At 60.8% G+C, this 112,540-nt stretch carries 114 protein-coding genes (1 of these 114 cut by a window edge); 64 read left to right on the top strand and 50 right to left on the bottom strand.

Annotated elements, in window-relative coordinates:
* The 6 genes from BUE15_RS11045 to BUE15_RS11070 all read left to right on the top strand — a co-directional run.
* Positions 1–341 (top strand): transposase (locus BUE15_RS11045; protein WP_073284617.1); only part of this gene is annotated, 341 nt, incomplete at its 5' end.
* A gap of 116 nt (positions 342–457) precedes the next feature.
* Positions 458–1,174, top strand: coding sequence for a pirin family protein (locus BUE15_RS11050; protein WP_073284620.1), 717 nt, complete (start codon positions 458–460; stop codon positions 1,172–1,174).
* Between the two features lie 63 nt (positions 1,175–1,237).
* The gene (locus tag BUE15_RS11055) at positions 1,238–1,816 is read left to right on the top strand and encodes a nitroreductase family protein (protein WP_073284622.1); all 579 of its coding nucleotides are present in this window, start codon (positions 1,238–1,240) and stop codon (positions 1,814–1,816) included.
* 2 nt (positions 1,817–1,818) lie between these two features.
* Entirely contained in the window at positions 1,819–2,529 is a 711-nt protein-coding gene (locus tag BUE15_RS11060) for a pirin family protein (protein ID WP_073284625.1), read from the top strand.
* 320 nt (positions 2,530–2,849) lie between these two features.
* The gene (locus BUE15_RS11065; RefSeq protein ID WP_073284628.1) at positions 2,850–5,303 is read left to right on the top strand and encodes a S9 family peptidase; all 2,454 of its coding nucleotides are present in this window, start codon (positions 2,850–2,852) and stop codon (positions 5,301–5,303) included.
* A gap of 188 nt (positions 5,304–5,491) precedes the next feature.
* The gene (locus BUE15_RS11070) at positions 5,492–5,779 is read left to right on the top strand and encodes a YMGG-like glycine zipper-containing protein (protein WP_073284631.1); all 288 of its coding nucleotides are present in this window, start codon (positions 5,492–5,494) and stop codon (positions 5,777–5,779) included.
* 78 nt (positions 5,780–5,857) lie between these two features.
* Here the strand turns inward: BUE15_RS11070 and BUE15_RS11075 are convergent, their stop codons facing one another.
* Complete coding sequence (locus tag BUE15_RS11075; protein ID WP_073284634.1) at positions 5,858–6,904, bottom strand: methyltransferase domain-containing protein; 1,047 nt, start codon at positions 6,902–6,904, stop codon at positions 5,858–5,860.
* Between the two features lie 41 nt (positions 6,905–6,945).
* Entirely contained in the window at positions 6,946–7,539 is a 594-nt protein-coding gene (locus BUE15_RS11080; protein ID WP_073284637.1) for a nitroreductase family protein, read from the bottom strand.
* A gap of 152 nt (positions 7,540–7,691) precedes the next feature.
* Here BUE15_RS11080 and BUE15_RS11085 point away from each other — a divergent pair, with 152 nt between their 5' ends.
* Positions 7,692–8,627, top strand: a complete 936-nt coding sequence (locus tag BUE15_RS11085; RefSeq protein WP_073284642.1) for a D-2-hydroxyacid dehydrogenase — start codon at positions 7,692–7,694, stop codon at positions 8,625–8,627.
* Positions 8,628–8,710: 83 nt separating this feature from the next.
* Positions 8,711–9,502 carry an SDR family NAD(P)-dependent oxidoreductase gene (locus BUE15_RS11090; protein ID WP_073284645.1) on the top strand — a complete coding sequence of 264 codons (792 nt, stop codon included), beginning with the start codon at positions 8,711–8,713 and terminating at the stop codon, positions 9,500–9,502.
* 196 nt (positions 9,503–9,698) lie between these two features.
* On the opposite strand, the gene BUE15_RS11095 is transcribed toward BUE15_RS11090, so the two are convergent.
* Positions 9,699–10,223: a GreA/GreB family elongation factor gene (locus BUE15_RS11095; protein ID WP_073284648.1), complete on the bottom strand. Its 525-nt coding sequence runs from the start codon at positions 10,221–10,223 to the stop codon at positions 9,699–9,701.
* A 187-nt stretch (positions 10,224–10,410) separates the two neighbouring features.
* Here BUE15_RS11095 and BUE15_RS11100 point away from each other — a divergent pair, with 187 nt between their 5' ends.
* Complete coding sequence (locus BUE15_RS11100; protein ID WP_073284974.1) at positions 10,411–11,364, top strand: 1-phosphofructokinase family hexose kinase; 954 nt, start codon at positions 10,411–10,413, stop codon at positions 11,362–11,364.
* A 19-nt stretch (positions 11,365–11,383) separates the two neighbouring features.
* On the opposite strand, the gene BUE15_RS11105 is transcribed toward BUE15_RS11100, so the two are convergent.
* Both BUE15_RS11105 and BUE15_RS11110 read right to left on the bottom strand, forming a co-directional pair.
* A complete protein-coding gene (locus tag BUE15_RS11105; RefSeq protein WP_211617635.1) occupies positions 11,384–11,887 on the bottom strand; it encodes a DUF2243 domain-containing protein in 504 nt (167 codons plus the stop codon).
* Entirely contained in the window at positions 11,877–12,113 is a 237-nt protein-coding gene (locus tag BUE15_RS11110) for a hypothetical protein (protein WP_073284655.1), read from the bottom strand. The genes BUE15_RS11105 and BUE15_RS11110 overlap by 11 nt, the downstream gene beginning before the upstream one ends.
* A gap of 328 nt (positions 12,114–12,441) precedes the next feature.
* On the opposite strand from BUE15_RS11110, the gene BUE15_RS11115 reads away from it, so the two are divergent.
* From BUE15_RS11115 to BUE15_RS11125, 3 genes are read left to right on the top strand one after another with little or no spacing between them, the layout of a single operon-like run.
* A complete protein-coding gene (locus BUE15_RS11115) occupies positions 12,442–13,086 on the top strand; it encodes a (2Fe-2S)-binding protein (protein ID WP_073284658.1) in 645 nt (214 codons plus the stop codon).
* Positions 13,087–13,098: 12 nt separating this feature from the next.
* Entirely contained in the window at positions 13,099–14,082 is a 984-nt protein-coding gene (locus BUE15_RS11120) for an FAD binding domain-containing protein (RefSeq protein WP_073284661.1), read from the top strand.
* Positions 14,083–14,093: 11 nt separating this feature from the next.
* The gene (locus BUE15_RS11125) at positions 14,094–16,334 is read left to right on the top strand and encodes a xanthine dehydrogenase family protein molybdopterin-binding subunit (protein ID WP_073284664.1); all 2,241 of its coding nucleotides are present in this window, start codon (positions 14,094–14,096) and stop codon (positions 16,332–16,334) included.
* A 48-nt stretch (positions 16,335–16,382) separates the two neighbouring features.
* Here the strand turns inward: BUE15_RS11125 and BUE15_RS11130 are convergent, their stop codons facing one another.
* Positions 16,383–17,138 carry a DUF72 domain-containing protein gene (locus BUE15_RS11130; protein ID WP_073284666.1) on the bottom strand — a complete coding sequence of 252 codons (756 nt, stop codon included), beginning with the start codon at positions 17,136–17,138 and terminating at the stop codon, positions 16,383–16,385.
* 200 nt (positions 17,139–17,338) lie between these two features.
* Here BUE15_RS11130 and BUE15_RS11135 point away from each other — a divergent pair, with 200 nt between their 5' ends.
* The 10 genes from BUE15_RS11135 to clpB all read left to right on the top strand — a co-directional run bounded on the left by BUE15_RS11135 (position 17,339) and on the right by clpB (position 26,636).
* Positions 17,339–18,931, top strand: coding sequence for an ABC-F family ATP-binding cassette domain-containing protein (locus tag BUE15_RS11135; protein WP_073284669.1), 1,593 nt, complete (start codon positions 17,339–17,341; stop codon positions 18,929–18,931).
* 197 nt (positions 18,932–19,128) lie between these two features.
* Positions 19,129–19,704, top strand: coding sequence for a hypothetical protein (locus BUE15_RS11140; RefSeq protein ID WP_073284672.1), 576 nt, complete (start codon positions 19,129–19,131; stop codon positions 19,702–19,704).
* A gap of 49 nt (positions 19,705–19,753) precedes the next feature.
* Positions 19,754–20,218, top strand: coding sequence for a hypothetical protein (locus BUE15_RS11145; RefSeq protein WP_073284674.1), 465 nt, complete (start codon positions 19,754–19,756; stop codon positions 20,216–20,218).
* A gap of 477 nt (positions 20,219–20,695) precedes the next feature.
* Complete coding sequence (locus BUE15_RS11150) at positions 20,696–21,391, top strand: hypothetical protein (protein WP_073284676.1); 696 nt, start codon at positions 20,696–20,698, stop codon at positions 21,389–21,391.
* A 108-nt stretch (positions 21,392–21,499) separates the two neighbouring features.
* Positions 21,500–21,763, top strand: coding sequence for a hypothetical protein (locus tag BUE15_RS11155; protein WP_073284679.1), 264 nt, complete (start codon positions 21,500–21,502; stop codon positions 21,761–21,763).
* Positions 21,760–22,203 carry a type II toxin-antitoxin system VapC family toxin gene (locus BUE15_RS11160; protein WP_073284682.1) on the top strand — a complete coding sequence of 148 codons (444 nt, stop codon included), beginning with the start codon at positions 21,760–21,762 and terminating at the stop codon, positions 22,201–22,203. The genes BUE15_RS11155 and BUE15_RS11160 overlap by 4 nt, the downstream gene beginning before the upstream one ends.
* A 128-nt stretch (positions 22,204–22,331) precedes the next feature.
* Positions 22,332–22,553: a type II toxin-antitoxin system Phd/YefM family antitoxin gene (locus tag BUE15_RS11165; protein ID WP_073284685.1), complete on the top strand. Its 222-nt coding sequence runs from the start codon at positions 22,332–22,334 to the stop codon at positions 22,551–22,553.
* Entirely contained in the window at positions 22,550–22,813 is a 264-nt protein-coding gene (locus BUE15_RS11170) for a Txe/YoeB family addiction module toxin (protein WP_073284687.1), read from the top strand. Before BUE15_RS11165 ends, BUE15_RS11170 begins: the two co-directional genes overlap by 4 nt.
* 115 nt (positions 22,814–22,928) lie before the next feature.
* On the top strand, positions 22,929–23,873 hold the full coding sequence (locus BUE15_RS21545; RefSeq protein WP_139252231.1) for a hypothetical protein: 945 nt from the start codon (positions 22,929–22,931) through the stop codon (positions 23,871–23,873).
* Positions 23,874–24,014: 141 nt separating this feature from the next.
* Positions 24,015–26,636, top strand: coding sequence for an ATP-dependent chaperone ClpB (gene clpB, locus BUE15_RS11175; RefSeq protein ID WP_073284690.1), 2,622 nt, complete (start codon positions 24,015–24,017; stop codon positions 26,634–26,636).
* A gap of 68 nt (positions 26,637–26,704) precedes the next feature.
* Here clpB and BUE15_RS11180 read toward each other — a convergent pair whose 3' ends face one another.
* The 14 genes from BUE15_RS11180 to BUE15_RS11245 all read right to left on the bottom strand — a co-directional run bounded on the left by BUE15_RS11180 (position 26,705) and on the right by BUE15_RS11245 (position 39,740).
* Positions 26,705–27,085, bottom strand: coding sequence for a hypothetical protein (locus BUE15_RS11180; protein WP_139252232.1), 381 nt, complete (start codon positions 27,083–27,085; stop codon positions 26,705–26,707).
* 96 nt (positions 27,086–27,181) lie between these two features.
* Positions 27,182–27,352, bottom strand: coding sequence for a hypothetical protein (locus BUE15_RS21955; RefSeq protein WP_170865239.1), 171 nt, complete (start codon positions 27,350–27,352; stop codon positions 27,182–27,184).
* Between the two features lie 250 nt (positions 27,353–27,602).
* Complete coding sequence (locus tag BUE15_RS11185) at positions 27,603–28,085, bottom strand: hypothetical protein (protein ID WP_073284695.1); 483 nt, start codon at positions 28,083–28,085, stop codon at positions 27,603–27,605.
* Positions 28,086–28,310: 225 nt separating this feature from the next.
* Complete coding sequence (hemF, locus tag BUE15_RS11190; protein ID WP_073284698.1) at positions 28,311–29,252, bottom strand: oxygen-dependent coproporphyrinogen oxidase; 942 nt, start codon at positions 29,250–29,252, stop codon at positions 28,311–28,313.
* Positions 29,253–29,310: 58 nt separating this feature from the next.
* Positions 29,311–30,225 (bottom strand): universal stress protein, encoded by a 915-nt coding sequence (locus tag BUE15_RS11195; RefSeq protein ID WP_073284701.1) that lies wholly within the window; start codon positions 30,223–30,225, stop codon positions 29,311–29,313.
* Positions 30,226–30,276: 51 nt separating this feature from the next.
* Entirely contained in the window at positions 30,277–31,005 is a 729-nt protein-coding gene (locus tag BUE15_RS11200) for a sulfite exporter TauE/SafE family protein (RefSeq protein WP_073284703.1), read from the bottom strand.
* An 80-nt stretch (positions 31,006–31,085) separates the two neighbouring features.
* Complete coding sequence (locus BUE15_RS11205; RefSeq protein WP_073284706.1) at positions 31,086–31,556, bottom strand: FixH family protein; 471 nt, start codon at positions 31,554–31,556, stop codon at positions 31,086–31,088.
* A gap of 28 nt (positions 31,557–31,584) precedes the next feature.
* Positions 31,585–32,994, bottom strand: coding sequence for a cytochrome c oxidase accessory protein CcoG (gene ccoG, locus BUE15_RS11210; RefSeq protein ID WP_073284709.1), 1,410 nt, complete (start codon positions 32,992–32,994; stop codon positions 31,585–31,587).
* 94 nt (positions 32,995–33,088) lie between these two features.
* A complete protein-coding gene (locus BUE15_RS21320; RefSeq protein ID WP_244535939.1) occupies positions 33,089–33,973 on the bottom strand; it encodes a cbb3-type cytochrome c oxidase N-terminal domain-containing protein in 885 nt (294 codons plus the stop codon).
* 5 nt (positions 33,974–33,978) lie between these two features.
* A complete protein-coding gene (locus BUE15_RS22355) occupies positions 33,979–34,239 on the bottom strand; it encodes a hypothetical protein (RefSeq protein WP_073284712.1) in 261 nt (86 codons plus the stop codon).
* On the bottom strand, positions 34,233–34,433 hold the full coding sequence (locus BUE15_RS11225) for a hypothetical protein (RefSeq protein WP_073284715.1): 201 nt from the start codon (positions 34,431–34,433) through the stop codon (positions 34,233–34,235). The genes BUE15_RS22355 and BUE15_RS11225 overlap by 7 nt, the downstream gene beginning before the upstream one ends.
* A 29-nt stretch (positions 34,434–34,462) precedes the next feature.
* Positions 34,463–36,673 (bottom strand): cytochrome-c oxidase, cbb3-type subunit I, encoded by a 2,211-nt coding sequence (ccoN, locus tag BUE15_RS11230; RefSeq protein ID WP_084548989.1) that lies wholly within the window; start codon positions 36,671–36,673, stop codon positions 34,463–34,465.
* 457 nt (positions 36,674–37,130) lie between these two features.
* Complete coding sequence (ccoS, locus tag BUE15_RS11240) at positions 37,131–37,280, bottom strand: cbb3-type cytochrome oxidase assembly protein CcoS (protein WP_073284721.1); 150 nt, start codon at positions 37,278–37,280, stop codon at positions 37,131–37,133.
* A gap of 12 nt (positions 37,281–37,292) precedes the next feature.
* Entirely contained in the window at positions 37,293–39,740 is a 2,448-nt protein-coding gene (locus BUE15_RS11245; protein WP_073284723.1) for a heavy metal translocating P-type ATPase, read from the bottom strand.
* 195 nt (positions 39,741–39,935) lie between these two features.
* Here BUE15_RS11245 and BUE15_RS11250 point away from each other — a divergent pair, with 195 nt between their 5' ends.
* Together BUE15_RS11250 and BUE15_RS11255 are read left to right on the top strand one after the other, a co-directional pair.
* Positions 39,936–40,427: a hypothetical protein gene (locus tag BUE15_RS11250; protein WP_073284726.1), complete on the top strand. Its 492-nt coding sequence runs from the start codon at positions 39,936–39,938 to the stop codon at positions 40,425–40,427.
* A 24-nt stretch (positions 40,428–40,451) separates the two neighbouring features.
* Positions 40,452–40,841 carry a group III truncated hemoglobin gene (locus BUE15_RS11255; RefSeq protein ID WP_073284729.1) on the top strand — a complete coding sequence of 130 codons (390 nt, stop codon included), beginning with the start codon at positions 40,452–40,454 and terminating at the stop codon, positions 40,839–40,841.
* Positions 40,842–40,935: 94 nt separating this feature from the next.
* Here BUE15_RS11255 and BUE15_RS11260 read toward each other — a convergent pair whose 3' ends face one another.
* The 3 genes from BUE15_RS11260 to BUE15_RS11270 form a co-directional block, all read right to left on the bottom strand.
* On the bottom strand, positions 40,936–41,244 hold the full coding sequence (locus tag BUE15_RS11260; protein ID WP_073284732.1) for a cupin domain-containing protein: 309 nt from the start codon (positions 41,242–41,244) through the stop codon (positions 40,936–40,938).
* Between the two features lie 164 nt (positions 41,245–41,408).
* Positions 41,409–42,461, bottom strand: a complete 1,053-nt coding sequence (locus tag BUE15_RS11265; protein ID WP_073284735.1) for a response regulator — start codon at positions 42,459–42,461, stop codon at positions 41,409–41,411.
* Positions 42,439–44,040 carry a sensor histidine kinase gene (locus tag BUE15_RS11270; protein ID WP_073284737.1) on the bottom strand — a complete coding sequence of 534 codons (1,602 nt, stop codon included), beginning with the start codon at positions 44,038–44,040 and terminating at the stop codon, positions 42,439–42,441. The genes BUE15_RS11265 and BUE15_RS11270 overlap by 23 nt, the downstream gene beginning before the upstream one ends.
* Before the next feature lie 168 nt (positions 44,041–44,208).
* Here BUE15_RS11270 and BUE15_RS11275 point away from each other — a divergent pair, with 168 nt between their 5' ends.
* The gene (locus BUE15_RS11275) at positions 44,209–44,535 is read left to right on the top strand and encodes a hypothetical protein (RefSeq protein ID WP_073284740.1); all 327 of its coding nucleotides are present in this window, start codon (positions 44,209–44,211) and stop codon (positions 44,533–44,535) included.
* A gap of 224 nt (positions 44,536–44,759) precedes the next feature.
* Here BUE15_RS11275 and BUE15_RS11280 read toward each other — a convergent pair whose 3' ends face one another.
* Complete coding sequence (locus tag BUE15_RS11280) at positions 44,760–45,221, bottom strand: hypothetical protein (RefSeq protein ID WP_073284742.1); 462 nt, start codon at positions 45,219–45,221, stop codon at positions 44,760–44,762.
* A 395-nt stretch (positions 45,222–45,616) separates the two neighbouring features.
* On the opposite strand from BUE15_RS11280, the gene BUE15_RS11285 reads away from it, so the two are divergent.
* The 5 genes from BUE15_RS11285 (at position 45,617) to BUE15_RS11305 (ending at position 50,673) form a co-directional block, all read left to right on the top strand.
* A complete protein-coding gene (locus BUE15_RS11285; RefSeq protein ID WP_073284745.1) occupies positions 45,617–46,219 on the top strand; it encodes a HupE/UreJ family protein in 603 nt (200 codons plus the stop codon).
* Between the two features lie 383 nt (positions 46,220–46,602).
* Entirely contained in the window at positions 46,603–48,948 is a 2,346-nt protein-coding gene (locus tag BUE15_RS11290; protein ID WP_073284985.1) for a M1 family metallopeptidase, read from the top strand.
* A 129-nt stretch (positions 48,949–49,077) separates the two neighbouring features.
* Positions 49,078–49,467, top strand: coding sequence for a hypothetical protein (locus BUE15_RS11295; RefSeq protein ID WP_073284748.1), 390 nt, complete (start codon positions 49,078–49,080; stop codon positions 49,465–49,467).
* Positions 49,468–49,479: 12 nt separating this feature from the next.
* On the top strand, positions 49,480–49,854 hold the full coding sequence (locus tag BUE15_RS11300) for a PH domain-containing protein (protein ID WP_073284751.1): 375 nt from the start codon (positions 49,480–49,482) through the stop codon (positions 49,852–49,854).
* Positions 49,855–50,022: 168 nt separating this feature from the next.
* Positions 50,023–50,673, top strand: coding sequence for a beta/alpha barrel domain-containing protein (locus BUE15_RS11305; protein WP_073284754.1), 651 nt, complete (start codon positions 50,023–50,025; stop codon positions 50,671–50,673).
* Positions 50,674–51,179: 506 nt separating this feature from the next.
* Here the strand turns inward: BUE15_RS11305 and BUE15_RS11310 are convergent.
* On the bottom strand, positions 51,180–51,869 hold the full coding sequence (locus BUE15_RS11310; protein WP_073284757.1) for a carboxypeptidase-like regulatory domain-containing protein: 690 nt from the start codon (positions 51,867–51,869) through the stop codon (positions 51,180–51,182).
* A gap of 111 nt (positions 51,870–51,980) precedes the next feature.
* On the opposite strand from BUE15_RS11310, the gene BUE15_RS11315 reads away from it, so the two are divergent.
* The 5 genes from BUE15_RS11315 to pruA all read left to right on the top strand — a co-directional run bounded on the left by BUE15_RS11315 (position 51,981) and on the right by pruA (position 55,945).
* Positions 51,981–52,355: a metalloregulator ArsR/SmtB family transcription factor gene (locus BUE15_RS11315; protein ID WP_073284760.1), complete on the top strand. Its 375-nt coding sequence runs from the start codon at positions 51,981–51,983 to the stop codon at positions 52,353–52,355.
* Positions 52,356–52,422: 67 nt separating this feature from the next.
* The gene (locus BUE15_RS11320; protein WP_073284763.1) at positions 52,423–52,749 is read left to right on the top strand and encodes a (2Fe-2S) ferredoxin domain-containing protein; all 327 of its coding nucleotides are present in this window, start codon (positions 52,423–52,425) and stop codon (positions 52,747–52,749) included.
* A gap of 39 nt (positions 52,750–52,788) precedes the next feature.
* Positions 52,789–53,484, top strand: coding sequence for a YjjG family noncanonical pyrimidine nucleotidase (locus BUE15_RS11325; protein WP_073284766.1), 696 nt, complete (start codon positions 52,789–52,791; stop codon positions 53,482–53,484).
* A 41-nt stretch (positions 53,485–53,525) separates the two neighbouring features.
* Entirely contained in the window at positions 53,526–54,074 is a 549-nt protein-coding gene (locus BUE15_RS11330) for a hypothetical protein (protein WP_073284768.1), read from the top strand.
* A gap of 200 nt (positions 54,075–54,274) precedes the next feature.
* Positions 54,275–55,945 (top strand): L-glutamate gamma-semialdehyde dehydrogenase, encoded by a 1,671-nt coding sequence (gene pruA, locus BUE15_RS11335; protein WP_073284771.1) that lies wholly within the window; start codon positions 54,275–54,277, stop codon positions 55,943–55,945.
* A 73-nt stretch (positions 55,946–56,018) separates the two neighbouring features.
* Here the strand turns inward: pruA and BUE15_RS11340 are convergent, their stop codons facing one another.
* On the bottom strand, positions 56,019–56,618 hold the full coding sequence (locus BUE15_RS11340) for a Uma2 family endonuclease (protein ID WP_073284773.1): 600 nt from the start codon (positions 56,616–56,618) through the stop codon (positions 56,019–56,021).
* A gap of 136 nt (positions 56,619–56,754) precedes the next feature.
* Here BUE15_RS11340 and BUE15_RS11345 point away from each other — a divergent pair, with 136 nt between their 5' ends.
* From BUE15_RS11345 to BUE15_RS21550, 11 genes are all read left to right on the top strand, one after another.
* Entirely contained in the window at positions 56,755–57,147 is a 393-nt protein-coding gene (locus BUE15_RS11345) for an NADH-quinone oxidoreductase subunit A (protein ID WP_073284776.1), read from the top strand.
* Positions 57,148–57,217: 70 nt separating this feature from the next.
* A complete protein-coding gene (locus BUE15_RS11350; RefSeq protein ID WP_073284779.1) occupies positions 57,218–57,772 on the top strand; it encodes an NADH-quinone oxidoreductase subunit B in 555 nt (184 codons plus the stop codon).
* Between the two features lie 81 nt (positions 57,773–57,853).
* Positions 57,854–58,417: an NADH-quinone oxidoreductase subunit C gene (locus BUE15_RS11355; protein ID WP_170865240.1), complete on the top strand. Its 564-nt coding sequence runs from the start codon at positions 57,854–57,856 to the stop codon at positions 58,415–58,417.
* Positions 58,418–58,534: 117 nt separating this feature from the next.
* Positions 58,535–59,803 carry an NADH-quinone oxidoreductase subunit D gene (locus BUE15_RS11360; RefSeq protein ID WP_244535940.1) on the top strand — a complete coding sequence of 423 codons (1,269 nt, stop codon included), beginning with the start codon at positions 58,535–58,537 and terminating at the stop codon, positions 59,801–59,803.
* A 22-nt stretch (positions 59,804–59,825) separates the two neighbouring features.
* Entirely contained in the window at positions 59,826–60,395 is a 570-nt protein-coding gene (locus BUE15_RS11365; RefSeq protein ID WP_073284781.1) for an NADH-quinone oxidoreductase subunit NuoE family protein, read from the top strand.
* Between the two features lie 20 nt (positions 60,396–60,415).
* Complete coding sequence (gene nuoF, locus BUE15_RS11370; RefSeq protein WP_073284784.1) at positions 60,416–61,756, top strand: NADH-quinone oxidoreductase subunit NuoF; 1,341 nt, start codon at positions 60,416–60,418, stop codon at positions 61,754–61,756.
* Positions 61,757–61,872: 116 nt separating this feature from the next.
* Positions 61,873–62,874 (top strand): NADH-quinone oxidoreductase subunit G, encoded by a 1,002-nt coding sequence (locus tag BUE15_RS11375; protein WP_073284787.1) that lies wholly within the window; start codon positions 61,873–61,875, stop codon positions 62,872–62,874.
* A gap of 143 nt (positions 62,875–63,017) precedes the next feature.
* A complete protein-coding gene (gene nuoH, locus BUE15_RS11380; protein WP_073284790.1) occupies positions 63,018–64,097 on the top strand; it encodes an NADH-quinone oxidoreductase subunit NuoH in 1,080 nt (359 codons plus the stop codon).
* 140 nt (positions 64,098–64,237) lie between these two features.
* Positions 64,238–64,807, top strand: coding sequence for a NuoI/complex I 23 kDa subunit family protein (locus BUE15_RS11385; protein WP_073284793.1), 570 nt, complete (start codon positions 64,238–64,240; stop codon positions 64,805–64,807).
* Positions 64,808–64,916: 109 nt separating this feature from the next.
* Positions 64,917–65,429, top strand: coding sequence for an NADH-quinone oxidoreductase subunit J family protein (locus tag BUE15_RS11390; RefSeq protein ID WP_073284797.1), 513 nt, complete (start codon positions 64,917–64,919; stop codon positions 65,427–65,429).
* A 103-nt stretch (positions 65,430–65,532) separates the two neighbouring features.
* Positions 65,533–65,979: a hypothetical protein gene (locus BUE15_RS21550; RefSeq protein WP_139252233.1), complete on the top strand. Its 447-nt coding sequence runs from the start codon at positions 65,533–65,535 to the stop codon at positions 65,977–65,979.
* A 61-nt stretch (positions 65,980–66,040) separates the two neighbouring features.
* Here the strand turns inward: BUE15_RS21550 and BUE15_RS11400 are convergent, their stop codons facing one another.
* The 4 genes from BUE15_RS11400 to BUE15_RS11415 all read right to left on the bottom strand — a co-directional run bounded on the left by BUE15_RS11400 (position 66,041) and on the right by BUE15_RS11415 (position 69,814).
* Entirely contained in the window at positions 66,041–66,409 is a 369-nt protein-coding gene (locus tag BUE15_RS11400; protein WP_073284803.1) for a hypothetical protein, read from the bottom strand.
* Positions 66,410–66,511: 102 nt separating this feature from the next.
* A complete protein-coding gene (locus BUE15_RS11405; protein WP_244535941.1) occupies positions 66,512–67,117 on the bottom strand; it encodes an RNA polymerase sigma factor in 606 nt (201 codons plus the stop codon).
* Between the two features lie 191 nt (positions 67,118–67,308).
* On the bottom strand, positions 67,309–67,770 hold the full coding sequence (locus BUE15_RS11410) for a MaoC family dehydratase (protein ID WP_073284808.1): 462 nt from the start codon (positions 67,768–67,770) through the stop codon (positions 67,309–67,311).
* Positions 67,771–67,807: 37 nt separating this feature from the next.
* Positions 67,808–69,814, bottom strand: a complete 2,007-nt coding sequence (locus BUE15_RS11415) for an SWIM zinc finger family protein (protein WP_073284811.1) — start codon at positions 69,812–69,814, stop codon at positions 67,808–67,810.
* A gap of 310 nt (positions 69,815–70,124) precedes the next feature.
* Between BUE15_RS11415 and nuoK the strand changes: the two genes are divergently transcribed.
* The 6 genes from nuoK (at position 70,125) to BUE15_RS11445 (ending at position 77,801) form a co-directional block, all read left to right on the top strand.
* Positions 70,125–70,457: an NADH-quinone oxidoreductase subunit NuoK gene (gene nuoK, locus BUE15_RS11420; RefSeq protein ID WP_073284814.1), complete on the top strand. Its 333-nt coding sequence runs from the start codon at positions 70,125–70,127 to the stop codon at positions 70,455–70,457.
* A 133-nt stretch (positions 70,458–70,590) separates the two neighbouring features.
* Positions 70,591–72,537 (top strand): NADH-quinone oxidoreductase subunit L, encoded by a 1,947-nt coding sequence (gene nuoL, locus BUE15_RS11425; RefSeq protein WP_073284817.1) that lies wholly within the window; start codon positions 70,591–70,593, stop codon positions 72,535–72,537.
* A gap of 11 nt (positions 72,538–72,548) precedes the next feature.
* Complete coding sequence (locus tag BUE15_RS11430) at positions 72,549–73,043, top strand: hypothetical protein (protein WP_073284820.1); 495 nt, start codon at positions 72,549–72,551, stop codon at positions 73,041–73,043.
* A gap of 71 nt (positions 73,044–73,114) precedes the next feature.
* Positions 73,115–74,584, top strand: a complete 1,470-nt coding sequence (locus tag BUE15_RS11435; protein WP_073284822.1) for a complex I subunit 4 family protein — start codon at positions 73,115–73,117, stop codon at positions 74,582–74,584.
* A 114-nt stretch (positions 74,585–74,698) separates the two neighbouring features.
* Positions 74,699–76,108, top strand: a complete 1,410-nt coding sequence (locus BUE15_RS11440) for an NADH-quinone oxidoreductase subunit N (protein WP_073284825.1) — start codon at positions 74,699–74,701, stop codon at positions 76,106–76,108.
* A gap of 577 nt (positions 76,109–76,685) precedes the next feature.
* Positions 76,686–77,801, top strand: a complete 1,116-nt coding sequence (locus BUE15_RS11445) for a S41 family peptidase (protein WP_073284828.1) — start codon at positions 76,686–76,688, stop codon at positions 77,799–77,801.
* A gap of 35 nt (positions 77,802–77,836) precedes the next feature.
* Here BUE15_RS11445 and BUE15_RS11450 read toward each other — a convergent pair whose 3' ends face one another.
* The 8 genes from BUE15_RS11450 to aspS all read right to left on the bottom strand — a co-directional run bounded on the left by BUE15_RS11450 (position 77,837) and on the right by aspS (position 88,336).
* Entirely contained in the window at positions 77,837–79,186 is a 1,350-nt protein-coding gene (locus BUE15_RS11450) for an OmpA family protein (RefSeq protein ID WP_073284831.1), read from the bottom strand.
* 131 nt (positions 79,187–79,317) lie between these two features.
* A complete protein-coding gene (locus BUE15_RS11455; protein ID WP_139252234.1) occupies positions 79,318–80,109 on the bottom strand; it encodes a 3'-5' exonuclease in 792 nt (263 codons plus the stop codon).
* A gap of 501 nt (positions 80,110–80,610) precedes the next feature.
* On the bottom strand, positions 80,611–81,258 hold the full coding sequence (locus tag BUE15_RS11460) for a response regulator (RefSeq protein ID WP_073284834.1): 648 nt from the start codon (positions 81,256–81,258) through the stop codon (positions 80,611–80,613).
* A gap of 159 nt (positions 81,259–81,417) precedes the next feature.
* Positions 81,418–84,495, bottom strand: coding sequence for a sensor histidine kinase (locus BUE15_RS11465; protein ID WP_084548992.1), 3,078 nt, complete (start codon positions 84,493–84,495; stop codon positions 81,418–81,420).
* Between the two features lie 148 nt (positions 84,496–84,643).
* Positions 84,644–85,306 carry an SdpI family protein gene (locus BUE15_RS11470; protein ID WP_084548993.1) on the bottom strand — a complete coding sequence of 221 codons (663 nt, stop codon included), beginning with the start codon at positions 85,304–85,306 and terminating at the stop codon, positions 84,644–84,646.
* Between the two features lie 14 nt (positions 85,307–85,320).
* Complete coding sequence (locus tag BUE15_RS22630; RefSeq protein ID WP_073284843.1) at positions 85,321–85,677, bottom strand: DUF1648 domain-containing protein; 357 nt, start codon at positions 85,675–85,677, stop codon at positions 85,321–85,323.
* Positions 85,674–85,931 (bottom strand): autorepressor SdpR family transcription factor, encoded by a 258-nt coding sequence (locus BUE15_RS11480; RefSeq protein ID WP_073284845.1) that lies wholly within the window; start codon positions 85,929–85,931, stop codon positions 85,674–85,676. Before BUE15_RS11480 ends, BUE15_RS22630 begins: the two co-directional genes overlap by 4 nt.
* A gap of 641 nt (positions 85,932–86,572) precedes the next feature.
* Entirely contained in the window at positions 86,573–88,336 is a 1,764-nt protein-coding gene (gene aspS / locus BUE15_RS11490) for an aspartate--tRNA ligase (RefSeq protein WP_073284851.1), read from the bottom strand.
* Positions 88,337–88,649: 313 nt separating this feature from the next.
* Here aspS and BUE15_RS11495 point away from each other — a divergent pair, with 313 nt between their 5' ends.
* The 5 genes from BUE15_RS11495 (at position 88,650) to BUE15_RS11515 (ending at position 92,801) form a co-directional block, all read left to right on the top strand.
* Positions 88,650–89,102 carry a hypothetical protein gene (locus BUE15_RS11495; RefSeq protein WP_073284854.1) on the top strand — a complete coding sequence of 151 codons (453 nt, stop codon included), beginning with the start codon at positions 88,650–88,652 and terminating at the stop codon, positions 89,100–89,102.
* 133 nt (positions 89,103–89,235) lie between these two features.
* On the top strand, positions 89,236–89,802 hold the full coding sequence (locus BUE15_RS11500) for a hypothetical protein (protein WP_073284857.1): 567 nt from the start codon (positions 89,236–89,238) through the stop codon (positions 89,800–89,802).
* A gap of 126 nt (positions 89,803–89,928) precedes the next feature.
* Complete coding sequence (locus BUE15_RS11505; RefSeq protein ID WP_073284860.1) at positions 89,929–90,360, top strand: nucleoside deaminase; 432 nt, start codon at positions 89,929–89,931, stop codon at positions 90,358–90,360.
* Between the two features lie 110 nt (positions 90,361–90,470).
* Positions 90,471–91,079 (top strand): superoxide dismutase, encoded by a 609-nt coding sequence (locus BUE15_RS11510; protein WP_073284863.1) that lies wholly within the window; start codon positions 90,471–90,473, stop codon positions 91,077–91,079.
* A 432-nt stretch (positions 91,080–91,511) separates the two neighbouring features.
* Entirely contained in the window at positions 91,512–92,801 is a 1,290-nt protein-coding gene (locus BUE15_RS11515; protein WP_073284866.1) for a nucleoside permease, read from the top strand.
* 138 nt (positions 92,802–92,939) lie between these two features.
* Here the strand turns inward: BUE15_RS11515 and BUE15_RS11520 are convergent, their stop codons facing one another.
* Complete coding sequence (locus tag BUE15_RS11520) at positions 92,940–93,359, bottom strand: nucleoside-diphosphate kinase (protein WP_073284868.1); 420 nt, start codon at positions 93,357–93,359, stop codon at positions 92,940–92,942.
* A gap of 280 nt (positions 93,360–93,639) precedes the next feature.
* Here BUE15_RS11520 and BUE15_RS11525 point away from each other — a divergent pair, with 280 nt between their 5' ends.
* The 5 genes from BUE15_RS11525 (at position 93,640) to BUE15_RS11545 (ending at position 97,831) form a co-directional block, all read left to right on the top strand.
* On the top strand, positions 93,640–94,683 hold the full coding sequence (locus BUE15_RS11525) for a DHH family phosphoesterase (protein ID WP_073284871.1): 1,044 nt from the start codon (positions 93,640–93,642) through the stop codon (positions 94,681–94,683).
* A 38-nt stretch (positions 94,684–94,721) separates the two neighbouring features.
* Positions 94,722–95,675, top strand: a complete 954-nt coding sequence (locus BUE15_RS11530; RefSeq protein WP_073284873.1) for an FKBP-type peptidyl-prolyl cis-trans isomerase — start codon at positions 94,722–94,724, stop codon at positions 95,673–95,675.
* Positions 95,676–95,736: 61 nt separating this feature from the next.
* Positions 95,737–96,330: an FKBP-type peptidyl-prolyl cis-trans isomerase gene (locus BUE15_RS11535; RefSeq protein ID WP_073284876.1), complete on the top strand. Its 594-nt coding sequence runs from the start codon at positions 95,737–95,739 to the stop codon at positions 96,328–96,330.
* A 12-nt stretch (positions 96,331–96,342) separates the two neighbouring features.
* A complete protein-coding gene (locus tag BUE15_RS11540; protein WP_073284879.1) occupies positions 96,343–96,813 on the top strand; it encodes an FKBP-type peptidyl-prolyl cis-trans isomerase in 471 nt (156 codons plus the stop codon).
* A gap of 70 nt (positions 96,814–96,883) precedes the next feature.
* Positions 96,884–97,831, top strand: coding sequence for an FKBP-type peptidyl-prolyl cis-trans isomerase (locus tag BUE15_RS11545; protein ID WP_139252235.1), 948 nt, complete (start codon positions 96,884–96,886; stop codon positions 97,829–97,831).
* A 113-nt stretch (positions 97,832–97,944) separates the two neighbouring features.
* Here BUE15_RS11545 and recO read toward each other — a convergent pair whose 3' ends face one another.
* From recO to BUE15_RS11565, 4 genes are all read right to left on the bottom strand, one after another.
* A complete protein-coding gene (gene recO / locus BUE15_RS11550; RefSeq protein ID WP_073284882.1) occupies positions 97,945–98,661 on the bottom strand; it encodes a DNA repair protein RecO in 717 nt (238 codons plus the stop codon).
* A gap of 117 nt (positions 98,662–98,778) precedes the next feature.
* Positions 98,779–101,076 carry a type IX secretion system anionic LPS delivery protein PorZ gene (gene porZ / locus BUE15_RS11555; protein WP_084548994.1) on the bottom strand — a complete coding sequence of 766 codons (2,298 nt, stop codon included), beginning with the start codon at positions 101,074–101,076 and terminating at the stop codon, positions 98,779–98,781.
* A gap of 57 nt (positions 101,077–101,133) precedes the next feature.
* Positions 101,134–101,757, bottom strand: a complete 624-nt coding sequence (locus tag BUE15_RS11560; RefSeq protein WP_073284887.1) for a thymidine kinase — start codon at positions 101,755–101,757, stop codon at positions 101,134–101,136.
* Between the two features lie 215 nt (positions 101,758–101,972).
* Positions 101,973–102,299, bottom strand: a complete 327-nt coding sequence (locus tag BUE15_RS11565) for a 2Fe-2S iron-sulfur cluster-binding protein (protein ID WP_073284890.1) — start codon at positions 102,297–102,299, stop codon at positions 101,973–101,975.
* Positions 102,300–102,335: 36 nt separating this feature from the next.
* On the opposite strand from BUE15_RS11565, the gene BUE15_RS11570 reads away from it, so the two are divergent.
* Positions 102,336–103,511, top strand: coding sequence for a hypothetical protein (locus BUE15_RS11570; protein WP_073284893.1), 1,176 nt, complete (start codon positions 102,336–102,338; stop codon positions 103,509–103,511).
* Positions 103,512–103,631: 120 nt separating this feature from the next.
* Positions 103,632–104,672 carry a hypothetical protein gene (locus tag BUE15_RS11575; protein WP_139252236.1) on the top strand — a complete coding sequence of 347 codons (1,041 nt, stop codon included), beginning with the start codon at positions 103,632–103,634 and terminating at the stop codon, positions 104,670–104,672.
* Positions 104,673–104,697: 25 nt separating this feature from the next.
* On the opposite strand, the gene BUE15_RS11580 is transcribed toward BUE15_RS11575, so the two are convergent.
* The 7 genes from BUE15_RS11580 to BUE15_RS11610 form a co-directional block, all read right to left on the bottom strand.
* A complete protein-coding gene (locus BUE15_RS11580) occupies positions 104,698–106,275 on the bottom strand; it encodes a hypothetical protein (RefSeq protein WP_139252237.1) in 1,578 nt (525 codons plus the stop codon).
* A 41-nt stretch (positions 106,276–106,316) separates the two neighbouring features.
* Positions 106,317–107,621: a rod shape-determining protein RodA gene (gene rodA, locus BUE15_RS11585; protein WP_073284901.1), complete on the bottom strand. Its 1,305-nt coding sequence runs from the start codon at positions 107,619–107,621 to the stop codon at positions 106,317–106,319.
* 9 nt (positions 107,622–107,630) lie between these two features.
* On the bottom strand, positions 107,631–109,469 hold the full coding sequence (gene mrdA / locus BUE15_RS11590; protein ID WP_073284903.1) for a penicillin-binding protein 2: 1,839 nt from the start codon (positions 109,467–109,469) through the stop codon (positions 107,631–107,633).
* A 125-nt stretch (positions 109,470–109,594) separates the two neighbouring features.
* The gene (locus BUE15_RS11595) at positions 109,595–110,122 is read right to left on the bottom strand and encodes a hypothetical protein (RefSeq protein WP_073284906.1); all 528 of its coding nucleotides are present in this window, start codon (positions 110,120–110,122) and stop codon (positions 109,595–109,597) included.
* Positions 110,119–111,045, bottom strand: coding sequence for a rod shape-determining protein MreC (gene mreC, locus BUE15_RS11600; protein ID WP_073284909.1), 927 nt, complete (start codon positions 111,043–111,045; stop codon positions 110,119–110,121). The genes BUE15_RS11595 and mreC overlap by 4 nt, the downstream gene beginning before the upstream one ends.
* Before the next feature lie 88 nt (positions 111,046–111,133).
* Entirely contained in the window at positions 111,134–112,159 is a 1,026-nt protein-coding gene (locus tag BUE15_RS11605) for a rod shape-determining protein (protein ID WP_073284911.1), read from the bottom strand.
* A gap of 300 nt (positions 112,160–112,459) precedes the next feature.
* Positions 112,460–112,540, bottom strand: the 3' end of a protein-coding gene (locus BUE15_RS11610) for a hypothetical protein (RefSeq protein WP_073284914.1). Its footprint extends 123 nt past the window's final position; the window shows 81 of its 204 coding nt (coding positions 124–204); its start codon lies off the right edge, out of view — the gene reads right to left on this strand; the stop codon is at positions 112,460–112,462.

A 112,540-nucleotide genomic window follows, 5' to 3' on the forward strand; every position in this document is an offset into this window, starting at 1 on the left:
CGGCCCACTGCCACGACGGGGCTACCGCTGCCCGCCTCTGGGACGCCCTGGCGCTGGGCAGCGAGCTACTTGACCGGCTGCAGACCGTGTTCGTGGACGGTGGCTTTGGCCGCCGCTTTCGCCAGCACTTGGCGGGCCGAGGCCTGCAGGCACAGGTGCCGATGGGCGTAGTGGCCCATAAAGGCCGCTTTTTTATCCACGCCAAGCGTTGGGTCGTGGAACGCAGTATTGCTTGGGCCGGTACCAACCGCCGCTTGGCCAAGGACTACGAACGAAAAATCCAGCACGCCAACGCCTGGCTGTACCTAGCCAATATCCGACGACTCATTAAGCTAACTTAAACAGCTTCTTAGAATTATCTGAGATGATCCTAAACTTTTGCTATACAATTGATGTATGTACATATATTTGCATCAACCACCGGTAGTCGCCGGCCTTTTCACCCAGACTTTCCGCTATGCAAACCCTGCTTCATACCGCTGCTTCCCGCGGCCACGCCAACCACGGCTGGCTCAATTCTTACCACACGTTCAGCTTTGCGGGCTACCAGAATCCGCAGCGCATGCATTTCGGGGTGTTGCGCGTGCTCAATGATGATACCGTAGCCGCCGGCATGGGCTTTGGCGCTCACCCCCACGACAACATGGAAATCATCAGCATTCCGCTGGCCGGCACGCTGGAGCACAAGGACAATGCCGGCAACCACGGCATTATCCGGAGTGGCGACGTGCAGGTGATGAGTGCCGGTACGGGCATTGCGCACAGCGAGAAAAACCACAGCCAGAGCGAGGAAGTGAAGTTTCTGCAGATCTGGCTGTTTCCGAACAAGCGGGGCGTGCAGCCCCGCTACGACCAGCAGTCTTTTGAGCCGGCTGGCCGCCGCAACCAGTTCCAGCAGGTGCTTTCGCCCAGCCCCGGGGATGCGGGCGTCTGGATCCATCAGGATGCGTGGTTTCATCTGGCCGATTTTGACGCCGGCTTTGCGACTGACTATCAGGTGAAGCGCCCCGGCAACGGCGTGTATGTGTTTGTGCTGGAAGGCGGCGTGACGGTAGCGGGCCAGCCATTGCACCGCCGCGACGGGTTCGGGCTGTGGGAAACCGAGTCGTTTTCTGTGCAGGCCGACAGTGCTGCCCGCCTGCTGCTCATAGAAGTGCCCATGAACCTGCCGTAAACAGTAGTGTTGGGCCGTTTAACCATCATGCTTACCACAAATTCTGCGCAAGCCGCACCCCTAATGAAACACGCTCCCACTACCTACCCGGTGCACGAAATCATCCGCAAGCGCTGGAGCCCCCGGGCATTTGCCAGCCAGCCGGTAGCCCCCGAAGCGCTGGAGCAGGTATTCGAGGCCGCCTCCTGGGCTGCCAGCGCCATGAACGAGCAGCCCTGGCGCTACATCTACGCCCACCAGGCCGACGCGGAAACCTTCCGGAAAATGGTCGACTGCCTGCTGCCCGGCAACCAGCCCTGGGCCAAAAACGCCCCGGTGCTGATTCTGGCGCTGGCCAAGACGCAGTACGACAACGGTACGCCCAACGGCGCAGCTCTCCACGACCTGGGCATGGCCAATGCCAACCTGATGCTGGAGGCTACCGCCATAGGCCTGCACGGCCACTTCATGGGCGGGTTCGATCCGGCCAAGACCAAAGAGGCCTTCCAGCTTCCGGACACACTGCAGCCCGTAGCCTTCATTGCACTGGGCTATATGGGCGAAGCTGAGCAACTGGAGGAGCCTTTCCTGAGCCGGGAAAAAGCGCCACGCCAGCGCAAGCCCATCGGCGAAATCTCCTTCCACCAGCAGCTTCCCGCCTAGCTTTGCCGCATCTGCTCACTTCCGCCGCCAGCCGGGGCCTGAAAGACATTGGCTGGCTGCAAAGCCACTTTTCGCTCAGCTTCGGGCCCTACGCCAACCCTGCCCGCAGCGGCTTCGGCCTGCTGCGCGTCTTCAACGACGACTTTGTGCAGCCCGGCAACGGGTTTGGCCTGCATGCGCACGCCAACATGGAAATCATTTCGGTGATGCTGGCCGGGCGCATGAACCACAAGGACTCGCTGGGCTACTCAGAGGAGGTGACGGCGGACTGGGTGCAGATTATGAGTGCCGGCAGCGGCCTGCGCCACGAGGAGCATAATATCGGCGACGAGGAAGTGAATTTCCTGCAGATCTGGATTGAGCCCAAGCTGCAAAACGTGACGCCCCGCTACCAGCGCCGCCATTTTCCGGCCGAAAAGCGCCGTAACCAGCTCACCACCATCGTCAGCAATGAGGAAGGCACGGCGCACTGCTGGATCAGCCAGAACGCGAAGCTGGCGCTCGGCTATTTCGAGGCCGGCCAGCAGCTTACGTATGCACTGAATCCGGTAAACAAAGGCGTGTTCCTCTTCCTGATGGAAGGCGGGCTTACCGTAAACGGGCAGACCGTGGCCCGGCGGGAAAGTATCGGCCTTTGGGAAACCGCTGAGGTGCAGATAGCCTGCACGGCCGAAAGCCGGTTTATTCTGATTGAAGCGCCGATTAACCATTAACGCAGGCCTCTGAAGCGCAAAGCCCCGCACACACTCCTGGTATGTGCGGGGCTTTTTAGTGCTTGAAAATGCCTTCCACAGCTCAAACAGCCAGCCTGTTGCGCTTACGGCTCCCTCCTGCCTTCTTCCTTCCGACTCGGCCGGGCCGGTGGCAGCCGAAGTTGCACCGCACCCGGCTGCCACCGGCCGGCTGCTTCCACAATTTTATCCCTGAATAATCCTTAATACCACCACAACTCACAGATAATGACGTGCCTATAGGTTCTTGCCCGGAATTTATTCCGAAATTCGGGGCCAAAGTTGCTTGTCTTGTTTATAGTATGAAACAAACTTTCCTCTTGCTTGCCCTGAGTCTGGCGGGCCTGGCCGGCCGGGCGCAGGACCTGCCCTACCAGCAGCCACCCGCCGCCATTGCCACACTGGCTGAAGCCGCACCGACGCCGCGCGTCAGCATTTCGCCTAACGGGCAGTGGATGCTGATGATGGATGTGCAGGACATGCCCGCCATTGCCGATTTGTCGCAGCCGGAGCTCCGGCTGGCCGGCCTGCGCATCAACCCGCGCACCAACGGCCCCAGCCGGGTTATGTATGCTACTACACTGCGCCTGAAGCGCCTGCCCGACGGCAAAGAGCTGCTGGTGCAGGGCCTGCCGGCCAACGCCCGCATCAGCGAGGTCAGCTGGTCGCCGGACAACTCGAAAATCGCCTTCACGCACACCACCGACAACCACCTGGAGCTGTGGCTGGCCGACGTATCGGCGGCTTCGGCGCGGCTGGTGCCCAACCTGTTTCTGAACGGCGTGTTCGGGTCGTCGCACGAGTGGGTATCGGATAGCAAAACCTTGATTGCGCGCGCCATTGTGGGCGGACGCGGCGAGGTACCTTCTACGCTGGTGGCGCCTACCGGCCCTACCATTCAGGAAAACAAAGGCCGCACGGCCGCTGCCCGCACCTACCAGGATCTGCTGAAAAACCCGGCCGATGAGCGGCTGTTTCAATACTACGCGCTGGCCCAGACCGTGAAAGTGGGCGTTGATGGCCGTATGCAGCCGCTGGGCGAGCCGGGCATCATTCAGCAGGCCTCACCTTCGCCGAATGGGCGCTTCGTGCTGCTGAAAACCCGCCACCGGCCCTTCTCCTACACGCTGCCAGTGAGCAGCTTCCCGGTGCGGGTAGATATTCTGAGCATGGAAGGCCCCGTGGTGAAAACCCTCGATGACCTGCCGCTGGCCGACAACGTACCGACCAGCTTCGATGCCGCTCCTACCGGCCCGCGGGCCCACGGCTGGCGCGAAGATGCCCCGGCTACCGTGTACTGGGTGGAAGCGCAGGATGGCGGCGACCCGAAAACCGCCGCGCCCGTGCGCGACAAGATTTTTGCCCTCGCCGCTCCTTTTGAAGGTCCGGCGCTGGAACTGGCCGCGCTGCCGCTGCGCTTTTCCCGCATCTACTGGGGCACCGACAAGCTGGCGCTGGTGGAAGGCTACCGCTGGGCCGACCGCCACGAAACGATGTGGACGCTGGACCTGGCTACCAAAACGTCCCTCACCGTCTTGTTCGACCGGTCGTCGCAGAACACCTACACCGACCCCGGCACGCCCTACCTGAAGCGCAACGAGCTGGGCCGCTCCGTGCTGGCTACCGACGCAACCAGCAACACGATTTACCTGCTGGGCGCCGGCGCCTCGCCGGAAGGCGACCGGCCGTTTGTGGACGAATTGAACGTGCGCACCAAGAAAGGCCAGCGCTGGTGGCGCTCCGCCGCCCCCTACTACGAGGTGCCGCTCACGATTTTGGATGCCGGCAAGCGCCAGATTGTGACGCGCCGCGAAGCGGTGAACGAGGCGCCCAACTATTTCCTGCGCGACACGCGGGGTGGCCGCCTGGTAGCTCTGACGCGCTTTACGAATCCCTACGCCAGCCTGGGGGGCCTGAAGAAGCAGGTGCTCAAGTACAAGCGCCCCGATGGCGTGGAACTGACCGCCAACCTGTATCTGCCGCCGGCTTACAAGAAGGAAGATGGCCCGCTGCCCACGCTGCTGGAAGCGTATCCGGTGGAGTTCAAGGACAAGAAGGACGCCAGCCAGGTGAAAGGCTCGCCGTATGCCTTCACGCGCCTCTCGTGGGGCTCGCCGGTGTACTGGGTGACGCAGGGCTACGCTGTGCTGCAGGGCGCCAGCATTCCGATTGTGGGCGAAGGCGACAAGCAGCCCAACGACACCTACACCGAGCAGCTGGTAGCCTCGGCCAAAGCGGCCATTGATGAAGGCCAGCGCCTGGGCGTAGTGGACCCCAAGCGCGTAGCCGTGATGGGCCACAGCTACGGGGCCTTCATGACGGCCAACCTGCTGGCGCATTCCAGCCTGTTCAAGGCCGGTATTGCCCGCAGCGGCGCCTACAACCGCACCCTCACGCCGTTCGGCTTCCAGGGCGAGGAGCGCACCTACTGGCAGGCCCCGGAAGTCTACAACGCCATGTCGCCGTTCAACTACGCCGACAAAATCAAGACCCCGATTCTGCTGATTCACGGCGAGGCCGACAACAACTCCGGCACGTTCCCGATGCAGAGCGAGCGGTTCTACAGCGCCCTGAAAGGCCACGGCGCCATGGTGCGCTACGTAGTGCTGCCGGCTGAGTCGCACGGCTACGCGGCCCGCGAGTCCATCATGCACATGCTCTGGGAGATGAACTCGTGGCTGGACAAGCATGTGAAGAACACACCGGCCGTAGGAGCCGCTCCGGCCCCGGCTGCCCCCGAGGCATCCGGCAACTAGGCCGCTCCTTTTTCTGCTACCGCAAAAACACCTCAGGCGTACTGCTTGGGGTGTTTTTTTTATGCTCTGCCAGAAGCACGCCAGTAAGGCAAGCTGGTGTGTAATATCCTGGCCAAAAAGTAACCCACTGCTGACAGTCTGCGTTTTAAAGGCACATATACAGTTTACTTACCCTAAACTCAGACGTCATGAAAACCCTCAAAATATATGTAGCCATGCTGTCGGCCGTACTTATGCTGGGCGGCACGGTGGCCTCGCCGGAAGTACAGGCTCAAACCAAGAAAGGCTGGAGCAAAAAGGCTAAAGGCGCTGCCATTGGCGGTGGGGCCGGTGCCGCAACCGGTGCCGTAGTAGGCGGCGGTAAAGGTGCCATTGTAGGCGGCGTAGTAGGCGCTGCAGCCGGTGGCGTTATCGGCCGTAAAAAAGACAAGAAGAAAGACCCGGTACGCTACCAGGAATACTCAAAGAAAGACTAGCGCCCCTCAAACCGGCGTTAGCTGAAAAAGGCCCCGCACCACTTGGCACGGGGCCTTTTTACGTTCTGGCAGCAACACTTAGCAGCAGGAAGCTGCCGCGGCGTCATCGGAAGCGGCAGCTGCTGGTGCCGGGCCGCAGGGAAACAGGCCGAAGTGCTGCTCCTTGTTGCCGAGCACCTGAAAATGCGCCCCGTAGCGCGTCTGGCTCACCATATCGGCGGTGTTGCCGCACACCAGCATCGGGCGGCCGGTTTCGAACAGGTGGTGGTCATCGAGGGCAAAGCTGTGGGCGTGGCCGGGAATGGTGCCGTGGTAGATGGCCACCTGGCCGTGGTCTTCGCACTGGTCTTCGAGGTCGAGCTTGAAGGCCCGCACCGTGAGCGAGTAGAACTTGATGTTGCCGACTTTCTGCTCGATTTCGGGGTTGCCGATGCTGAGGCGGCGGCTGGCCGTGAGGCGGTAGTCGCGGATGCCGAGGCGGTGCAGCAGGCGCCGGAAGTCTTCGGTGTAGAGCGCGCCGCTCAGGCACTCGCCATACAGCACCGGGTCCTGGCGCAGGCTTTCCGGAATGCGGCGGTCGGCGAATACGTCGGCAATGTGCAGCTCCCCGCCGGGCTTCAGCACCCGGAAAATCTCGCGGTAGGTGGCTTCTTTATCGGTGCTGAGGTTGAGCACGCAGTTGCTGACTACCACGTCCACGCTGTTGTCGGCGAGGTCGGCGGTGCGCAGGTCTTCGATGTAGCCGTGGCGGAACTCCACGTTGGGCCGGGCGTAGCCGAACCGCGCCGTGTGCGCATCGATATGGCGGCGCGCCACGGCCAGCTGCTCCTCGGTCATATCCACCCCGATGACGTGGCCCGATTCGCCCACCAGCTTCGAAAGCAGATACGCGTCGCGGCCGCTGCCCGAGCCCAGGTCGAGCACGGTGCAACCTTCCACCAGCGGCGGCACGGCCACGCCACAGCCGTAGTATTTTTCCAGCACCTCAGGCTCCAGCTGGGCCAGAATGCGTTTGTGGGCCTCCGGAATATCGTCGGTGCAGCAGGCGTTGGTTTGCAGGTCCTGCTGGGTTTGCAGCTGGCGGCCGTAGTAGTCCCGGACCTGGTGTTGGGTGAGTTCTTCCATATCAAGAGTGGATGAGGCAGGCTTTAACTGAATCCTGGAGCTTAGTGACGCACCCAGGTCACTTTTTCGGCTATTGGTTTGCGGATATTGCTGCCGGGCTGCTGCTGCACGTAGCCCAGCGAGAAAAAGCCCAGCAGCCGGTCGTCGGGCCCCAACCCGAAAAACGGTTTGGCTTCTTCCAGGTACGTAATGCCGCCGCTGCCCCAGTAGCCGCCCAGGCCATACGCAGTAGCCGAGAGGTGCAGATTCTGGACGGCGCAGGCCACGGCCTCAATTTCCTCTACTTCCGGCACTTCGCTGTGCCGTTTCATGCCAATGGCAATGACGTGGGAGCAGCGCAAGGGGTTGGCGGCCAGCTTCTCATACTTGCCCTGCTGAAACTTCTCGCCGGCCCGCTCCTTGTACAGCGCCGCCTGAAAGTCGGCGAGCTTCTGCAGGCCGGCCCCGCTGAATACCACAAAGCGCCACGGCTCGGTGCGCTTGTGCGTGGGCGCCCAGTTGGCGTTTTCGAGGAGCTGCTCGATGATGGCATCAGGAATCACCTGGCCCGGCACGAACTGCACGGGCTGAATGCTGCGACGGGCCCGGATAAGACGGTCGAATTCAGCGGTATCTAAGGAAGCGGGGTATGGCATGAGGGCGAGAGCAACTGCGTTTGATGACTACCACCAGCAACCCGGAGCAGGGGCGTTAGGTTACCAGGGCCGCCAGGCCGACCGGAACGCATAATGCGGGCATTTCAAGGCAATATGCAACCTGTGGCGGCTTTTTGCAGATAGTGTTGGGTATGCAGCTTTTCGTTTTTACCACTCTCCATGACACCGCGCGGCAGCTGCTGCGCCACCAGCTTCCGGCCGAAGTACAGCCGGTATTCCGCCAGGAACTCCCCTCCCACAACCAGCAGGCCGCTTTTCAGCAGGCCGACTTAGTGCTGGGCAACCCGCCAGCCGACTGGTTTGCGGCCGGCCCGCCGCCCGGCCTCCGGTTCTGGCAAATAGACTCGGCCGGCATCGAGCGGTACCAGCACCTGGACGTTGGGTTTCCGGTGGCGAATGTTGGCGACTATTTTGCTTGGCCCTGCGCCGAAACCATTGTGGCGGGCATTCTGGGCTGGTATCGGCACATTCCGGAGCTGGCCGTGCTGCAAAGCCGCCGCGAGTGGGTGGGCGCCCCCATCCGGAGCCGCGTGGGCTTGCTGCGCGACAAGCGTGTGATAATTCTGGGCAGCGGCGCCATCGGGCAGGCCGTGGCCGAGCAGCTGGCCGGCTTCCGCTGTGACATTCGTTTTCTGGCCCGCACCGACCCCAAGGCGCAGCTTCACTCGCGGGAAGAGCTACTGGCGGCGCTGCCCGAAACCGATGTGGCGGTCAATTGCCTACCGGGCAGCGCCGAAAAATTCTTCTCCGCCGAGCTGGTGCAGGCCATGCCCACGCACAGCCTGTACGCCAGCATCGGGCGGGGCAACACCACCGACGAGCCGGCGCTGATAGCAGCGCTGCAGGCCGGCCGCCTGGCCGGCGCCGTCCTCGACGTAACGGCCCAGGAACCGCTGCCAGCTGAGCATCCATTCTGGCAGATGCCCAACGTACTGCTCACCCAGCACAGCGGCGGCGGCCAGCCCCGCGAAGACGAAGGCAAAGTGGAAATTCTGCTGCGCAACCTGCGGCATCTGCTGCAGCAGGAACCGCTGGAAAACCTGGTGACGCTGAAGAAAGGCTACTGAGCCTGAAGCCAAGGCCGACAATAACCTTGCTTCCGGAAAGCTGGTAGGCAACTACCATATCTCACTTTCAATCCGCTCATCTGATGGCTACCAACCAAACTGTCCTGATTACCGGCGCCTCCAGCGGCATCGGCTTCGAGCTGGCCCGCTGCTTTGCCCGCGACGGCTACCGCTTGGTTCTTTCGGCCCGCCACGACCTGGAGGCCACCGACCAAAAGCTAAAAAGCGAGTTCAGCGGCCTGCAAACCGTACTGATTCCCGCCGACTTCAGCACCCACGAAGGCCCCGCCCACCTCTACGACGAGACGAAGCGCCAGGGCTTGCAGATTGACGTGCTGGTGAACGACGCGGGTTTTGGGGAAGCCGGCCTGTTCACGGAAACCGACCTGCAGAAGGAAATCGGCATCGTGCACGTTAATGTTATGTCGCTGATGTATCTGACCAAGGTGTTTCTGCACGACATGGTGGCCCGCAACTCGGGCAAAATCATGCAACTGGGCTCAGTGGTGTCGTTTTTGCCTAACCCGCGGCAGGCAGTGTATGCGGCCACCAAGGCTTTCGTGCTGAGCCTCTCGGAGGCGCTGCAGCAGGAGCTGAAGGAGCAGAAATCCGAAGTCACCATCACCATTCTGTGCCCGCCCGCTACCGAAACCAACTTCTTCCACGTAGCCGGCGCCGAAAACACCAAGGTCGGGCAGAGCGACAAAGCGGACCCCAAAGACGTGGCCGAAGCCGGCTACAAAGGGCTACTCAGCGGTGAGGCCCGCGTGCTGCCCACCTTCGGGGCCAAGATGAACTTCGCCTCCAGCGTGCTTTTCCCAGACTCCATGCTGGCCGTCCTGATGGGCTCCCAGATGCAGGAGGAAAAGAAATAACCCCTGTTTACAACCACACAAAACGCCCCGCCGGCACTGTGCCGGCGGGGCGTTTTTGCTTGTTTATTTTCCCTGAATATGCCGGTTCCTTCCAAGCCTGAGTTGCCCGCCTGGGTGTTTTTGCTGCTGCGGCTGGGCTCCCTGCTGCTGGCAGGGTTGCTGGCATGGCTGGTTTTGCGGTAGAGCAGGCAGCTGGTCAGGCACCTTCGTAGCTGATTTCGGCTACTTCTACCGTTTCCTCCTTCGGGCCCAGCCGCAGCGACACAATCTGCCCCAGGCGGCTGCCCTGAATGGCCCGTGCAATAGGCGCCGTGAAGGCCACCTTCCCCTCCGCCACCGACGCCTCATCGACGCCCACAATAGCGAAGCGGCGCAGCGTGCCGGGCGTGCCCCCACTGCGCGTACGTAGCGTAACGGTAGCGCCAAACCGCACTTCCTGCGGCGGCTGGGTGCGGGGGTCGACTACGCGGGCACTGGCAATCCGGCCATTCAGAGCGCTGATGCGGGCGTTGAAGATGGTGAGCTGCCGGGTACGGTCGGCCTCGTTGTCCCGGTTCGACTCGGCGCGGGCACGGCCGGTTTCCAGCGCCACCAATTCGGCCCGGAGCTGCTCCAGGCCCTGGGGCGTCACGTAGTTCGGGGTGCCGGGCGGCAGCGGGGCCCGGGGAGGCACAATCGGGGCCTCCAGCGAATCGTCTTCTTTGGTAAATGCGCGGCTCATGGCCTTTCCTAACGCACACCTGCGGCCAGGGTTTTAGACCCTAGCCACCCGTCCGCCTGGGCTGGTTGGCGCCGGGAACCACTCCGCCGGCCCGCGGTGGCAACCTGCGGGTGGGCTTCCGGGTACAACTTACTTCGGCGGGCCTATGCACCGGCGCCTCACTTTCTCTTCTTTTACCCTGGTTTCCATGCACTACGTTGTTACGCTCACGCTGAACCCCGCCGTCGATAAAAGCACCATTTCCGACCAGATTATTCCGGACCAGAAGCTGCGCTGTGCGGCTCCCAAGTTTGAACCCGGCGGGGGCGGCATCAACGTGTCCAGGGGGCTGAAGCGGCTGGGCGCCGATTCGGTGGCCGTATTTCCGGCGGGCGGGCCCAGCGGCACGCTGCTGCAGGAACTGCTGGCGCAGGAGCAGATTCAGCAGCAGCCCGTGGAAATGGCCGGCCGTACTCGCGAGAATTTCATTGTGGTAGATGGCTCTTCGGGCCGGCAATACCGATTCGGGATGCCCGGCGCGGAATTGCGGCCCGAGGAGCAGCAGCAGGTTATTACAACCCTCAAAAGCCTGCCGGTCCGCCCCGATTTCCTGGTTATCAGCGGCAGCCTGCCGCCCGGTGTCGAGCCCGATTTTGTGGTGCAGGTGGTGCGCGCGGCCAAGGGCATGGGCATCAAGGTCGTCGTCGATACGTCGGGGCCGGCGCTGCAGCAGGTGCTGCATGAAGGCGTGTACCTGGCCAAACCCAACGTGGGCGAGCTGAGCAGGATGGCGGGCGTAGATGAGCTGGACAACGAAGCTGTAGCGGCGTTTGCGCAGCAGTTGGTGCGCGAGGGCAAATGCGAGATTCTGGTAGTGTCGCTTGGGCCGCAGGGAGCCTGCGTAGTCACCAAAGATTCCGTAGACCACATTCCGGCGCCCGCCGTGAAAAAGCGCAGCACCGTGGGGGCCGGCGACAGTATGGTAGCCGGGCTGGTGTACGGACTGTCCCAGGGCCTTTCGATGCGCGAAACGGGCCGGCTGGGCGTAGCCTGCGGCACGGCAGCTACCATGAACCCGGGCACGGAGCTGTTCAAAAAAGAAGACGCCGAGAAGCTGTACCGCTGGCTGCTGCAACAGGCCCAGCCAGCGGCGGCAGCCTAACCAAAGCACCCCAGAAACCTTACCGCACGGCCGCGCCGCGTACGGCCGTATCGTGGCGCCCGGCCCGCACCAGCGCCCAGCCCGCCAGCAGCAGCAGCGCGCCAAACGCCAGAAACGCCAGGTCCCAGGGCAGCTTCTGCGCCGTGTACTCATGCACATGATGCAGGCCCAGCACCATGTGGTCGATGATGCCTTCCACCACGTTGAACAGCCCCCAGCCCAGCAGCAGGCCGCCCAGCAGCGTGCGCCCCGACCACGGCACATCGGGGCGGCAGCCGGCGGCCCACAGCAGGCGCAGCCCCAGGGCCGTCAGCACCCAGACACCGGCATGGAACACGCCGTCCCAGTACATATTCACTTTGGCCGCAACCAGCGTATCGGGCGGCAGCTTACTGGACAGCATGTTGTGCCACTGCAGAATCTGGTGCAGCACAATACCGTCTACGAAGCCGCCCAGGCCGGCGCCGAGCAGAATACCGGCGGCCAGCAGCGGCGTACGGTGGAGAGTAGGGTTAGTCATCATGCGAAGAAGCTCTGGGCAGGCGTTGCCGGATATCAGACGCGAAAAACACTCCCAGCCCGACCAGCAGCAACACCCCCACCGGCAACAGCAGCAGCCCCAGATTCGCGGTGTAGCCGGGCGCATGAATGGCAGCCTGCACGCGCGGCCGGCAGACCTGGCAGGCCCAGGCCTGCGGGGCGTTCAGGCAAAGCCAACAGAACAGAATCCATGCAGAAACGAGCCTCATAGGCGGAAATAAGCGGTGCGGTTGAGCCGCCTTGTGGCGGGGGGAAGTGCAGTTACAACGCAGGCCGCTGCCCCGGAGTTAATGTCGAGCCTGGCCGCGCACCCACCGCTGCAGGCTGGTGCTTCTGGCTTTCAAGTCTGCCAGAAGCTGTCCGCAGGCTGTGTCTTCGGGAAAGCAGCAAAACATTTCGGCCTTCGAAAACCTCCCGGCCATTGTCCGTCTTCTTCCGTAGAAGAAAGGCTACGGAAACGGCAGCAGCGTGCCCGTGCACTACCCGCCAGCCCGTTTCCCCTATTTATCTACTCAAGCAGCATTCCGCTTTACAACCATGGCTGACGAAAACCCGGAAATTACCCCCAGCGGCCCACCCGCCGGCCACAACGAGGCCCGTCGCACCTTCCTCAAACAATCATCGGTGCTCACGGCCCTGGCCCTCACGCCCGGTCCGCTGGTGAAAGCCGCCGAAGCCGAGTTCGATGAGAAAGTGGCGGCGGCCATCGAGCAGGTGCCGCTCAGGCTGGAAATCAACGGCAAGAAGTACAAGCTTTCCGTGGAGCCCCGCACCACGCTGCTCGACCTGCTGCGCGAACAGCTCCACCTGACCGGCACCAAGAAAGGCTGCGACTACGGCCAGTGCGGTGCCTGCACGGTGCACGTAGATGGGCAGCGCGTAAACAGCTGCCTGACGCTGGCCGTGATGCAGGACGGCCGCAAAGTCACGACCATTGAGGGCCTGGCCGACGGCGACAAGCTGCACCCCATGCAGGAAGCCTTCCTCAAGCACGACGGTTTCCAGTGCGGCTACTGCACGCCCGGCCAGATTATGTCGGCGGTGGCGTGTGTGCGCGAAGGCCACGCCGATTCGGAAGGTGAAATCCGGGAGTTTATGAGCGGCAACATCTGCCGCTGCGGCGCCTACCCCAACATTGTGGCGGCCATTCAGGAAGTGAAAAACGGCGGCCAGAAGGTCTAACGCGCAGCAGCTATGAACCAGTTTCAATACCTACGACCCACCAAGCAGCAGGCCGCCATTGAGGCGCTGGCCCGCACGCCCAACGCCCAGTTCATTGCCGGTGGCACCAACCTGCTCGACCTCATGAAGCGTGGCGTGCTGGAGCCGCCCCGCCTCATCGACATCAACCGGCTGCCGCTGGGCAAGATTGAGCGCGACAACGGCCGCCTCCGCATCGGGGCGCTGGCCCTGAACGGGGCCGTGGCCGAAGACAAGCAGGTGCTGGAGCGCCAGCCTCTGCTGGCTCAGGCCCTGAACGCCGGCGCGTCGGCGCAGCTGCGCAACATGGCTACCGTGGGCGGCAACATGCTGCAGCGCACCCGCTGCTCCTACTTCTACGACACGGCCATGCCCTGCAACAAGCGCGAGCCGGGCTCGGGCTGCGGCGCGCTGGAAGGCTACAACCGCATGCACGCCATCTTCGGCTTCTCCGATAAGTGCATTGCGGTGCACCCCTCCGACATGAGCGTGGCGCTGGTGGCCCTGGATGCTACCGTGCTCATCAGCGGCCCCAAAGGCGACCGGCGCCTGCCCTTCGCCGACCTGCACCGCCTGCCCGGCGATACACCCCAAAAGGACACCAACCTGGAGCCCGGCGAGCTGATTACGGCCGTGGAAATTCCGGACGGGCCCTTCACCAAAAACGTGCACTACCTGAAAGTGCGCGAGCGGGCCAGCTACGCCTTCGCGCTGGTATCGGTGGCGGCAGCTTTGAGCCTCGATGGCAACACCATCAAGGATGCGCGGCTGGCTATGGGCGGTGTGGCACACAAGCCCTGGCGCCTTGCGGAGGCCGAAAAAAGTCTGATTGGCAAGCCCGCCACGGAAGCCACCTTCCGGCAGGCCGCCGACATTGCCATGCAGGGCGCCAAGGCCTTCAAGCACAATTCCTATAAGCTCCGCATGGCCCCGAACTCCATCATTCAGGCCCTCAAAAACGCGGCCAGCGTAGCCTAATCCTCCTTTTTATGAAAGATCAACAACTGCAGGATAAGGTAGTCGGCGACCGGATGAACCGCGTGGATGGCCGGCTTAAAGTTACGGGCGCCGCCAAGTACTCGGCCGAGTATGAGTTGCCGGGACTGGTGCACGGCGCGCTGGTAGGCAGCACCATTGCCAAAGGCCGCATCACCAGCCTCGACACGAAGGCTGCCGAAAGGGCCCCGGGCGTGCTGGCCGTCATTACGCACCTCAACTCGCCCAAAGTGCCCGGCTTCGCGGCCAAATCGAACCCCGACGAGCCGCCGGCCATCGGGCAGCCGCTGCGCGTGTTTCACGACGAGAAAGTATACTTCAACGACCAGCCTATTGCGCTGGTGGTGGCCAACACGCTGGAGCAGGCCCGCTACGCCGCGCGGCTGGTGAAAGCGCAGTACGCCGCCGACGAGCACCGCACCGACTTCGAGGCCAACAAGCAGCGCGGGTTTCTGCCCACTCAGGCCAAGCGCAACCCCAAATCGGCGCAAAACGACTACGACCGGGGCCAGAAAAACGGCTACCAGACCGCGCCTGTCAAGCTGGAAGCCGAGTACGTGCACACCTCGGAGATGCACAACCCCATGGAGCTGCAATCCATCATTGCGCACTGGGAAGCCCCCGACCGGCTGACCGTGTACGACAAGGTGCAGGCCGTGAAAGGCACCCAGCGCGCCTTCGCCAAAGACTGGGGCCTGCCCGAAGAAAACGTGAAGGTCATTGCCACGTTCGTGGGCGGCGCTTTCGGCAACGGCCTGCACAACTGGCCCCACGAAACGGCGGCCATCATTGCCGCCAAAAAGCTGAACCGCCCGGTGAAGCTGGTGCTCACGCGGGAACAGATGTTTACCATGGTCGGCTACCGGCCCTACACGTGGCAGCGCATCGGGATGGGTGCCACCAAGGACGGCAAGCTGGTGGGCATCACGCACGAGTCGGTGGGCCAGACGTCGAGCTACGAGGAGTTCACCGAATCGACCTTGCAGCAGACGCGCATGATGTACACCAGCCCCAACGTCTCGACGCGCTACCGCATTCTGGGCCTCGATATCAGCACGCCCATCTGGATGCGCGGGCCGGGCGAGGCCACCGGCGCGTTTGCGCTGGAATCGGCCATGGATGAAATGGCGCACCTGCTCAACCTGGACCCCATGGAGTTCCGGCTGCGCAACTACACCGACGTAGACCCCGACAACAACAAGCCCTGGTCGACGAAATTTCTGAAGGAATGCTACCAGCTGGGCGCTGAGCGTATCGGGTGGAACAAGCGCCAGATGAAGCCCGGCTCCCTGCGCGACGGCGACTGGTTTGTGGGCTACGGCATGGGCGTGGGCACTTTCGGGGCCAACCGCGGCACCGCCAAAGCCCGCGCCGTGCTGCAGGCCGATGGTACCGTAGTGCTGCAGAGCGCCACCACCGACATCGGGCCCGGCACCGGCACCGTGATGGTGCAGATTGCGGCCGATGCGCTGGGCATGCCGCCGGAGAAAATCCGGTTTGAGCTCGGCAACTCCACCTTCCCTACCGCGCCTTCGCAGGGCGGCTCGGCCACCGTAAACACCGTGGGCTCGGCAGTACTGGAAGCCTGCACCGCCCTCAAGGGGAAGCTGCAGCAACTGGGCGGCGCGGCCTTCGCCTCAGCCAAACCCGAAGACCTGACGCTGGCCGGCGGGCAGCTGAGCTTAGCCAGCAACGCCGGCACCAAAGTTTCCCTTGCCGACTTGCGCAAGCAGAACAACGGCCAAGACATTGACGTGACGGTGGAAGCCAAGCCCGGCAACGAGCGGCAGAAATACTCCATGTACTCTTTCTCGGTGCACTTTGCCGAGGTGCGCGTGCACGCCATGACCGGCGAAGTACGGGTGTCGAAAATGGTGTCCTGCGCCGATGCGGGCACTATCGTCAACCACAAAACGGCCGGCAGCCAGATGATAGGCGGCGCGGTGGGCGGCATCGGCATGGCCCTCACCGAAGGCGCCGTGATGGACCACCGGTTCGGGCGCTACGTTACCAAGGACCTGGCCGACTACCACGTGCCGGTGCACGCCGACGCGCCGGCCATTGAAGTGGCCTTCGTAGACAAGCCCGACTTCATCGTGGACCCGCTCGGCACCAAGGGCATCGGCGAAATTGCCATCATCGGGGTGGCGCCGGCCATTGCCAACGCCATTTTCAACGCCACCGGCAAGCGTATCCGGGAGCTGCCCATTACGCCGGACAAGCTGATGGCGTAGCACAGAAGTGTAAAGGCGGACAGCCGGCGTAGGTACGACATCAAGTATCTACGCCGGCTGTTCTGTGTTGGGGTCGGCTCCCAGCAGCTGTTGCAGGCTACGCGCGTTCAGCACTCCGGCCCCGCCGCTACCGTTGTTGAAGTACAGATAGGCTTCCTTCACGTGCGGCTCCGCCTGAATTTCCTGCGCTACCCGCGCCAGAAATTCGTCGCTGTAGCTGGAGGTGTAGAGCACGGGCACGCCGTGGAAGCGGTAGTACACCTGCGGCGTGTTGACCACCACTTCGTCGGGCAATGCAGCCGGGTAGCTTTGGCCGCAGAAGCTGATGCCATGCCGCGCCAGGGTCCGGAATATCTCGCCCGTCCACCAGCTGGGGTGCCGAAACTCCAGCACGTTGTGAAACTCCGGGTCGAGCTGCTCCAGGATACGGCCCAGCAGCTCCTCGGTGTAGGCGGCTTTGGGCGGCAGCTGAAACAGTATCGGCCCCAGTTTCTCCTTCAGGCCCTCACGCACCGTGGCGTAGAAATCGGCGAGAATCGGCGCGGCTTCGGCGTTGAATTTCTTGTAGTGCGTAACCTGGCGCGGCGCTTTCACGGCAAACCGGAAACCGGGCGGACTTTGCGCGTACCAGCCTTCAAATACCTTCAGTTCCGGCATGCGGTAGAAGGTCACGTTTACTTCCAGCGTGTTGAACTGGGTGCAGTAGTAGGCAAACCACTTACGCGGCGGCAGGCCCTCCGGGTACAGAATTCCCTTCCAGTCGCGGTACGAGAAGCCGGAGCAGCCAATATAGATAGCGGGCATAAAGAGGCAGGCGCAGGTTGTGGTAAGCCAACGCTGCCACCGTATACGCAGAAGTAGCGGCGCTTCTTTGCCGCGAAGTCTTATTTTTGCCCGCACAAACGCTCATCCCCGGTTTATGTAATAGCTGATTTCTTCCAACAATCGAGTAGCCAACCCACATAGCAGGTGGCTATATCTAGTTGCTTTTCAGGAAAGAAATCATGCTGGTTCTACAAAACCTTGGGTACGCACACCCCAATAAAGATGTGCTGTTTGAAGGCCTGCACCTGGCCCTCCACGACCACCACAAGCTGGCCCTGATTGGCAGCAACGGCGCGGGCAAATCCACGCTGCTTCAGGTACTGGCGGGCCTTCTGCCGCCTTCCGCCGGGCGCGTGCAGGCCAGTTCGCCACCCTACTACGTTCCCCAGCATTTCGGCCAGTTCGATACGCTGACAGTGGCGCAGGCGCTACGCATCGACGGGAAGCTCACTGCCCTGCAGCAAATCCTGGCTGGCGCGGCCACGGAGCAGAATATGGCGGTGCTCGACGACGACTGGACCATTGAGGAACGCAGCCAGGAAGCACTGCTACACTGGGGTCTGGACGCCGTAAGCTTAACGCAACCTCTGGCCAGCCTCAGCGGCGGGCAGAAAACCAGGGTTTTCCTGGCCGGCATTGCCATTCACCAGCCGGGCATTGTGCTGCTCGATGAGCCCAGCAACCACCTCGATACAGCCGGCCGGCAGCTGCTCTACCACTTCATCAAAACCAGTTCCGCTACCCTGCTGGTTGTCAGCCACGACCGGAAGCTGCTAGGCCTGCTGGGGGCGGTGGCGGAGCTGAGCAAGCGCGGCATTGCCCTGTACGGCGGCAACTACGAGTTCTATACCGAGCAGAAGCAGGTGGAAACCCAGGCGCTGGACCAGGACGTGAGAAGCCGTGAAAAGGCCCTGCGCAAAGCCCGCGAAACGGAGCGGGATGCCCTGGAGCGCAAGCAGAAGCAGGATGCCCGCGGCAAGAAAAACCAGGACAAAGCCGGCCTGCCCACCATCGTGCTCCACATGATGCGCAACAGCGCCGAAAACAGCGCCTCCCGCCTCAAAGGCGTGCACGCCGAGAAAGTAGGCGCCCTTTCCCAGGAGCTGAGCGAGCTGCGCAAGGAGCTGCCCGACACCGACAAAATGAAGCTGGGCTTCGACAATTCCGCTCTGCACAAAGGCAAAATCCTGTTTACCGCCACCAGCCTGAATTACAGCTATAATTCCCTTCTGCTGTGGCCGGAGCCGCTGAATTTTCAGATACTGAGCGGCGAGCGGCTGGCCCTGCAGGGCCTGAACGGCTCCGGCAAAACCACCCTGATCAGGCTGCTTCTGGGCGAGCTGGAGCCCACGCAGGGCACGTTGTACCAGGCGGCCGGAAATCGGGCGGTGTACATTGATCAGGACTATTCCCTGCTCCAGGACAAGCTTTCGGTGTACGAGCTGGCCCGGCAGTTCAATACCGCGGGGCTGCAGGAGCACGAAATCAAGATCCGGCTGGCCCGCTTCCTGTTCACGAAAGAGTACTGGGACAAGCCCTGCGGCACGCTCAGCGGCGGCGAGAAAATGCGGCTGCTCCTCTGCTGCCTCATGATCGGCCAGCAGGCCCCCGACCTCATCCTCCTCGATGAGCCCACCAACAACCTCGACCTGCAGAACCTGGACATCCTGACCGCCGCCCTCCACGACTACCAGGGCACCCTGCTGGTCGTGTCGCACGATGAGGTTTTTCTGGAGCAGCTGGGCGTAGAGCGGGTTATCCGGCTGGAGTAGTCCCGGCCAGACAAGGTCTTTTCAGTGAATCTTTTAGCGCAGGAAAACAAAATATTTGCCGCTTACTTTGAAATACAAAGTTCTTTTACATCCTTTGCATCAGCCTTGCAAGAGCACCGCATGTGCCAGCCGGCGGGCCAATTACGCGCCAGCTTCCGGCACCTCATCCTCACTACCAAACACTACCTATTACCGCCATGACTCTCTCGAAAAGCCTTCTTCGCATTGCGCTGGCTACCGGCCTGCTGCTGCTCATTCCGCTCGTGGCCATGCAGTTCACCCAGGAAGTAAACTGGACCTTTTCGGATTTCGTTTTTGCGGCCGTCCTGCTGTTCGGCACGGGCCTGACGTACGTGCTGATTGCCCGCAAGTGGAACAGCCTCACCTACAAGCTAGCCGTGGGCGTGGGCGTGGCCGCCGGGCTCCTGCTGGTGTGGGCCAATGCCGCCGTGGGCCTGATCGGGAGTGAGCATAACCCCGCCAACCTGCTGTATCTCGGCGTACCGGTTGTGGCGCTTGTGGGGGCCTTTGTGGCGCGCTTCCAGCCGCTGGGCATGTCGAAGGCCATGTTCGCGGCCGCCCTTACCTACGTGGCAGTTACCGCCATTGCCCTGTTTGTCTGGAAGCCTACCGGTGCCGCCGCCGAACCCAACGCCCCCATGCTGAATGTGCTGGTAGCCAACGGAGTATTCGCCGCCATCTGGGCCGTTTCAGGGTTGTTGTTCCGCCGTGCCAGCGCCACCGGCTCCACGCTCAACCAGCACCTGGCCTAGAGCTGCCGCGTACAAAACGAGTCATCCGTACTTCTTACTTACTACTTCCATGGCCATATCTCAGGTTGTGCTAGCGGGCCTCCTGCTACTTGTTCTGGGCCTTCTGTACCTGCTCGTAGCCAGCCGGGGCCGCAGCAGCACCTATAAATGGGCCGCCGGGGTAGCCACGGTGGCCTCCCTCCTACTGGTGTGGGGCAACCTCGCCGTGGGCTTCATCGGCAGCGAAGACAACCCCATGAACCTGCTGTACGGAGCCGTGCTGGCCGTCGGCTTCCTTGGGGCCATCCTGGCGAAACTCCAGCCGCCGGGCATGGCGAAGGCCATGTTTGCTACGGCGCTTGCCCAGTTTGCCGTGCCGTTCGTGGCCCTGCTCATCAAGCAGCCCGAGCTAACCATGGGTGTGCTGTGGGTGATTGTACTCAACACCGTCTTCGCCGGGCTGTGGGTGGCTTCGGGGTGGCTGTTCCGGCGGGCGGGTGTGGCCAGCGCGGGTTTGGGCCGATTGGTGGGGTAGGAAAGCTCCATTGAACATAACAGAAACGCCCCGGAGCTATTCAGCTTCGGGGCGTTTCTGTTGGCCATGCTCTGAGCGAAAAACCCCTCAGTACGCTCCCCCCAGGAGCAGCGCCCCTACCAAACAATAGCTGCATTCACTCTAAGCCCGGCCTCACTTCGCCAAAGCGTAGCCCTGCTTGTCCAAACCCCGGTCACAGGTTCCCAAAGCCTGGCTTGAGTCGTCCAAAGCGTAGCCCCAATCCTCCAAAGCCCGGCCTCACTCGTCCAACGCGTGGTCACACTTCTCCAACGCCCGGCCCCAACCAGCCAAAGCATAGCCCTGGTCGTCCAAAGCCCGGTCACACTTTTCTGGCCACTGCATTACTATAATCTTCCCGAATATTCCTATTCTTGAGCTTTACTCCGAGTATCCCCGCGCCCACCCCTATTCGCATCGTCTGATTTCTCTTTTTCACTCAATCCCTCTATTCTCCGTATGCTTACCGCCAAACAAGACAATCGGCTCACCGCCGCCCAAAACACCCTGCTCGCCCTCCGGCAAGACCCCGCTCCCTATCAGCAGGACAAAGCCCTCCAGAACACCCTCGCCGAGCTCCAGCAGCTCACCGACGACCTCGGCCCCCTGCGCCAGCAAACCCAGCGCCCCAGCAAAGGCAAAACCGCCGCCAAGACCGACCGCCGCGAGCTGCTGGCCACCAGCGCCGGCGAAATAGCCGGCGACCTGTACGCCTACGCCACCGCCCGGCAAGACCGCACCCTCCAGGCCTCGGCCAATTACAGCTACGGCACCCTCCTCAACCTGCGCGCTAACGCCCTCACCGACGCCGCGCAGCACCTGCTCGACCTCGCCACCCAGCACGCCCAGCCCCTGCTCGACTACGGCGTCAGCCCCGAGCGCCTCGCCGAGCTGCGCGACACCCTCGCTGCCTTCAGCACCAGCAAAAACGACCCGCGCCAGCAAATCAGCGAAGCCAAAGCCGCCCGCCTCGCCATCAAAGACAAGTTCTCGCAGCTGGCCACCCTGCTCGAAGACCGCCTCGACCGCAGCCTGCGCAAGTACGCCCGCTCCGCCCCCGAGTTCTACCAGCGCATCCAGGCCGCCCGCCTCATCATCGACCGCCCCGGCAAGCGCAAAGGCGGCAACGACGAGACGCCAGAGAAGCTGGGGTAACTCCCACCTGTCATCCTGAGTGCAGCGAAGCGGAGCGAAGGACCTCTTGCGCTTCGCTGCGCCCCAGGCTGCCAAATCCGTAAACGCATATCCATTATCTTCAGGAATATGAAACTCGCCCTCGAACTGGAATTTCCCGACGACCAGGCTGCCAATGTGCTCCGGCTGCTCCAAAGCGTGCCGGAGGTAACGACCCGCATCCTGCCGCACCCGGCGTCAGTTGGCGTAAATACCGCCCCGCTTGGCGCGGCGGATCAGCAGCGCTTACTGCACGAACTATTCGGGTCCTGGCACTCGGAGGAGAGTGGAGACGAATTGGCTCGTCAGCTCCAGGAAGCGCGTTACTTCCGTGAGCGAGACGTGGAGCTATGAGCCACTACCTGCTCGATACGAACATCTGTATCCATTTCCTCAAAGGCGAGGCGCAACTACTCGAAAAGCTTGATGCAGTTAGTATTCCTACTTGCTACATCAGCGAATTGACCATTGCCGAGCTCACCTACGGAGTTGCCAGAAGCGCCCCTACCCGTCAGGCAGCCAACCGCCAGAATCTGGTCAAAATTCAACAGCTGTTTGCTGGTCGCACCTTGCCCATTGCAGATTGCTTCGAGCTGTATGGCTCCGAAAAAGCCCGCCTTCGCAGCATCGGCCGCCCCGTTGACGATTTTGATCTGCTTATCGGCTGCACCGCCCTGGCCCACGGCCTCACCCTCGCCACCCGCAACACCCGCCACTTCGCGGAGCTGCAAGGCATCCGGCTGGAAAACTGGATTGATGATATTTCGGAAATAGCAGCGCCGGGCAACGTGTAACACTCCACCCTAATTCCACTTCCGCCCTCAGCGACACGCTGCGGCCCGTGGTTCTGCCAGTTCGGATTGGGTAGCTGATCTGTTGCGTTGCTTGGGAACCATCCCGGAATCAGCTAGTTTTGAATAGTATGAAAATCACGCTGGAAGTCCCCGACAACAAAGCCGCCTTTATGATGGAGCTGCTGCAAAGCCTGCCCTTTGTGAAAGCCACGCCGGCCCGCCGCAAAGCCAAGCCGCAGGACGAGACGGAATACCTGCTAAGCTCTCCGGCCAATGCCAAGGCGCTGATGGAAGCCATCCAGCGCGTAGATGCGGGGCAAGTGGTGGAGCATGGCCTGATTGAGCCATGAGGCTGCAATGGGACGAGCAGGCGTGGCAGCAGTATGTAGACTGGCAGGCTGCTGACGGTAAGATTGTCCTCAAAATCAATGCGCTGATTAAGGAATGCCAGCGCACTCCCTTCAGCGGTACTGGTAAGCCGGAGGCCCTGAAAGGAAATCTACGCGGCTATTGGTCCCGCCTCATCACGCAGGAGCACCGCCTGGTTTACCGCATCGAAGGAGATATTCTACTCATTCTACAGTACCGCTACCACTACGGCGATAGGTAAACTTCCTCCCCGCCCTCAGCGACACGCGGCGGCCGGTGGTTCTGCAGATTTGGCTTGAGTGACGATTTAAACCGTTCACAGATAATTTTACTTGTTTGCAATAACTAAAAATGCCATGATATTTACTGAGACACTTAATAATTTTCATTCATACATTACCGACACAACTGATCTTATCTTTGATATTGCCTTCAAAAACCAAAAGCATGAATCTGATTTATTCTTGCTAATAGAAAACGGATTCTATAATAGAAGAAATCCTGATGTGGTTTTTGGAAACACAAAAATATCACCTTACACTATAGGCTTTGATGATGACAGATTATCAGAGCAAACACAAAATGAGTTTTACAACTTTTACAGAGACAGACAAATACCAAATAAACATACTTTTCAGAAGAGCAAGGTAGAAAATAAAACAACTCAGCATACTGAGAGAATATCTATTCACATAGAAACAGCATTGTATATAAAGTTTTGGGAGTCTGAACATATCATCAGACTTCTACACAACTTAGCAAGACTATCTAACAAGCAAGATTTTAATTGGCATTTTGACTCTTCAAATTTCAAAATAACGAATAAGACAAGCGGTAAATCACAGAAATTAGGTAGGACAGGAATAATAGAAAGTCACTTAATCAGCGAGTTCGATAACTCATGCCCAGAGTTTTCAGATCTGATACAATCATGTTACTCTAGCCAGATAAGAAATTCTATTGCTCATTCACAGTTCTTTTTATACGGTGACTTTATAAATTTCACTAATCATCAACATGGACTTGCTTACAATAACATTTCTCAAATAAGCTTTGAAAGATGGGAGCTGTATATACATTTTACAATATTAATATACAATGCTATAATTTCAAATGTAAATAGATACTACCGTATGTATTGTGACAGAGCTAAAAGCAAGCATTTTGGCATTCCTATAAGAATTATAAAGGCTGACCATTCAGTGGAATTACGATGGTACACATATGATGGCTGTAGATGGTGTTGGTACATTAATTCAGACCAAGGGAGGCAAGAAGATAGATATTGGCTTAATAAATAAACGACATAATGTCATTTATTTTATCTGGCAATGTTATTTTAAAGGCCAAAAAGTCAGCAAAACCATCCTCGCACCCCGTTTGCTAGGCCTTTCGTAAACTCTTCCTAAACCGAAGCCCCTACCTAACGACGAAAGCAAGCCATGAACTTTAATAACTATACCATCAAGGCGCAGGAGGCCGTGCAGAAGGCCACTGAAATTGCCGGGGGCAATCAGCAGCAGGCCATCGAAACCGGCCACCTGCTGAAGGGCCTCTTCCAGAGCGACGAGAATGTGCTGTCGTTTCTGGCCAAGAAGCTGGGCGTGAACCTCAACATCCTCACGCCCCGCCTCGATGCCATTGTGTCGGGCTACCCCAAAGTAAGCGGGGGCTCGCCCTACCTCTCCAACGAAGCTGCCGCCGCTCTGCAGCGCGCTACCGGCTTCCTGAAGGAGTTCGACGATGAATATGTGTCGGTGGAGCACTTGCTGCTGGGGCTGCTGGGCGGTAAAGACGCCGTGGCTACCCTGATGAAGGACGCCGGCTTCAACGAAAAAGACCTGAAAGCTGCTATCAAGGAGCTGCGGGGGGGCCGCAAGGTGACCTCGCAAACCGCCGAAGACCAGTACCAGAGCCTCAACCGCTACGCCCGCAACCTCAACGAGCAGGTGCGTACCGGTAAGATGGACCCGGTTATCGGCCGCGACGAAGAAATCCGCCGCGTCCTCCAGATCCTGAGTCGCCGTACTAAGAACAACCCCGTGCTGCTGGGTGAGCCCGGCGTTGGTAAGACCGCCATTGTGGAGGGCCTGGCCCAGCGCATCGTGGCCGGCGACGTACCCGAAAACCTCCAGGACAAAATCATCATGTCCCTGGACATGGGCCTGCTCATTGCGGGCGCCAAGTACAAGGGCGAGTTTGAGGAGCGCCTCAAGTCCGTCATCAAAGAAGTAACCGACTCCGAAGGCCAGATCATCCTGTTCATCGACGAGATGCACACCCTGATTGGAGCCGGCGGTGGCGGTGAAGGCGCCATGGACGCCGCCAACCTGCTCAAGCCGGCCCTGGCCCGCGGTGAGCTGCACTCCATCGGGGCTACCACCCTCAAGGAGTACCAGAAGTACATTGAGAAGGATAAGGCCCTGGAGCGCCGTTTCCAGGCCGTGATGGTGGATGAGCCGACCATTGAGGACGCCATCAGCATCATGCGCGGCATCAAGGAGAAATACGAGCTGCACCACGGCGTGCGCATCACCGACGACGCCGTAATTGCGGCCGTAGAACTCAGCTCGCGCTACATCACCGACCGGTTTTTGCCCGACAAAGCCATCGACCTGATGGACGAGGCCGCTGCCAAGTTGCGCATCGAGCTAAACTCCATGCCCGTGGAGCTCGATGAGGTACAGCGCCGCATTATGCAGCTGGAAATCGAGCGCGAAGCCATCCGCCGCGAGGAAAACCACGACCGGGAAAACGTGCTCAACAAAGACTTGGCGGAGCTAACGGCCAAGCGCGACACCCTGAAAGCCCAGTGGGAAAACGAGAAATCGGCACTTACCAGCATTCAGACCGAGAAAGAGAACATTGAGCGCTACAAGCTGGAAGCCGACCAGGCCGAACGGCAAGGCGACTACGGCCGGGTGGCGGAGCTACGCTACGGCAAAATTCAGGAAGCCGAAGCCAAGCTAAAAGAGCTACAAGCCCAGGCCGAAGCCGACAAAGGCAAGGACGGCGGCTCGATGCTGCAGGAAGTGGTAACCTCCGAGGACATTGCTGAGGTGGTAGCCAAGTGGACCGGCATTCCGGTAAGCAAGATGCTGCAGTCGGACCGCGAGAAGCTGCTGAACCTGGAGCAGGAGCTAGGCAAGCGCGTAGCCGGCCAGTCGGAAGCCATTGCGGCTATTTCGGATGCCGTGCGCCGCTCCCGGGCTGGCCTTCAGGACCCCAAGCGGCCGATTGGCTCGTTCATCTTCCTGGGCACTACCGGCGTGGGTAAAACCGAGCTGGCCAAGGCCTTGGCCGAGTACTTGTTCAACGATGAGAACAGCATGGTTCGCATTGACATGAGCGAGTACCAGGAGCGACATGCCGTGTCGCGGTTGATTGGGGCACCTCCCGGCTACGTGGGCTACGATGAAGGCGGTCAGCTGACCGAGGCCGTGCGCCGCAAGCCGTACTCCGTGATTCTGCTCGACGAAATCGAGAAGGCCCACCCCGACGTGTTCAACATCCTGCTGCAGGTGCTGGATGATGGCCGCCTCACCGACAACAAAGGCCGGGTGGCGAACTTCAAGAACACCATCATCATCATGACCTCCAACACGGGCGCCGATATCATTCAGAAGAACTTCAAGGAGCTGAATGAGTACAACCACGACGAAGTGGTGGACCGCACCCGCGAGGAAGTGGTGGAGCGCCTGAAGCAGCACATGCGCCCCGAGTTCCTGAACCGCATCGACGAGATTGTGATGTTCCAGCCGCTCAAGCGCAAGGAAATCCGCAAGATCGTGGACATCCAGTTCCGGCAGATTCAGCAGCGCCTGGAAGAAGCCGGCATCCGCCTGGAAGCCACCGACGAGGTGCTCGACTACCTGGGCGAACAGGGCTTCGACCCGCAGTTTGGCGCTAGGCCACTCAAGCGCGTACTGCAGCGCTTGGTGCTGAATGAGTTGAGCAAGGACATTCTCTCAGGCCGCGTGAGCAAGGACGCCGTGGTGGAAGCCGTGCTGGAAGATGAGCACATCCGCTTCGTGAACGTGGACGTGCAGATTCCGGGAATGTAACTCTGCTTGCCTGACTAAGAAAAAGCCCCGCTGGCGCTATGCCGGCGGGGCTTTTCTTGCGTGTGGTGCTAGCCTTTGAAATGCTTCTGCTTCAGGCGGCGCCGAATGTTTTTCGGGATGGGTTTGCCTTGCTGGTAGGCGCTCAGGATTTCTTCTTCTTTTGCCTTGCTGAACCGGACGCTTTTCGCAATGGCAACGCTCGACAGCACGGCGCCCAACCCCAGGGTCACGCCGCCGCCATCAGTTCCCTGGGCAGTACTCACGGCGCCATATCCCAGAAAATAGCCTCCGGGCAAGGCCAAAATGGTGCTTCCGGTGCGCCGCTTGGCAAACAGGCGCTGTACCGCCTTCGTGGAATCGGCGGGCTCGGCGGCTTGGGCAAACAAAGAGAAAGAACTCAATCCTAACAGACCGGTCAGAACGCCGGTCCGGAGTAGATGTGAAATCATGTAAAAAGGAAGGTGAGAAATGGGGTATTTAGTTAGATGTTCTTGATTTATCCCACTAGCGAAGACGCCCCGAAATGCGTCTTGCGCAATGACCAGTTACTTAGCGGTTTTGGCGGCCTGCCGCTTGCTATAGAAGTCGATACCAGCCTGTGCTGTATCACTGCGCAACTGCTGCTTAAACGTTTCGGATGGCAGATTAACAGGAGCCTGGCTCATGGCCAGATAAGGCAGCAGCAAAGCACCGCCACCAAGTACTCGTAATAGCATAAAAGCGAGAAGCCAGGATAAAATCGGAGTCGCAATATACTGCCCTAACCTAAAAAGATTGCAGCGCTCAAAACAATTTAATTTCTTCTCACACCCAGGTTATTCGTGCTACTGGCGTTTGCTGAACCGGTAGTTGGTATTAAAGAATCTGGGGCCATTTTCTTCTCCAGAACGTGCGGCAGCCTATGGGTTTGCTCGTAAGCCGCTACAGCTTTCTGCCTGCTTTTTTTGTCGCCGTAACAGCTATACTTCACCGGAAGTAGCGAGGACGTAAACGGGCAATTATTCTTTCAGGCAGTGGTGCCCCGTTGGTGTAAGACACCAGTAGTGCAACTTCTTTTTTGCTACTGAACCGGATGTATTTAGCTGTTCCTATAGCAGTTGGCATGACGCCCAATAGCCCAACCCCACTGGCTACGCTCATAAAGTCGGTGCTTGCCAGGGCCATAGGAACTAGCATGGTTAGCGAAACTGCTCCTATACTCATTCCGGCAATGCCCGCTGTCCTACGCCGGGCGAAGAGCTTTGCAATGGCCCGTAGCGTATCCTGCTTACCGTTTGAAAAACGGCTAATGTCCATCAGAGCTATATCTGCTTTTGTCTCTGCTATGCCAGCGCTTTCACTATTGCTGCTCACTGCAAAAAGCGCGTCTGGCGAGGCCTGAGCTACAGCTTGCTTCGCAATACCAGAGAAAAGTACTAGGTAGCATAATAGGAGAAAGAGACGGACCATATCCTGAGAGCAGTAAATTGATTACCTGCCGGAATATAGAGCCGCGCCCTGACACTTCAAGCTGATGGATGCTAAGACGTCAGGTATCGTAATATCCAAAACTTCAAGCCACCTTACTGCTTTTCCTTCGCCAGAGTGTGGTTTATCGACCGCGCTGCTTGCTCGTGAAACGATTTATAAAGTCTGATCTTCTCAACTATTTACAGCGACTCGTGGTAACCCAAGCTACGCCACGGGTACATCTGCCAGCCAGTCAATATCCTTACGGAGCCAGGCTTGGGTAGCGGCTTCGGGCGAGCCGGGGGCGGGTGTGAGGTTGTAGTGCCACGCGGCCTGGGGCGGCAGGCTCATCAGGATGCTTTCGGTGCGGCCGCCGGTTTCCAGCCCGAAGCGCGTGCCCCGGTCGATGGCCAGGTTGAACTCGGCGTAGCGCCCGCGCCGCACCAGCTGCCACTGTTTCTGCTGCTCGGTATAAGGAAGGGCAGCGTTCTGGCGCATAATGGTGCCGTACGCCCGGCCATATACTTCGCCCACGTCCTGCACGAAGGCAAACAGCTCCTCAAACGAGCCGTCTTTGCCCACGGTGAGGCGGTCGAAGAAGATGCCGCCGATACCGCGCGTTTCCTGGCGGTGCGTGAGGTAGAAGTAGTCGTCGGCCCACTGCTTGAAGCGCGGGTAGTAGCTTTCGTCGTGGCGCTGGCACACTTCCCAGATCTGCTGATGAAACCAACGGGCCTGCTGCTCGTCCACGTAAATCGGGGTCAGATCCAGGCCGCCGCCAAACCACGCCTCCCCGTTGCCGGCCTCGAAGTAGCGCACGTTCATGTGCGAGATGGGCACCATGGGGCTGCGCGGATGCTGCACCACCGAAACGCCGGTAGCGAAGTAGCGCGGGTCGGGCATGAGTAGCTGCCGGGCTGCGGCTTCGCTCATCTCACCCCACACTGCCGAAAAAGCCACGCCGCCTTTTTCCAGTACGTTGCCGTTCTGAAATACGCGGGTACGCCCGCCTCCCCCACCCTCGTGCTGCCACAGGTCTTCGCTGAACTTCGTGCCGCTGCCATCAGCCGTTTCCAGCCGGTGGCAGAGCCAGTCCTGAAACTGGCGCATCCAGTTTTCGACCGTAGTACGCGGAGATGGCAGGGTTTTGGGAGCAGAGCTATACATGGCAATCAGTAGCAAAAAGGAAGAAAAACGGGTTAACAGTTACTACAGGCGGCCGGCATCAGGCCCAGCGTACGGCGTGGTAGTCGGGCAGCGCCACCGGGCGCTGCTCCTGTGCCAGCCGCTCGGCACACCGGTGGCAGCAGGCCGCGCTGGCGGCCCGCTCCGTAGTGCGCAGCACCAATACCGGAATCTGGGTGTGGTAGGCGCGGGTGGTCGTGTAGCACGAGTCGAAGTACTGCAGCAGCTGAGCCCGGCTGGTGGGCGCTACCACGAGCAGCTGGGCCTGGGTGCGGGCACAGAACTCACTGACGGCCTCCAGCGGCGCATCGTCTTCGAGCAGGTGGGGCATGATGCTGGTCCAGGTGAGCTGGGTGCTGGCGCGGCCTAAAGCCTGCTTCAGCTGGCGGCGCTGTCCGCGCGTGTCTGGTGCGTAGAACTGTACTAAGTCAAGGTCGCCGGGGAAGGCACTTTCCAGTGCCGAAAGCCGGGGCAATACGTTCAGGTGCAGCGAGGCAAAATCGGCGGAAAACACCAAGCGGCTGGGCAGCGCCCGACGACCGGGCGGCACCACCAGCACCGGGCAGCTCACCAGCTCCGTAATGGCGGCGGCGTGGTTGCCAGGCGCTTCCTGCCGGCCGCAGTCAATGTGCTCGAGGCCCATTACCAGCAGGTCGGCGGCACAGGCGCTGGCCTCGGCCCGCACATGGTCGTGGAGGCAGCCGCCGAGCACCCGGTAGCGGTACCGGATGCGGCGCCCGTCCTGGCGGGTGAGCTGCTGGTAGCGCAGACGCTCCACCAGGCTGCGCAGGCGCTGCTCTTCCGTGGCCAGGTCAGCGGGCTGACCGGTATCCGTATCGGGAATGCAGCACAGCAACACGATTTCCGCCGGCCAGCGCACCGCCAGCTTATTGGCGTAGGTGAGGGTATGTTCGGCCGCTGCCGTGTGGTCGAGGGGAACGAGAATGGTTTTCATGCCAGGTAGTGGAGAGAAGGCGAAGCAGGGATGCGGGAAAGGAGTAAAAAGCTAGTGGCAGTAGTGCACGGTGTGCGGCCGGGCCGTGGCGGCGGGCACGGCGGCGGCCGGCAGCTGCGGGCTCACGTATGGAATGCCCAGCCCCAGCCCGCGCACAATGAAGAGTACCGCCAGTACCGACGCCACGTAAGGCACGGCCTGCCGCATACGGGTGCGCCACAGCAGCGGCACCAGCTGCCCGCTCAGCGAAAGGCCCAGCATCAGCGGCAGCGTGCCCAGCCCGAAGCAGGCCATGTAGGCGGCGGCGCCCGCCACACCCGGCGCGCTGAGCGCCCCGGCCAGCGCCAAGTACACCAGGCCACAGGGCAGCAGCCCGTTCAGCAGGCCGGTGGTGTACAGCGCCGAAAAAGACGACCGTTGAAACAGGCGGGCCAGCGTGTTTTTCACCCAGGCCAGCGGGCGGCTAAGGCCCAGCGCACCAGCCAGCCGGGCCGTATGGCGTTCCGGCACGGCCACCAGCAGCAGAATCAGCACGCCGGAAGCCACCGACAGGCTTTGCTGCACGCCGGCCAGCCGCAGCCCCTGCCCTAGCAGGCCGGCGCCGGCGCCCAGCGCAGCATAGGTGGTGGTGCGGCCCAGGCTGTAGAGCAGCCGCCCGCCCACATAGCGCCACGAAGCGCCGGTGCCACCAGAGCCCGGCAGCGCCAAGGCAATGGCTCCGCACATGCCCACGCAGTGAAAGCTACCCAGTAATCCGAACAGAAAGCCGGCCCAAAGCATCAGCAGAAGAATAAAGCGAAGTGCTGTAACAGCCGGCAAGTACGGCCGGGGGCCAAAGGCATTCCATGACGAAAATCAGCCTAGAAGCTGATTTTCTTCTCCACGAAATATGCCTGCTGGTCGGCCGTGAAATCCAGACGCACCCGCCAGTGGCCGGGCTGCATCTTGCTGGTGTTGATGTGCTGCTGCTGGTCGGCATCGGGCTGCAGCGGCAAGCTGAAATCCAGCTGCTGGTTGGAGGGCCGGAAAAACCGGATGTTGCCCCGCACGGCTTTCCCGGCCAGCGCGGGCGGCAGCTGCACGGTCAGGCGCTGGGTGGCAGCCTCATAGCGCAGGTCTACGGGGGCGGGCAGGGCGGCCGTGCGGGCCTCGGTTTCCATGCGCTGCTGGTAGGCCAGCTCCTGCTGGTAATAGTCGGTGCTGACCAGGTCTACGCTGCTGCGCATGGCCTGCTGCACCATGTAGCCGATGTAGGCGGCAAACAGCACGAACGTGGCCATGATGGCGTAGGGCCAGATGCTGCGCCGGGAAGTGGAATCGGGGGTAGTCATGGGAAGGAATGCATTTCCGGGCCTGGGCTTACTGCACCGGGCCGAGGAATTTGGTGCTGGTTTCGGTGATGAGCTGCTTGCCGCTGAACACCCCAATGCGGATTTCCTGATTGGTACGGTGCAGGGCGGTGCGGGGCAGCTCGGCGAAGAACACGCCCTCTACTATGCCCTGCGCGGGCAGCTTCAGGCCCTTGGCGCCAACCAGCGAAATGCGGCCCTGCGCCGGCTCCAGTACCCGCAGCGTGACGGGGTACGGGTGGTTGGTTTTGTTGATGACCGAGATGTTGTAGAGGTTGGTGATGGTGCCCCGGTCGGTTTTCTGGAACAGCTGGCCCGGGGTGCGCAGCACGGTAGCCGCCACATTATCCCGCGAGAGCAGCAGGCCCGCCAATGCCACCATCAGCACCACCAGTACCCCGGAAAGCGCCTTCATGCGGCCCGTAATCCGGAACTTGCGGCCCTGCGCAATATCGTTTTCCGAGGCGTGCCGGATCAGGTTGGGCGGCAGATCAATCATGGCCATGATGCTGTTGCAGGCATCAATGCAGGCGGTGCAGTTGGTGCACTCCAGCTGCTGGGCGCCGTTGCGGATGTCGATGCCGGTGGGGCACACCTGCACGCACTGGTGGCAGTCGATACAGTCGCCGGCGGTGCGCGCCTGGTTTTTGCGCAGCTTCTCGCGCGGCTCGCCCCGCTGGTAGTCGTAGGCCACCACCAGGCTGTCCTTGTCGAGCAACACGCCCTGCAGGCGGCCGTAGGGGCAGGCAATGGTGCAGACCTGTTCCCGGAACCGCGCAAAAACCGCGTAGAACACGCCCGTAAACACCACCATCGAGGTAAGGCCGCCGAGGTGGGCCGTGGGCGGATCAGTAATGATGCTGACCAGCGCATCGGAGCCGATGATGTAGGCCAGAAACGTGTTGGCAATCAGGAAGGAAATCAGCAGAAACAGTGCGTGCTTGGTGGTTTTGCGCCAGAGCTTGTCCCAGTCCAGCTCGCGCCGGTCCAGGGCTTTCTGCTGGGGCGCGTCGCCTTCCAGCCAGTACTCGATGCGCCGGAACACCATTTCCAGAAAGATGGTCTGAGGACATACCCAGCCGCAGAAAGCCCGCCCGTACACCACCGTAAACAGGATGATGAACACCAGAAACGTGAGCGAGGCCAGCAGCAGCACGAAGAAATCCTGGGGCCAGAAAATCTGGCCCAGCACGATGAACTTGCGCGCCGGCAGGTTCAGCATCAGCACCGGCAGCCCGTTGATGCGCAGCCAGGGCCCGGCAAACAGCAGCGCCAGCAACCCGTAGCTGATCCACTTGCGGGCGCGGTAGAGCCGGCCCGTGGGCTTCTTGGGGTAGAGCCACACCCGCTTGCCGGCCGCGTCTACCGTAGCAATAGTGTCGCGGTAGGAATCGTCGGGTTTGAACTGGGTGGTGGACATGGCAGAGGTAGACGTGTAAATGCGTTTTATAGGAACGTCCGGCTGAGCGAAGCCGAAGCAACCGCTCAGCCGGACGTTCTTTTTGCCAGCAATGCTAGAGCTTGACTACCGGTTTGCCGGCGGTTTCCTTCTCGCCCTGCGGCTCTTTGGCGCCGGCAGGCTTGGTGCCCTGCAGGCTCAGGATGTAGGAGCTGACCTGCAGAATCTGCTTGCCGGAGAGCTTGCCTTTCCAGGCCACCATGCCTTTGCTGGTGACGCCGAACTTCACGGTTTTGTAGACGTGGTTCACTTCGCCGCCGTGCAGCCAGTATTCGTCGGTCAGGTTGGGGCCCACTTTGCCTTCGGCGCTCTGGCCGTGGCAGGCGGCGCAGTTGCTGGCATAAATCGACTTGCCTTCACTCAGATCAGCGGGTGTGGCCAGCGCCTGATAGGTCGTCAGCTTGTTGGGGTCGTCAGCGTCGGGCGAAACGAGCAGGGCAGCCTGGCGCATTTCGGTTTCGTATTCGGCGCCCTGCAGCGGGCCGGCCTGGGCCACGTGGTAGTAGCCCACATACGCCACCGCAAACAGAATGGTGGCGTAGAAGCTGTACTTCCACCACGGCGGCAGGTCGTTGTCGAATTCGTGAATTCCGTCGTAGTCGTGGTCGAGCAGCTCGTCGCGCACTTCGCCTTTCACCAGTGTGGCGTCGCCGACGAGCAGGCCCAGCACCCGGCCGCTCCAGGAGTGGCGCACGGTGGGCAGCTCATACACTTTGCGCAGTTGGGGCCGCATCTGCACCGCAATACCCACAAAGGTGAGCAGCAGCACCAGCAGCAGGAAAATCAGCAGACTGATCAGCACCCAGAACAGGACTTGCTGGCTGCTCATACCGGCGGCTTTGGCCGGCGCGGCTGCGGCTTCGGGCGTCTGGGCCACCGCCCGCAGGCCGGTCAGCAGGAGGCTGGCTACTGTCACAGCGGCAGAAGTGCGAAATTTCATCGGGCTTAGCATGCGGGTACCCCCCTTTCTGCTGCGGTAGTATCGGTTGGGGTTTCGGCCGAATACTGCCGGCGGTGTCTGAGCTGCGAGGACACCATGGCGCCCGTGAGCACCACGGCCAGTGCCACCAGCGCCAGCAGGCCAAGCACAAATCCGAACAGGAGGTTGGAGCCGCCCGAAGCCGGAGCAGCGGGCGTTTGGGCGGCGGCCAGGTAGCCCATCAGCAGGCCCAGGCCGGTCAGGAAAAAGGTACGTTTGGTTAGCATAGCGCGTCGGGTTCGGCGTGGGCCTGCAGCGTGTCATCATCGTGCAGCGGCAGCTGGCTCATGGTGCTGATGTGCTGGCGGTTGACGACCACCACGTACAGCAGCAGCCCCAGGAAAAAGAGAAAGAAGATGAAGAAGGAAATGAGCGGATACAGCTCAATGCCGGCAATGGATTGCAAAACGTTCTTGTACATGGCAGCGGATAGTTAAGGGGCCGGTCAGGCTATTGAGCAGCGGCAGCAGCCTGCTCGGGCTTCACTTTGATATCGGTGCCCAGGCGCTGCAGGTAGGCAATCAGGGCTACTATCTCCTTCTCCGACTTCACTTCGATGTCCTCCTTCTTCAGGTCGCCCACGATGCCGGCGGCCTGGCGGCGGGCATCGGCCACGGCCTGCTGCTCGTAGCCGGCCGGATACGGCGTGCCCAGCTGGCGCAGCACCGCAATCTTATCGGGCAGGGTGCTGTAGTCGATGTCCTGGTCGAAGAGCCAGGGGTAGGCGGGCATGATGGAGCCCGGCGACATGCTGGTGGGGTCGAGCATGTGGTTGTAGTGCCAGGAATGCGGGTACTTGGCGCCTACGCGGTGCAGATCGGGGCCGGTGCGCTTGCTGCCCCACAGGAAGGGCCGGTCATACACAAACTCGCCGGCCTTCGAGTACTCGCCGTACCGCTCGGTTTCGGAGCGGAACGGGCGCACCATCTGGGTGTGGCAGTTCGAGCAGCCTTCCTTGATGTACAGGTCGCGGCCCTGCAGCTCCAGCGACGTGTACGGCTTCACGGAGGCAATGGTGGGCACGTTGGACTCCACGAGGAAGGTCGGAATCATCTCAATAGCGCCCCCGATGAGGATGGCAATGGTAGCACCCACGGCCAGCTGGAACGGACGACGCTCAATCCAGCGGTGCCAGTGCCCGCCCTCGGCGTGCGGGTCTTCGGCGGCGGGCAGCAGCGCCGGAGCCTGGGCTTTCTCGTTCGCCAGCAGCGAGCCGGCTTTGGCCGTCTTGTACAGGTTGAACATCATCAGGAACACGCCGCCCAGGTAGAGCACCCCGCCAATGCCGCGCAGGTAGTACATGGGCACAATCTGCAGCACGGTTTCCAGGAAGTTGGGGTACTGCAGCATGCCCTCAGCATTGAACTGCTTCCACATCAGGCCCTGCGTGAACCCGGCCCAGTACATTGGAATGGCGTAGAACAGGATGCCCAGCGTGCCCAGCCAGAAGTGTGTGGTGGCGAGCTTTTTGGAGTGCAGCGGCGTGCGGTAGAGGCGCGGCCACAGCCAGTACAGCATCCCGAAGGTGAGGAAGCCGTTCCAACCCAAAGCCCCCACGTGCACGTGCGCTACAATCCAGTCGGTGAAGTGGGCAATGGCATTCACGTTCTTGAGGCTGAGCATTGGACCCTCGAAAGTGGCCATGCCGTAGGCCGTTACGGCCACCACAAAGAACTTGAGTACTGGCTCCTCGCGCACCTTATCCCAGGCCCCGCGCAGTGTCAGCAGCCCGTTGATCATGCCGCCCCAGCTGGGCGCAATCAGCATGATGGAGAAGGCCACGCCCAGGCTCTGCGCCCAGTCGGGCAGGGCAGTGTAGAGCAAATGGTGCGGGCCGGCCCAGATGTAGATAAAAATCAGGGACCAGAAGTGGATGATGGACAGCCGGTACGAGTACACGGGCCGCTCCGCCGCTTTGGGCAGGAAGTAGTACATCAAACCCAGGTAGGGCGTGGTCAGGAAGAAGGCCACCGCGTTGTGGCCGTACCACCACTGCACCAGCGCATCCTGCACGCCGGCGTAGGCGGAGTAGCTCTTGAACAGCGACACCGGCAAAGCTGCCGAGTTGACGATGTGCAGCACGGCCACCGTCAGAAACGTGGCAATGTAGAACCAGATGCCCACGTACAGGTGCCGCTCGCGGCGCCGGGCAATGGTACCGAACATGTTCCAGCCGAACACCACCCATACTAGCGTAATGGCAATGTCAATGGGCCACTCCAGCTCAGCGTATTCCTTGCTGGTAGTGATGCCCAGCGGCAGCGTAGCCACCGCCGACACGATGATGAGCTGCCAGCCCCAGAAGTGAATCTTGCTGAGCACGTCCGAGAACATGCGGGTTTTGCACAGGCGCTGCAGCGAGTAGTAGACGCCGGTAAAGATGCCGTTGCCAACGAAGGCGAAAATCACGGCGTTGGTGTGCAGCGGCCGGATGCGGCCGAAAGTGGTGAACTGATTACCGAGGTTGACTTCGGGCCGGGCCAGCTGAAACGCCGCCAGCACGCCCACCAGCATCCCGATAATGCCCCACACTACGGTAGCAATACCGAAGTCGCGGACAATCTTGTTATCGTAGAAAAACGTGTCAACGGCCCTCGCGAGAGAGTGCGGCACCAGCGGCGGCTTGGGGGCTGCCTGTGGCAGGAGAGGTTCGACTTGCATAGCCGGAAAAGTGAGTGATTTACTTCTCCAAAGGTCCTGGCAAGGGCTTTCTGAAAAGATGACGAACGTCAGCCGCCGGCTTGATTGATGTCAGGCCCCCGGTCGGACGCCTGCGGCGTCGGACCGGGGGCCTGGCGCTTCGCTTCCGAACCTCAGCAACTGCCTTCGGAATCCCGCCGCGTTCCTCCGGAACAGCATCAGGTGCTTTCGGAACCTCGTCGCCTCCCTCCGGAACCTCGCCCTGTGCCTTCGGAACCTCATCATGTCCTTCCGGAACGTCATCGGGTGCCTCCGGAACGTCGTCGCGTCCATTTTTGGGACATGGGTAGAACTTTTCCGGGCTACCAAGCGGGCATATTGTATTTCAACAGGAAATGAACCCACACGCAGCAGGCCAGGCGCTGCTGATGGGTGACCGGGGCCGTTGGGGCAGGTGGGCGGCTGGGCCCGGGAGGCGCTATTCCGGGTTTTCGTCGTCGAAGAGCATGCGCACGGAGGGCGTGTAGTCGTCTTCGTACTGGCCGGAGCGCACGGCCCACAGGAAAGCGCCCAGAAACAGCAGCGCCACGAGCAGGCTGATACCGATAAGCAGGAATATAATGGTCATGAGGGGGCGGGGTTAGAGGTGGCGCCGGTGGGCGGCGTAGCGCACCAGCAGCGTGGCAAATACCATCACGCTCAGTGAGCTGATGGGCATGAGAATGGCCGACACGATGGGCGTGAACCTGCCCTGCACGGCCAGCCCCAGCCCGATGCCGTTGTAGCAGAACGACAGCACGAACGTGCCCAGCACCACCTGCAGGCAATCCTGGGCGAAGCGCAGAATGGTGGCCAGCTGCCCGAAGCTGCGGGCTTCCAGAATGGCGTCGCAGGCGGGCGAGAAGTTGGTGAGCGTATCGGTGAGGGCAATGCCGGCATCGGCCTGCTGCAGGGCACCGGCGTCGTTCAGCCCGTCGCCCACCATAATGACGGTGCGGCCCTGCTGCCGGAGCCCGGCAATGTATTCGAGCTTGTCCTGGGGGCTTTGGCGGAAGCGCAGTTCCGCTTTTGGCCCGAACAGCTGCCGCAGCCGGTCGTGCTCGGCGTCGTTGTCGCCGCTGAGCACGGCCAGGCGGTAGCGCCGGCCCAAATCGGCTAGTATGGCTTCCAGCCCCTCGCGGTACACGTTGCGGAACACGAAGCAGCCGTACACTTCCCCATCCAGGCTCACGTAGACGCTGGATTGCAGAGCATCGGTGGTTTCGGCGGCGGCCGGGGCGGTGTCGCGCAGCCCCACCAGGGCCGCCGACCCGACCTTCACTTCCACCCCCGCTACCAGTCCGCGCAAACCCTGGCCGGCCACTTCCCGGAACCCGGCAACGGCCGGCGGCTGGCTGGTGGGCAGCTCCTGGCTGAGGCGCTGGCTGAGCGGGTGCGTGGATTGCCGGACGACGGCCGCCACGGCCTGCCGCTGGGCCGTACCAAGCGCGGTGCCCCGGTATTCCACGGCCGAGCGTTTTACGTCGGTGAGGGTGCCGGTTTTGTCGAAGACGATGGTATCGGCGCGGCCCAGGGTTTCGACTACGGCGGAGTTTTTCAGGTAGAACTGGTGGCGGCCCAATGCCCGCAGCGCGGCGCCCAGCGCAAACGGCGTGGCCAGTGACAGTGCGCACGGGCAGGCAATAACCAGCACCGACGTAAAGGCCCGCAGCGCCATAGCCGAGTTGCTTTGCGCGTACCAGTAGGCCACCGCGCCCAGCGCCAGCAGCAGCGTCACGGCCACGAAATAGCGGCCCACTTTGTTGGCGTAGGTTTCGAGGGTGGCTTTGTCGTCTTTCTGGAAAGCGGGGTTGTTCCAGAGCTGGGTGAGGTAGCCCTGCGACACTTCGCGCACCACTTCCAGCTCCACGGCCTCGCCCACCTGCCGCCCGCCCGCATACACCACCTCGCCGGCCTGCCGCGCCACCGGCACACTCTCGCCCGACACAAAGCTGTAGTCGATCTGGCCCGCGCCGCGCAGCAGCACGGCATCGGCCGGAATGATTTCCTGGTGGCGCACCCGAATCCGCTGGCCCGCCCGCAGCTCCTTCACCGGCACCGACTGCTCCTGCCCGCCGGGACCAAGCAGCGTGACGGCCACCGGGAAATACGACGTGAAGTTGCGGTCGAAGCGCAGGGCGTCGTAGGTGCGCTGCTGTACCCATTTGCCAATCAGCATGAAAAACACGAGCCCCGTGAACGAGTCGAAGTAACCCGGCCCGGTCTGCGTCACGACCTCCACCACACTGGTCGTGAACAGGGCTGTCAGGCCGAGGCTGATGGGGAAGTCGAGGTTGATGTAGCGCTGCCGGAGGCCCTGCCACGCCGAGCGGTAGAAGTCGCGCGCACTCACCAGCAGCACCGGCACGGCCAGCAGCAAGCTCAGCCACCCGAAAAACCGCCCCAGCGCCGCCTGCAGCGTCTCCGTGAACGAAAAGTACTCGGGCAGGGCCAGCAGCATCACGTTGCCGAAGGCGAAGGCTGCCAGGCCCAGCTGGTAGTACAGCCGGCGGTTGGCGTGGTGAGGCTGCGCGCCCAGCTCGGCCAGCGTAATCTGCGGCTCGTAGTTGATGGCCGCCAGCAGCGTCACGACTTCCTGCAAGGTGGTAGCCCGCGGGTCGTAGCTCAGGGTCAGTTCCTTGCGCAGAAAATTGACCCGGGACGCGGAAATACCGGGGTTGAGCTTGAACAGGTTTTCGAGCAGCCAGATGCAGGAGGCGCAGTGCATCTGCGGGATGGTGAGCGTGAGGCGGGCCAGCGTGTCGGAGCGGAATGCCAGCAGCTGACTCTGCACCGATTCCAGGGCGAGGTAGTCGAAGCGGCCGGGCAGCTCCACGGGCTTCACTTTCTGGCCGGCGTGCTCATCGAGGCGGTAGTAGGTGCACAGGTTGCTGGCGGCCAGCAGCTCGTATACGGCTTTGCAGCCCTGGCAGCAGAAGTGCAGCTCGGGCTGCTCCGGCAGCCGGATGGGCTCGTCGGGGCAGTCGTCGCCGCAGTGGGTGCAGGCCAGGTGAGTAAGGGTTTCGGCGGAGGCAGGCGCGGTAGGCACAGGCAAAGGGGCTGATGGCAGCCCCAAAGCTCCCCCACGCGGCGCGCCCGTCACCTGACGAATATCAGGCCCGCCCCTGATTCATCTCAGCCGGGCCCGGCCCACAAACCCGTTCTGAACTGCCACCTTTGGGGTGTTGTTCCGGGAGGCCGGGCCGGCGCTGCGCCCGGTCGGGCCCTCCTTGCTTTTTGCGCTATGCCTCGTTTTTACGCTACTGCTGCCTTGCTGCTGGTGCTGGCCTTGTTTGTCTGGGCGGGCCTGGTGGCGGGCATTTCCTTTCTGGAAGCCCCCCTCAAGTTCACAGCCCCCGGCATAACGGTACCGCTGGGGCTGGGCATTGGGCGCATCGTGTTTTCGGCCCTCAACAAAATCGAGCTGCTGCTGGCCGCCGTGGCGGTAGTCAGTGGGTTCTACCTGCGCGTGCCGGCCCATGTCGGCGCTACGCTGGGGATAGTAAGCGGCGTGCTGCTGCTCCAGACGTTCTGGCTGCTGCCGGCCCTCGATGTACGGGCGCTGGCGCTGCTGGCCGGCCACCCGGCGCCGCCCAATTCGCTGCACATGGTGTATATCGGGCTGGAAGTGGTGAAGCTGCTGACGCTGCTACTCACTGGCAGCTGGGCGTTCCGGTGGGCGCTGCAGGCAGCCCGGGGGCAGACGCTCAACCGCCGGGCCCGGCAGCTGGCCTGATTTTCTGTCTTTACATTTCCCGTTATGTCCCTTCCCCTCCCCGATATTCAGTCTGAGGCCGATATCAAGCTGCTCGTCGATACGTTCTACCAGAAAGTAAACGAGGATGCGCTGTTGAACCCCATTTTCAACGGCTTTGCCCACGTCGACTGGGGCCGGCACCTGCCCATCATGTACGATTTCTGGAGCAGCATTCTGCTGGGCAGTTCGCGCTACCACGGCCGGCCGTTTCCCAAGCACATGCCCCTGCCTATTGATGCCACGCACTTTCAGCGCTGGCTGGAGCTGTTTGAAGCCACCATCGATGAGCTGTTTGCGGGGCCGAAAGCGGAAGAAGCCAAGGTGCGCGCCCTCAACATTGCCACCATGTTCGAGTACCGCCTGCGCAAGCGCGACCCACTTTCGCTGCTATAAGGTCGCCGCGTACTATATAAGTAACCAGAACGTCATGCTGCGCGCAGCATGACGTTCTGGTTACAGCTTTTTGGCAGCCGCGGAGCACGGCTACTTACCGGTAAATCAGAATCCGGGCTTCTTCCAGGCAGGCCAGCGAATGGGGCGCACCGGCCGGAATAATGACGTAGTCGCCGGCCGTGACTTCTGTGGGCGCTTCTTCCTGCGTGATGATAAGCCGCCCGGCCAGCACCGTCACAAATACATCGACGGAGGCGTGGTGCGTGGGCATTACTTCGCCGGCACGGAAAGTCTTGTAAATGACTTTCTGGCCGTTTTTTTCGAGCAGCACAAGGGCCTTTTGCTCGCCGGCCGGGGCATGAGCGCCGGCCAGCAGGCTGCCGCTTTTCAGGGGAGGAAACATACTGGGTTGGGTGAGGTGAAGCGCAGACCAGCCGACAGCTGCTGCGTGATGAGGCCAAAGCACGGCCCTCCGCAGCGGCTTTCCCATGACGAATCTCAGCTTCCGGACTGAGGCAACGCAGTGCTCAGTCCCTAGCTCCCTATTCCCAGCACGTTACAACTGACTTACCAGTGCGCCTGGCGCAGCTTTTCGGGGTGCAGTACGCGAATATTTTTGGGGGTCAGCTCAATCAGGCCGTCGTGCTTAAACTCGCTGAGCGTCCGGATCAGTGACTCGGGCGCAGTGCCTACCACGGCGGCCATGTCGTCGCGGGAGAGTTGAATAGTAGCATCGGTGGTGCCGCCGGCCTGCTCGTGCATGCGCAGCAGCGTATCGGCCACGCGCCGCCGGATGGAGTTGTAGGCCATGCCCACCAGCTGCTGCTCCCGCTCACTCACGCGGCCGGCCAGCAGCCGGATAAACTGCTGCCCCACTTCCGGATTGCGCAAAAGCAGCTGCGAAAAATCGTCGCGTGGGATGTAGATGAGCTCCGAGTCATCGACGGCCACGGCCGAGTCGGAATGCGGCGTGTGCTGGAGCAGCGGCAGGTAGCCGAAGAACTCGCCGGGACCGTAGAGGCCCGTAATCAGCTCTTTGCCGCCGGCCGTAGCTTTCACGGTTTTGATGCGGCCCGTTTTTACGAAGTAGAGCCGGGTGGGCTCCTCGCCTTCCAGGTAGACATCCTGCTTTTTGCGCACGGCATGCACCTTGCGGTCTGCCGACAGGCTTTCCAGATTGCCAACGGCGCGGGCATCTTCCAGAAACTCGCCCAGGCCTTCCCCCTGCAGATCGTAGTCGGAGCGGAGGTAGCGGAACCGGTTGAGGCGGCTCGTGACGGCGCTCAGCAGCTCGGTTTCGTCGAAGGGCTTGGTCAGGTAGTCGTCGGCACCCAGCTCCATACCGCGGCGCATGTCGGTGCGCTCGGTTTTGGCCGTCAGGAAGATGAATGGCACGCCTGCCAGCTGCGGGTTCTGGTTGAAAATCTGCAGCACGCCGTAGCCATCCAGCACCGGCATCATAATGTCGCAGACCACCAGGTCGGGCTTATGAGCCAGTGCCTGCTCCACGCCCAGCTTGCCGTTTTCGGCCGTCAGCACCTGGTAGCCGGCCAGCTCCAGAATTTCCGCCGTGTTTTCGCGAATAAACGCGCTGTCTTCAATCAGCAGGATGGTTTTCATAGGGAATGGTGATGGTGACGGAGGTGCCTACGTTCAGCTCGCTGTGCAAGGCAATAGTGCCGCCCATAAGCTCCAGATAGCGCCCGATGATGTAGAGTCCGAGGCCCGTGCCGGGCACGTTGGTGACGTTGCGGGCCCGGAAAAACCGCTCAAATAAGTGTTCCTGGTCTTCAGGTGAAATACCAACGCCCTGGTCCTGCACGCGCAGCGTGAGCTGGTGGTGCCGGCAGTCGGCCTGCAGCGTTACTACCGAGTTTTCGCCGGAGTATTTGATGGCGTTGGACAGCAGGTTGACCACGATTTTGCGCAACAGCGAAGGATCCATCCAGACGGGCGCGGCGCAATTCGTCTGCCGCTCGATGCGCTGGCCGGCTTTGAGCAGGCCCTGCACATCGGTCACTGTTTCTTCGAGCAGCGTGGGCAGGTTGAGACTTACGGGGCGGGCTTCTATCCGGCCTTCCTCAATGCGTCCCACCGATAGGAATTCCTCCAGAATATCGTTCAGGTGGTTGACGGAGGCCCGGATGCGCTGCAGGTGCTTCAGGCGCTTGTCCTGCTGCTCGGTGGCGGGGTACTTCTCAATGAGCGTGGCCGAGGTGAGCACCGCCGTGAGGGGCGTGCGGAACTCGTGCGAAGCCATGCTCACGAAGCGCGACTTCAACTCGCCCAGCTCCTGCTCGGCGGCCAGCGCCTGGGTCAGCTCCTGGCTGCGCTGCTCCAGCTGCTCCAGGGTGCTCATCAGGGCGTGGGTGCGGTCGGCTACCTTCTGCTCCAGCTCCGTATTCAGAGCCTCCACGCGCTGGCGCTGCGCAATCAGCTCCCGCTCGGCTTCCTTTTTAAAGGTGATGTCGATGATGTAGGCCACCACGTACAGCTCCTCATCCAAGTGGAAATAGCTCAGGCTGACTTCTACAGGAAATACGGAGCCGTCTTTGCGCTGAGCCAGCAGGTCGCGGTTGTGGCCCATGTTGCGCACCTGTGGGTGGGCGTTGAAGGAATGGCGGAGCTTTTCGTGCTGCCGGCCGGCGGCATTGGGCACCAGCACCTCAATGCGCTGGCCCAGCAGCTCGTTGGGGGCGTAGCCGAACAGCTGCTGCGCAAACTGATTGGCCGATACAATGTCGCCGGGCTGGTTGCAGACGATGATGCCGATGGTGGCGTTGGCAAACACCGCCTCGAAGCGCCGTACGCTGTGCGCCAGTTCCCGCTCGGCCTGCTGCAGGCGGCTTTGCCGCGTCAGGCGTACCAGCAGGAACGGCCGCGCTTCCAGCTCGAAGCTGCTTAGCTCAATCCGCCCCCAGAAGGGTGGGCCCTCACGCGGCACAATTTCCATGTCTGCCTCCTGCCGGCCAGCCTGCCGGGCTTGCTCACAGAGCTGCTGCCATTTCTTTTCCAGCGTGCAGAACGGGTGGCCGGCCTCCGTGAGAAACGCCTCTACCGAAGAGTAGCCCAGCAGGGCCGCTCCCGCAGCATTCACCTGCTCAAACTGCTGCAGTGCAACATCATACACGCCCACAAACTCCCGGGCGTGCGTGTAAAGCAGGTCGTTGAGGGCGTGCTGAAACGGGCTGGAAAGCATAAGACCGGAAGACAGGCTGATTCGGGGAGGGACAGGATGCTGGGTGCAATATAGGTAAGTCGGGCGCGGGCAGGCACCTGACAAAAGTCAGGTAGTAGCTTGATGGCGGTCATCGGGAGGGGCTGAAGCGGACGCTACTTTTACGGCTACACTTTCTGGTCTGCCCGCATGCTTGCCTCCGCCCCGTCTTCTCTTCAGGCCCCCGAACCGGCAGTGCTGCTGGTGCTACTGCCGCTGGCCGCAGGAGCGAACATGCCGGCGTTTATGGCTTCGCTGGCGCTGTTGCAGCAGCAGCTGGGCGCGTCTGTTCGGCTACTCAAGATTGATGAAGCCACCCACCCAACCGTAGTACATAGCTTTCAGACCACCGAGCTGCCGGCCTTTGTGCTGGTGCGCCACGGAGTGGAGCTGTGGCGCCGGCAGGGTTTGCCAGAGGGCGAAATCCTCCTGCCGCGGCTCGCGAATGAAGTGCGCGCGGTGGCTGAAAGGCGGTAGGAGCGGCCGCACGGGTACCCGGCAGTCCGAAGGCATTCTTCTAACCGCTATCTGCTTACAGGTAGCGGTTAGTGTCGTTTTGGTGTCTTGTTTACCAAGTATTGTCTGCACAACGCCATCTGCATCTTCTTTCTGCTCCTGTTTCCCGGTTTTGCAGGAGTGCAGGCACTACCAGACAAGGCCGCCACAGCTGCACCCTTGCTTGGGTGCATAGGTTGTTGTGCTTAGCGCTGAGCTTCCGGTTTTGGTGTGAAGTGGGCAGGTTTCAGGCGGCGCCTGATTTTGGGTGGCAAACCCTGACCAGCAGCAAATTCAGCCAGTACTTCCTGCTCCTTTTTTTTGCTGAACCGCGTCAGTTTGCTTACGCCCACTACCCAGAGCGGCGCACCGTACAGGGCAGCCGCGGCAGTGCTCAGCAAAGCATCAGTCCCCAGGCTACCGAAACTGTCGTCGCCGTTGACAGCCGAAGTAAGGACCACCGCTCCTATACCCGTCGAGCTTACGAGTATCCAACCGCTGTTCCTGCGCAGCTGAAACAGCTGGTGCAGCGCACGCACGGTATCCGACGGCGCGGTGGTTTGCGCCACGGGCGTTTCTGCTGGTGCATCTGGTAGCGGTTGCTGGCTTACGGCTCTCACACTGGCCGCCAGCATGATGCCGCCCAGCAATAACGGCTTCTTATTCATAGACGGTAGCGGTTGAAACTCATTCGCAGCAAGGTATCAGGTTGCCGTACATCCGCCAACCAACGCGCCACAGTTAGTCCCCACGCGAAATGTCTGATTGCACGCGCTGTATTTCCCTGATTGTGTTAGCCTGAGGGCGGTTTTCTTTGTTCTACTCAGGGAATTCAGCCCGTTTCAAAAGTCTGCCCGGCGCAACTTTTTTTGTTGCAAACCACAGCCGCCGCACCGCTTCCACCCTCCGAAGCAGCGCCGGGCTGGCCGGTGCGGCAGGGCGGCAGCTAGGGCGCGGGCAGACTGCTTTCTGTGCTTCAGCAGCCTCGCTCCGGCCCACCATGCGAGCCAGGGCATTGGTTGTGCCGGCCCGCACATTTCCGGGCAGATAGTAGCTTTGCCGGATGGCGTCTCTGTTTCAGACCTACCTCCAGCTCGGCTTCCACCACATCCTCAACCTGCAGGCCTACGACCATATCGTGTTTCTGCTGGCCCTGTGTGCCCCCTATGTGCTGTCGGACTGGCGGCGCGTGGTGGCGCTGGTGACGAGCTTTACCATCGGGCACTCCTTCACGCTGGCGCTGGCCACGATGGGCGTGGTACAGTACAGCGCTGCCCTCATCGAAACTCTGATTCCGGTTACGATTCTGCTCACCTGCGCGGCCAATATGGTGCAGGCGGGGCGGGCGGGCCGCAGCGAAGCGCGCCGCCTGAGCCCCGAGCCGGTGGTGCTGGCGCTGCCCAATCTGCTGGCCGCCGTGTTCGGGCTGATTCATGGCCTGGGCTTCTCCAGCTACCTGCGCGAGCTGCTGGGCCAGCAAAGCCGGCCGGTGCTGGAATTGCTGGCCTTCAATGTGGGCGTGGAGCTGGGCCAGCTGCTCATCGTGAGCTTCATTCTGCTGCTGGGGTTTCTGCTGCTGCGTGGCTTCGGGGTGGCCCGGCGCGACTGGCTGCTGGTGGTCAGTGGGGCTGCTGCCGGTATTGCGGCGGTGCTGCTGGTGGGCTAAAGCCAGGATTGTGCTGTGCAGGTCAGGGGTTGCAAACCAGTAGTCGGGCGTTGCAAAGCCCAGGTCAGTGCTTGCAAACCAGTAGTCGGGCGTTGCAATGCGCAGGTTGACCGTTGCAAAGCCCAGGTCGGGCGTTGCAACGCGCAGGTTGACCGTTGCAGGGCAAAAGGTATGGGTTGCAACGCCTGCCGCACGCGTTGCAATGCAAAAGTCGGGCGTTACAACGCGGGCCGCACGCGTTGCAATGCGGCAGCCAGGGGTTGCAATGGGGCGCGCATGGCTTGCAACGCCCGGCGCAGGCTGGTGTCTTTGCCCAATCTGCCGGTGAATTTTCCATAAATTTACCTTCTTCGCTCTACTTGGCTTTCCCGCACTTCGCTTTTATGTTCAGAACCTTATTACCGGCGGCGGGCCTGACGCTGCTGCTGGCAGCCCCGGCGCTGGCCCAAACCACCAACTCGGGCACCGACAAATTCGCGCAGCTCGAAACCCTGCTGCCCACGCCCAACTCCTACCGCACCGCCTCCGGCGCCCCCGGCACCGACTACTGGCAGCAGCGCGCCGACTATAACATCCGGGTGAAGCTCGATGACGAGAAGCAGGCCATTACGGGCTCCGAGGACATCACCTACACCAACCTCTCGCCCGACGTGCTGACCTACCTGTGGGTGCAGCTCGACCAGAACATCCTCGACAAGAACTCCATTACGGCCGCCACGCAGGTGGGCCAGATTCAGGACCGGATGCCGTTTCAGGCTATGGACTACCTGATGCGGAGCGACTTCGACGGGGGCTTCAAGATTGGGGAAGTGAAGCTGAAAGGCGGCAAGGCCCTGCCCTACGTCATCAACCACACCATGATGCGCGTGGACCTGCCCACGCCGCTACGGCCCAAACAGGCCGTGACGTTCAGCATCACGTGGAGCTACAACATCAACGACCAGCTGAAAATCAACCAGCGCAGCGGCTACGAGTACTTTCCGGAGGACAAAAACTACCTCTACGAAATTGCGCAGTTCTACCCGCGCATGGCCGTGTACTCCGACAACCAGGGCTGGCAGCACAAGCAGTTTCTCGGCAACGGCGAGTTTGCCCTGCCCTTCGGCGACTACCGCGTGAGCATCACAGTGCCCGCCGACCACGTGGTGGGCTCCACCGGCGTGCTCCAAAACCCCAACGAGGTGCTGACCGCCACCCAGCGCCAGCGCCTGGCCTCGGCCCGCAACGCCAAAAAACCGGTGCTGATTGTGTCGCAGGCCGAAGCCGTGAAGGCGGAAGGCAGCCGCGCCAAAGGCACCAAAACCTGGACCTACGCCGCCAAAGACGTGCGCGACTTCGCCTGGGCTTCCAGCCGCAAGTTTATCTGGGATGCCATGGGCATCGAGCAGAACGGCAAGCCGGTGCTGTGCATGAGCTACTACCCCAAGGAAGGCAACCCGCTGTGGGGCCAGTACTCGACGGAAGTAGTGGCACACACCATCAAAACCTACTCCAAGTACACCATCCCCTACGAGTACCCGGTGGCTATTTCGGTGCACGGCCCGGTGGGCGGCATGGAGTACCCGATGCTGTGCTTCAACGGCGGCCGCCCCGAGAAGGACGGCACCTACACCGCCGACCGGAAGTACGGCATGATTTCGGTGATTATCCACGAAGTAGGCCACAACTTCTTCCCCATGATCATCAACTCGGATGAGCGGCAGTGGAGCTGGATGGATGAGGGCCTGAACACGTTCACGCAGTACCTCACGGAGCAGGAATGGGAGCGGGACTACCCCTCGCGCCGCGGCGAGCCGAAGAACATTGTGGACTACATGCGCACCGGCAAAAACCTGCAGACGCCCATCATGACCAACTCGGAGTCGGTGCTGCAGTTTGGGCCGAATGCCTACGCCAAGCCCGCCACGGGCCTCAACATTCTGCGCGAGACCATTCTGGGCCGCGAGCTGTTCGACTACGCCTTCAAGGAATACGCGCGCCGCTGGGCTTACAAGCACCCCACCCCCGCCGACTTCTTCCGCACCATGGAAGACGCCTCCGGCACCGACCTCGACTGGTTCTGGCGCGGCTGGTTCTACACCACCGACCACACCGACCTGGCCATTACGGGCGTGAAATGGTACTCCGTGGACTCGAAGAACCCCGAAATTGAAAACGCCCGCAAGCGGGAGATGATCAATAAAGCGCCCCAGACCTTGTCGCAGCAGCGCAACCTGCAGTCCATCAAACGGACGCTGGTGGACGAGAAGCCGGAGCTGAAGGACTTCTACAATTCCTACGACCCGCTGGCTACCACCGAAGCCGACAAGCAGCGCTACCAGCAGTTTGCCAAGGGCCTCACGCCGGAGCAGCAGAAGCGCCTCAACAGCGGCCTGCACTTCTACGAAGTGGGCCTGAAAAACATTGGCGGCCTCACGATGCCCGTCATCGTGCAGATGACCTACGAGGACGGCAAGCAGGAAAAGATGACCATTCCGGCCGAAATCTGGCGCAAGAACAACGCCGAGGTAACCAAGGTGTTCATCACCGAAAAGCCCGTGGTCAGCTTCGTGCTGGACCCGCTGCAGGAAACCGCCGACATCAACCAGAGCAACAACGCCTGGCCGCAGCAGGCCGCGCCGTCGCGCTTCGAGCTGTTTGAATACCAGCAGCGCGCCCAGCCCAACCCCATGCAGCAGCAAAGCTCACTGCAGAAGATGGAGCAGAAGCCCACCGGCAGCACGAATTAGATGGTAGGGTGCGGGACTTGCTCCCGCCCGCCGTCTGGATTGCTTCAACGATGTTGTGCAACAGCTTACATGATAAAAGAGCCGGGCTACAGCGTAGTCCGGCTCTTTTAAATTTTATTTCATCTACTAATGGCTTGGCTAAACAACGATGATGGGGCACCCGATGTTGAGTTGCTCAATAGGTTTGCACCTTTTGCAATGCTTTTTGGCCTTCTCTTCGGAGCTCTGTTCCTGTGGTCAAATAGATACGCAAGAATTGAAAATGCCAAGAAACTTAAGGCTCGCAGCATTGCAGCTATTGTTTCTCAGAAATATATAGACAAGAAAAATCACGGGTATCGAAGGATACTCCTACGCTATGCAGAAGAGGACATTTACTTCCCCGGCGGGCGGTTGTATTACGACTCCCTCCAAGTAGGCGACTCGCTGTATAAGCCGGCTGGCTCAGCTTATTTCTATCTTGTCGAGCACCCAAACGGCGTAAGAAAACTGCGCCGCCTTCTCAACGACTCACTTTAACCAACCACTCTTATGGGACTTCTTGACGGCCTGCTGGGCAATGCTTCCGAAACCGATGCGCAAGACATTCAGCTGGAGCTGAGCCAGCTGCTTTCCCCCGGCGAAACCGTGCGCAACGCCTACGCCGTCATCCGCGACCTGATGGTGTTCACCACCAAGCGCCTCATTATGGTGGATAAGCAAGGCGTGACGGGCAAAAAGCGCGAGTACCTGAGCATTCCGTACCGCAGCATTGAGCGGTTTTCGATGGAAACCACCGGCCACTTCGACCTGGATGCGGAGCTGAAAATCTGGGTGCGCGGCCAGACCGAGCCCATCAGCAAGACTTTCCGCGGCGACAAAAACGTGTACGACGTCTACCGCGCCTTAGGCGAGTTTGCTATTTAGCTGGTGGAATAATGGGTTGGTGGAGTGGCGGATTGTCATGCTGCGCCTGCGAAGGACCTTCTTGTACCTGAACGATTACCGTACCAACGGGCCGTTCTACCGTAACAAGATCCTTCGCAAGCTCAGGATGACAATCCGCCACTCCACCAACCCATTATTCCACCACAAATGCCCCGCTTTCCTTCCGCCCACGCGCTTGTGCAGGCGCAGCAGCACCCGCTGATTCCGGTTTTCTACCACGCACAGGAAGACTACGCCCGCCGGGTGCTGGCCGCCTGCCATGCGGCCGGGGTGCGGCTGTTTGAGTTCACCAACCGCGGCCCGCAGGCCTACGACATCTTTGCGCGGCTGCAGCGTTTCGTGGAGGCCGACTACCCCGATTTGCTGCTGGGCGCGGGCACCATCTTCACGGCCGAAGAAGCCGGGCGCTTCATCGAGGCCGGCGCCGACTTCATCATTCAGCCCATTACTGGCCCCGATGTAGCGGCCATCTGCCGCAGCCACGACCTGGCCTGGCTGCCGGGCGCCCAGACGCTGAACGAGGTGTACGAGGCGCACCGCCTGGGCGCTACTCTGGTCAAGCTGTTCCCTTCCGCCTACCTCACGCCCGCCTACCTGCAGATCCTGCGCGGCCCACTCCCCCACGTCCCGCTGATGGTAACGGGCGGCATCCAGCCCACCACCGAAAGCCTGCGGGAATGGAAAGCCGCCGGGGCTACCTGCGTGGGCCTCGATGCGCGCCTGCTTGATACCGCTGAGCCTGCCCGCCTCACGGCCCAGGTGCAGGAGCTGCTGGCGGCGCTGCAGCCGGCCCCGTAGCAAGAGGCTGGTTTGCAACACCCAAAATTGCACTACTCCAATAGAAGCACCGTTTCCGGCTTTCCAGGCGTCTTCCGGGGCCTTCCGGCACTCGCGGCGCGGCTTCCGGGTGTCGCGGAATGGCTCCCCGAGTCCGACGCCCTGTTTCCCGCATCCGTCAATAGGACATCCTGAAGCGCCGATAGGATTCCCCCGTTCGCCGATTCGTTTCCCGAACCCGCCGACAGACTTCCCGCCGCCGCCGGCAGGCTTCCCGCGCCCGCGGATAGGATTTCCCCGTTCTCCGCCACCCTTCCCGCACTGGCCGCTTCCCCTGCGACGTTGGCTGACGGGCGGCTGGCTAGAAGAGAGGAAGCACCCTGGGGCGCCCTACGCCTACCTGCTTACCACCAGCGCGTTGGGCTCAGCGCGGACCTTGGCTTTTCCCCGCTACTGCTACGCACAAGGCCCCGGCGGTGCGTACCGCCGGGGCCTTGTGCGTAGTCGAGTGTGATACAGTTAGCTGGTTAGTAATCGACGCCTTCCTTCTTCTTGAATTCGCCGTCTTTCACCTGCTTGATCAGCTGCAGCCAGCTGAAAGGGTTGAGCAGCGGATTGTTGGTATACTGCGACGGGCCCATGCCCATCCGGCGCTGCTGGTCGAGCTGCTGGGCCTGCATGGTCTGGCGGTAGTTGCCCATGCTCGTAACGGGCGCATTGTTGAAAATACGGCGCAGAATGTCCTGGTTGAGGTTTTCGGCGGCGCTGGTGCCTTTCTCCTTGGGCAGGCGCAGGGCCAGAAAAGCTTCCTTGAAGGCTTTTTCGGTGGCGTACGGGAACACGCGCACCTCGGGCAGCACGGTCACGTCTTCGCGCAGCTGCACAATCACGGAGTAGCTTTGGCGCGGGTAGTCGGGCGGAATCACGACGTACTGGTTGCGGTAGCCGAGACTCCGGATTACGATACTGTCGCCGGCCACTACCGGAATAGAGAAGTAGCCGTAGGGGTTGGTGGCGGTGCCGCGGCCGGCTTTGGGCACAAATACGGTGGCACCGGGCACGCCCAGCAGCGAGTCGCCGGTGGCCACGATGCCCGTGAACTGCACCACGCGCTGCTGGCCCTGCGCCCGCGCCGCCGTGGGCGCCAGCCAGCAGGATGCCAGCAGCATCAGCGCAAGAGCCGCCAGCCAGGAAGGAAATCGAACTACTACAGCCATAAAGGGAATTACAGACTTACAAGTATACGGCACTTTTGGAGGGCGCTGCCGGGTTTGAAGTAAATTCGCGCCGGGCCACCCTGGTTCCGTTTGCCCCTACTTCGTCTAAAGATGCGCCTCAAACACTTCAGCGTTGCATTTGGCCAGCAACTCTTCAAAGCTTTCGGCGACGAAAGCCGGGTGCGCATTCTGCATCTGCTCTGGCGCAACCAGGAAATGTGCATTTCCGACCTGGAGCAGGTGCTCGACTTCACCCAGACCAAAACCTCCCGGCAATTAGCGTACCTCAAAAATGCGAGTCTGGTCAGCTTCCGGCGCCTCGACAACTGGGTGTTCTACTTCGTGAAGGAAGAAGCGCAGGACTTTGTGCAGCAGCTGCTCAGCTACATGGAGCGCGACGCCCAGCTGCAGCACGACCAGAAGATTTACCAGACGCTCTGGTCGAACCGGGAGCTGGCCGCGTATAAGCTGCAGAACCGCCGCTGAACCGGCATCCCCGACGGCCAGTAACCTTGTGTCCGGCGCCTGTGCGCCGCTATTGTTTTTGCCCGCTGTGAAATCTGCTTCCGCCGTTACCCGCCTGTTTGTTTGCGTTGCCCAGAAAGACGAAGTTGGCCGGGATGTGGCCCGGGCCCTGAAAATCGAGCTGAAGAAACAGGGCCTGAAAAAGCTCCTTACGGGCGGCGAGCGGCACAAAGTCCGGGTGCAGACCTGCAACTGCCTCGATCTGTGCAAGCACTGCAAAAAAGGCCCCGGCGCAGCCCTCATCATCCATCCGGAAGGCACCGTGTACGGCGACGTGAAGCCCAAAGACGCGGCGGAAATCGTGCACGAACACTTGGGCGAAGGCCGGGTTGTTAAAAGACTGCTGCTCGACTGAACGCCACGGTTCACCTTTCACCTCATCACTATAAAATCAGTGAAATACCGTCACCTCTTCTTCGACCTCGACCATACGCTCTGGGACTTCGAAACCAACGCCGACGAAACCCTGCGGCACCTGTTTGAGCTGCACGACCTGGGCCGCTACGGCACATTCACGGTGGAGGAGTTTATCCGCGTCTATTCTGATATCAACCACGCGCTGTGGCGGCTGTATCAGGGCGGCAAAATCACGCAGACGCAGCTGCGCTCCGTGCGTTTTGTGCGCACGCTGGGCAAGCTGGGGGTGCCCGAAGAGGAAGTGCCGGCTGACATTTCCAGGCAGTTCACCGACATTCTGCCCCAGAAAACGGCCGTGTTTCCGTACACCTACGACGTGCTGGACTACCTGCGCGACAAAGGCTACCAGCTGCACCTGATTACCAACGGCTTCAAGGACATTCAATACGTCAAGCTCAACGCGTCCAACCTGACGGACTATTTCCAGGAAATCGTGACGTCGGAGTGCTGCGGCCACCTCAAGCCCGATACGCGCATCTACCAGCACGCGCTGGAGCGGAGCGGAGCCACGGCGCAGGAAAGCATCATGATTGGCGACAACCTGGAGTGCGACGTGCTGGGGGCCTGCAATGCCGGCCTCGACCAGGTGTATTTCAACCCCGAGAAGCGCCGCCACTTCGCCCAGACCACCTACGAAATCAGCTGCCTGAGTGAGCTGAAGGAGATTTTGTAAGTGCTGCCGCAGCCAGAGCAGGTTTCTACCTTTGCGCACCTATGGTACACCTTATCGGCCTTTCCGGCAAAAGAGGCAGCGGCAAAGACACGCTGGCCCGCCTGCTGCAGCAGCTGCAGCCCGAGCGCAGCTGGCACATCCGCTCCTTCGGCGACTCTATTAAGGCGGTGTGTGCGGCGCTGGCCTCCGAGAAAGTAGCTCCTTATTACACCCAGCACGGCAAGGCCCAGCTGCTGCCCGCCTTTGGGCGCACCCGCGGCGAGATGCTGCAGCAGGTAGGCCAAGCCCTGCGCGCCTGGGAGCCGCAGGTCTGGATTTCGGCTTTTGTCGCTCAGATTGAAGGCCTGCCGTTTGTGCTGGTGCCCGATGTGCGCTTTCCCGAAGAAGCCGACCTCATCCGCAGCCGCGGCGGCCTCATGCTCCGCCTCGAAGGCGACCCGCTCCGCCAGCGCGGCGACGGTACCCGCGACGACAACCACCCCAGCGAAACGTCCCTCGACGACTACCCGCACTTCGCGGAAATCATCTATAACAGTGGCTCCCGCCAGGAGCTGGAGCAGCAGGTTCGGGCACTAGTGAGCCGGCTGTAAGGTTGTTGCTTGGTACCGCACCTGCCACCTCCGGGATGGAAGCAAAAGCAGGCACGCTGCCAGCCCAGCGTACCCAAGCAAACGAGTGCAACTGCTCTCCGGGGCCCCCGGTAGTTGCTACCTTGAAGTCGCTTGCCCTTTCCTTCTACCTTTGCTCCTCCCCTACTACTCTAACCCAGTACCCTGAAACCTCAATCCTCATGGCCAACGGATTTTTCAACGTCCCCACCCCGATAAACGAGCCGGTAAAAGGCTACGCGCCCAACTCGCCCGAGCGGCTGGAGCTGCACAAGACCCTCAAAGAGCTGAAGCAGCAGCAGCGCGACATTCCGATGCACATTGGTGGCCAGGAAATCCGCACTGGCAATACCAAGAATATTACCCCGCCTCACGACCACCAGCACGTGCTGGGCCAGTTCCACGAAGGCGACGCTTCGCACGTGCAGCAGGCCGTTGATGCGGCCCTGGCAGCCCGCCCGCTATGGTCCGAAATGCCCTGGGAGCACCGTGCTTCCATCTTCCTGAAAGCGGCCGAGCTGCTGGCCGGCCCCTACCGCGCGCGCATCAATGCGGCCACCATGCTGGGCCAGAGCAAGAACTGCTTCCAGGCTGAAATCGACGCGGCTTGCGAGCTGATCGACTTCTTCCGGTTCAATGTGCACTTCATGCAGGAAATCTACAAGCAGCAGCCGGAAAGCCAGCCGGGCATGTGGAACCGCCTGGAGCACCGGCCGCTGGAAGGCTTCGTGTTTGCCCTCACGCCCTTCAACTTCACCTCCATTGCCGCCAACCTGCCCGCCTCGGTGGCCATGATGGGCAACGTGGTGGTGTGGAAGCCCGCTAACACCCAGATCTACTCGGCCCAGGTGCTGATGGAGCTGTTCAAGGAAGCCGGCGTGCCCGACGGCGTTATCAACCTGGTGTATGTGGACGGCCCCACCGCCGGCGACGTTATCTTCAACCACGCCGATTTTGCCGGCATCCACTTCACCGGTTCCACGGGCGTGTTCCAGAACATCTGGAAAACCATCGGCCAGAACATTCATAAGTACAAGAGCTACCCGCGCATCGTGGGCGAAACCGGCGGCAAAGACTTTATTCTGGCGCATCCGTCGGCGCACGCCAAGGCGGTGGCCGTGGGCATCAGCCGCGGCGCGTTTGAGTACCAGGGGCAGAAATGCTCGGCGGCTTCCCGCGTGTACCTGCCCAGCAATCTGGCCGACGAGATTCTGGGCTACGTGAAGGAAGACCTGGCGTCGTTCAAAATGGGCGACGTAGAGGACTTCTCGAACTTCATCAACGCCGTTATCGACGAGAAATCCTTCGATAAGCTGGCCAGGTACATCGACGGGGCCAAAGCCGACCCGAACGCCGAAATCGTGGCCGGCGGCAACTACGACAAATCGAAAGGCTACTTCATCGAGCCGACGGTTATCGTGACCAAAGACCCGAAATACGTGACCATGTGCGAGGAGCTGTTTGGTCCCGTCGTGACGGTGCACGTGTACGATGCCGAGCAGTTTGAGCAAACCCTGGAGCTGGTTGACAGCACCTCACCATACGCCCTCACCGGCGCTATCTTCAGCCAGGACCGCTACGCCATCGACCTGGCCTCGAAGAAGCTGGTGCACGCGGCCGGCAACTTCTACATCAACGACAAGCCCACCGGCGCGGTAGTTGGCCAGCAGCCCTTCGGCGGCGCCCGCGCTTCCGGCACCAACGACAAAGCCGGCTCCCTGCTGAACCTGCTGCGCTGGGTGTCGCCGCGCGCCATCAAGGAAACCTTCGTTCCCGTGACGGATTACCGCTACCCCTTCCTGGGCGTGGAAAATGGCGAAAACCTGAACGTAACGGGTCAGGGCGGGTTCTAAGCCCTGCTGCACCACATAACCAGAACGCCGCTTCGGGAAACCGGAGCGGCGTTTTTGGCTTCATATACAGGTATCAGCCTACCGGCGGCTGGGCCCGCATCGGCGCTATATCAATTTCGTCGTAGATATCCGCTACCCGTAGCGTCAGGGCCAGTTCGGGCAGCTCCAGCGTATCGGTCAGCTCCCCGAGCGGCGTGAACGACCAGACACCGCTGGGCTCCCGTCGGAACCACTCGACCAGGCAGGTGTGCTGCGACACCAGCACGTAATGCTGCAACGAGGGCAGCTGTTTGTACTGATTAAATTTCCAGCTTCGGTCGTGGTCGGCCGTGGAAGGTGACAGAATTTCGATGATGAGCACCGGATGGCGCATGACGCGTTCCTCCCGCTGGTCGTCCGGGTGGCAGGTCACCATCACGTCTGGATATGTGTAATAGCGGCCTTCAGATACGGCTAATTGCATGCCTTCATCATACACCTTGCAGCCCCGGCCCCGCAAGGAGCCTCTGAGGCTGATAACGCAATTCTGTCGGATAGTATGATGCGTAGCAGAAGCCCCCGGCATAGCGTAGACCTCTCCTTCGAAATACTCGTGCCGCTGCGCCGAAACTTCTTCCAGGGCAATGTATTCTTCTACTGTATAGCGGCGAGGCTGGGCGGGTACCGGCTCCATAAGTGAGAAACGAACGTTCTACCCAAAGATACGCCTTTCCCCCGCAGGCTGATTTCGCGTTTGTTCCGCCCGCATTTCGTGGTACCTTTGCCTCCCATGCCGTTTCTATGCGGCGTTTACTTGTTTGTCGTTGCCTATGCTTCTCGCTGTTCCGACCCAGTACCAGCCGCAGGACTTTCTGCCCATCGTAGTGCAGTTTGTGCTGGCCATTGCTTTCGTGGCCTTCGCCATGACCGTTTCTCACCTTGTAGGCCCGCGCCGCAAGAGCGTGGTAAAAGATGAGGCTTTCGAGTGTGGCATCGAATCGGTGGGCAATGCCCGCACCCCGATTTCAGTGAAATACTTCCTGACGGCCATCCTGTTCGTGCTGTTCGACGTCGAAGTTATCTTCATGTACCCCTGGGCTGTCAACTTCCGGGCCCTGGGCACCGAAGGCTTCGTGCAGATGCTTGTATTCCTGGCGCTGCTGATGGCAGGCTTCGGGTACGTCATCAAAAAGGGCGTTCTACGCTGGAACGAAGCCCGTTAAGCCAAACTTTTGCTTGCAAGCTGGTGTTGGCTGAAGTGGAGCAATCCACTTTCTAAACTGACCTTCTCTTATGGATACCAGAGTCCCTGAAATTAAAATGGTAGAGGCCCCCGAGGGCATGGAAGGAGCTGGCTTCTTCGCTACCTCGCTGGAAAAAGTGGTGGGCATTGCCCGCGCTAACTCGCTCTGGCCCCTGCCTTTCGCCACCTCCTGCTGCGGCATCGAGTTCATGGCCACCATGGGCGCCCGCTACGATATTTCCCGCTTCGGCTCGGAGCGTCCCTCCTTCTCGCCCCGGCAGGCCGACCTGCTGATGGTGATGGGCACCATTGCCAAAAAGATGGCCCCCATTGTGAAGCAGGTGTACGAGCAGATGGCCGAGCCCCGCTGGGTGCTGGCTATGGGTGCCTGCGCTTCGTCGGGCGGTATCTTCGATACCTACTCCGTGCTGCAGGGCATCGACCGGATTATTCCGGTGGACGTGTACGTGCCCGGCTGCCCGCCCCGTCCTGAGCAGGTGCTCGACGGCCTGATGCGCGTGCAGGACCTAGCCAAAAACGAATCGTTCCGCCGCCGCAACTCGCCCGAGTATCAGGCCCTGCTGGCGTCTTATAACATTAAATAGGTAGTGAGTATTGGGTATTGAGTAGTTGGACCGCTGCTGTCTGCCTCTCAATACTCAATACCAAATACTCAATACTCAGAAATGGCTGACCAGAACGAATCCATCCCGGCTCAGGAAGCCGCTGCTGCCCAGGACCCGGCCGCGCAGAAAAACGCACAGCTGCTGTCGCTGCTGCACGGCCTGTTTGGTGAGGATACCTTTACGGATGTGGAGGAACCCTACGGCCTGCTGACCGCTACGACCACCCGGGAGCGGATTCACGACATCATTGCCGGGCTGCAGCAGGATCAGCAGTTGCAGCTCAACTTCCTGACCACCATGTGCGGCATGCACTTTCCCGAGCGGGAAGGCCAGGAACTGGGCATGGTGTATCACCTGCACAGCCTGACGCAGAATATCCGGCTGCGGCTGAAGATCTTCTTCCCCATTGCCGACCCGGTAGTACCGACCCTGACCGACCTCTACGCCACTGCCAACTGGATGGAGCGGGAAGCATTCGACTTCTACGGCATCATCTTCACCGGCCACCCCAACCTCATCCGCATTCTGAATGTGGAAGACATGGACTACCACCCCATGCGCCGGGAGTACGCGCTGGAAGATGGCACCCGGGAAGATAAAACCGACCTTTTCTTCGGCAGGTAATTTTTTGTCATGCTGACGAGTGAAGCAACTTATCACGGCTTCCTTTGTCAGCCTTAGCAACCACAGCGGCGCGGACGTGATAAGGTCCTTCGCTGCGCTCAGGATGACAATTTCATAATGGCAGTAAACGACACGCTGGAAGGCACCCATAAAATCATAGAGTCGGCTAAGGAGCAGGAGCCGCGGATTAATCCGCTGGTGCCTTCCGTAAACGACTTCAATCAGGAGCTGACCACCCTGAACCTGGGCCCCACCCACCCCGCTACTCATGGCATCTTCCAGAACATTCTGCAGATGGACGGGGAGCGGATTATTTCCGGGGTTCCCACCATCGGCTACATCCACCGCGCCTTCGAGAAAATAGCGGAGCGCCGGCCTTTCTACCAGATTACGCCCCTGACGGACCGCATGAACTACTGTTCGTCGCCCATCAACAACATGGGCTGGCACATGACGGTAGAGAAGCTGCTGGGCGTGCAGGTGCCCAAGCGCGCCCAGTACATCCGGGTAATTCTGATGGAGCTGGCCCGCATCACCGACCACCTGATCTGCAACGGCATTCTGGGGGTAGATACGGGCGCTTTCACAGGCTTCCTGTACCTGATGGACGAGCGGGAAAAGGTGTATGAAATCTACGAGGAAGTAAGCGGCGCCCGCCTGACCACTAACATGGGTCGCGTAGGCGGCATGGAGCGCGACTTCTCCGATGTGGCCATTGCCAAGCTGCGGGCCTGGCTGAAAACCTTCCCGGCCGTTATGGCGGAGTTCGAGAAGATGTTCAACCGCAACCGCATCTTCATGGACCGGGTAGTGGACGTAGGCGGCATTTCGGCCGAGCGCGCCCTCAACTACGGCTTCACCGGCCCCAACCTGCGCGCCGCCGGCGTCGACTACGATGTGCGGGTGATGAACCCCTACTCCAGCTACGAGGATTTCGAATTTGAAATTCCGGTGGGCACCAAGGGCGATACCTACGACCGGTTTATGGTGCGCAACGAGGAAATCTGGCAGAGCCTGCGCATCATCACGCAGGCCCTGGAAAACCTGCCCGAAGGCCCCTACCACGCCGATGCGCCGCACTACTACCTGCCGCCCAAGCAGGCCGTGTACAAAAACATGGAGGCCCTCATTTATCACTTCAAGATTGTGATGGGTGAGATTGAGGCGCCGGTTGGCGAAGTCTACCATTCGGTGGAAGGCGGCAACGGGGAACTGGGCTTCTACCTGGTTTCCGATGGTGGCCGCACGCCCTATCGCCTGCATTTCCGCCGCCCTTGCTTTATCTACTACCAGGCCTATACCGAAATGGTGGTGGGCCAGACTCTCTCCGACGCCATCGTGACCCTGTCGTCGATGAACGTAATTGCCGGGGAGCTCGACGCGTAGTTTTTTGCTGAATTTGACTGATATGGAGACGACTGCCGTCAAGCCGCAATTTTCCGAAGCCGCGCAGGCTGAAATCAAGCGTCTGCTCACCCACTACCCCGACGAGCGCCGCAAATCGGCGCTGCTGCCGGTGCTGCACATTGCCCAGGCCGAATTTGGTGGCTGGGTAAGCCCCGAAGTGCAGGATCTGGTGGCCGAAACCCTGGGCCTGAAGCCGATTGAGGTGTACGAGGTTTCCTCCTTCTACACCATGTTCAACCTGAAGCCGGTAGGCAAGCACGTGCTGGAAATCTGCCGCACGGGCCCCTGCATGCTGCGCGGCTCCGACGAGCTGACGGCCCACCTGGAGCGTATCACGGGCGCCAAAGTAGGTGGCCCGGCCTCCGAGGACGGCTTGTTCACGCTGAAGGAAGTGGAGTGCCTGGCGGCTTGTGGCTTCGCTCCTATTGTACAGGTGCGCGAGAAATACTACGAGCAGCTCGACACCCCGGAAGCCGTGGATGCCATGCTCACGGAGCTGCGCAACCAGGTGCACCGCCCCGCTTTGCCGTGGGAAGAAACCGGCCTGCCAAACGCGCTGGCCAACAACTAACGTCTTTCAGCTCTGAACCTATGGGACGCAAACTGCTGACCGAACATATTAACGTTGAAGGCATCGACACCTTTGAAGTGTACCGCAAACACGGCGGCTACCGTTCGGTGGAGAAGGCCATCAAGACCATGACCCCCGACGAGGTGGTGGAAGAAGTGAAGAAGTCGGGCCTACGGGGCCGCGGCGGCGCTGGCTTCCCTACCGGTATGAAGTGGAGCTTCCTGGCCAAGCCTGAAGGTGTGCCGCGCTACCTCGTGTGCAACGCCGACGAATCGGAGCCTGGCACCTTCAAGGACCGGCAGCTGATGGCCAAGCTGCCTCACCTGCTCATCGAGGGCATGATTACGAGTTCCTACGCGCTGGGCGCCAACACTTCGTACATCTATATCCGCGGGGAGTTGTTGTACGTGTTGCGTATTCTGGAAAAGGCTATTGCGGAGGCGTACGCCAACGGTTTCCTGGGCAAGAACATCCTCGGCTCAGGCTACGACCTGGACCTGCACGTGCACCCCGGTGGCGGCGCCTATATCTGCGGCGAGGAAACGGCTTTGCTGGAATCCTTGGAGGGCAAGCGTGGCAACCCGCGCAACAAGCCGCCATTCCCGGCTGTGCAGGGCCTATACGCCCGCCCCACGGTAGTAAACAACGTGGAATCCATTGCCGCCGTCGTCCCAATCGTGAATGACGGCGGCGACGAGTACGCCAAGATTGGCGTGGGCCGGAGCACGGGTACCAAGCTGTTTTCGGCTTGCGGCCACCTCAACAAGCCCGGTATCTACGAAATCGAGCTGGGTCTGCCCGTCGAAGAATTCATCTACTCCGATGAGTACTGCGGCGGCATCTGGAAAGGCCGCGACCTGAAGGCTGTGGTAGCCGGCGGCTCATCCGTGCCGATTCTGCCCAAGGAGCTGATTCTGAAAACCGCAGCCGGCGAAAACCGCCTGATGACCTATGAGTCGTTGTCGGATGGTGGTTTTGTGACGGGTACTATGCTGGGCTCTGGTGGCTTTATTGCCATGGATGAGACTACCTGCATTGTGCGCAACACCTGGAACTTCTCCCGCTTCTACCACCACGAGTCGTGCGGGCAGTGCTCGCCCTGCCGTGAGGGAACGGGCTGGTTGGAGAAGGTGCTGCACCGCCTCGAGCACGGCCACGGCCACATGGAAGACATCGACCTGCTGGTAAGTGTGGCTAAGCAGATTGAAGGTAACACCATTTGCCCCCTTGGTGAAGCCGCCGCCTGGCCCGTTGCCGCCGCCGTGCGTCACTTCCGCGACGAGTTCGAGTGGCACGTGACCCACGCCAAGCAGGCTGCCCAGCCCGGCGCAGTTTTCCCAGGCGCAGCAGTACTGGTTTAAATCTGAGAACTTAGATGGTAGAGCTTAGAGCTTAGATAGTTGTCCTGATTAACTGATACCTATTATCAGATTTCTCACTTCTGACTTCTAAGTTCTCAGTTCTCAACCCAAGAATAATGGCTAAAATAACCTTTGATGGCGTTGAGGTAGAAGTTCCGGACGGAACCACTATCCTGAATGCGGCCCGCCAGATCGGGGGCAGCATCGTTCCTCCGGCCATGTGCTACTACACGCCGCTGAAAGGCTCGGGTGGTAAGTGCCGCGCCTGCCTTGTGCGCGTAGCCGCCGGTTCGGCTAAAGACCCGCGCCCGATGCCCAAGCTGGTAGCTTCGTGCGTAACGCCCGTACAGGACGGCATGGTGGTCGAGAATACGACTTCCGAGCAGGTGCTGAACGTGCGTAAGGGCATCGTGGAAATGCTGCTCATCAACCACCCGCTGGACTGCCCCGTGTGCGACCAGGCCGGGGAGTGCGACCTGCAGAACTTTGCTTTCGAGCACGGCGTGAGCACTACCCGTTACCAGGAAGAGCGCCGCACGTTCGAGAAGATTGACATCGGGCCGCTGATTCAGCTGCACATGACGCGCTGCATCCTGTGCTACCGCTGCGTGTATACGGCCAATCAGATTACCGATAACCGGGTGCATGGTGTGCTGGGCCGCGGCGACGCTGCCGAAATTGGCACCTACATCGAAAACATCATCGACAACGACTTCTCCGGCAACGTCATCGACGTGTGCCCGGTTGGCGCCCTCACCGACAAGACGTTCCGCTTCAAGCAGCGCGTGTGGTTCACGAAACCCGTGAATGCTCACCGTGACTGCCCGAAGTGCTCCGGCAACGTAGTGCTGTGGTACAAAGGCAACGATGTGCTGCGCACAACGGCCCGCAAAGACCAGTACGGCGAGGTAAAGGAGTGGATCTGCAACGAATGCCGCTTTGAGAAAAAGGAAACCTCAGACTGGACTATCGAAGGCCCGGCCCACATCGACCGTTCTTCGGTAATTTCGGCCAACCACTACGAGCTGCCGGTACTCAACCAGTCGGTAATTGCCGACCTGCCGGAAAGCACGCAGCGCGACCTAGCGCAGAACCCGCCGCTGAAACTAGGGAACTAGTTCTATGAGGTCTTGTCATCCTGAGCGGAGCGAAAGACCTTATTCCATAAGAACGACCATCACCGTCGCGCTTCGCGCTGACGTGGCAGGGTCCTTCGCTCCGCTCAGGATGACAGAATTTTCTACAGTCCTTTACAACTGAAATGCTAGAACTTCCCGCCCTCGGCTGGCAATCCATCGTCATCTTCGTTGTTTTCGCAGTGTCGCTGCTGATTGCAACCTATTGCACCTACGCGGAGCGCGTTATTGCGGCGTTTCTGCAGGACCGGGTGGGCCCCGACCGTGCCGGCCCCTACGGCCTGCTGCAGCCTCTGGCCGACGCCGTGAAGATGTTCACGAAGGAAGAGTTCTTCCCCGGCGGCGCCAACAAGGCGCTGTTCGTGTTCGGCCCCTGCCTGGCCATGATTACGGCCCTGATGTCGTCGGCGGTGATTCCGTTCGGCAACAACATGAGCTTCGGCAACAACGCCTTCTTCCTACAAGGCATTGAAGTAAATATCGGGATGCTGTGGGTGTTCGGCGTCGTGTCGCTGGGCGTGTACGGCGTTATGATTGGCGGCTGGGCTTCCAACAACAAGTTCTCGTTGCTGGGCGCTATCCGGGCAGCTTCACAGAACATCAGCTACGAGCTGGCCATGGGTATGTCGCTGATTGCGGTGCTGATGATTTCCGGTACCCTGAGCCTGCGCGAAATCACGCTGCAGCAGTCGGTAGCGGGCGAGTGGCAGTTCTGGAACATTGCAAAGCAGCCGCTGGGCTTCATCATCTTCCTAGTATGCGCCTTCGCCGAAACCAACCGCACGCCCTTCGATTTGCCGGAGTGCGAAACCGAGCTGGTTGGCGGCTACCACACTGAGTATTCATCGATGAAGCTGGGTCTGTACCTGTTTTCGGAGTACGTGAACATCTTCGTGGTGTCGGCCGTGATGAGCGTGCTGTACTTTGGCGGCTTCAACTTCCCATTCCAGTATGAGCTGCGCGACTGGCTCGTGAGCAACCACGACTGGACTCTGGCCGGCGCTCAGAACCTGATTACGCTGCTGGGTACTGTAGGCCTGTTCCTGAAGATTTTCGCCTTCATCTTCTTCTTCATGTGGATTCGCTGGACCCTGCCGCGCTTCCGCTACGACCAACTGATGCGCCTGGGCTGGACCATTCTGATTCCGCTGGCCGTGTTCAACATCGTCCTCACGGGCGGCCTCATCCTGTTCGGGGTGATTTAAGTACCTTTCAATACCCATTGTCATGCTGAGCTTGCCGAAGCATCTCTACCGCTTCGTTGCCAAAGTAATTTGATTACTACTGCGGTAGAGATGCTTCGGCAAGCTCAGCATGACAATCGACAGTTTTCGAAACTGATTATATGCAACTCACCAACCGAGCCAAGAAACTAGAGAAGAAGCCGATGACGCTGGCCGAGCGGGCCTACCTGCCGGCCATCTTCCAGGGTCTCAGTATCACGATGCGCCACTTCTTCATGAAGAAGGCCACTGTGCGCTACCCCGAGGAAGTGCGCCCCTTCTCCGCCATTTTCCGCGGCCTGCACGTGCTCAAGCGCGACGAGCAGGGACGGGAGCGGTGCACGGCCTGCGGCCTGTGCGCGGTGGCCTGTCCCGCCGAAGCCATTACGATGGTAGCCGGTGAGCGGAAGAAAGGCGAAGAAGGCCTCTACCGCGAGGAGAAGTACGCCATCAGTTACGAAATCAACATGCTACGCTGCATCTTCTGTGGCCTTTGCGAGGAAGCCTGCCCGAAAGCGGCGGTCTACCTGCAAGCCGACAAGATGGCGCCGCCGCGCTACGAGCGAGACGAGTTTATCTACGGCAAAGACCGGCTGGTAGAGCCCGTCTCGCCCGACGAGCGTTCCGTGCGCGGCATTCAGCTTACGCCGGAGCAGGCCGATGCGCTGCGCAATAAGATGGCCCAGGTGTAAACCAAATCTGCCATCCTGAGCGGAGCGAAGGACCTTATCAAATATGAACAAGCTGTTCTGACGTAATAAGGCCCTTCGCTCCGCTCAGGATGGCAAACACTTCTTCTCCATGTCTCCAATTTTCCTGTTTCTGACTTTCGTGGCGCTACTGAGTGCGCTGGGTGTGGTGTTCGCCAAAAACCCGGTACACAGCGTGCTGTTCCTGATCCTGACCTTCTTCTCGCTTTCCGGGCACTACCTGCTCCTGAACGCGCAGTTTGTGGCCGCCGTGAACATCATCGTGTACGCCGGCGCCATCATGGTGCTGTTCCTGTTCGTGATTATGTTCCTGAACCTGAACGTGGACACGGAGCCCCATAAGCCGGCACTGGCCAAAATTGCGGCGGCTATTGCGGGCGGCACGCTGCTTCTCATCCTGACTGCCGCCATGAAGGACATCGAGCCGCTCGGTATGGCCGCCGGCGCTACCTTCAACTCGCAGATTGGCATGGTAGACCAACTGGGCATGAAGCTCTACACCGAATACCTGCTGCCGTTCGAACTGGCCTCAGTGCTGTTCCTAGTGGCTATGGTAGGTGCCGTAATGCTCGGCAAGCGCGAAGTAGGCGAGCGGAATTTCTAGGCTTATCCGCTGGCTTCAGTGGAAACCAAGCGCGGCGGCTGATGCATCAGTCGCCGCGCTTTTTATGTAAATACGGGGCATGCGATACACTATATCCGACGGCTTGGAGAGAATCAATTTTCATGACTCTCATATTGAATCCTCGATTCACAACGATGATAATCTAACTATACATTTCGACTGGGCGGGAATTCAAGACTATGCTACAGTTGGGCATGTTACAGATATAGTTGTTGGTAAATGCAGCTTAGTTCTTTCTGGAGTAACATCTACTGTGTTTTTGAAGCACGATAATCCCATTTACACAAAACGAGAGCCAGGCCCGCCCCAGCCCCATGTGCCTGTTGATATTAAGGAAGGATTTATTCTTATTTCCCTGAACACGTTTGATAGCACGGAATCCGGCCAGATTTTAACGTTAGGTGGCGTTTACGACGGTATCGAAGGCGTCTACTGGTTGGAGCAAATAATTCATTTCCGAACTGGGCGCTTCAACTGGAATAATCACGTCACGGTAGAAGAGTGGCAGGCAGGAGCTGTTACGCAGTAACACAGCAGCGGCACCTGATTCCTCAGGTGCCGCTGCTGTGTTACTGCGTATTCAAACCCGCCTATTCCGCTTCCGCGCTGCGGCGGCGCATCCAGGCGGGGCCGCTGGTGCAGGCGCCTTCCATTTTCTGGCGGAACTTCTCTTTTTCTTCGGGCGTGAGGCATTCCAGGCGGCTTTCCATCTTCTGCTTCCACTGGCGACGCTTCCGGGCCCAGCCGGCGCGGTGCCCCCGCCCACCCCAGCCCCCAAGCAGGATGCGCGAAAGCAACAGTAGCCCCAGTGCCTGCCAGATGCTGATGAGGGGCAGATTGAACAGGTCGGGCAGCAGCCAGTTCCAGAGGCGCATCGTCACGTAGCCGGCCACCGCTATGAACAGAGCAATCAGCAGCAGTATTTTGAGGCCCTGTAGCAGGCGGAAGGAGCGGTTCATTTCAGTTGTCAGTTAATGGGTGATAGTTGTTAGCTGGAAAGCTGGCCGCAGTTACAGGCAAAGAAATTCTGCCAACTCAGACTCGCGACTAACGACTATAGCTTAATCCGTAAACAGCTCGGTGTAAAGCGTCTGGAGGCGCTTGCGCAGGTGCTGTACGGCGTAGTGTTTGCGCGAAATCAGGGTTTTGAGCGGCACGCCGGTTTCTGCCTCCATTTCGCGGAAGGTCTTGTCTTCCAGCTCGTGCCAGATAAATACCTGGCGCTGGGCGGCGGGCAGCTCGGCCAGCGCGTCGCTGAGGGCTTCCATGAGCGTTTCGCGCAGCAGGCGGTTTTCCGGCGCGTCGTCGGGAGCGGGCAGAATATCGGCCAGCAGTAGCGTGTTTTCGTCGCCTTCAGATGCATAGGCCGCCATTTCCTTTTCCAGCGAAACGGGCTTTTTGCGGCGGTAGAGGTCGGTTATCTTGTTGCGGGCCACCCGAAACAGCCAGGCAGCGGCCTGCTCCACGGGCTTCATCAGCCGGTAGCTCTCTACCAGCTCGGCAAAGACGTCCTGCAGCACGTCCTCGGCCTCGGCCTCATCCGGAATGCGGCGCTGGATGAAGGCCAGCAGACGCTTGCGCTGGGTGCGCACAGCTTCCTGTATCTGCAGGTCCTGGTGGCCGGCCGTCATCTGCGAAGCATCGAGTGGTAGAGCAAGAGTTTCCATTCTGCCAACGCAGACGGAAAGCGCCGGAAGATACTTTATTGAGAAGCTGAAATTTTATCGGACAGGCAATTCACCTGTCATCCTGAGCAGCGCGAAGGACCTTGCCACGCAGACCGAACATCGTTTCAACGACTCGCTCCAACGCAATAAGGTCCTTCGCTGTGCTCAGGATGACAGGCGGGTTTCGGGTCTTATAAGAAGTGGTACAGGAACGTGATAACGCCCGTGTACGCCGGTTTTTTCTGGCCTTCGATTTCCATCGTGACGCCGATGTTAGCCTTGGCAATACCCCGCAGATCTTTCACGGCCAGCAGCTTGGCATGCAGGCGCACTGCCGAATTCACTACCACGGCCTGGTTGAAGCGAAACTCACTGATTTCGTAGTTGACCTGCATTTTCAGGTTTTCTACCTGCACCAGCTGGTTCCAGAAGTAGGGCAGCAACGACAGCGTGAGGTAGCCATGCGCAATGGTGCCACCAAACGGCGACTCGGCCGCGGCCCGCTCCGGGTCGGTATGAATCCACTGAAAATCGAGGGTGGCGGCGGCAAACTGGTTGATCTGCTCCTGCGTGATGACGTGCCAGGGCGTGATGCCCAGATCCTGGCCTTCGTGCTGCTGCAGCTCGGCTAAGCTGCCAATGGTGATGCTCATGGGAAGAAACAAATAGGGAGTGCGGCGAAGATACGTGCTAGCGCCCGAACGGATTTTTCGGTTTACGCCCCACACGCGGCACGGTTCCGGGGCGCGGCAGCTTCGGGGGCGGCGGCAAGGGTTCGGGTAGCAGGCCGGCCTCGCGCAGCTCCCGCCGCAGGTAGCTCAGGCGGATGTATTTGGCCGCCAGCCCCTCGGCAAACAGCGTAATCTGCTCCTGCAGCGGCAGCAGCTCGTGCAGGGCTTTCAGCCATTGGGCCATGCTTTGGTACAGCTCCACGGAGCGCAGGCTGGTTTGCTCCAGGTAGCTTTCGATGCGCTCCATTACGGCATCCAAGGTGGCTTCGGGCTGGAAACGGGCCGTGAGCTGGAGCAGTTCAGGTAAGGTGTCCAGGTCGAGCGTGGGCGGCGGTGTGCTCCAGTAGGAAGTGCGGTATTTGGCGTGCCAGTTGAAGGTGAGCACCAACGGCAGAATCTCGGCGGTGCGAGTTGAGGCGGCCAGGACCCGCGCCCGGAACAAGGCCGAAAACACCGGCGGTGTTGTGCCCAGGGCCCGCGCCACAAACTTCGCCCGCTCCTTTTCGGTCCAGAGTTCTGTTAGGGCTTCGAAGTCGGCGAAATCAAGGCGCTTTTCCAGCCGCACGGTCAGGGCGCGCACGTAGAGCGGGCGACTGTGGGCAGGCGTGAGGTGTTCCAGTACGAAGTCGCTGAGCAGAAACGGGTTTTTCGCGAAATGCTTTCCGGCCAGCGTCACCAGTTCCGCCAATCGGTTTTCTCGGAGGTAAAAGCGCAGCAGTTCCAGCAGCACCTGCGGATCGGTGGGGGCCAGCTGCGCGGCCAGCGCCTCCCAGGAGGACCAGTCGCGGCGGCCTTCGGCCAGACGCAGCTGCAGCAACGGCGTGGCCCGGTGCCGGTACACGCGCAGGGTGGTGTGCAGGGCCGGGGCCACGCTGGGATTCACGGCCACGGCCAGCAGCAGGGCCAGGTCGGCATCGGGCAACGCGGCCACCGCCGGCATTGGCAACCGGGCTATCCGTTCGGCCGTCAGCGGCTCGGTGAGGGCCCGCACAAACACGGGCTGGCAGCGCGCCACTTCTGCTGCCCCAAACACCTGCCGACCCAGCTGCGCCATCACCCCCAGCTCAGCCAGCAGGGCCAGCCAGGTTGCCGCCACATGGCGCGAGTAGTAGTTACCGTGAAACAGGTTATAGGTATCCTTGGCGGGCATTTTCAGCTCCCCTATGCCCAGCCAGGCCCCGTGCCAGCGGCGCAGGGCCTCGGCCAGCCGGCTCTGCGCCAGCGCCATGCCAATTGCTTCAGCCACCGGACGCAGCACGGGATGCAGTACAAGGCTGAGCCGCTGCTCCAGCTCCGGCAGAAAGCGGCTTCCGTTCGGGCCGAAGGTGAATACAAGCCGCGGCGGCTTGCCGTCGTCGTCGGCCAGCTGGTCGTAGTCGAAGCACAGGCGGCTCAGGGCGCGGTGCAGCGGGTCGCGCAGCTCCCGCAGGCCCGGGAGCGTCGGGTCGGCGTCGAGCGGGTCGGGCGGCAGCGGCGGGCTCCCGCACTGCGTGAGAAACGCCTGCGCCAGCTGGGGGTTCTCGCGCAGCTGCCGGGCCAGAAACTTCAGCTGCTCGGGTTTCGGCACGTCGCGCAGGGCCGCCTCCAGCTCCGAGGCCGACACGACGTCGGGCAGCGTACCAGCCGGCTCATCGGCGGCAAGTGCTGGTTTCCGGGGAGGTTTTGGCTTGCCTGAACGGGCGGGCGCGGCATCGGCGGCCAGCGTTTCCAGCACGGCCAGGCCCAGCGCCACCGCGTGCTTGCAGATGCCCTCGTAATCATAGGGGCAATTGCACCAGAAGTCCGGCCCCTCGTCGGTCAGGGTCAGCTCTACGTCGTAGTCCTCGGTGCCGCTGACGGTGGCCGAATACAGATTATCTTCCTGGCGGTGCCGCACCCGGCCCACTGCGCCTTCCTCGAAGTAAGCCCGCCCCCGGCTGAAGCTGGCGGCCGTGGCCTGCTGGCGGATGTCATCGAGCGTGAGCATAGAGGTGCGGTAAGGTTGAGCGGCGAAAATACCCAATTGCGGCTATGCCGCGGTCAGTAGCGCGCACTTTGTAGTTCGCGTCCCTGCGTCATTACAACGAATCTGACGGCGCGGAGACGCGAACTACAAAGTGCGCGCTACTTGATTGCGACGGTTTCCATACGGGCACCCAGCGAATCTTCGCCTTGAAAACGCCCAAATCAGGCCAATTTAAAGGGTGGCGTTTTCCGATTTTCAGGATACCTTTGCCAGCTAATTGCCCCGTCGTGCCCCGGCCGATGGGGCTTCGTTCCGCCGCCAACGCTACCGCATGGACCAGAACATACCGCAGGTTATCCAAACGGTTCCTCTTCAGTACTACGTTTTCTTTGCCACCGCCCTGTTCAGCATTGGCGTGGTTGGCGTACTCACCCGGCGCAATGCCATTATCATCTTTATGTGCGTGGAGCTGATGCTCAACGCCGTGAATTTGCTACTGACGGCCTTCTCGGCCTACCGCTCCGACCCCAACGGCCAGGTATTCGTGTTCTTCATCATGGCCGTGGCCGCTGCCGAAGTAGCAGTGGGGCTGGCCATCATTGTGATGATTTACCGCAACGTCCAGAATACCGACGTTAACCTGCTCAACCGCCTGAAGTTCTGATTTGCCATGCCGTCCTGAGCGGAGCGAAGGACCTTCTACCAGCCGAACGACACCCGTAACAACGCCTCGTTCTCCCGTGATAAGGTCCTTCGCTCCGCTCAGGATGACACCTGTGCTTCTGCATCCCTGACTTATGCAAGAAACTGTAATTCCCGCTGCCGGCGCGCCCTACTCCACGTTTCTGTACGTGCTTATCCCGCTGCTGCCGTTTTTGGGCTTTCTCATCAACGGGCTGCTCAACCGCAAGCTGTCGGGCACGGTAGCCGGCGCCATCGGCAGCCTGATGGTGCTGGGCTCGTTCGCCATTTCGGTGTTCCTGTTCCTGAATTTCCAGTACCAGTACACCGTCACGCTGTTCGACTGGATTTCGGTGGGCTCGATGCACATTCCGTTCAGCTACCAGATTGACCAGCTCAGCCTGATTATGCTGCTGCTCGTGACGGGCGTAGGCTTCCTGATCCACGTGTACAGCATCGGCTACATGCACCACGACGAGAACGTGGGCAAGTTTTTCAGCTTCCTGAACCTGTTCGTGTTCAGCATGCTGATGCTGGTGCTGGGCGCCAACTTCGTGATTCTATTCATCGGCTGGGAAGGCGTGGGGCTGTGCTCCTACCTGCTCATCGGCTTCTGGAACAAGAACACCGCCTACAACAACGCCGCCAAGAAAGCCTTCATCATCAACCGCATCGGCGACCTGGGCTTCCTGCTCGGCATCTTCCTGATTTACCTCACCTTCGACTCGGTGCAGTACGCCGAGGTGTTCCAGAAAGCCAGCACGATGCAGATTGGCGCGGGCGTGGTAACGGCCATTACGCTGCTGCTGTTCGTGGGTGCTACCGGTAAATCGGCGCAGCTGCCGCTCTACACCTGGCTGCCCGACGCCATGGCCGGCCCCACTCCCGTTTCGGCCCTAATTCACGCCGCCACCATGGTAACGGCGGGTATTTACATGATTCTGCGCGCCAACGTGTTGTTCACGCTGGCCCCCGATACCCTCGAAGTTATTGCCATCATCGGCGCGGCTACGGCCCTGTTTGCCGCCACCATCGGCCTGGCCCAGAACGACATCAAAAAGGTACTGGCCTACTCCACCGTTTCGCAGCTGGGCTACATGTTCCTGGCCCTGGGCGTGATGGGCTACAGCACCAGCCTGTTCCACGTCCTGACCCACGCCTTCTTCAAGGCCCTGATGTTCCTGGGCGCGGGCTCCGTGATTCATGCCATGAGCAACGAGCAGGATATGCGCCGCATGGGCGGTCTGCGCAAGTCGCTGCCTATCACGTTCATCACCTTCCTGGTAGGCTGCCTGGCCATTGCCGGTATCCCGCCCTTCTCGGGCTTCTTCTCGAAAGATGAAATCCTGCTGCACGCCTTCGAGCACAGCAAAGTGCTGTACGCGGTAGGTTTGTTCACGGCCTTCCTGACGGCTTTCTATATGTTCCGACTGCTGTTCCTCACCTTCTTCGGCGAGTTCCGCGGCACCGAGGAGCAGAAACACCACCTGCACGAGTCGCCGGCTTCCATGACGTTGCCGCTCATTGTGCTGGCTATTCTGGCCGCCGTGGGTGGTTTCATGAACGCACCCTTCTTCCTGGGTGAGGAAAACGCCTACCTCTCGAACTACCTCGCGCCGCTGTTCACTTACTCCAGGCAGCTGAACCCGGCGGCCTTCGGCGTACACGCCGACCACGCCACCGAGCTCATGCTCATCGGCCTCTCGGTGGGCGCGGGGGTGCTGGGCATCATCTTGGCTTATGTGCAGTACGTGAGCCGCGGGGTGCGCCCGGTGGAAGACGGCGAGTCGCGCGGCTTCCTCGAAAACCTAGTGTATCACAAGTACTACATCGACGAGCTGTATAATGCTCTGTTTGTGCGCCCCATCATGTGGCTATCGCACGGCCTGTTCCGTTACGTCGAAAACGGCATCATCGACCCCGTCGTGAACGGCTTCGGCCGCCTGACTATGGGTGGGGGCCAGCTCCTGCGCTACGTGCAAACCGGCTCCGTGGAAACCTACCTCATCCTGATGGTGGTGGGCATCGTGCTGGTAATGGCGCTGAACTTCGGGAAGTTTTAAAAGTCTCAACTATGAAACACTGCTTTTTCACACTCATCTTCTCTCTTCTGGTTGGTTTTGCATCTGCTCAGAAAGTAGAGGTGAAAGGTGAAACTATCTTGGTAGATGGGACGAAATATGCTCTGATTGAGCAAGAGGGCTGCGGCATCATGGATGTGGACTGCTTTTACTATATCAAGTCCTTGGAAGGCAAGCGACTGTTTGTTGTGAAACAGCAGATGTTCAATGACCCGGCTGAAATTGACGCTGCAGACCCCCAGGGTAAGGTTCTGTACCTACAGTACGTCTTCACCGGCGTTGGCACCAAGGCAGAAACCACTTTCCCCACCACATTGCATCTACGGGCCATTGATGTCGCCCGCAAGGTGGTTAAAGCGCAGCTTATGGCAAATGGCACGCTGAATGAGCAGGCCGCCACGGAGTTCGTCACCAATAACGGTACACCTTTCTCAGAGCGTCGTCAGGCGCTGAATGGTCCTAAGGTCATCGTAATCGAAAAAAATTAGAGCAGCTGCGGCTGCTTCGTCCCTGGCCCGGCCTGCTTCTGGCACGTGCCTGAAATCTGCGGTTCTCTTACATGCTGACTGTCCTTCTTCTACTCTGGCCCGTGGCGGCCGCCCTGCTGCTGCACTTCTTCAAAGGCCGTGCGGCCCGGGTTCCGGCGCTGGGCGCGGCCCTGGTTGAATTTGCGCTGGCAGCTTATGCCGCCCTCACCTTCAACGCCAACCACAGCGGCCAATTCTCCTACAACCTCAACTGGATTCCCTCGGCGGGCATTCAGTTTGCGGTGGGCATGGACGGGCTGAGTTTGCTGCTGGTGCTGCTGACGGCCGTGCTGGTGCCGGTGATTCTGCTGAGTGCCTTCCGCCGCAACTTCGAGAATGAGTCGGTGTTTTACGCGCTGGTGCTGTTCATGCAAACCGGCCTGATTGGTGTGTTCACGGCCCAGGATGCCTTCCTGTTCTACTTCATGTGGGAAGTAGCCCTGATTCCGATTTACTTCCTGGCTGGCGTGTGGGGCGGTGTGAACCGGGCCCGCGTCACGTTCAAGTTCTTCCTGTACACCATCATCGGCTCGCTGTTCATGCTGGCCGGCTTCGTGTACCTGTATTTCCAGACCGGCCCCTCGGCTGACGGCCTCTCGGCCCACAACTCGGCCCTGACTTCGTTTTACGCCCTCAACCTGCCTGCCGAAACGCAGATGTGGGTGTTCTGGCTGATTTTTGCGGCCTTCGCCGTGAAGATGCCCATCTTCCCCTTCCACACCTGGCAGCCCGATACCTACACCGAGGCCCCGGCCCCGGCTACCATGCTGCTCTCGGGCATCATGCTCAAAATGGGCATCTATGGCTGCATGCGCTGGCTGCTGCCAGTGGTTCCGATGGGCGTGGACTACTGGCAGAACCTGGTGCTGATTCTGGCCATCATCGGCATCATCTACGGCGCTATCATCGCCATCCGCCAGCAGGACGTGAAGCGCCTGATTGCCTACTCGTCTCTGTCGCACGTGGGTTTGATGATTGCCGGCGTGTTCTCGCTCACCCAGATGGGTCTGCAGGGTGCCAGCATTCAGATGCTGGCCCACGGCGTGAACGTGGTGGGCATGTTCTTCATTGCCGACGCCATTGAGCGCCGCACCGGCACCCGCAACATTGCCGACCTGGGCGGCCTCACCCGCAAAGCCCCTGTGCTCACGGTGTGCTTCCTGGTGCTGCTGCTGGGCACGGTGGCGCTGCCGCTCACCAACGGCTTCGTGGGCGAGTTCCTGCTGCTGGCCGGCGTGTACCAGTACAACGCCTGGATGGGCGCGGTGGCCGGCGTCACCATCATTCTGGGCGCGGTGTACCTGCTGCGCATGTTCCAGCGCGTCATGCTCGGCCCCGACTCTTCGTTCACGGAATCCTTCACCGACCTGACCGGCGCGGAACTGGCTCTGCTGGTGCCGCTCATCGTGCTGGTGTTCTGGATTGGCCTGTTCCCGAACACCTTCCTGCACCTGTCGGAAGGCAGCGTGCTGAACATCCTGAACGAGGTAGTAAAACGCTAAGCTGTAGCGCGAAGCAGCCGCTTCGCGTATCGTTGAACGGCCCGGCCCGCCCCTGCCAGTTCAACGATTCCAACGATACGCGGGGCACAGGCCTCGCGCTACATTGAGACGAACATGAATTCCATCATTCTCCTTTCCGTTCTTGGCCTCGGCAACCTGTTTCTGGGCTTCCGGCGCTCCAACCGGTTGCTGCTGCCGGTAGCCATGCTCATTCTGGGCCTGGTGCTGACGGTGAACTTCATCGATTGGAACCAGGGTCCGCAGTCGTTCTTCCACGGCATGCTGGTCGTGGACAACTTCTCGGTAGCCTTCACGGGCATTGTGGTGCTCACGGCGCTGGTGCTGGTGCCCTTCTCCCAGAAATACGTGCTCGACGGCGAGGCCAACCTGGCCGAATACTACTCGCTGCTGCTGTTTTCGCTGGTGGGCGCCATCATGCTGGTGAGCTACAACCACCTGATCATGCTGTTTCTGGGCATCGAGATTCTGAGCGTAGCCATGTACGTGCTGGCCGGCTCCGACAAGCGCAACCTGCGCTCCAACGAAGCCGCCCTGAAGTACTTCCTGATGGGCTCCTTCTTCACGGGCTTCCTGCTGTTCGGCATGGCGCTGGTGTACGGGGCCACGGGCACGCTGGAGCTGGAGGACATTCGTTTCGCGGTGCAGAACCCCGTTAATGAGTCGCTGACGCCGATGCTTTACATCGGGATGCTGCTCATGCTCATCGGTATTGCCTTCAAAGTATCGGCCGCGCCCTTCCACTTCTGGACGCCCGATGTGTACGAGGGCACACCTACTTTCTTCACGGCCTTTATGAGCACGGTGGTGAAAACCGCCGGCTTTGCGGCCTTCCTGAAACTGCTGGTGCAGGCTTTCCCGGCGGCTTCGGCCCAGGGCATCTGGCTGCCCACGCTCACGGCTATGTGCGTACTCACGCTGCTCATCGGCAACGTGGGCGCCGTCACGCAGACCAGCATCAAGCGGATGCTGGCGTACTCCAGCGTGTCGCACGCCGGCTACCTGCTCATTGCGCTGGTGGCTTTCAACGGCGAGCTGGAAGGCGCTTCCGCCAACGGCATTCTGTTCTACTCGCTGGCGTACTCGGTGGCCACGGTAGCGGCCTTCGGGGTGGTGAAGCTGGTAGCCGATGCCCGCCAGCGCGAAGACTACAATGGCCTCAATGGCCTCGCCAAAACTAACCCGCTGCTGGCTTTCTCGCTGCTGGTTTCCATGCTTTCCCTGGCCGGCATTCCGCTCACGGGTGGCTTCTTCGGCAAGTTCTTCATCTTCTCGGCCGCCGTTGAGAAAGGCTACATTGGCCTCGTGGTGTTTGCCGTGGTGATGTCGATGGTGAGCATCTACTACTACCTGCGTCCCATCATTGCCATGTACATGCGCGAGCCCGATGCCACTACCGAAGAAGCCGTGCCGGTCACGAAGTTCCAGGCGGGTGCGCTGCTGCTGCTGGCGCTGCTCACCGTGCTGCTGGGCGTAGTGCCCGGCCTGGTAGCCGGCGTGCTCTAGTATTCCGCCTCCCTTTTTCCTACTCTCTCCCTTAGAAACGCCCCGGCCGCCTGGCCGGGGCGTTTTCTTTCTACCCCCCGCCCCGGTCCGACGCCGCAGGCGCCCGACCGGTCGCCGCCCGTGCCACCCGAACGGCTGGCCTGCCCGGTGCCAGGCAAACAACGTCAGCACGCGGCGACCGGCCGGACGCCTGCGGCGTCGGACCGGAACGGGGGCCGCTTCTTGCGGGATATGGACGCGGCTGTGGCAGGTGTTTTCGCTTCTTGTTTCCATACAATACACCTCGCTCGGAGCCCGCCAAAGTCCTATCCATGTCTCAAAAATGGACACGACGACCCGGCAAACCCTCGCGGTGAGTTGGCAAAGGCAGATGCTGACGTAGCAAACCTTGGTGGCGAGCCGGCAAATCCTGGTGGCGAGCCGGCAAAGGCAGGCGGTATGCTGGCAACTGCAGCCGATGAGCCGGCAAGAGCACGCGGCGGGGTAGCTTACCCTCCTGATAGCCTGCCGGAGGCTGCCGCCAGGATATGGAAGGCTGCTGCGCCCCATCTGCCCGATTCCGGCTATACTTGCCGCCATGAAATTCTCTCTGACGCTGGCCCTGCTGTGGCTGCTGCTCCGTTTCCCGGCTTTCGCGCAGGCCCCGGCCCCGACCAGTCTGCCTGAGCAGAGCTTCGAGCAGTTCTGGCAGGCATTCCGCGACAACTATGCGTTTTTCGAGCTGAAGAAGATGGACTGGGATGCCTCCTACCGCAGGTTCCGGCCGCGCATCACCCCTACCACCCCCGACGATACGCTGGTGCAGGTGCTGCGGCAGCTGGTGGAGCCGCTGCACGACGGACACATCACCATTTCGCGGGGCGAAACAGTGCTCTACAAGGGCGAAAGTACCCGCAACACCTTCAAGCAAACCTTCCGGGCGGTGCAGCCGGAGTTCTGGCGCGTGGCCTACGGGCAGCTGCAGCAGGCCGGGTTCGGGCCGGTGCAGGGTCTGGGTCCCGATTTCAAGGGCAAGCAGGTGCTCTATACCAGCCGCAACGGAGCCATCGGGTACCTGCACCTCACGCGCAGCTTCGCCGATATCAGTGGGGCCATGGGCACGGAGGCGCAGGAGCTCAAGGACCGGCGCAAGCTGGAGAAGCTGTTTGCGCAGGCCCTGAAAAAGCTGGCGGGCTGCCAGGTGCTGCTGCTGGACGTGCGCGACAATGGCGGCGGGCACAGCGGCTACGAGCTGGCCAGCCACTTCACTCAGACGCGCTATCTGGCCAACTACAAGGCCCTGCGCCGGCCCGGCAGCGACCAGCAGTTCACGGAGCCGCAGCCTGTTTATGTGGAGCCGGCGGCCGGCCCGCGCTTCACCGGCCCGCTGCTGCTGCTCACCTCCGACCAGACCGCCAGCGCCGCCGAGGACCTCACCATTGCTCTTAGCCAGCTGCCGCAGGTGACGCAGGTTGGCACGGCCACCAAGGGCATGCTCTCGGATATGCACAGCGTGCAGCTGCCCAATGGCCTCGACGTGACGCTCTCCAACCAGCGCTATACCATGCCCGACGGCCAGCCACTGGAAGACGTGGGCGTGCAGCCGGATAGTCAGGTGGAAAATACGCTGGCCGACCTGGATAAGAAGCAGGATGCCGTGCTGCGGCGGGCTCTGGAGCTGGCCCGCACCCTCTCCCCAACCGCCGGGAAATAGCCCGCTCCAGAGCGGCTTTCCGGAGTTCGTGCCGGCTATTTCCTGATTACCCGGATGCTGATGCGGCGGTTGAGGGCGCGGCCTTCGGGCGTGGTATTGGGAGTGATGAAATACTTGCCGCCGTATCCTTTGGCCTGAATCCGGTTCATATCGACGCCCATACCGGCCATGGCCAGCATGGCGGTTTTGGCCCGTTCCTCGCTGAGCTGGAAGTTTTTGAGCGGGTTGCCGGTGCTGTCGGTGTAGCCGCCGATTTTCACCACCGAGGCCGGGAAGGTTTTGAGGATGCTGGCCACGTTGCGCAGCTGCTGAAACGACTCATCGGTGAGCGTGGTAGCGCCCGGATCAAAATACACCCTATCAAAGTTGATCCAGCCCTTGGTGCGGTTCACGGAATCTACCTCAATGGCGGGGTCGGCGAGAAAGGTGAAGAGCCGGTTTTCGGTGGAGTTGGCGCCTACTTTCTGCGTAGTCCCATCGCCCAGGCGCAGAATGATGGGCTGGCCGGTGTCGTAGATGTAGTTGCCGCTGGCCACATCGTAGCGGCCGGGCGCGGGAGTTGCCGGGGCTTTGGCGCCCAGCTCCGAAGTGGCCACCGGCGCCAGCGAGGCTACTGCGGCGGCAGCACCGGCCGGGCGCGAAGCCGGCCGCTCGTGCCCAAACAAATAGCCCAGTAATACTGCCACCAGCAGCAGCAAGCCCCATTGCCAGCGCAGCCCGCCGCTGCCAGCCCCGGAAGCAGCCGGCGCGCTGAAGTAGGCTTCGCCGGCCGCTGGCCGCATGCGGGCCGGCACTTCCGGCATAGGTTCCGGCAGCATAGTGTAGTCTGGGGGAGCGAGCGAAGGGCGAGCCGGTGAATCGTATCCTCCGGCGGCCGGCACCACCTGCCGGGCCGAAAGCAGCGCCCGCCGCACCGAGTCCTTTTCGCGGACCAGCCAGGCGGCCAGCATAGCCGGTTCGAGGCTGTTTTCCTGGGCATAGTCGCCGGCAATTCCCAGCAGGGCCGTAGTACTGAGGCTCAGCAACTGGCTGGCCGTAGCTGCCGAAATCCCTGCCTGGGCCGCCCGTTCGGCAATCATGGCTTGGTAGGAGTCGCCGATCAGGTCGCGCATGAGGTTGTCGCTGCGCTGCTGCCAGCCATTCTGGCCGGGCAGGGCCAGCGCTTCCAGCACGCTGGCGCCGTAGGCCTCGCGGCTCAGCTTCCAGAGTACCTCAGGTCCGTACGGCTTTTCGGCGCGCCCGATGAGGGTATGCAGCGCCAGCGGCAGCAGCAGCTCCAGGCCGGCGCTCAGGTCATTTTCGCTTTCCTGGCCGGATTTGGCCAGGCTGGTCAGCACTTCGTTCGTGAAGGCTGCCCGAGCAGTTTGTAGCAGATTCTGTTCCATGGTCTTGCAGCACTAAGTTCCAACTTCTCATAAAAGGTACGTTTTTTATTCAAATATTTCAATTATAACACAGAAAAGCCTTCTGCGCGGCAGAAGGCTTTTCTGTGTTATTACAAATTCAGTCTTCGAGGCTAACTGCGGCGCATGAGCACGGTGGCTTCGTCGGCGTACTGCACGGCTTCATCCCCGAATGGCTCGTCGCCGCGGAACTTGAGCAGCAGGCGGGCGGTGGTGATGATATCCTTCTGGCAGTAGCGCGCAATGCGGGGCAAATCATTTTCCTCGTAGTACACGCGGGCCACGTCTTTGCCCTGGATATCGTCTTTGGGCGTCGGGATGCCGAACATGGCGGCCAGCAGGCTCAGCGAAGTGAAGGATTTCCGGTCGCCGAACTTCCAGAGCTCCATGGTATCGAGGTGCGTGATTTCCCAGGGCTTTTTGCCGGCCGTATCGAGGTGGGGCGGCAGTTCGAGGCCGTTGATGAGCATGCGGCGCGACAGATACGGGAAGTCGAACTCTTTGCCGTTGTGGCCGCACAGCCGGAAATGCGGCCGGTGGCTGATGACTTCGCTGAACTCCTGCAGCAGCTTTTTCTCATCGTGCCCATAGAAGGACTTCACGCTGAAGCGCAGCTCGCCGGTGGGCGCCGTGCGGAAGCGGCCGATGGAAATGCACACGACCCGCCCAAACTCGGCATAGATGCCAGCCTGCTCAAACAAGGTGGCCGCGTGCAGGGTATCGGGCAGCGGCGCAATATGGTCGTGGTGCGAAATCCAGCCTTTTTCGCGGCGCAGCGCGTGGCATTTGTGTTCCCACAGCTCCTTGAGCAGGTCGTGCAGGTCGTCGTGGCAGCCTACGCACGGCACGGTTTCGATATCAAGGACAAATACCTCGTCGAGCTTCAGGTCACGGAGCAGGCGCATAGGCGGAACAGGCGGAAACGGTGTGCAGACACCGAATATAGGCTTTTCCGCTGCGGACGTACCGGTTTCAGAAGAAATTACGCCCGCATGTGGCCCCGAGCCACCGCCGGAAAGCCGCCGGCAACGGCCGCCCGCCCGACGGTGGTGCCTGCCCAAACCGCTACGGGTTGCAGCACCGCAGCAGAACAGCTTCCGACTGCGGCGGCCGGGGCACATTCAATCCGGAAGCACTCAGGCCAGGGCTGGGTGCTTTCGGATCCAGAGGCCCAACAAGGAAATCAGCAGCTGCGGACGTGGGTGCGGCATAGCAACAGGCATCAGGGTAACCCAACCGGCTCCGGATACCCTCCGCTCACGCAGATTCGCCGGGGCCGTTGGTCAGGCTGAAGGTGGCACATTCCGGCGCCTCCGTCAATCACATAAGGATGTGAGGACTGAGTGGTGGTAGTTGATGGTTCCGGGCTGGACACTAACAATCAACCATCACCACTCAACTTCCAGCTACGTCAGGCCCTGGCGGAGGGCTTTGCTGACGGCCTCGGTCATGGAGCGGACGTGCAGCTTCTCGTAGATTTTCTTGATGTGCGAGCGGACCGTATCGATGCTGATGCCCCGGTCGGCGGCTATCATCTTGTAGCTGTAGCCTTCTACCAGCAACCCCAGAATTTCCTGTTCGCGCGCGCTCAGGTTGGCCGGCGACTCGTCGGGGGCGCGGCGGGGCACTTTCGGAAACAGCCGCAGCACCTGGCGGGCAATAGCCGGTGTCATGGGCGCGCCGCCGGCCCGCACTTCGCCAATAGCTTCTATGAGGCGACCCGGCGGGGTTTTCTTGAGCAGATACCCGTCGGCGCCCGCACAAATGGCATCAAAAACCCGGTCGTTTTCCTCGAACACGGTCAGCATCACCACCTGGATGCCGGGCACCACAGCCTTGATGCGGCGCAGGCCTTCGATGCCGGTGCAGCCGGGCATGTCGATGTCCATGAGCACCACATCGGGGCGCAGCCGCTCCATATCCGCTTCGGCCTGCGTGCAGTTGCCCAGAGCGCCGGCCATCACCAGCCCCGGCGCCCCCGCCAGCAGCTGGCTCAGGCTGGCGCGCAGGTCGGCATTGTCTTCGTAAATCAGGACGCGGGTAGTAGTTTCCATGTGAAAGGACAGTTAGAGCCAATGCCCTGGCTAAGTTACGTGGCCTGGCGTATCGGCGCGACTGCATAAATATGTGAAAAACAGCTTGGTGCAGAAGCCAACCAGACCAGCTGACAGCTTGGTGTTTTCGCGGCGGAGGCTACCAGCTCCATCCTGCTCTTAGTCGCTCAGGGGCACTTTCAGGTGCAGCGTAGTACCCTGGCCGGGCGCGGTTTCGATGAGCAGATGGCCGGCCATAGCAGCGGCCCGGCTCCGCATGTTGGCCAGGCCGTTGCCGCCGCCCTGGGCCGGCTGAATGGGGTCGAAGCCGATACCATCATCCTGCACCGTGAGGTGGAGCAGGCCCTGCTCGTAGGCGAGCTGAATGCGCGCATGGCGGCACTGGGCGTATTTAGCGAGGTTGTTTATAGCTTCCTTGAACAGCAGAAAAAACTCGCGCCGGGCGCGCATATTCAGCTTCAGGCCCTGCACTGCCGGCGCAACCTGAAACGAAAACTCGATACCGTGCGCCTCCAGCACCTCCGACGCAAAAGCGCGCATGCGGGCCGCCACATCGTCCAGCGAGTCGTGGGCGGGGTTGATGGCCCACACGATGTCGTCCATGGCATCCAGCATCCGCCGCGACGACTCGCCGATTTGCTCGAGCACGGCGGCGGCCTGCTCGGTGCGGTGCTGGCGCTGGTGGTTGCGCGCTATCTGGCTCAGAATGGAGATGCTGCTGAGCGTGGAGCCCATGTCGTCGTGCAGGTCGCGGGCAATGCTGTGGCGTACCCGCTCCAGGGCCAGCAGCTGGCGTACCCGCACGCGGTAGGCCATAAACAGCAGCCCAAACACCGCCCAGCTCAGCCCCACCCGAAACCACCACGTGCGGTACCAGGGCGGCGTGACAATAATGCGCAGCGCGGCACCCTGGCGGTTCCAGACCCCGTCGTTGTTGCTGGCCCGCACCCGAAACGTATACTGGCCGGGGTCGAGGTTGGTGTAGGTGGCTTCGCGGCGGCGGCCGGCTTCTATCCAGCCCTTATCGAAGCCCTCCAGCATGTAGGCGTAGCGGTTTTTCTCGGCCTGCCGAAGGTTGAGCGCGGCAAATTCCAGCGAGAAGAAGTAGTCCTGCGGGGCCAGTTGCAGCACCCGCCGCTCCGTGATGGACGTATCCGGCAGCTCTACGGCCCGGTTGAAGCGGCGGAACCCGGTCAGCACAACGGGCGGCGGCACCGGGTTGGTCTGGACTGCTGCCGGCAGAAAGCTCACCAGCCCCTTGACGCCCCCAAAGTACAGCCGCCCGTCGGCAGCCCGGTGGCTGGCGCCGGCATTAAACTCGTCCTGCAACAGGCCGTTGCGCTCATCAAACGTATGGAACTGCCCGGTGCGGGGGTTAAACCGGGCCAGCCCTTTGTTCGTGGAAAGCCAGATATTGCTCTGCTGGTCTTCCTGCATGGCATATACCACGTCGTTGGGCAGGCCTTCGGACTCCCGAAACACAGTAAACCGCCCCTTGGCCGGGTCATCGAGCCGGCAAAAGCCTCCGCCTTCGGTGCCCACCCAGAGGGTGCCGCGCTGGTCCTGCAAAAGGCACCGCACAAAGTTGCTGCTCAGGCTGCGCGGGTTGCCCCCATCAGCCCGAAACGTAGTGAAGCGGCCCGTGGCCGGGTCGAAGGAGCAAAGGCCGCCGCCGCCGGTGCCAATCCAGAGGCGGCCCGTGCGGTCTTGCAGCGTTACGCGCACAAAGTTGTTGGACAGGCTGCCGGCATCGTTCGGTTTGTTGCGGAAGGAAGTGAACCGCTGTGCAGAGGCGTCCAGGCGGTTCAGCCCGCCTTCGGTGCCCACCCAGAGCCGACCGGCGCGGTCTTGGTAGAGGGAGCGGATAAAGTCGTCGGAGAGGCTGCCGGGCTTGTCGGTGCGGTGGCGGTAGTGCACAAACTCGGTGGCGCCCGGCAGCAGGCAGTCGAGGCCCTGGCTTTGGGTACCCACCCACAGGCGGCCGTCTTTGCCGAAGCAGAGCGCCCGCACGAAGTCCTGCGCCAGGCTGCCGGGCTGCGCCGGATTGTGGCGGAACACGCGCCGCTGCCCACTGCCCGGCTCGTAGCACACCAGGCCCTGCTCTTCAGTACCAATCCAGAGCCGGCCCGCACTATCTGACGTAACGGCCCACACCGGCGTGGGGGCTGCCGCCACGGGTATGCTGCCGAAGGGACGGGGACTAGGGTCGGTGTAGGCGAGGCCGGCTTCAGTGCCCACCCATAGCAGGCCGGAAGTGCCCTGAAACAGCGCCTGCACTGTATTATCGGGTAGGCTCAGGGGCTGCCGGGGCTGATGCACAATGCGGCTGAAGGTGCCGGTGGCGGGCTCGTAGCGGCACAGCCCTTCGCTGGTACCCACCCAGATGGTGCCCTGCTGATCTTCGAGCAGGCTGCGTACGGCACCGGGCGGCAGCTGGCCGGGGGCAGCGCCGGGCACAAATACGCGGGTAGCGCCATTGGCCGGCGGCAGATACCGCAGCAGGCCCGTTTCCGAGCCTACCCACAGACCGCCTTTGCGGTCGGGGCACAGTGTGGTGATGGCGCCGGCCGGCGTCAGGCGCGGGTCGGTGAGGAGGAGCCGGCGCGCGGTATCGAGCCGACTGACGGCTCCTTCACCGGTTCCGACCCAGAGCGTACCGGCCCGGTCCTGGGCCAGAGCCCGCACCGAATTCTGCCGCACGCTGCCGGCTACCTTCGCGGCGTGGCGAAACAGCCGAAAGCGCCGGCCGGCCGGACTGATTTCGTGCAGGCCATCTTCGGCCCCGGCCCACACCCGCCCCTGCCGGTCGCAGTATACCGCCCGGATAAAATTATTGGTCAGGCCGCTGGAGTCGCCGGGTTCGGCCCGGTACGTCCGGAACCGGCCGGTGCGTGGGTTGTAGCGCGAAAGGCCACCCGCGGTGCCTACCCATAGCTGCCCGACCTGGTCGTGGCACAACGACAGCACGAAGTTGCTGGCCAGACTGCTGGGCCGGCGGGCGTCGCTGCGGAACGTGCGGAAACCGACCCCGTCGTAGCGGCTCAGGCCATCCTGCGTGCCAACCCACAGGAAGCCTTTTGCGTCCTGCGTGATGCTGTACACGCTGTTTTCCGTTAGCCCATGAGCGTTAGTAAGGGTTTCGAAGCGTAGCTCCGCCGCGGATTGTGCGCAGCTGCGCCGGCTCCCAAGCCCTGACAGGGCCATCAGCAGAAACCACAAAGCAACGGAGTGTTTCATAGCAGCCAACTCAGACCAGGTGGCTGAATGTACCGAATTACATTAACACAATCCTATACTGTATAGCATGCCTCCTAAACCGGCCCGTAGGAGGCCACTACCCTGAACAGCCTGGTTCACTCCCGCCCGTTGCTGCTTCGGCCCTTGCTTACTTGGTAGTGGCCGGCATTTCCTTCTTGTACAGCCAGTACGAGTAGCTGTAGGCCACAACCGCCGTTGCCAGCGCCCCCACTACCAGCACTGTAGTGGCGGCCGCTACCACTCCCAGCAGACCAAGCACAGCACTCAGCACACCCGTAGCGAAGAACAGCCGGCCGCCTACGCGGTGCACCCGCACCCAGATGCGCGGAAACTCCAGGGCCCACGGCGTTTTGAAGCCCACAAAATAATTGGGCTGCACGGTAGTAAGGTAGTTGCCGATAAAAGCGAAAAACAGCCCCATGAGCACCGCCAGGCCCTGCCCGGTTTGCTGGCCTGGATGCAGCGCCGCGTACAGACTGTATATGGACAGCCCGCTCATCAAGGCGACTACGGCCAGCGTCAGTTTCTGGTAATTGGAATTGCCGGCGTCCAGTTGCCGCTTGGGGTCGAAGCGGGGCAGAAACGCCAGCAGCAGGTAGGTGCCTACCGGCAAGCCCAGGCACAGCAGCCACATATGCTGCTTGGCGGTATAGCCGTCGGCCTTTCCGGCAGTATCAAAGTGCGTAGGAATCTGCGCGGGCAAGGCGTCCCAGGTATACACTAGATAGAAAACGGGAAGTACCAAGGCTAGCAGCGTCAGCAGAGACCAAAGGGAAAAGTTTGTTTTCATGGCAGTGAAGTTTATCAGACAAGCTTTATCCCTATTAAGGAAGGGGAGATTACACGGTATAGAACAGCCAGTAGCATCACACTAAGAGCAGTTACCAACACAGCTCGAAGCTGGCGCTGACGATGGCTACGCCATAAGTTAAATCCAGTGCGGTGTACTTGCGGTATGAGCGTCAGGACGCAGTACAACACTAGAGGCAGTGTGGCTACCTCCCGTAGCCGTTGTTGGCTAGCAAATCGATCAGCTTGGCCATTGGTGTAGTGGGTAGGCACCTGAGTGGGAAGCAGGTCGTCGAGATAATAGCACAACAACAAAGGCAACGCTGCAATTAATACTACTATCACTCCTCCTAAAAGGCGCTGATTTTTCATGACTTTTGAAATTGCAGCAACCAGCCCAGCAGCTCGTCCATCACGGTCATGTTGAGCGTGTAGGTCACGAACTGGCCCTGCTTGTCACTGCTCACGAGGTCGGCCTGGCGGAGTAAATCCAGGTGGTGGCTGATGGTGGGCTTCGAGAACTGAAAGTGGTCGGCTATTTCGCCGGCCGTGCGCGGCTGCTCGCGCAGCAGCTCCAGAATGGCACGGCGCGTGGGGTCGTTGAGGGCTTTGAAGAGGGCGTTCAAGACTGGTTAGTCATTTAGACAAATATCTAATTATTATTCATAAAAGCAACATGATTATCAAACCAGTGCATATCACTTTGCAGCCTACTGGCTAGCTTTTTGGCACCCGCTATAGGGTCGAATCATATACACGGACGTACTCATGCAACCAGGACTCCAGAACCGACAGTTCGACGTCAAGTTGGCCTAACGGTATTTCCTCCAGCTCCCTTTCCGTAACTCTATCTGCTAGTATGAGGTGTGGGGAGGGAGTGCGCATACCACGCATCTGTATGGTAGCACGTACGTGGGCCCAGGACCTATTCCCTAGCGTCGGCGTCCAAAGCTCCTCAGGACTGAGCTTCAGTTGCGGCCCAGAAGCAGATAGAAACACCACAGACATCAGCACCAAGACAAAGCCCAGCCCTATCAGGCCAACAATCCAGCCTATCGTGTGTAAAGTCGCGTCATACGGCAGCCTGGTAAACGCTATACCAACCCCGGCGCATATTAGCACCAGCCCTAGCACAAGCCTGCCGTATGCATTACTCCGTGAGTAGTGATACACCAAATGCCAGGCGTTAGTATCCATAGAATAGAAGTAAAAGCGGCGCCTGATGCATCAGGCGCCGCTTTCTGTTTTTGTTTTAGCACAACACTTCTTACTTTCCTACCACTGCCGTAGCAATGCTCAATTCCTTGAGCTGGGCCGGCGATATTTCCGAAGGCGAGTCAATCATGACGTCGCGGCCGGAGTTGTTTTTGGGGAAGGCAATAAAGTCGCGGATAGAATCGGCGCCACCGAAGAGGCTGCAGAGCCGGTCGAAGCCGAAGGCAATGCCGCCGTGGGGCGGGGCGCCGTACTCGAAGGCGTCGAGCAGGAAGCCGAACTGCGCTTTGGCTTCTTCATCCGAGAAACCCAGCAGCGAGAACATGCGGGCCTGCACGGCGCGGTCATGAATGCGGATGGAGCCACCGCCCACTTCCACGCCGTTTATCACCATGTCGTAGGCGTTGGCGCGCACCTTCCCTATCGTGTCGGGGTTATCGAGCAGGGCCACGTCCTCGGGTTTGGGCGAGGTGAAGGGGTGGTGCATGGCGAAGTAGCGGCCTTCCTCCTCGATGTATTCGAGCAGCGGAAAATCCACTACCCACAGCGCCGAAAACGTGTCTTTGTCGCGCAGACCGAGGCGCTGGCCCATTTCCAGGCGCAGTTCGCTCAGGGCCTTGCGGGTTTTGTTGGGCTCGCCGGCCAGCACCAGCAGCAAGTCGCCGGGCTGGGCGTTGAAGGCGGCTTTCCACTGCTGCAGCTGCTCCTGCCCGTAGAACTTATCCACCGACGACTTGACCTGACCATCGGCTTCCATGCGGGCATACACGAGGCCGGTAGCACCAATCTGGGGGCGTTTCACATATTCAGTCAGCTCGTCGAGCTGCTTGCGGGTGTAGCTGGCCGCTCCGGTGGCGCAGATGCCTACTACCAGCCCGGCCGCTTCGAACACCGGGAAGTTGTGGCCTTTCACCACGTCGTTCAGCTCCACAAAGCGCATTTCAAAGCGCGTGTCGGGTTTGTCGTTGCCGTAGTAGCGCATGGCGTCGGCGTAGGTCATGCGGGGCAATTTCCCGATTTCCAGCCCTTTCACCTCGCGGAACAGGTACTGCACCAGGCCCTCGAAGGTGCTCAGGATGTCTTCCTGCTCTACAAACGACATTTCGCAGTCAATCTGCGTGAATTCGGGCTGGCGGTCGGCGCGCAGGTCTTCGTCGCGGAAGCACTTCACAATCTGGAAGTACCGGTCGAAGCCCGATACCATGAGCAGCTGCTTGAACGTCTGCGGCGACTGGGGCAGGGCGTAGAACTCGCCGGGGTTCATGCGGGACGGCACCACAAAGTCACGGGCGCCTTCGGGCGTGCTTTTGATGAGCACCGGCGTTTCGACCTCAATAAACTCCTGGCCGTCGAGGAAGCGGCGGGTGGCCTGGGCCACGCGGTGGCGCAGCATCAGGTTCTGGCGCACCGGCGAGCGGCGCAAGTCCAGGTAGCGGTACTTCATCCGCAGGTCGTCGCCGCCGTCGGTTTCGTCTTCAATCAGGAAGGGCGGCAGTTTGGCCGGATTGAGCACATCAATCTTTTCCACCCGGATTTCGATGCCGCCGGTAGGCATTTTGTCGTTTTTGGAGTGCCGCTCGGCCACCTTGCCGGTCACGCTGAGCACAAACTCGCGGCCCAGCTGACGGGCCTGCTCACGTACTTCGGCCGTTTCCACGCCTTCTTCCAGGGCCAGCTGCGTGATGCCGTACCGGTCGCGCAGATCCACCCACAGAATGCCGCCTTTGTCGCGGGTGCGCTGCACCCAGCCGCAGAGCGTGACGGTTTGGCCAATGTGTTCGGGGCGTAGGTCGCCGCAGGTATGAGTCCGGAGCATTTCGGTAGAGCTGAGAGGTGAGAGCCCAGAACTGAGAAGCAAGCAGTGGCTGGTAGGGCCGGCTCGTCCTGCTTCTTATTTCTCAGTTCTACGCTCTAAGTATAGAACAACGAAGGTAGGCAGGAAAAACCAGTCAGGGAGGGAAAAAGCGCGCCCGGCGAGCCGCTACTGCGGGCCGCCCGAACGGGAATAAGGCACGATTTGGGCCGCGTGTCGGGGTTTTGCGTAAGCTTGCGCAAAAATTGGTACGGAGTATGCAAAAGGCATTTCACCAACCAACTTTCCTCCTCGCCACCACCTCTCCTCACGCTCCATGAAACGCCCCGTTCTGCTCGCTCTGGCTGCCACGCTCCTCTCCTTTTCAGCCGCGCAGGCCCAAACCAAAATCAAAACCAAAGCCAAGACGGCAGATGGCACTGAGGTAAAAACCAAATCGGAAGCCGAGGCCGTGACCCTCAGCGGCCCCATCAAGCGGGTAGAAACCCTGTCGGGTATCGACGTGTTTCCGGCCTCCAACGGCCAGACCATCATGCTCAGCTTCACGCAGCAGTTCACCAAGCCCGGCACGCTGGTGATGACCAACTACAAAAAGCAGCCCATCTACACAGCCGCCCTCGACCCGGCCACCAACACCGGCGAGCCGGTAGACCTGGGCCGTATTCCGGCCGGCACCTACCTTATTGAGGCCAAAACCGGCAACTACGTCTACTGGAAGAGCGTGAAGATTAAATATCCGGCGGCTCCGGTGACAAAAAAGCGCCGGTAGCATCTGCTGTACAGGCCCCTTTGCAGGCTCCGGAGTCGTTGCGGCTTCGGAGCTTTGCGTTTGTGGCAACTGTGGCGGCCCGCTGAGTTGCCTTCGGGCCTGATGCCTCATCCTCGTACCTTTGCCCTCGACTATGAAAACTACCTCCTCTTTTTTCCGCCTTGCGCCGCTGCTGGTTCTGCTGCTGAGTCTGGCGGCTTTCGTAGCTCCCAAGCTCAAGAAAACGGCCATTAACAAAAGTATCAGCGTGGGCGTGCCCGACGGGTTTCAGGCCCTGCCCGATGACGGCATTGCGGTGAAATACCCGTCGCCGCGCAAGCCGCTGGCCGTGTTCAGCAACCCCAGCGGCCGCGTCGATTTCAGCGTGGCCCAGAAGCCCAGCACCTTCAGCAACCGCGACTACGCCCTGCTGCTGAAGATTTACAAGGCCAGCATCCAGAACATGTACTCGAAGGTGGAATTCCTGGCCGAGGACATCCGCACCATCAACAAGCGCGACTTTGTGGTGCTGGAGTTTGTCTCGACGGTGGCCGACAATCGCCGGGCCAGCAACCTGGCCCCCATTCGGCGCTACCAGATGGTGCAGTACACCATCACCGGCGACCAGCTTACGGTATTCACCTTCGTGGCTCCCGCCGACGAGAAGGCCCAGTGGCAGCCTACCGCCCAAGCCGTGATGCAAAGCATTGTGATGAAGTAGTTTGATGGGCTGATGGGTGATTGTTAGGTGTTAATGGCTGATGGTTGATTGTTGACAGGCTGGTTTTGTCTGACTATAAACAATTAACAATCACCACCCAACCATCAGCCATTAACAAGCAACACCATGTCCGACGAGCAGTATATGCGCGAGGCGCTGAAGCAGGCGCGGTATGCTTTTGCGGAAGAGGAAATTCCGATTGGGGCGGTGGTAGTGCTGGACCGGCAGATTATTGCGCGAGCCTACAACCAGACCGAGAAGCTGCGCGACGTGACGGCCCACGCCGAAATGCTGGCCCTGACGGCGGCGGCCAACCACGTCGGCAACAAATACCTATCCGACTGCACCCTCTACGTGACCGTGGAGCCCTGTGTGATGTGCGCCGGCGCCACGGCCTGGGCCCAGTTGCGGCGCGTGGTATATGGCGCTGATGAGCCCAAGTTTGGCTACCGACGCCACGGCAACCTACTGCATCCGAAGGCGGAAGTGGTAACGGGCGTGCTGGGTGCGGAGTGTGGCGAGATAATGCAGGAGTTCTTCGCGCGGAAGCGGAAATAGGCTACTTTTGGCCGGCCTCGTAACCCTGGCCGGGGTGCGGCGGTTATACTCTGACGCGGGGCTGGCCCCGCATCCGTTTTTCTCTCCCTTTCACCTAAAACCCAACTACTATGGCTTTCGAACTGCCCAAACTGCCCTACGCCTACGACGCCCTGGAGCCGCACATCGATGCGCAGACCATGGAAATCCACCATACCAAGCACCACCAGGCGTACGTCACAAACCTCAACAACGCCATTGCCGGCACCGACATGGAAGGCAAGAGCCTCGAAGACCTGATGCAGAACATTGCATCGGCTCCGGCGGCGGTGCGCAACAACGGCGGCGGCCACTGGAACCACTCCCTGTTCTGGACCATTCTGGGCCCGAACGGTGGCGGTGAGCCCACGGGCGGAGTAGGCGAGGCCATTACGAAGGCGTTTGGCAGCTACGAGAAGTTCAAGGAGGAGTTCACGAAAGCCGCTACCACGCGCTTCGGCTCCGGCTGGGCCTGGCTGTGCAAGCAGACCGACGGCTCGGTTAAAATCTGCTCGACGCCCAACCAGGACAACCCGCTGATGCCCGACTCCGGCTGCCAGGGCACGCCCGTACTGGGCCTCGACGTGTGGGAGCACGCCTACTACCTCAAGTACCAGAACCGCCGCCCCGACTACATCGCGGCCTTCTACAACGCCATCAACTGGGACGAAGTGAACCGTCGCTTCGCTGAGGCTGCGTAGCGCTTTTCCGCCCCATCAAAAAAGGCCGACCTGCATGCAGGTCGGCCTTTTTTGATGCTCGTTGCGGCCACTTTCCTGGCGGCCTAAGCAGTGCAACCCGTGCCTGACGCACGCGCCAGGGGCCCAGCGGGGCCAACGGCTGCTGTCCCTACTCAGCAAGCTGCTGTGCTTTCTGTTCGGGTTTCGCCGGTATTGTCTCCGTTTTCGCCTTTCTGTTTTTGCCTATCTTTGAATTCCCGGGTTGCGCAAGCATTCGGGTTGCTCTTTTCCTCCTCTCTTCCGGCTGTTTTTACAAAGAACGTTAGCATTTGTTTATCAGGCTCTTATTCACTTTTCTTCGACACAACCGGGCAGTGAGCAGGGCAGCATGAGCATAGCGCTTTTTATACGACACTTCCAGAGCACCTCATCCCACCTTTCAAGTACATCTGCATGAGTACCAAGTTGCGGCTCACCATTCTGAGCTTTCTACAGTTTTTCATCTGGGGCTCATGGCTGATAACCATCGGGGCGTACTGGTTTCAGACCAAGCAGTGGTCGGGCGCGCAGTTTGGGGCCATCTTCTCCACGATGGGCATTGCGTCCATTTTCATGCCCTCACTCATGGGCATCGTGGCCGATAAGTGGGTGAATGCCGAGAAGCTCTACGGCGCGCTGCATATCCTGGGCGGCCTCGTGCTGTGCACCATTCCCATGGTCACGGACCCCGGCATGTTTTTCTGGGTGATTCTGCTGAACATGATTTTCTACATGCCCACGCTGGCGCTGTCCATTGCCGTATCGTACTCGGTGCTCAAGCGTGAGGGGCTCGATGTGGTGAAGGACTACCCGCCCATCCGGGTGTGGGGCACTATCGGCTTTATTGTGGCCATGTGGACGGTAAGTCTGCTGGGTTTCGAGAAGTCGGCCAGCCAGTTCTACGTGGCGGCCGCGGCGGCTATTCTGCTGGGTGTCTACTCGTTTACGCTGCCGAAATGCCCGCCACCGTCCAAAGACACGCCCAGCCGCTCCCTGGTTGATGTACTGGGCCTGAAGTCGTTTGCCCTGCTGCGCGACACCAAGATGCTCACCTTCTTCCTGTTCGCGCTGCTGCTGGGCGCGGCGCTGCAGCTCACCAATGCCTACGGCGACACCTTCCTGCACGACTTCGACAAGGTGCCGGCCTACAAGGACACGTTTGCCGTGAAGTACCCGGCCATCATCATGTCCATTTCGCAGATTTCGGAAACGCTGTTCATTCTGGCTATTCCGTTCTTTCTGCGGCGCTTTGGCATCAAGCAGGTAATGCTGTTCAGCATGATTGCCTGGGTACTGCGCTTCGGCCTGCTGGCTTTCGGCACCCCCGATTTCCCCGGCATCTCCCTGATTGTGCTATCCTGCATTGTGTACGGCATGGCCTTCGACTTCTTCAACATCTCCGGCTCCCTGTTCGTGGAAACGCAGACTGCTTCGTCTATCCGGGCCAGCGCGCAGGGCTTGTTCATGATGATGACCAACGGCTTTGGGGCGGTGCTGGGCAGCTCGGTCAGCGGCGTGGTTATCGAGAAGTACTTCACCGCTGCTGATGGCGTCACGAAAGACTGGCAGGGCATCTGGCTGTCCTTTGCCGGCTACGCGCTGGTCATTGCCGTGCTGTTCGTTATTCTGTTCAAGCACAAGCACGTTCCGCAGGAAGTGGAGGAAACCGCTCAGGAGCCGCTGCTATCCGTAGAGCAGGCCTAGAGCTCAGCAAGCCCGTTAGTATAAAAAAAGTTTATAAATAGTCTGTTTTTAGTACACAAAAAATCCCGCTTTGCAGCCTGCAAAGCGGGATTTTTTGTCAGAATCGGCTACGCGTAGCTGACTATTGGTTGCGGAAGGCTAGAACTGCTCGTCGGCCGAGAAGAAGAAGTCACCTTCGATTTTCGCGTTTTCGTCGGAGTCGGAGCCGTGTACGGCGTTAGCCTCGATGCTCTTGGCGTATTTCTTCCGGATGGTGCCTTCGGCGGCCTGAGCCGGGTTGGTAGCGCCAATCAGGGTGCGGAAGTCGGCTACAGCGTTGTCTTTCTCCAGGATAGCCGCCACGATGGGGCCCGAAGACATGTACTTCACCAAGTCGCCGTAGAACGGACGCTCGGCGTGCACTTCGTAGAACTTGCCGGCACGCTCAGCCGTCAGGAGCACTTTTTTCAGCGAAACAATACGGAAGCCACCTTCCTCAATCATGCTCAGGATGCCACCGATGTGGTTTTCCTGCGTGGCGTCGGGCTTAATCATGGTGAACGTGCGGTTCGTAGCCATTTTGTCTGGTATGGTTAGGGGTTGAAATGAACAGGTAGAGCAAAGCCGGAACTTTGCGGGCGCAAAAGTAGCCTGATTATTCGGGGTGCGCACAAGTCAGCTGCCCGAAACGCCGATATTCTGTCGGCACCGGGCCCTGCTGAACACCTCATTTCCGACATTCCAGCCAATCTGCGCACTAAAGCGCAGGCCGTTTTGTTGGAACCCAGAATATTTACGACTTTTGCCGCCTTTGTACGCGGCCTAAACCACCGAAATTCAGTCACCTACCCCGTAGGAAATGTCCACAATATCTGAGTTGCAGGAGTTGCTGTCGCAGCCCCGGCAGGTTTTCATCACTACCCACCACAAACCCGACGCCGACGCCCTGGGCTCGTCGCTGGGCCTGGCGGGCTACCTGCGCAAAAAGGGCCATTCCGTCACGGTCGTCACGCCTTCCGACTATCCGAATTTCCTGGCCTGGATGCCCGGCAACGAGGAAGTGGTGGTGTACGAGCCGCGCGAAAACGACGCCCAGGTGCGCGACATCATCAAGGCTGCGGAGGTGCTGTTCTGCCTGGATTTTTCCAGCCTCAACCGCATCAACGAGCTGGGCTCCTACATCCGGCAGGCGGCGGGCACCAAGGTCCTCATCGACCACCACCAGGAGCCCGAGCAGTTTGCCGACCTCGACTATTCCAACTCCAGCGCCGCCGCCACGGCCGAGCTGGTGTTTGAAGTAATCCGGGACTTGGGCGACCAGGCGCTGATTGATGTGGGCATCGGGGAGTGCCTGTACGCCGGCATCATGACCGATACGGGCTCGTTCCGGCACCCCAGCACCTCGCGCAATGTGCACCTCATCATTGCGGAGCTGCTGAATGCCGGCATCAACCTCTCCGACGTGCACCGCCGCATCTACGACTCGCACTCTGAAATGCGCCTGCGCTTCCTGGGCTTCGTGCTGAAGGACAAGCTCACGGTGCTGCGCGAGTACAACACGGCCTACATTGCCATTACCCAGGACGAGCTGCGCCAGTACGACTCCAAAACCGGTGATACGGAAGGCCTCGTCAACTTTGCGCTCAGCATCGAGGGCATTGTGTTTGCGGCTGTGCTCATCGACCGGGGCCAGGCCATCAAGATTTCCTTCCGCTCCGTCGGCGACTTCTCGGTAAGCAGCTTCTCGCGCGACCATTTCCAGGGCGGCGGCCACCACAATGCGGCCGGCGGCATCAGCTACGACAAGCTGGAGCCTACCGTGCAACGTTTTCTGGGGTTGCTGCCTCAGTACCAAAGCCAACTGGTGACGGCCCCGCTGGCAGTTGCGCCGCCTTCGGCGTAACTTGCCTGAAATTTCCTTTTTCACCCCTTCTCTGCTTCATGCATCTGCATCGCAACATTCTGAGCCTGGCCCTGGCGGCCGGCGTACTGGGCCTGGCCTCCTGCAATAAGGGCGGCGACTTCGCGAAAACGAAAACCGGCATCGAATACAAAATCTTCAAAAACGACGGCGGCACCAAATACTCGTCGCGGGAAGTAAGCGCCGATGGGGATGCCACCTACAAGGACCGTATCGGTAAAATTCTGGCGCTGGACGTAGAATACCGCACCGCCAAAGACTCAGTACTGTTCAACTCGCGCAAGCAGCAGGGCATTCCGATGCGCATTGAGCTGCAGGAGCTGCAGGTGAAAGGCGGCCTGGAAGAAGCGCTGTCGCTGCTGCAGCCCGGCGACTCGGCTGTGTTCCGCTTCAACGTGGACACCATCTTCGCCAAGTCGTTTAAGCAGCCGGTGCCGGAGTTCATGAAGAAAGCCGGCAACACCATGACCATGTTCGTGAAGGCGCAGAAGCTGCAGACCCGCGACGAGGCCATGGCCGACCAGCAGAAGTCCATGATGGAGCAGCAGCAGAAAATGGCGGCCCACGCCGAAGAGCAGCTGAAAAAGGACGACGTGATTCTGCAGGAGTACGTGAAGAAAAACAACATGACCATGCAGAAAGACGCTTCCGGCGTGTACTACATGGTGACCAAGCCCGGCACCGGCCCCAAGCCGAAAGCCGGCCAGACGGTTTCGGTGCTCTACAAAGGCACGCTGCTCGACGGCAAGGTGTTCGACTCGTCGGAGAAGATGGGGAACAAGCCGATTGACTTCCCGATCGGCGTAGGCCAGGTGATTCCGGGCTGGGACAAAGCCATTCCGCTGCTGGCCAAAGGCAGCAAGGCCACGCTGCTGATTCCGTCGTCGCTGGCCTACGGGCAGCGCGGCGCCGGTGCCGACATCCCGGCCGATGCGCCCCTGCGCTTCGACGTGGAGCTGGTGGACGTGAAGTAGAAAACTCAGCCGCGGCCGGTCTCGGCCGCGGCTTTTTACCCTTTTTTAGTTACTTACGCTTATGAAAACCGGATTTAAACGCTCGGTGCTGTTGCGGGCGGTGGTGGCACTGCTGGCCGTGGGGGCTCCGGCCCTCTCGGGCTGCGGCAAGACTGATTTTGCCAAGCAGCAGGAAGACCGCCAGAACCAATACCGCGCCATTGATGACGCTCTGATTCAGGCCTACCTGACGCGCAACAACATCACGTCTTCGGACTATACGCGCACCCCCTCGGGCCTGTATCTGGTGAAAGTGAGCGACGGGCCGGCCACCACCGAAACCATCAAAAGCGGACAGCAGGCAGATGTGAAATACATCGGCCGCTTCCTGCGCGACCCGGCTACCAGCAACAACTTCAACCAGAACGTTATCTTCGACAACTCCACTGACCGGCGAGTACCCTGTGGCTGCCTGAGCCTGACCGTAGGCGCTGGTGGAGTTATCAGCGCTTGGACGGAGGCGCTGCTGCTGATGAAAAAAGGCGACCGGAAAATCCTGCTGGTTCCGTCTTATCTGGCGTATGGGCAGGCCGGCAGCCAAAATTCAGCAGGCAGTTTCAGTATTCCGCCTGATGAGCCGCTGGCTTTCGATATGGAAGTGCTGGACGTTCGGTAATTTCAGTCAATCATGCAGACAATTCGGTGCGTACTGCTGCTGAGTTGCTGGCTGGTTTCGGCGGTAGCGTGGGCCCAAACGGCGCCTGCTACCGCCGATTCGCTTTCCAGCCCGCCCGCCAGCAGCCTTTCTACTCCCAGCGGCCTCCGCTACGTGGTACTCCGGGCCGGCACTGGCCCCCAGACGGTAGCCGGGGGCCGCGCCGCCGTCTACTACCGGGGCTTTCTGCCCAACGGCAAGCTCTTCGACCAGATGCTGTTTCCGAGCAAGCCGCTGCGGGTGCGCGCCGGCCGCGGCGACGTCATCAAGGGGTGGGACGAGTTGCTATTGCTGCTGCCCGTCGGGACCCGGGTACAAGCCTGGATTCCGGCCCGGCTGGCCTACGGGGCCAAAGGTGTCCGAAGCCCTGCCGATGAGGAGCGGTACCTGATTCCACCCGACACCGACCTGCGGTTTGAAATGGAAATCATGCCGCTGAAATAAGCCGTGTGGCTTCCTGGGTGTGGCCTGTGGGGCCATGCCTTCGTCTGTTTTGCTTTTTAGCTTTGTTAGTATGCGCCGCCTGCTTCGTTGTTTGCCGCTGCTGTTTTTGGGGTTCACGGGGGCCGGCTTTCGGCCTTACCAGGGTGAGCCCAAGCCGTTCAGCAAAACCCCTTCCGGTATCGAATACCGCATCTACCACAAAGTAAACGGGCGCTACGCGCTACGCCCCGCCACCAGCCCGGCCGCCGCTAGCCAGACCGGAAAAGTGCTGTCGGCGCATCTGCAGTACCGCAACGGCAAGGACTCCACGGTGTTCAACTCGCGCCGCCAGCTCGGGATGCCGGTACAGATACCAATGGCAGAGCTGAAAGTGCGCGGCGGCGTGGAAGAAGCCCTGACGATGCTGCAGCCCGGCGACTCCGCTGTGTTTCGTTTTCAGGCCGATTCCGTGTTTGCGCGTTCCTTTCGGCAGCCCGTGCCGCCGCCTATCCGGCAGGGCGGCAACGTGCTGCTGCTACTGGTGAAGGCCAATCAGTTTCTGACGCCCGAAGAAGCCCGCGCCGAGCAGCAGCGTATGGTAGAGCTGGCGCGCCAAAAGGAAGCCGCCGAAAGCGCCCAGCGCCTGGCCAAAGACATTGCCGCCATTCAGGCCTACGCCACCCGCAACAAGCTGACGCTCCAGAAAACCCCGGGCGGCACCCACTACGTCATCACGAAGCGCGGCACCGGCAACACGCCGACGCCCGGCCAGACAGTTTCGGTGTTGTATACCGGCTCGTTGCTGGACGGCAAAGTGTTCGACTCATCGGAGAAAAACGGCGGCCGGCCTATCGATTTTCCGATTGGCCGTAACATGGTAATCCAGGGCTGGGACCAGGCCATTCCGCTGCTGCCCAACGGCAGCAAAGCCATTCTGCTGATTCCCTCGGCCCTGGCTTACGGCAGCCGCGGTGCCGGCGCCGACATTCCCCCGAACGCCATTCTTCGCTTCGATGTAGAGCTGGTAGCAGTGAAGTAGCGCGCAGACAGCCTGTTCATCAACAAACGCAAAGCCCTCCGGCGGCAGGTTCTGTTACCTGCTGCCGGAGGGCTTTGCGTTTGTTGATCCGCCTTGTGGCCGCGGTATGCCCGCTATTCGGCCAGCACTTCCGAGAGAATGGCCAGTGAGCGGACCTCGCCCAGCCGCTCGACGTGCAACTGGTAGTAGCGGATGAGCACCGCCAGCAGCTCACGGCGCACGCGGCCATTCGGGATGGAAACGTGGGCCGGGTCGCGGAGCAGCTCATCAAAATACTGCTCGAACTCCTGGAGGCGCAACGCTGCTGGTCCGCTGCCCTGCGCAGTGGGCACGGTGGCCGCAAAGGCCACCTGGGTTGTAATTTCCTCGCCTCGCTCTACTCCAAAGCCCAGATAGCGCGCCAAGCCCAGCAGAAACGTCAGCGCAAAGTTTTCCTGCCCGCTGGTTTGCTGGTCGAAGGCCAGCAGGTTGTCGTGTAGAAACTGAAACAGCGGCACGTTTTCCTCTTCTTCCAGCACGGCGTGGCTTAGAATTTCGGATAGCACCAGCGCCACGCTGCTCTTTTGCACATCGTAGGGAATGCTGCGGTAAGCTTCAGCGCAACGAAACTCCGAAAGGCGGGTGAGGCCGCCCGTGCGCGAGGTATAAGCCACCAGTTCCAGCAGCGTGAGGGGCTGAAACAAGGCAATCCGGCCCGGGGGCTTAGCCTTGCGCACCCCGTTCACCACGTAGCTCTGCACGCCCAGCCGCTCCGTGTACACCCGCGCAATAATGCTGGTTTCACGGTAGCGGATATAGCTCAGAACGATGCCGCGGGTTTTGATTAGCATGATGCGAAAGTGCTGATGTTGGTAGAGTTGACGGGCTGACTTGTGCCATGCCGGAGGCGGCCGCACTGGCGCCCTGCGGCTACTGCGAAACAGTTTTCAGCCCGAAAAAATCCACCGTTACTGCTCTACTACGGCAATCTTGCTGACGCAGCCATTCTTGCCTTCAGCATCGGTGGAAAGCACCAGATACACTCCCGACTGCACTTTGCGGCCGTTGTAGTCGGCCAGATTCCAGACGACGGTGCCGCCGGTGGCCGTGGTCTGGTACACGAGTTTGCCGGTAACGTCCGTGATTTTGACGATGCCATTGTTGGCCAGGCCCGACACGCCCACCTGCCCCATAAAGTTGGTACGCACCGGGTTGGGCGTGACCTTGGCGCACCGCGGCGTGCCTTCCGTAACGGTGGCGGAACCCTTGTAGGCAGCCACGCCGGCCGGCGTCGCCACGAATACCTCCCCGGTTTTGTCGTTCACCGCCACATCCTGAATCTGGTTGCTGGGCAGTGGACTGTTGCTGGTGGTGAAGTGGTGGACAACGGCTGTGCCATCCTCATTGAGCAGCCACAGGCCCCGGTCGGTGCCAAACCACTTGCGGTTGGCCCCATCCACGGCCACGGCGCGCACTACTTCCTCGTTCAGAGCTGGAAACCGGTCGAGAATGGGAGTCGTGAACGAAGCCTGGCCGCCGGTGAAAGCGGAACCTGGGTCATCGAGTACGGCAATGCCTTTGTCGGTAGTCACCCAGATAGCACCTTTACGGTCCTTGGCCAGCGCGTACACGGTGTTGGAAGGAAGCCCGTTTGCCGCCGAGAAATACAAGGGAGGCGTTTTGTTCACGTCGTCATAAGCCATTAGCCCTGAGCCACCTTTGCGCGCCTGCGACGCCCACACAGCCCCAAAATCGTCGAGCACCAGCCGGTCCGGGTTGTCGAAGCCAGCATAGAACGGAATGGTGCGCCACGTTTCCGTGCCGGGCGTCAGTACGTGCAGGCCGGAGCGGCCGGCCTGCTCCGGATGGCGGGTCGCTACCCATACGTCGCCGTTGGTGGCTACCGCCACATCCGTAACCCGCGTGTACGGCTGGCCTGGAATAGCGCTGATCAGGGGGCTGTTAGCCGGGGTATACAGCGTGAAGTCGCCGGGGCCTTTCCAGCGAAGCAGCCCGTCGCCGTAGCTGCCCACATACAGCGTGCCATCGGGGGTGCGGGCTCCGCGCGTGATGTCTTTGATGTTGGGGTACTGCGTGGGCGAAGGGTAGTTCTGCTGGGTATAGTTGGTCCAGCGGCCGGCCTGATAGTCATAGAATCCAAAACGACGCTCCTGTTGCGTATACGCCAGATCGAAGGCGCCCGTGTACACCGTAACCGTGTTGGAGCGCGCATCAGCAGACAGCCCAAAAGCCTGAGCAGTTTCGGGTGCATTGCTCATAAACCGCTCGTAGTTCTGGCGGTCGGTGGTGCGGAGCAGGCCCCGTTGCAAGTCGGCCACGTAGATGGCGCCATCCCTGGCACGCAGCGCGTGCACCGGCGACGGAATACTAGGGCTTTGCAGCACAGTCACGGTATTGGCAGGAACGGTCACTAGGGCTATCAGCGTACCGTTCGTGAACAGCAGGCCGGCCGGCGTCGACACCAGACTCCAGTAGCGCTCCGAATAGGTATTAAGAGCATCCCAGATGGAGCCGGAGCGGTAACGCAGGATGTTGCCGAAATTCCGTCCGGCATACACTTGGCCTTTGTGTACGGCCAGTGTCGTGAAGCTCCCATCCGATCCGGGAATGTCCAGCGTCCAGGCGCGGTAGTCGGCCAGGTTGGCCGTGAGGCGGGCGTGCTGCAGACCTTTGTCGGTGGCAGCAAAGATGAGGCCACCCGAAACGACAGTAGCATAGACCTTTACGTTCACGCCCAGCGGCCCGATATTGGAGTACGTGTCGCGCACTTCCAGCCGGTTCATGTCGAGCACCAGAATGCCAAAGTCGCAGGACAAATACGCCCGCGTGCCGTTGAAATGAATGTTATTGATGTTTTTGGTACCCGAAAGCTGCTTGCGCTGAATGTCGCTGATGTTGCGGATTCGGCCGGCATCGGGGCTGAGCAGGTCCAGGTTGGCATCCTGGTAGGCTACCAGCAGCTGCTGGCTCACCGAGTCGTAGGCAATGGAGCGCACGCCCACGCCATTCAGGTCGTCGCGGCGCGACAACAGCGTGGTGGTAGTAGTTTCCTTATCGAAATAATAGAACGAGTTGTCGGCAACTACATAAATACGGCGGCCGGCGTCGGCCAGGATACGGGCCTGGCTGGTGGGCAGGTGCAGCTGCCAGTCGCCGAAGCCCACGCCCTGCGCCCAAAGTCCCTGCGGGGCAGTCAGCAGAAAAACCAATACCACAGCACTAAAACAACGTAGCAGACGAATCATGGGCAGAGACTAGCAGAATAGAGAAATGACCGGCTGCATAACGCCTGACGCCGGAAATTAGTGCTTGTGGGAGGAGGCCGTTTCAAGGGTTGCTTTTTCCTGCATTCCGTCCAGAAAACAGGGGCGGCAGCGGGCCTCATACGCATCCGTTTCACCGAGCAGAATCTTGTCTTCGGAGGCGGCCATACGGAAGGAGTAGGAGGCAATTTCGCCGCAGCAGACGCATACGGCGTGCACTTTGGTCACGTATTCGGCCACGGCCATCAGGGCCGGCATAGGCCCGAACGGCTTACCCAGAAAGTCCATGTCGAGGCCGGCCACAATGACGCGGGAGCCGCGGTTGGCCAGCTGCACGCACACTTCCACGAGGCTTTCATCGAAAAACTGGGCTTCATCGATGCCCACCACGTCGCAGCCGCCGGCCAGCAGCAGGATTTCCTGGGCCACCGGCACCGGCGTGGAACGGATGCTGGTGGCATTGTGCGACACGACATCCTCGACGTGGTAGCGCGTATCCAGCGCAGGTTTGAAGATTTCGACCCGCTGGCGGGCTATTTTGGCGCGGTTGAGGCGGCGAATCAGTTCCTCGGTCTTGCCCGAAAACATGGAGCCGCACACCACCTCAATCCAGCCCCGGCGGGGTACATCACGGCCATTGCCGACACGGGGTTCAATAAACACAGACTTGTCAGTTGCAGGTTGCCAATTGTCCGGGAGCCAGGGCTCATCGGAACAACTAAAGTACGGCTTTCGATGGGTTAGCTCCAACCCGGCGTGGCTGGCCCGGGCCGGAGCACACAGCCTCAGCAAGTTGCCGGCGCCAGAAGCCCGGCCCCGAATATTCGCCGGGCTTCATAGCCGCATAAGTTGAGCCCGGCAACAGAATAAAAGCGCTGCTACAGCGTATACTGCATGTGCGGCAGCTGTGTGGCCTCGGGCACGCGGCCGGTTACGGTGCCTTCCGGCAGGCGCGCCTGGCAGGTCAGCCGCTCAGTGGGCAGCAGGCGGCCGGCGGCCAGGTAGCGCAACTCCGGGCCGGTGGGCGGCGTTAGGGCCTCGGCCCCACTAGTTACGATGAGGCGGCAGGTGGTACAGCGCCCTTTGGCGCCACAGGCGTGCATCCAGTCGAGGCCGGCGGCATGCAGGGCAGCCAGCAGGGTGGCGCCTGATGGCACGGGCACGGCCGCAGCGGCTGGCAGGTTTTGCACGGTGAGCGTAGGCATTTTCCTTAACTTTCTGACCTGAATCAGGTGTTTTCGATGAACAACAAAGATAGCGCGGCCTTCCGCGAACAATACGGCCGCCGACTGGCTACCCAACTCTGCGACCAGCACTTCGGCGCCCGCCCCACCGCCACCCTCGATGGGCCGGCGGTTTTGCGCTTCACTCCTATCCGGCAGGTAAATCTGTTTGTGGTGCAGCAGCTGCTGGCACAATGGACCCAGGAAATGGCCCGCCTGCGCAGCCCCTACTTCGATTTCGAGGCCGAAGACGTGCGCCAGGCTCTCACCCAGTTCATGAACACTCTGTCGCGGCGCATCAAGCTGGCGCGCCCGACTTTCGAGCCGCTGCTGGCCCGTGCCATCACCGATACGCTGGCTATTCCGCTGGACCCGGCCGCTACGTTCGAGCAAAAGTTGCTGGGTGGCCAGCCTACGGCTACTCCTGAGCAGCTCCGCGACGCGCTGCGCTACCTGGATACGGATAAGCTTTTCTACCAGGATTTTCTGGACTCGCTGCCCGCCGGTACCGCCCAAAGCCAGGAGGCACTACGGAAACGGTTTGCGCTGTATCAGGAAGCCAACTACAAGCATCACCAGCCGCTGGCCAGGCTGGTGGAGGAATTCAACGCCCTGCTCCCCCTGACTGCGGAGGAGCTGCAAGGAGCCGCCCCCGCTGAGCCGGTTGTGGCCGCCGTCTCCACCCCGGACGCACCGACTCCGGTAGTCTCTTCGCCGCCACCAGCTCCAGAACCGGTGCGGCCGGCTGAGGTGCCCCTGCCAGCACCGGCAGTAGCGGCGCCCAAGCCCGCCGCCCCGGCCAGTGCTCCGGTCACCCAGTCCCGGTTTGTTGCTGATGCTGAACCAGCCGCGGTTCCGCTCTACGAAAAGCTGAAAGCCGGGCAGCCGGCTACGGCACCGCTCAGCGAAATCCTGCGTCCGGAGCGCACTGCAGCCACCCTCGCCGACCAGGCGCCCAAGGTGGAAACACTGCGTGAGGCCATTTCCATTAATCAGCGCTTCAGCTTCATCAATGAGCTGTTTAGCGGCGAAAACATGGAGTACCATGCTGCCATTCAGCACCTGGACACCCTGCCCGATGCCGAAACCGCCAAGCGCTATGTTACGCAGGACCTGGCCGGCACCCACGACTGGAGCCGCAAAGACGAGCACGTCAACAAGCTCCTGAAGCTGATAGACCGCAAATTCGCCTGATTCTTACCTGACTCGCCCCGGCAGGGCGGCCCCGAATCGGTTTGGCTGGCGTAGCAACCCTGGCCGCCCGTTGCTTCGGGGCCGCCTTGCCGGGACGTTCTTTTTCACTTGTTTTCGCTGATGTCTGACGCTTCCCTGCCCCGTTCCTCCCGCTGGCGGCGGTGGCTGCTGGTGTATCTGCTGGCGCTGGGCATCCTGGCGGGACCGGCCTACACCATGTACGTCCACTACGACTTCTCCCACTCGCTGGACACGCGCAGCTACCTGAGCATGGCCCGGGGCGAGTTTGAAGGCGTCAGTATTACGCGGCGCTACCGGGTGCTGGTGCCGGCCGTAGCGGGAGCCGTAGTCTGGCCGCTGGAGCAGGCCTATGCGCGGGTCTGGCCGCAGCGCGCGACATCTGAGTGGCCGCTGCGGCTGGCTTTCTACGTGGTGAATATGGCTCTGCTGGCGGCGGCCGGTGTGGTGCTGTTTGAAACGTGCCGGCTGTATGGCGCCACGCCGGCAGCGGCGGCTTTGGCCGTGGTAGCCGTGCTGTGCAGCCGCTGGGCCGTGTATACGGCCGGCCTGCCGCTGGTCGACAGCCTGTATCTGCTGGTAGTTGCGCTGGCGTTTTACGCTCCCCGGGCGGGCTCGGCAATGGCACTGGTGGCAGTGCTGCTGCTGGGTCCGCAAGCCAAAGAGTCGTTCGTGTTTCTGGTGCCGTGGCTGCTGCTCTTTGGCCGCTCAGCCCTGAGCTGGCCCCGGCAGCTGGCATGGCTGGCCCTCAGTGGCGCGCTGACCCTGGGCGTGCGCTACTGGATTGATGCCCGCATCGGGGCACCGCCGGCCGAGAGCGTAAACAATGCCCTGGACCACGTGCATAACATCACGTATTCGCTCCGGCGGCTATTTTCGGTGAAGGGAGCCGGTGAAATCTTCAGCATCTTCGGTTTCTTCTGGCTTGCGCTGCTGGCGGGCTCACGGGGCCTCCAGGCCCGGCAGCAGTGGCTGCAGCCGCTTGGCCGGGCGGGGGCCGGGCTGGTAGCAGTGGTGCTCATCCATATGCTGCTCTCCGGCGACCTGGGCCGTATGGGCTACCTGAGCGCTCCGGTTTTCGCGGTGGCCTTTTCCCTGATTCTCACTTACAAGCCGTGGCTGCGCTCTGCCGCTACCGTATAAGCAGCTCAGCGCAGGGGTTTCAAGCCTACCGGATTTCCGTTAGGTAGACTGGCCCGAAGGAAGTCGGAAACGAATCTGTACGGGCCAGCTGAAAGCCCTGCAGCAAGTGCCGCTGGGCTTCGTCGCCGCCCTGCGTGAGGCGGGCCCGGTCCAGCAGCTGCGGGCCGTCCAGCGCATCAGTATAGACGGGCTGCCCCGCCGCAAGTCGCTCCTGCAGCCACTCCCGGAATTGCTCCGGCGACTGGCCTTGCTTGCGGGCCAGCAGCGCCGGGGCGGGCAGAACGGACCGTGGCCCCGCCGGCCGGCCGGTAAGGTAGTGCAGCTGATTCAGCACCAGATTGGGGTCGGCGAGCAGCCAGTACGCTGCCGGCCCCCGGCTGATACGGGCCAGCAGCGGGGCAGTATTGATGATGCGCAGCAGGTGGGCCGGCAGCAGGCCAAACGTCAGGTTCCAGAGCAGCAGCGCGGCGCCAGCCACTGCCACTGGCCGGGCCGGCCAGCGGTACGGCGCCAGTAACAACACGAGCAGCGGCGGTAGCATCACCATAAACTCGGCATTCCCGGCGGCCCACAACGCACAGGCCAATTGCAGCAGCAGGATCAGCAGGTGCGTTCTGAAAAACAACTTCCCGGCTTCGGCAACACTTCCGGCCGCGGCGGGTACTACTGGTTGTGGCGCGGCTTCGCGTTTGCTTTTCCACCAGCTCCACCCGGCATACAGCATCAGCCCGGTGCATAGCAGCGCTACTGCCGCCAGGGCAGGCCAACGCAGCAGCAGCGCCAGCGTGGTGCCATGCAGCTGCACCCAGGTTCGGAGCAGGCTAATGCCGGTGAGCAGCAGCGTATGGCCGGAAGGCGCCGCGCCCGCGTGCCCCTGATACAGTTCGTAGAAAACAAAGCGCCAGAAGGCCGTCGGCGTAAAAGGCAGGTCCCAGGTGGGCAGGGCGGCTACGTAGGCCGCCGGCACCAGCAGCGCCGGCAGCATGTAGAGTCCGGCGGCTCTCCGGCGCCCCTTCTGCCCCGACGACAGCACGATACCCAGCAACAAACCCAGTCCCCAGAAAGCATGAATCTGGTGCAGCAGGGCAGCTCCGGCTGCCCACGCGCCTGCAGCCACCCAACTGTCGGCACCACCTTGCCCGCTTATGCCCCGCCACCAGCTCCGGCTGGCCAGCAACGACAGCAACAGCGGCAGGATGTACGTTTCGTTTTCGGTGGCGAAACGCAGCATTCCGAAGCTGCTGCCAGCTACCAGCAGCCAGCCGGCCACCGGCGCGGCTGGCCCACCTACGGAACGCAGCAGGCTGCGCAGTACCAGCAGGCAGCCGCCAAATGCCAGGGCATTCATGGCTTTCAGGGCCGCCAGCGCATCTACAGAAGCTGGCAGCAGCTGCGTCCAGAGCCAGCCCACGGCATTGTAGAGCAGGTGGTGGGGCAGCAGCAGCTCGTGGCCGTGGCGCACGCAGGCCGCGTAGTACCAGGCATCAGTAGTGGAGTTGTGAGTGGGCAGCAGCAGCGCCAGCATCGTCAGCAGCAGCACTACGGTCCATTCGGCGCGGGCGTGGCGGGGGCTGGAAGTGGACGGCGGGGCGGTGGGATTCAATACGGAAGGCAGCTGACTCACAAATATGCGCTTCTGCCGGCTCAATACCGTTCCAGATCCTGCTTGCGGTAGGCATCAATGCCCAGCAGAATGAACAGCAAAATGGTGAACGACCACAGCGAGGAACCGCCGTAGCTGAACAGCGGCAGCGGAATGCCCACCACCGGCGCCAGCCCAATCGTCATGCCGATGTTGATGGCAAAGTGGAAGAAGAAGATGCTGGCCACGCAGTAGCCATAGGTGCGCCCAAACACCGATTTCTGGCGCTCCGCTACGTACAAGATCCGCCAGAGCAGCGCTACAAACAGCACAATCACGACCATCGTGCCCAGCCAGCCCCACTCCTCCCCGATGGTGCAGAAGATAAAGTCGGTGCTTTGCGCGGGCACGAAGTCGAATTTGGTTTGGGTGCCCTGCAGGAAGCCTTTGCCGGAAAAGCCGCCCGAGCCGATGGCAATCTTGGACTGCGTCACGTTCCAGCCCACGCCCAGCGGATCGGCGGAGGGGTTGATGAGCACTTCGATTCGCTTGCGCTGGTGGGGCTGCAGCACGTTGTTAAAGAAGAAATCAACCCCGAACACCATCCCGATTACCACCGCCCAGACTCCCACGGACACGGGCAGATGGTGGCGCAGCACCTTGTTGTTGAACACGAACACCAACCCCAGAATCAGGGTGAAGGCAGCTACCAGCCATACTTTGGGCACCAGCAGGGCCAGAATCAGAATGATGGCCGCCGCCGCCAGAATCACCAGAATCAGCGGCGACATGCCTTCGCGGAAATACGCCAGCAGAAACGCCGCAAATACCAGCGCCTGCCCGGTTTCGTTGGCGGCCAGAATCAGCAGCGGCGGCAGCAGCGTGAGGCCGGCCAGCACGGCCTGGTCGCGGAAGTTCTGCTGGCGCAGGTTGATGCTGGCCATGTAGCGCGACACGGCCAGCGCCGTCACGAACTTGGCAAACTCGGCCGGCTGCAGCCGCATCGGGCCCAGCTCCAGCCACGACCGGGAGCCGCCGATGGGCCGGGCAATAAAGGGCGTGATGATGAGCAGCACAATCATGCCGCCGTAGAGCACAAACGCAAATGTGTCGTAGGCTTTGTAGTCGATGACGAGCAGCACCACAATCAGCACCACGGCCGTCCCGATCCACAGAATCTGCTTGAACCAGTCGAAAACCAGCAGCTGCTGAAAGCTCAGATTGCCGAACAGACTGCCGTTGGTTGGCGCATCGGGCGAGTAGCTGGCCGCGTACACGCTGGCCCAGCCCAGCAGCACCATCAGAAAATAAATTCCGACCGTCACCCAATCGATGCTGCGCGAATATCTGGCGGGAGAAGAGGGCATCAGGAAAAACTAACGTTTGCGGATAAACCGTTCGGCCGGGCCCTGCAGCCAGTTTTCCCAGCGTTTGCGCCAGGGGGCAATGTCGCCGCGCAGGTATTTTTCGATCATCAGTGAGGCCATAGGAGCGGCCGATGAGCCGCCGAAGCCCGCATTTTCGATGAACACGACAATGGCAATCTTGGGGTCTTCGGCGGGGGCGAAGGCGGCGAACGTAGCGTGGTCGGCGCCGTGGCGGTTCTGTACGGTACCGGTTTTGCCGGCCACCGAAATGCCCACATCCAGCAGCGACGCACTGTTGGCCGTGCCGCCGCGGGCATCCACCACCTGCTGCATGCCGGGAATGATGGTTTCGAAGTATCTCGGGTCCACGACCGTGGTGTGCCGCTCCCGGAACTGCGGCAGCGGCCCGCCATTGCCGATTCCTTTCACGAAATGCGGCGTGTAGTAGTAGCCCCGGTTGGCGATGGTAGCCATAACGTTGGCCATCTGCAGGCCCGTAATGCCCATTTCGCCCTGCCCGATGGAGAGCGAGTAGATGGTGCGGAAATTCCAGCGGTGAAAGCCGTAGGCCTTGTCGTAGAAGTCCGAGGTCGGAATCAGGCCCCTTTTCTCCTGCGAGATATCCACGCCCAGCTTTTCGCCCAGCCCGAAGGTCATTACCTGCCGCCGCCACTCGCTGTAGCCCAGGCGCACATCCTCGAAGCGGTTGGTAGAGCGCCCGCGCAGCACGGCCGTGCGCATCACCTGGTAGAAATAAGGGTTGCAGCTGTTTTTGATGGCAATGCTGACGTTGTAGGGGTGCTCGTGGCGGTGGGTGCAGCGCACCAGCTTCCAGTTGCAGTCGAAGCTGGTCTGCGGCGTCACGACGCCCATTTGCAGCGCCACCAGCTCATTTACCAGCTTAAACACCGAGCCCGGCGGGTAGGTGGCCATCAGGGGGCGGTTGAAGAGCGGCTTGGCCGTGTCCTGCAGCAGCTCCATGTAGCGGTTGCCCATGCCCTTGCCCGTCAGCACCGACGGCTCGAAACCCGGCGCCGACACCATGGCCAGAATTTCGCCGGTTTTGGGGTCGAGGGCCACAATGGAGCCGCGCTTGTTCTGCATCAGCATCTCGCCATACTTCTGCAGCTCGATGTCGATGCTGGTGTGCAGATCCTGCCCGGCCACCGACAGCGTATCGTACTCACCGTCGCGGAACGAGCCTTTCTCGATGCCGCGCACATTGACCATACGGTACTGCACGCCGCGCTTGCCCATCAGCTGCTCCTCGTAGAACGACTCCAGCCCCGAAATGCCCAGAAAGTCGCCGGGCAGGTACTTGGCGTACTTCTCTTTTTCGAGGAAAGCCGGCGTGATGGCGCCCACGTAGCCCAGCGCGTGGGCCATATTCTCGGTACGGTAGGAGCGCGCCATCCGGGCTTTGATGGTGAAGCCGGGAAAGTCGATGAGGTTGTCCTGAATGGCGGCCAGCTCGGGCGTGCTCAGGTTCTGGACCAGCGGCGAGGCCTTCACGCGGGAGTGGGCGCGGGCCGTTTTCAGGGCCTCGCGCACTTCTTCCAGCGGCAGCTGCAGCAGCTGGCAGAAGCGTACGGTATCGAGCTGCTTCACCTCGCGCGGCACCACCATCAGGTCGTAGACGGGCGTGTTCTGCACCAGCAGCTGGCCTTTGCGGTCATAGATCAGGCCGCGGTAGGGCACCTGCACAATGCGCTGCAGCGTGTTGCGGTCGGCGGCCAGCTTGTAGCTGCCATCGAGCACCTGAATGTAGAAAAGCCGGGCTCCGAAGGTGAGAGCAACGGCCAGAAAAATAGCCGCCACCACAAACCGGCGTCCTTCGAGATATTGCAAAGCGTGTGTTCTGAAAGAAAAGCACTTGCGGCCGGGCGGCCGGATTCACAAAGGTACGGCCCGGCTGCCTTTCTACCAGCTATATAGTTGCGCTACCAACGGGACGGCCGCGGGGCCGGTAGGGCTTAGCGGTTTCTTCGTTTGGTGGGGAAGAAAATGAGCTGGATAATGAGCAGCGTGAGGCCCGTGAACAGGGTGCTGGCTACCACCTTCACCAGCGTAAGCCCAAACGCCTGGAAGCTGCCCAGCTCCAGCAGAAAAAACGCCGTGTGGTGCAGCCCGATCAGCAGGGCCATGTACACCACAAACCACTGCCCGCCCATCTGGTGCACGTTCACCGAGTCCTGGGTTTCGTAGCCGTCGCGCGGGGTGAGCAGGCGCAGCACCCAGGGCCGCAGGTAGCACAGCAGCACGGCCGCCGCCGCGTGCACGCCCCCCGTGTCGTAGAAGATGTCCATCAGCAGCCCCGTGCCGAAACCCAGCACCAGCTGCAGCACAATGGGCGTACCGATGGGCAGAAACAGCAGGAAGCCGAGGTAAAAGAAGCACCAGCCCAGATCAAACAGGGCCAGCCTGCTTACCAGCAGCATGTGCACGGCCATGTAGAACACAAAGCGCAGCAGCTGAATCAGCAGTGTTCCTACTCCCTTCATGGCCGCTCCTCCCCTTCCGGCTTCATGCCGGCTTTCAGCTCCAGCGTGTCGCGCTCCACTTTCGGGCGCGGATTCACCACGTACACGTAGGTCAGGTTCGAGAAATCAACGGCCAGCCGCACCCGCACGGTCCAGAAATTCTTGTCGGCCTCCTTCACAAACGAGTCGATGGTGCCGATGATGACGCCTTCCGGAAACAGCGCATTGTAGCCGGAGGTAACGATGGTGTCGCCGCGCACGAGTTTATTCTGGCGCGGAATGTAGTCGAGCAGCGCGTGCTCGAAGTCGTCGCCGGGCCACTTGATACTGCCAAAGGTGCCGTCGCGCTTGATTTTGGCCGATATGGACGTTTTAGAATGCAGCAGCGAGGTAACGGTGGCGTAGTGCTCACTGGCCACTTTCACGCGGCCCACTACCCCCGACGCCGCCAGCACGCCCATTCCCGGCCGGATGCCCTGCTGGGTGCCTACGTTCAAGGTCAGATAGTTATCCACACGGCGCAGGGAGTTATTCACAACCCGGGCCGGAATAAGCGGATAATCCGGGTCGCGGGTGGGCAGCGTGCGCAGCCCCAGCAGCAGCGAATCGGGGTGCGGCAGGCGGGCCATGCGCGCCCGCGACGCACTATCCTGGGGCACGGGCAGGCTGTCGGCTTCGCGGCGGCTCAGGTCGGAGCGGTAGAGCTGCTGGCGTAGCAAGGCGTTTTCCTGCACCAGTCCCTGATTGATGCTGACCAGACGGAAGTAGTCGAAAACCTGCGTCCGCGCGTCCAGCACCTGCCCTACATAGGCGTTGGCCGAGTTGAAAAACGCTGCTCGCTGGTAGGTGCTGTTGCGCACCAGCAGATACAAGCTCACCACTTCCAGCAACGCAAACACGAGCATGCCCCGATAGCGAAACAGAAAAGCGAACAGGTTATTCATGAATCAACTACAAGTGAGGAACGAACAGGAGGAACAGGGAATGATTCGAGCTGAAATTCCCTGTTCCTCCTGTTCGTTCCTCACCGAATTACGTCAGCAGAACGCTGCGGAAGGCCTGAATATTCTTGATGGCAGCACCCGTGCCGCGCACTACCGCCCGCAACGGGTCTTCGGCAATGTGAATGGGCAGCTTGGTTTTGGCCGCCAGGCGCTTGTCGAGGCCGCGCAGCAGGGCGCCGCCGCCGGTCAGGTGGATGCCGTTTTCGTAGATATCGGCCGACAGCTCGGGCGGGGAGATTTCCAGCGCCTTTAGCACGGCTTCCTCAATCTTAGCCACCGACTTGTCCAGCGCAATGGCAATTTCCGACGACGTGACTTTGATAACCTTCGGAATGCCGGTCATCAGGTCGCGGCCGCGCACCTCAAAATCGGGCGGCGTTACGTCCAGCTCAGTCAGGGCCGCGCCTACTTCAATCTTGATCCGCTCCGCGGAACGCTCCCCGATCAGCAGGTTGTGCTGGCGGCGCATGTAGTCCAGAATATCCTGGTTGAAGACGTCGCCGGCCGTTTTGATGGACTGGTCGCAGACGATGCCCGACAGCGCGATTACCGCAATTTCGGTGGTACCACCTCCAATATCGATAATCATGGAGCCCACGGGTTGCTCCACGTCGATGCCGATACCGATGGCGGCGGCCATCGGCTCCTGAATCATCCAGACTTCTTTGGCCCCGGCGTGCTCCGCGGAGTCACGCACAGCGCGCTTTTCCACCTCCGTGATGCCCGACGGGATGCAGATGACCATGCGGTGCGAGGGCTGAAATAGCCGGGTCCGCGTGTCAATCATCTTGATCAGGCCCTTAATCATCTCCTCGGCGGCATGGAAGTCGGCAATTACGCCGTCTTTGAGGGGGCGAATGGTTTTGATATTGTCGTGGGTCTTTTCGTGCATCTGCTGCGCTTGCCGGCCCACGGCAATTACTTTATTGGTTGTACGGTCTTTGGCGATGATGCTCGGCTCGTCCACCACGATTTTATCGTTGTGAATAATGAGCGTGTTGGCCGTCCCCAAGTCAATGGCGATGTCGCTGGTCAGGAAATTAAAGAAACCCATTGAGTAGCGGCAGTTTAAAAGAAGGCGCCCGGATGGAGTCCGTGCAAAGTGGGCGCAAAAGTACGGAAGTTTCGGCGAAGCACAGCTGGTATAATCATGGCATGCTTATAGGCTGGCCGAAGGTATTGTGGTCATTGCGAGGCGCAACGAGTAAAGCGGGCATCTTAGTATAGTATAATTCCGGCCTACACTGGGGCTCCGTTGCTCTTCAGCAAAAAGCCCCGGCGTACGCAGACGGCGGGGCTTTTTGCTGGAAAATGCGGTAGGGCTTTTGCTCGTTGGATTACGGAGGTAGGCGAATTAGGCTTTTAGCTCCTGCTGGCGCAGTCGGCGGGCCCGCCGCCAACCCACTAGCCGGCCGACACTCCCTACCAGAAAACC

Origin of the sequence: Hymenobacter psychrotolerans DSM 18569, assembly GCF_900142395.1 — a bacterium.
Taxonomy (GTDB): domain Bacteria; phylum Bacteroidota; class Bacteroidia; order Cytophagales; family Hymenobacteraceae; genus Hymenobacter; species Hymenobacter psychrotolerans.

Bases quoted from the DNA above. Each gene is read 5' to 3' on its own strand.
- BUE15_RS11050 (WP_073284620.1), top strand. From the start codon at position 458: ATGCAAACCCTGCTTCATACCGCTGCTTCCCGCGGCCACGCCAACCAC.
- BUE15_RS11055 (WP_073284622.1), top strand. From the start codon at position 1,238: ATGAAACACGCTCCCACTACCTACCCGGTGCACGAAATCATCCGCAAG.
- BUE15_RS11065 (WP_073284628.1), top strand. From the start codon at position 2,850: ATGAAACAAACTTTCCTCTTGCTTGCCCTGAGTCTGGCGGGCCTGGCC.
- BUE15_RS11070 (WP_073284631.1), top strand. From the start codon at position 5,492: ATGAAAACCCTCAAAATATATGTAGCCATGCTGTCGGCCGTACTTATG.
- BUE15_RS11075 (WP_073284634.1), bottom strand. From the start codon at position 6,904: ATGGAAGAACTCACCCAACACCAGGTCCGGGACTACTACGGCCGCCAG.
- BUE15_RS11080 (WP_073284637.1), bottom strand. From the start codon at position 7,539: ATGCCATACCCCGCTTCCTTAGATACCGCTGAATTCGACCGTCTTATC.
- BUE15_RS11085 (WP_073284642.1), top strand. From the start codon at position 7,692: ATGCAGCTTTTCGTTTTTACCACTCTCCATGACACCGCGCGGCAGCTG.
- BUE15_RS11090 (WP_073284645.1), top strand. From the start codon at position 8,711: ATGGCTACCAACCAAACTGTCCTGATTACCGGCGCCTCCAGCGGCATC.
- BUE15_RS11095 (WP_073284648.1), bottom strand. From the start codon at position 10,223: ATGAGCCGCGCATTTACCAAAGAAGACGATTCGCTGGAGGCCCCGATT.
- BUE15_RS11100 (WP_073284974.1), top strand. From the start codon at position 10,411: ATGCACTACGTTGTTACGCTCACGCTGAACCCCGCCGTCGATAAAAGC.
- BUE15_RS11105 (WP_211617635.1), bottom strand. From the start codon at position 11,887: ATGATGACTAACCCTACTCTCCACCGTACGCCGCTGCTGGCCGCCGGT.
- BUE15_RS11110 (WP_073284655.1), bottom strand. From the start codon at position 12,113: ATGAGGCTCGTTTCTGCATGGATTCTGTTCTGTTGGCTTTGCCTGAAC.
- BUE15_RS11115 (WP_073284658.1), top strand. From the start codon at position 12,442: ATGGCTGACGAAAACCCGGAAATTACCCCCAGCGGCCCACCCGCCGGC.
- BUE15_RS11120 (WP_073284661.1), top strand. From the start codon at position 13,099: ATGAACCAGTTTCAATACCTACGACCCACCAAGCAGCAGGCCGCCATT.
- BUE15_RS11125 (WP_073284664.1), top strand. From the start codon at position 14,094: ATGAAAGATCAACAACTGCAGGATAAGGTAGTCGGCGACCGGATGAAC.
- BUE15_RS11130 (WP_073284666.1), bottom strand. From the start codon at position 17,138: ATGCCCGCTATCTATATTGGCTGCTCCGGCTTCTCGTACCGCGACTGG.
- BUE15_RS11135 (WP_073284669.1), top strand. From the start codon at position 17,339: ATGCTGGTTCTACAAAACCTTGGGTACGCACACCCCAATAAAGATGTG.
- BUE15_RS11140 (WP_073284672.1), top strand. From the start codon at position 19,129: ATGACTCTCTCGAAAAGCCTTCTTCGCATTGCGCTGGCTACCGGCCTG.
- BUE15_RS11145 (WP_073284674.1), top strand. From the start codon at position 19,754: ATGGCCATATCTCAGGTTGTGCTAGCGGGCCTCCTGCTACTTGTTCTG.
- BUE15_RS11150 (WP_073284676.1), top strand. From the start codon at position 20,696: ATGCTTACCGCCAAACAAGACAATCGGCTCACCGCCGCCCAAAACACC.
- BUE15_RS11155 (WP_073284679.1), top strand. From the start codon at position 21,500: ATGAAACTCGCCCTCGAACTGGAATTTCCCGACGACCAGGCTGCCAAT.
- BUE15_RS11160 (WP_073284682.1), top strand. From the start codon at position 21,760: ATGAGCCACTACCTGCTCGATACGAACATCTGTATCCATTTCCTCAAA.
- BUE15_RS11165 (WP_073284685.1), top strand. From the start codon at position 22,332: ATGAAAATCACGCTGGAAGTCCCCGACAACAAAGCCGCCTTTATGATG.
- BUE15_RS11170 (WP_073284687.1), top strand. From the start codon at position 22,550: ATGAGGCTGCAATGGGACGAGCAGGCGTGGCAGCAGTATGTAGACTGG.
- BUE15_RS21545 (WP_139252231.1), top strand. From the start codon at position 22,929: ATGATATTTACTGAGACACTTAATAATTTTCATTCATACATTACCGAC.
- clpB (WP_073284690.1), top strand. From the start codon at position 24,015: ATGAACTTTAATAACTATACCATCAAGGCGCAGGAGGCCGTGCAGAAG.
- BUE15_RS11180 (WP_139252232.1), bottom strand. From the start codon at position 27,085: ATGATTTCACATCTACTCCGGACCGGCGTTCTGACCGGTCTGTTAGGA.
- BUE15_RS21955 (WP_170865239.1), bottom strand. From the start codon at position 27,352: ATGCTATTACGAGTACTTGGTGGCGGTGCTTTGCTGCTGCCTTATCTG.
- BUE15_RS11185 (WP_073284695.1), bottom strand. From the start codon at position 28,085: ATGGTCCGTCTCTTTCTCCTATTATGCTACCTAGTACTTTTCTCTGGT.
- hemF (WP_073284698.1), bottom strand. From the start codon at position 29,252: ATGTATAGCTCTGCTCCCAAAACCCTGCCATCTCCGCGTACTACGGTC.
- BUE15_RS11195 (WP_073284701.1), bottom strand. From the start codon at position 30,225: ATGAAAACCATTCTCGTTCCCCTCGACCACACGGCAGCGGCCGAACAT.
- BUE15_RS11200 (WP_073284703.1), bottom strand. From the start codon at position 31,005: ATGCTTTGGGCCGGCTTTCTGTTCGGATTACTGGGTAGCTTTCACTGC.
- BUE15_RS11205 (WP_073284706.1), bottom strand. From the start codon at position 31,556: ATGACTACCCCCGATTCCACTTCCCGGCGCAGCATCTGGCCCTACGCC.
- ccoG (WP_073284709.1), bottom strand. From the start codon at position 32,994: ATGTCCACCACCCAGTTCAAACCCGACGATTCCTACCGCGACACTATT.
- BUE15_RS21320 (WP_244535939.1), bottom strand. From the start codon at position 33,973: ATGAAATTTCGCACTTCTGCCGCTGTGACAGTAGCCAGCCTCCTGCTG.
- BUE15_RS22355 (WP_073284712.1), bottom strand. From the start codon at position 34,239: ATGCTAACCAAACGTACCTTTTTCCTGACCGGCCTGGGCCTGCTGATG.
- BUE15_RS11225 (WP_073284715.1), bottom strand. From the start codon at position 34,433: ATGTACAAGAACGTTTTGCAATCCATTGCCGGCATTGAGCTGTATCCG.
- ccoN (WP_084548989.1), bottom strand. From the start codon at position 36,673: ATGCAAGTCGAACCTCTCCTGCCACAGGCAGCCCCCAAGCCGCCGCTG.
- ccoS (WP_073284721.1), bottom strand. From the start codon at position 37,280: ATGACCATTATATTCCTGCTTATCGGTATCAGCCTGCTCGTGGCGCTG.
- BUE15_RS11250 (WP_073284726.1), top strand. From the start codon at position 39,936: ATGCCTCGTTTTTACGCTACTGCTGCCTTGCTGCTGGTGCTGGCCTTG.
- BUE15_RS11255 (WP_073284729.1), top strand. From the start codon at position 40,452: ATGTCCCTTCCCCTCCCCGATATTCAGTCTGAGGCCGATATCAAGCTG.
- BUE15_RS11260 (WP_073284732.1), bottom strand. From the start codon at position 41,244: ATGTTTCCTCCCCTGAAAAGCGGCAGCCTGCTGGCCGGCGCTCATGCC.
- BUE15_RS11265 (WP_073284735.1), bottom strand. From the start codon at position 42,461: ATGAAAACCATCCTGCTGATTGAAGACAGCGCGTTTATTCGCGAAAAC.
- BUE15_RS11270 (WP_073284737.1), bottom strand. From the start codon at position 44,040: ATGCTTTCCAGCCCGTTTCAGCACGCCCTCAACGACCTGCTTTACACG.
- BUE15_RS11275 (WP_073284740.1), top strand. From the start codon at position 44,209: ATGCTTGCCTCCGCCCCGTCTTCTCTTCAGGCCCCCGAACCGGCAGTG.
- BUE15_RS11280 (WP_073284742.1), bottom strand. From the start codon at position 45,221: ATGAATAAGAAGCCGTTATTGCTGGGCGGCATCATGCTGGCGGCCAGT.
- BUE15_RS11285 (WP_073284745.1), top strand. From the start codon at position 45,617: ATGGCGTCTCTGTTTCAGACCTACCTCCAGCTCGGCTTCCACCACATC.
- BUE15_RS11290 (WP_073284985.1), top strand. From the start codon at position 46,603: ATGTTCAGAACCTTATTACCGGCGGCGGGCCTGACGCTGCTGCTGGCA.
- BUE15_RS11295 (WP_073284748.1), top strand. From the start codon at position 49,078: ATGGCTTGGCTAAACAACGATGATGGGGCACCCGATGTTGAGTTGCTC.
- BUE15_RS11300 (WP_073284751.1), top strand. From the start codon at position 49,480: ATGGGACTTCTTGACGGCCTGCTGGGCAATGCTTCCGAAACCGATGCG.
- BUE15_RS11305 (WP_073284754.1), top strand. From the start codon at position 50,023: ATGCCCCGCTTTCCTTCCGCCCACGCGCTTGTGCAGGCGCAGCAGCAC.
- BUE15_RS11310 (WP_073284757.1), bottom strand. From the start codon at position 51,869: ATGGCTGTAGTAGTTCGATTTCCTTCCTGGCTGGCGGCTCTTGCGCTG.
- BUE15_RS11315 (WP_073284760.1), top strand. From the start codon at position 51,981: ATGCGCCTCAAACACTTCAGCGTTGCATTTGGCCAGCAACTCTTCAAA.
- BUE15_RS11330 (WP_073284768.1), top strand. From the start codon at position 53,526: ATGGTACACCTTATCGGCCTTTCCGGCAAAAGAGGCAGCGGCAAAGAC.
- pruA (WP_073284771.1), top strand. From the start codon at position 54,275: ATGGCCAACGGATTTTTCAACGTCCCCACCCCGATAAACGAGCCGGTA.
- BUE15_RS11340 (WP_073284773.1), bottom strand. From the start codon at position 56,618: ATGGAGCCGGTACCCGCCCAGCCTCGCCGCTATACAGTAGAAGAATAC.
- BUE15_RS11345 (WP_073284776.1), top strand. From the start codon at position 56,755: ATGCTTCTCGCTGTTCCGACCCAGTACCAGCCGCAGGACTTTCTGCCC.
- BUE15_RS11350 (WP_073284779.1), top strand. From the start codon at position 57,218: ATGGATACCAGAGTCCCTGAAATTAAAATGGTAGAGGCCCCCGAGGGC.
- BUE15_RS11355 (WP_170865240.1), top strand. From the start codon at position 57,854: ATGGCTGACCAGAACGAATCCATCCCGGCTCAGGAAGCCGCTGCTGCC.
- BUE15_RS11360 (WP_244535940.1), top strand. From the start codon at position 58,535: ATGGCAGTAAACGACACGCTGGAAGGCACCCATAAAATCATAGAGTCG.
- BUE15_RS11365 (WP_073284781.1), top strand. From the start codon at position 59,826: ATGGAGACGACTGCCGTCAAGCCGCAATTTTCCGAAGCCGCGCAGGCT.
- nuoF (WP_073284784.1), top strand. From the start codon at position 60,416: ATGGGACGCAAACTGCTGACCGAACATATTAACGTTGAAGGCATCGAC.
- BUE15_RS11375 (WP_073284787.1), top strand. From the start codon at position 61,873: ATGGCTAAAATAACCTTTGATGGCGTTGAGGTAGAAGTTCCGGACGGA.
- nuoH (WP_073284790.1), top strand. From the start codon at position 63,018: ATGCTAGAACTTCCCGCCCTCGGCTGGCAATCCATCGTCATCTTCGTT.
- BUE15_RS11385 (WP_073284793.1), top strand. From the start codon at position 64,238: ATGCAACTCACCAACCGAGCCAAGAAACTAGAGAAGAAGCCGATGACG.
- BUE15_RS11390 (WP_073284797.1), top strand. From the start codon at position 64,917: ATGTCTCCAATTTTCCTGTTTCTGACTTTCGTGGCGCTACTGAGTGCG.
- BUE15_RS11400 (WP_073284803.1), bottom strand. From the start codon at position 66,409: ATGAACCGCTCCTTCCGCCTGCTACAGGGCCTCAAAATACTGCTGCTG.
- BUE15_RS11405 (WP_244535941.1), bottom strand. From the start codon at position 67,117: ATGGAAACTCTTGCTCTACCACTCGATGCTTCGCAGATGACGGCCGGC.
- BUE15_RS11410 (WP_073284808.1), bottom strand. From the start codon at position 67,770: ATGAGCATCACCATTGGCAGCTTAGCCGAGCTGCAGCAGCACGAAGGC.
- BUE15_RS11415 (WP_073284811.1), bottom strand. From the start codon at position 69,814: ATGCTCACGCTCGATGACATCCGCCAGCAGGCCACGGCCGCCAGCTTC.
- nuoK (WP_073284814.1), top strand. From the start codon at position 70,125: ATGGACCAGAACATACCGCAGGTTATCCAAACGGTTCCTCTTCAGTAC.
- nuoL (WP_073284817.1), top strand. From the start codon at position 70,591: ATGCAAGAAACTGTAATTCCCGCTGCCGGCGCGCCCTACTCCACGTTT.
- BUE15_RS11430 (WP_073284820.1), top strand. From the start codon at position 72,549: ATGAAACACTGCTTTTTCACACTCATCTTCTCTCTTCTGGTTGGTTTT.
- BUE15_RS11435 (WP_073284822.1), top strand. From the start codon at position 73,115: ATGCTGACTGTCCTTCTTCTACTCTGGCCCGTGGCGGCCGCCCTGCTG.
- BUE15_RS11440 (WP_073284825.1), top strand. From the start codon at position 74,699: ATGAATTCCATCATTCTCCTTTCCGTTCTTGGCCTCGGCAACCTGTTT.
- BUE15_RS11445 (WP_073284828.1), top strand. From the start codon at position 76,686: ATGAAATTCTCTCTGACGCTGGCCCTGCTGTGGCTGCTGCTCCGTTTC.
- BUE15_RS11450 (WP_073284831.1), bottom strand. From the start codon at position 79,186: ATGGAACAGAATCTGCTACAAACTGCTCGGGCAGCCTTCACGAACGAA.
- BUE15_RS11455 (WP_139252234.1), bottom strand. From the start codon at position 80,109: ATGCGCCTGCTCCGTGACCTGAAGCTCGACGAGGTATTTGTCCTTGAT.
- BUE15_RS11460 (WP_073284834.1), bottom strand. From the start codon at position 81,258: ATGGAAACTACTACCCGCGTCCTGATTTACGAAGACAATGCCGACCTG.
- BUE15_RS11465 (WP_084548992.1), bottom strand. From the start codon at position 84,495: ATGAAACACTCCGTTGCTTTGTGGTTTCTGCTGATGGCCCTGTCAGGG.
- BUE15_RS11470 (WP_084548993.1), bottom strand. From the start codon at position 85,306: ATGAAAACAAACTTTTCCCTTTGGTCTCTGCTGACGCTGCTAGCCTTG.
- BUE15_RS22630 (WP_073284843.1), bottom strand. From the start codon at position 85,677: ATGAAAAATCAGCGCCTTTTAGGAGGAGTGATAGTAGTATTAATTGCA.
- aspS (WP_073284851.1), bottom strand. From the start codon at position 88,336: ATGCTCCGGACTCATACCTGCGGCGACCTACGCCCCGAACACATTGGC.
- BUE15_RS11495 (WP_073284854.1), top strand. From the start codon at position 88,650: ATGAAACGCCCCGTTCTGCTCGCTCTGGCTGCCACGCTCCTCTCCTTT.
- BUE15_RS11500 (WP_073284857.1), top strand. From the start codon at position 89,236: ATGAAAACTACCTCCTCTTTTTTCCGCCTTGCGCCGCTGCTGGTTCTG.
- BUE15_RS11505 (WP_073284860.1), top strand. From the start codon at position 89,929: ATGTCCGACGAGCAGTATATGCGCGAGGCGCTGAAGCAGGCGCGGTAT.
- BUE15_RS11510 (WP_073284863.1), top strand. From the start codon at position 90,471: ATGGCTTTCGAACTGCCCAAACTGCCCTACGCCTACGACGCCCTGGAG.
- BUE15_RS11515 (WP_073284866.1), top strand. From the start codon at position 91,512: ATGAGTACCAAGTTGCGGCTCACCATTCTGAGCTTTCTACAGTTTTTC.
- BUE15_RS11520 (WP_073284868.1), bottom strand. From the start codon at position 93,359: ATGGCTACGAACCGCACGTTCACCATGATTAAGCCCGACGCCACGCAG.
- BUE15_RS11525 (WP_073284871.1), top strand. From the start codon at position 93,640: ATGTCCACAATATCTGAGTTGCAGGAGTTGCTGTCGCAGCCCCGGCAG.
- BUE15_RS11530 (WP_073284873.1), top strand. From the start codon at position 94,722: ATGCATCTGCATCGCAACATTCTGAGCCTGGCCCTGGCGGCCGGCGTA.
- BUE15_RS11535 (WP_073284876.1), top strand. From the start codon at position 95,737: ATGAAAACCGGATTTAAACGCTCGGTGCTGTTGCGGGCGGTGGTGGCA.
- BUE15_RS11540 (WP_073284879.1), top strand. From the start codon at position 96,343: ATGCAGACAATTCGGTGCGTACTGCTGCTGAGTTGCTGGCTGGTTTCG.
- BUE15_RS11545 (WP_139252235.1), top strand. From the start codon at position 96,884: ATGCGCCGCCTGCTTCGTTGTTTGCCGCTGCTGTTTTTGGGGTTCACG.
- recO (WP_073284882.1), bottom strand. From the start codon at position 98,661: ATGCTAATCAAAACCCGCGGCATCGTTCTGAGCTATATCCGCTACCGT.
- porZ (WP_084548994.1), bottom strand. From the start codon at position 101,076: ATGATTCGTCTGCTACGTTGTTTTAGTGCTGTGGTATTGGTTTTTCTG.
- BUE15_RS11565 (WP_073284890.1), bottom strand. From the start codon at position 102,299: ATGCCTACGCTCACCGTGCAAAACCTGCCAGCCGCTGCGGCCGTGCCC.
- BUE15_RS11570 (WP_073284893.1), top strand. From the start codon at position 102,336: ATGAACAACAAAGATAGCGCGGCCTTCCGCGAACAATACGGCCGCCGA.
- BUE15_RS11575 (WP_139252236.1), top strand. From the start codon at position 103,632: ATGTCTGACGCTTCCCTGCCCCGTTCCTCCCGCTGGCGGCGGTGGCTG.
- rodA (WP_073284901.1), bottom strand. From the start codon at position 107,621: ATGCCCTCTTCTCCCGCCAGATATTCGCGCAGCATCGATTGGGTGACG.
- BUE15_RS11595 (WP_073284906.1), bottom strand. From the start codon at position 110,122: ATGAAGGGAGTAGGAACACTGCTGATTCAGCTGCTGCGCTTTGTGTTC.
- mreC (WP_073284909.1), bottom strand. From the start codon at position 111,045: ATGAATAACCTGTTCGCTTTTCTGTTTCGCTATCGGGGCATGCTCGTG.
- BUE15_RS11605 (WP_073284911.1), bottom strand. From the start codon at position 112,159: ATGGGTTTCTTTAATTTCCTGACCAGCGACATCGCCATTGACTTGGGG.